The organism is Ruegeria arenilitoris (genome assembly GCF_013035315.1).
GTDB lineage: Bacteria > Pseudomonadota > Alphaproteobacteria > Rhodobacterales > Rhodobacteraceae > Ruegeria > Ruegeria arenilitoris_D.
The window spans coordinates 398,118-491,855 of the sequence record NZ_WQHP01000003.1 but is presented as its reverse complement, the minus strand read 5'-3'; the positions used below and the strand labels follow the sequence as shown (position 1 = coordinate 491,855).

92 protein-coding genes and 1 riboswitch are annotated in these 93,738 nt (G+C 58.8%); of the genes, 50 read left to right on the top strand and 42 right to left on the bottom strand.

Going from position 1 to position 93,738, the window contains the following annotated elements; translation table 11 throughout:
• Nucleotides 1–157 precede the first annotated feature (157 nt).
• The 3 genes from GOV53_RS09725 (at nt 158) to GOV53_RS09715 (ending at nt 4,811) form a co-directional block, all read left to right on the top strand.
• Nucleotides 158–1,420 (top strand): dipeptidase, encoded by a 1,263-nt coding sequence (locus GOV53_RS09725; protein ID WP_170465865.1) that lies wholly within the window; start codon nt 158–160, stop codon nt 1,418–1,420.
• Nucleotides 1,421–1,503: 83 nt separating this feature from the next.
• Nucleotides 1,504–3,345 (top strand): amidohydrolase, encoded by a 1,842-nt coding sequence (locus tag GOV53_RS09720; RefSeq protein WP_170465862.1) that lies wholly within the window; start codon nt 1,504–1,506, stop codon nt 3,343–3,345.
• Nucleotides 3,346–3,473: 128 nt separating this feature from the next.
• On the top strand, nt 3,474–4,811 hold the full coding sequence (locus tag GOV53_RS09715) for a tetratricopeptide repeat protein (RefSeq protein WP_170465859.1): 1,338 nt from the start codon (nt 3,474–3,476) through the stop codon (nt 4,809–4,811).
• Nucleotides 4,812–4,836: 25 nt separating this feature from the next.
• On the opposite strand, the gene rpe is transcribed toward GOV53_RS09715, so the two are convergent.
• Entirely contained in the window at nt 4,837–5,526 is a 690-nt protein-coding gene (gene rpe / locus GOV53_RS09710) for a ribulose-phosphate 3-epimerase (protein ID WP_170465856.1), read from the bottom strand.
• Nucleotides 5,527–5,691: 165 nt separating this feature from the next.
• Between rpe and phnC the strand changes: the two genes are divergently transcribed.
• The 5 genes from phnC to GOV53_RS09685 all read left to right on the top strand — a co-directional run bounded on the left by phnC (nt 5,692) and on the right by GOV53_RS09685 (nt 10,439).
• Nucleotides 5,692–6,513 (top strand): phosphonate ABC transporter ATP-binding protein, encoded by an 822-nt coding sequence (phnC, locus tag GOV53_RS09705; RefSeq protein ID WP_170465853.1) that lies wholly within the window; start codon nt 5,692–5,694, stop codon nt 6,511–6,513.
• 65 nt (nt 6,514–6,578) lie between these two features.
• Nucleotides 6,579–7,481, top strand: a complete 903-nt coding sequence (phnD, locus tag GOV53_RS09700) for a phosphonate ABC transporter substrate-binding protein (RefSeq protein WP_170465850.1) — start codon at nt 6,579–6,581, stop codon at nt 7,479–7,481.
• Between the two features lie 67 nt (nt 7,482–7,548).
• Nucleotides 7,549–8,430, top strand: coding sequence for a phosphonate ABC transporter, permease protein PhnE (gene phnE, locus GOV53_RS09695; protein ID WP_170426840.1), 882 nt, complete (start codon nt 7,549–7,551; stop codon nt 8,428–8,430).
• A complete protein-coding gene (gene phnE / locus GOV53_RS09690; protein WP_170465847.1) occupies nt 8,427–9,794 on the top strand; it encodes a phosphonate ABC transporter, permease protein PhnE in 1,368 nt (455 codons plus the stop codon). The genes phnE (GOV53_RS09695) and phnE (GOV53_RS09690) overlap by 4 nt, the downstream gene beginning before the upstream one ends.
• Nucleotides 9,795–9,818: 24 nt before the next feature.
• On the top strand, nt 9,819–10,439 hold the full coding sequence (locus GOV53_RS09685) for a chloramphenicol acetyltransferase (RefSeq protein ID WP_170465844.1): 621 nt from the start codon (nt 9,819–9,821) through the stop codon (nt 10,437–10,439).
• Nucleotides 10,440–10,597: 158 nt separating this feature from the next.
• On the opposite strand, the gene phnF is transcribed toward GOV53_RS09685, so the two are convergent.
• Entirely contained in the window at nt 10,598–11,308 is a 711-nt protein-coding gene (gene phnF / locus GOV53_RS09680; protein WP_170465841.1) for a phosphonate metabolism transcriptional regulator PhnF, read from the bottom strand.
• Nucleotides 11,309–11,411: 103 nt separating this feature from the next.
• Between phnF and phnG the strand changes: the two genes are divergently transcribed.
• The 8 genes from phnG to phnN all read left to right on the top strand — a co-directional run bounded on the left by phnG (nt 11,412) and on the right by phnN (nt 17,249).
• A complete protein-coding gene (phnG, locus tag GOV53_RS09675) occupies nt 11,412–11,870 on the top strand; it encodes a phosphonate C-P lyase system protein PhnG (RefSeq protein WP_170465838.1) in 459 nt (152 codons plus the stop codon).
• Nucleotides 11,870–12,445 carry a phosphonate C-P lyase system protein PhnH gene (gene phnH / locus GOV53_RS09670; protein WP_170465835.1) on the top strand — a complete coding sequence of 192 codons (576 nt, stop codon included), beginning with the start codon at nt 11,870–11,872 and terminating at the stop codon, nt 12,443–12,445. Before phnG ends, phnH begins: the two co-directional genes overlap by 1 nt.
• Before the next feature lie 3 nt (nt 12,446–12,448).
• Nucleotides 12,449–13,540: a carbon-phosphorus lyase complex subunit PhnI gene (locus GOV53_RS09665; RefSeq protein ID WP_170465831.1), complete on the top strand. Its 1,092-nt coding sequence runs from the start codon at nt 12,449–12,451 to the stop codon at nt 13,538–13,540.
• Nucleotides 13,537–14,133: an HAD family hydrolase gene (locus GOV53_RS09660; protein ID WP_170465827.1), complete on the top strand. Its 597-nt coding sequence runs from the start codon at nt 13,537–13,539 to the stop codon at nt 14,131–14,133. The genes GOV53_RS09665 and GOV53_RS09660 overlap by 4 nt, the downstream gene beginning before the upstream one ends.
• A gap of 248 nt (nt 14,134–14,381) precedes the next feature.
• A complete protein-coding gene (locus tag GOV53_RS09655) occupies nt 14,382–15,242 on the top strand; it encodes an alpha-D-ribose 1-methylphosphonate 5-phosphate C-P-lyase PhnJ (RefSeq protein ID WP_170426832.1) in 861 nt (286 codons plus the stop codon).
• Nucleotides 15,239–16,009 (top strand): phosphonate C-P lyase system protein PhnK, encoded by a 771-nt coding sequence (gene phnK, locus GOV53_RS09650; protein WP_170465824.1) that lies wholly within the window; start codon nt 15,239–15,241, stop codon nt 16,007–16,009. Before GOV53_RS09655 ends, phnK begins: the two co-directional genes overlap by 4 nt.
• Nucleotides 16,010–16,020: 11 nt before the next feature.
• Nucleotides 16,021–16,704 carry a phosphonate C-P lyase system protein PhnL gene (gene phnL / locus GOV53_RS09645; protein WP_170465820.1) on the top strand — a complete coding sequence of 228 codons (684 nt, stop codon included), beginning with the start codon at nt 16,021–16,023 and terminating at the stop codon, nt 16,702–16,704.
• Complete coding sequence (gene phnN, locus GOV53_RS09640; protein ID WP_170465817.1) at nt 16,701–17,249, top strand: phosphonate metabolism protein/1,5-bisphosphokinase (PRPP-forming) PhnN; 549 nt, start codon at nt 16,701–16,703, stop codon at nt 17,247–17,249. The genes phnL and phnN overlap by 4 nt, the downstream gene beginning before the upstream one ends.
• Here phnN and GOV53_RS09635 read toward each other — a convergent pair.
• Nucleotides 17,231–17,914, bottom strand: a complete 684-nt coding sequence (locus GOV53_RS09635) for a DUF1045 domain-containing protein (protein WP_170465814.1) — start codon at nt 17,912–17,914, stop codon at nt 17,231–17,233. The two genes, phnN and GOV53_RS09635, sit on opposite strands and share 19 nt — an antisense overlap.
• 52 nt (nt 17,915–17,966) lie before the next feature.
• Between GOV53_RS09635 and GOV53_RS09630 the strand changes: the two genes are divergently transcribed.
• Nucleotides 17,967–19,106: an alpha-D-ribose 1-methylphosphonate 5-triphosphate diphosphatase gene (locus GOV53_RS09630; RefSeq protein ID WP_170465811.1), complete on the top strand. Its 1,140-nt coding sequence runs from the start codon at nt 17,967–17,969 to the stop codon at nt 19,104–19,106.
• Here the strand turns inward: GOV53_RS09630 and GOV53_RS09625 are convergent, their stop codons facing one another.
• The 7 genes from GOV53_RS09625 to GOV53_RS09595 are packed head-to-tail and all read right to left on the bottom strand — an operon-like array spanning nt 19,107 to nt 25,604.
• Nucleotides 19,107–19,583 (bottom strand): class I SAM-dependent methyltransferase, encoded by a 477-nt coding sequence (locus GOV53_RS09625; RefSeq protein ID WP_170465808.1) that lies wholly within the window; start codon nt 19,581–19,583, stop codon nt 19,107–19,109.
• 14 nt (nt 19,584–19,597) lie between these two features.
• Entirely contained in the window at nt 19,598–20,353 is a 756-nt protein-coding gene (locus GOV53_RS09620) for a polysaccharide deacetylase family protein (RefSeq protein ID WP_170465805.1), read from the bottom strand.
• A complete protein-coding gene (locus GOV53_RS09615; protein WP_170465802.1) occupies nt 20,350–21,492 on the bottom strand; it encodes a glycosyltransferase family protein in 1,143 nt (380 codons plus the stop codon). Before GOV53_RS09615 ends, GOV53_RS09620 begins: the two co-directional genes overlap by 4 nt.
• Nucleotides 21,489–22,073, bottom strand: coding sequence for a histidine phosphatase family protein (locus GOV53_RS09610; protein WP_170465798.1), 585 nt, complete (start codon nt 22,071–22,073; stop codon nt 21,489–21,491). The genes GOV53_RS09615 and GOV53_RS09610 overlap by 4 nt, the downstream gene beginning before the upstream one ends.
• Complete coding sequence (locus GOV53_RS09605) at nt 22,070–23,146, bottom strand: glycosyltransferase family 4 protein (protein ID WP_170465795.1); 1,077 nt, start codon at nt 23,144–23,146, stop codon at nt 22,070–22,072. Before GOV53_RS09605 ends, GOV53_RS09610 begins: the two co-directional genes overlap by 4 nt.
• Complete coding sequence (locus GOV53_RS09600; protein WP_170465793.1) at nt 23,146–24,393, bottom strand: glycosyltransferase family 4 protein; 1,248 nt, start codon at nt 24,391–24,393, stop codon at nt 23,146–23,148. The genes GOV53_RS09605 and GOV53_RS09600 overlap by 1 nt, the downstream gene beginning before the upstream one ends.
• Nucleotides 24,390–25,604, bottom strand: coding sequence for a glycosyltransferase family protein (locus GOV53_RS09595; RefSeq protein WP_170465790.1), 1,215 nt, complete (start codon nt 25,602–25,604; stop codon nt 24,390–24,392). The genes GOV53_RS09600 and GOV53_RS09595 overlap by 4 nt, the downstream gene beginning before the upstream one ends.
• A 358-nt stretch (nt 25,605–25,962) precedes the next feature.
• On the opposite strand from GOV53_RS09595, the gene GOV53_RS09590 reads away from it, so the two are divergent.
• A complete protein-coding gene (locus tag GOV53_RS09590; protein ID WP_170465788.1) occupies nt 25,963–28,344 on the top strand; it encodes a mechanosensitive ion channel family protein in 2,382 nt (793 codons plus the stop codon).
• A gap of 88 nt (nt 28,345–28,432) precedes the next feature.
• Here GOV53_RS09590 and GOV53_RS09585 read toward each other — a convergent pair whose 3' ends face one another.
• From GOV53_RS09585 to GOV53_RS09565, 5 genes are read right to left on the bottom strand one after another with little or no spacing between them, the layout of a single operon-like run.
• Nucleotides 28,433–29,788, bottom strand: a complete 1,356-nt coding sequence (locus GOV53_RS09585) for a CoA transferase (protein ID WP_170465785.1) — start codon at nt 29,786–29,788, stop codon at nt 28,433–28,435.
• Nucleotides 29,785–30,939, bottom strand: coding sequence for an ABC transporter permease (locus GOV53_RS09580; protein ID WP_170465783.1), 1,155 nt, complete (start codon nt 30,937–30,939; stop codon nt 29,785–29,787). Before GOV53_RS09580 ends, GOV53_RS09585 begins: the two co-directional genes overlap by 4 nt.
• Nucleotides 30,936–31,964, bottom strand: coding sequence for an ABC transporter permease (locus GOV53_RS09575; protein WP_170426816.1), 1,029 nt, complete (start codon nt 31,962–31,964; stop codon nt 30,936–30,938). Before GOV53_RS09575 ends, GOV53_RS09580 begins: the two co-directional genes overlap by 4 nt.
• 14 nt (nt 31,965–31,978) lie before the next feature.
• Nucleotides 31,979–33,889, bottom strand: coding sequence for an ABC transporter substrate-binding protein (locus GOV53_RS09570; protein WP_170465780.1), 1,911 nt, complete (start codon nt 33,887–33,889; stop codon nt 31,979–31,981).
• A complete protein-coding gene (locus GOV53_RS09565; protein ID WP_170465777.1) occupies nt 33,882–35,654 on the bottom strand; it encodes an ABC transporter ATP-binding protein in 1,773 nt (590 codons plus the stop codon). The genes GOV53_RS09570 and GOV53_RS09565 overlap by 8 nt, the downstream gene beginning before the upstream one ends.
• A 233-nt stretch (nt 35,655–35,887) precedes the next feature.
• On the opposite strand from GOV53_RS09565, the gene GOV53_RS09560 reads away from it, so the two are divergent.
• The 7 genes from GOV53_RS09560 to GOV53_RS09530 all read left to right on the top strand — a co-directional run bounded on the left by GOV53_RS09560 (nt 35,888) and on the right by GOV53_RS09530 (nt 43,864).
• Entirely contained in the window at nt 35,888–36,385 is a 498-nt protein-coding gene (locus tag GOV53_RS09560; RefSeq protein WP_170426813.1) for a class I SAM-dependent methyltransferase, read from the top strand.
• A 17-nt stretch (nt 36,386–36,402) separates the two neighbouring features.
• Complete coding sequence (locus GOV53_RS09555; RefSeq protein WP_170465774.1) at nt 36,403–37,032, top strand: glutathione S-transferase family protein; 630 nt, start codon at nt 36,403–36,405, stop codon at nt 37,030–37,032.
• A gap of 112 nt (nt 37,033–37,144) precedes the next feature.
• Nucleotides 37,145–39,547 (top strand): GcvT family protein, encoded by a 2,403-nt coding sequence (locus GOV53_RS09550; RefSeq protein ID WP_170465771.1) that lies wholly within the window; start codon nt 37,145–37,147, stop codon nt 39,545–39,547.
• Between the two features lie 2 nt (nt 39,548–39,549).
• Nucleotides 39,550–41,100 carry a trimethylamine methyltransferase family protein gene (locus GOV53_RS09545; protein WP_170465768.1) on the top strand — a complete coding sequence of 517 codons (1,551 nt, stop codon included), beginning with the start codon at nt 39,550–39,552 and terminating at the stop codon, nt 41,098–41,100.
• Complete coding sequence (locus GOV53_RS09540; RefSeq protein ID WP_170465765.1) at nt 41,101–41,775, top strand: TetR/AcrR family transcriptional regulator; 675 nt, start codon at nt 41,101–41,103, stop codon at nt 41,773–41,775. It abuts the gene before it with no gap.
• The gene (locus GOV53_RS09535) at nt 41,772–43,076 is read left to right on the top strand and encodes an NAD(P)/FAD-dependent oxidoreductase (RefSeq protein WP_170465762.1); all 1,305 of its coding nucleotides are present in this window, start codon (nt 41,772–41,774) and stop codon (nt 43,074–43,076) included. The genes GOV53_RS09540 and GOV53_RS09535 overlap by 4 nt, the downstream gene beginning before the upstream one ends.
• Nucleotides 43,077–43,132: 56 nt before the next feature.
• Nucleotides 43,133–43,864, top strand: coding sequence for a hypothetical protein (locus GOV53_RS09530; protein ID WP_170465760.1), 732 nt, complete (start codon nt 43,133–43,135; stop codon nt 43,862–43,864).
• Between the two features lies 1 nt (nt 43,865).
• On the opposite strand, the gene GOV53_RS09525 is transcribed toward GOV53_RS09530, so the two are convergent.
• Nucleotides 43,866–44,237: a DUF3307 domain-containing protein gene (locus GOV53_RS09525; protein ID WP_437436793.1), complete on the bottom strand. Its 372-nt coding sequence runs from the start codon at nt 44,235–44,237 to the stop codon at nt 43,866–43,868.
• A gap of 244 nt (nt 44,238–44,481) precedes the next feature.
• On the opposite strand from GOV53_RS09525, the gene GOV53_RS09520 reads away from it, so the two are divergent.
• A complete protein-coding gene (locus GOV53_RS09520) occupies nt 44,482–47,478 on the top strand; it encodes a cyclic nucleotide-binding domain-containing protein (RefSeq protein ID WP_170465956.1) in 2,997 nt (998 codons plus the stop codon).
• Here the strand turns inward: GOV53_RS09520 and GOV53_RS09515 are convergent.
• The 9 genes from GOV53_RS09515 to GOV53_RS09475 all read right to left on the bottom strand — a co-directional run bounded on the left by GOV53_RS09515 (nt 47,475) and on the right by GOV53_RS09475 (nt 55,653).
• Nucleotides 47,475–47,771 (bottom strand): ArsR/SmtB family transcription factor, encoded by a 297-nt coding sequence (locus tag GOV53_RS09515; RefSeq protein WP_170465953.1) that lies wholly within the window; start codon nt 47,769–47,771, stop codon nt 47,475–47,477. The genes GOV53_RS09520 and GOV53_RS09515 overlap by 4 nt on opposite strands.
• Nucleotides 47,772–47,880: 109 nt before the next feature.
• The gene (locus tag GOV53_RS09510; protein WP_170465758.1) at nt 47,881–49,113 is read right to left on the bottom strand and encodes a mandelate racemase/muconate lactonizing enzyme family protein; all 1,233 of its coding nucleotides are present in this window, start codon (nt 49,111–49,113) and stop codon (nt 47,881–47,883) included.
• Between the two features lie 24 nt (nt 49,114–49,137).
• On the bottom strand, nt 49,138–50,232 hold the full coding sequence (locus GOV53_RS09505) for a Zn-dependent alcohol dehydrogenase (RefSeq protein WP_170465756.1): 1,095 nt from the start codon (nt 50,230–50,232) through the stop codon (nt 49,138–49,140).
• An 81-nt stretch (nt 50,233–50,313) separates the two neighbouring features.
• Entirely contained in the window at nt 50,314–51,513 is a 1,200-nt protein-coding gene (locus GOV53_RS09500; RefSeq protein ID WP_170465753.1) for a TCR/Tet family MFS transporter, read from the bottom strand.
• A gap of 67 nt (nt 51,514–51,580) precedes the next feature.
• Complete coding sequence (locus GOV53_RS09495; protein ID WP_170465750.1) at nt 51,581–52,309, bottom strand: alpha/beta fold hydrolase; 729 nt, start codon at nt 52,307–52,309, stop codon at nt 51,581–51,583.
• A gap of 12 nt (nt 52,310–52,321) precedes the next feature.
• On the bottom strand, nt 52,322–53,110 hold the full coding sequence (pcaD, locus tag GOV53_RS09490; protein ID WP_170465748.1) for a 3-oxoadipate enol-lactonase: 789 nt from the start codon (nt 53,108–53,110) through the stop codon (nt 52,322–52,324).
• 58 nt (nt 53,111–53,168) lie between these two features.
• Nucleotides 53,169–54,143, bottom strand: a complete 975-nt coding sequence (locus GOV53_RS09485; RefSeq protein ID WP_170465745.1) for a threonine ammonia-lyase — start codon at nt 54,141–54,143, stop codon at nt 53,169–53,171.
• Nucleotides 54,140–54,967: an alpha/beta fold hydrolase gene (locus GOV53_RS09480; protein WP_170465742.1), complete on the bottom strand. Its 828-nt coding sequence runs from the start codon at nt 54,965–54,967 to the stop codon at nt 54,140–54,142. Before GOV53_RS09480 ends, GOV53_RS09485 begins: the two co-directional genes overlap by 4 nt.
• On the bottom strand, nt 54,967–55,653 hold the full coding sequence (locus tag GOV53_RS09475; RefSeq protein ID WP_170465739.1) for a haloacid dehalogenase type II: 687 nt from the start codon (nt 55,651–55,653) through the stop codon (nt 54,967–54,969). The genes GOV53_RS09480 and GOV53_RS09475 overlap by 1 nt, the downstream gene beginning before the upstream one ends.
• Before the next feature lie 129 nt (nt 55,654–55,782).
• On the opposite strand from GOV53_RS09475, the gene GOV53_RS09470 reads away from it, so the two are divergent.
• Nucleotides 55,783–56,211 (top strand): FKBP-type peptidyl-prolyl cis-trans isomerase, encoded by a 429-nt coding sequence (locus GOV53_RS09470; RefSeq protein WP_170465736.1) that lies wholly within the window; start codon nt 55,783–55,785, stop codon nt 56,209–56,211.
• A 30-nt stretch (nt 56,212–56,241) separates the two neighbouring features.
• Here GOV53_RS09470 and GOV53_RS09465 read toward each other — a convergent pair whose 3' ends face one another.
• From GOV53_RS09465 to fabA, 4 genes are read right to left on the bottom strand one after another with little or no spacing between them, the layout of a single operon-like run.
• Nucleotides 56,242–56,415, bottom strand: a complete 174-nt coding sequence (locus tag GOV53_RS09465; RefSeq protein WP_170465733.1) for a hypothetical protein — start codon at nt 56,413–56,415, stop codon at nt 56,242–56,244.
• 59 nt (nt 56,416–56,474) lie between these two features.
• Complete coding sequence (locus GOV53_RS09460) at nt 56,475–57,266, bottom strand: enoyl-ACP reductase FabI (RefSeq protein ID WP_170465730.1); 792 nt, start codon at nt 57,264–57,266, stop codon at nt 56,475–56,477.
• 5 nt (nt 57,267–57,271) lie between these two features.
• The gene (gene fabB / locus GOV53_RS09455) at nt 57,272–58,501 is read right to left on the bottom strand and encodes a beta-ketoacyl-ACP synthase I (protein WP_170465727.1); all 1,230 of its coding nucleotides are present in this window, start codon (nt 58,499–58,501) and stop codon (nt 57,272–57,274) included.
• A gap of 31 nt (nt 58,502–58,532) precedes the next feature.
• Nucleotides 58,533–59,042, bottom strand: coding sequence for a bifunctional 3-hydroxydecanoyl-ACP dehydratase/trans-2-decenoyl-ACP isomerase (gene fabA, locus GOV53_RS09450; RefSeq protein ID WP_170326986.1), 510 nt, complete (start codon nt 59,040–59,042; stop codon nt 58,533–58,535).
• A 187-nt stretch (nt 59,043–59,229) separates the two neighbouring features.
• Here fabA and irrA point away from each other — a divergent pair, with 187 nt between their 5' ends.
• Nucleotides 59,230–59,646, top strand: coding sequence for an iron response transcriptional regulator IrrA (gene irrA / locus GOV53_RS09445; RefSeq protein ID WP_170426794.1), 417 nt, complete (start codon nt 59,230–59,232; stop codon nt 59,644–59,646).
• A 1-nt stretch (nt 59,647) separates the two neighbouring features.
• On the opposite strand, the gene GOV53_RS09440 is transcribed toward irrA, so the two are convergent.
• Complete coding sequence (locus tag GOV53_RS09440; protein WP_170465724.1) at nt 59,648–60,538, bottom strand: LysR family transcriptional regulator; 891 nt, start codon at nt 60,536–60,538, stop codon at nt 59,648–59,650.
• An 86-nt stretch (nt 60,539–60,624) separates the two neighbouring features.
• Between GOV53_RS09440 and GOV53_RS09435 the strand changes: the two genes are divergently transcribed.
• Nucleotides 60,625–61,422: a phytanoyl-CoA dioxygenase family protein gene (locus tag GOV53_RS09435; RefSeq protein WP_170465721.1), complete on the top strand. Its 798-nt coding sequence runs from the start codon at nt 60,625–60,627 to the stop codon at nt 61,420–61,422.
• Nucleotides 61,423–61,451: 29 nt separating this feature from the next.
• Here GOV53_RS09435 and GOV53_RS09430 read toward each other — a convergent pair whose 3' ends face one another.
• The gene (locus GOV53_RS09430; protein ID WP_170465718.1) at nt 61,452–62,315 is read right to left on the bottom strand and encodes a hypothetical protein; all 864 of its coding nucleotides are present in this window, start codon (nt 62,313–62,315) and stop codon (nt 61,452–61,454) included.
• A 120-nt stretch (nt 62,316–62,435) separates the two neighbouring features.
• Here GOV53_RS09430 and miaB point away from each other — a divergent pair, with 120 nt between their 5' ends.
• The 10 genes from miaB to cmk all read left to right on the top strand — a co-directional run bounded on the left by miaB (nt 62,436) and on the right by cmk (nt 72,925).
• Entirely contained in the window at nt 62,436–63,755 is a 1,320-nt protein-coding gene (gene miaB / locus GOV53_RS09425; protein WP_170465715.1) for a tRNA (N6-isopentenyl adenosine(37)-C2)-methylthiotransferase MiaB, read from the top strand.
• Nucleotides 63,756–63,923: 168 nt separating this feature from the next.
• On the top strand, nt 63,924–64,703 hold the full coding sequence (locus GOV53_RS09420) for an outer membrane protein (RefSeq protein ID WP_170465712.1): 780 nt from the start codon (nt 63,924–63,926) through the stop codon (nt 64,701–64,703).
• A gap of 145 nt (nt 64,704–64,848) precedes the next feature.
• Nucleotides 64,849–65,871 carry a PhoH family protein gene (locus GOV53_RS09415; protein ID WP_170426789.1) on the top strand — a complete coding sequence of 341 codons (1,023 nt, stop codon included), beginning with the start codon at nt 64,849–64,851 and terminating at the stop codon, nt 65,869–65,871.
• A gap of 33 nt (nt 65,872–65,904) precedes the next feature.
• Nucleotides 65,905–66,399: an rRNA maturation RNase YbeY gene (ybeY, locus tag GOV53_RS09410; RefSeq protein ID WP_170465710.1), complete on the top strand. Its 495-nt coding sequence runs from the start codon at nt 65,905–65,907 to the stop codon at nt 66,397–66,399.
• A 36-nt stretch (nt 66,400–66,435) separates the two neighbouring features.
• A complete protein-coding gene (locus GOV53_RS09405) occupies nt 66,436–67,323 on the top strand; it encodes a hemolysin family protein (RefSeq protein ID WP_170465707.1) in 888 nt (295 codons plus the stop codon).
• Entirely contained in the window at nt 67,320–68,816 is a 1,497-nt protein-coding gene (lnt, locus tag GOV53_RS09400) for an apolipoprotein N-acyltransferase (protein ID WP_170465705.1), read from the top strand. The genes GOV53_RS09405 and lnt overlap by 4 nt, the downstream gene beginning before the upstream one ends.
• A gap of 42 nt (nt 68,817–68,858) precedes the next feature.
• Nucleotides 68,859–68,906: riboswitch (SAM-SAH riboswitch) on the top strand.
• Nucleotides 68,907–68,911: 5 nt separating this feature from the next.
• Entirely contained in the window at nt 68,912–70,093 is a 1,182-nt protein-coding gene (metK, locus tag GOV53_RS09395; RefSeq protein WP_170465702.1) for a methionine adenosyltransferase, read from the top strand.
• A gap of 92 nt (nt 70,094–70,185) precedes the next feature.
• Complete coding sequence (trmB, locus tag GOV53_RS09390) at nt 70,186–70,896, top strand: tRNA (guanine(46)-N(7))-methyltransferase TrmB (protein WP_170465699.1); 711 nt, start codon at nt 70,186–70,188, stop codon at nt 70,894–70,896.
• A gap of 68 nt (nt 70,897–70,964) precedes the next feature.
• On the top strand, nt 70,965–72,311 hold the full coding sequence (gene aroA / locus GOV53_RS09385; protein WP_170465696.1) for a 3-phosphoshikimate 1-carboxyvinyltransferase: 1,347 nt from the start codon (nt 70,965–70,967) through the stop codon (nt 72,309–72,311).
• Entirely contained in the window at nt 72,308–72,925 is a 618-nt protein-coding gene (gene cmk / locus GOV53_RS09380; RefSeq protein ID WP_170465693.1) for a (d)CMP kinase, read from the top strand. The genes aroA and cmk overlap by 4 nt, the downstream gene beginning before the upstream one ends.
• Nucleotides 72,926–72,950: 25 nt before the next feature.
• Here the strand turns inward: cmk and GOV53_RS09375 are convergent, their stop codons facing one another.
• Entirely contained in the window at nt 72,951–73,430 is a 480-nt protein-coding gene (locus GOV53_RS09375; protein ID WP_170465690.1) for a YHS domain-containing (seleno)protein, read from the bottom strand.
• A gap of 219 nt (nt 73,431–73,649) precedes the next feature.
• Here GOV53_RS09375 and GOV53_RS09370 point away from each other — a divergent pair, with 219 nt between their 5' ends.
• On the top strand, nt 73,650–74,174 hold the full coding sequence (locus tag GOV53_RS09370) for a hypothetical protein (RefSeq protein ID WP_170465687.1): 525 nt from the start codon (nt 73,650–73,652) through the stop codon (nt 74,172–74,174).
• A 174-nt stretch (nt 74,175–74,348) separates the two neighbouring features.
• Nucleotides 74,349–76,034 (top strand): tryptophan halogenase family protein, encoded by a 1,686-nt coding sequence (locus GOV53_RS09365; RefSeq protein WP_170465684.1) that lies wholly within the window; start codon nt 74,349–74,351, stop codon nt 76,032–76,034.
• 58 nt (nt 76,035–76,092) lie between these two features.
• On the opposite strand, the gene GOV53_RS09360 is transcribed toward GOV53_RS09365, so the two are convergent.
• Entirely contained in the window at nt 76,093–77,568 is a 1,476-nt protein-coding gene (locus GOV53_RS09360; protein WP_170465681.1) for a sulfatase-like hydrolase/transferase, read from the bottom strand.
• Nucleotides 77,569–77,785: 217 nt separating this feature from the next.
• Between GOV53_RS09360 and GOV53_RS09355 the strand changes: the two genes are divergently transcribed.
• The 8 genes from GOV53_RS09355 (at nt 77,786) to GOV53_RS09320 (ending at nt 83,923) form a co-directional block, all read left to right on the top strand.
• Complete coding sequence (locus tag GOV53_RS09355; protein ID WP_254439245.1) at nt 77,786–78,055, top strand: DUF6525 family protein; 270 nt, start codon at nt 77,786–77,788, stop codon at nt 78,053–78,055.
• A 255-nt stretch (nt 78,056–78,310) separates the two neighbouring features.
• Complete coding sequence (rpsA, locus tag GOV53_RS09350; RefSeq protein ID WP_170465678.1) at nt 78,311–79,987, top strand: 30S ribosomal protein S1; 1,677 nt, start codon at nt 78,311–78,313, stop codon at nt 79,985–79,987.
• 271 nt (nt 79,988–80,258) lie between these two features.
• The gene (ihfB, locus tag GOV53_RS09345; RefSeq protein ID WP_037310872.1) at nt 80,259–80,543 is read left to right on the top strand and encodes an integration host factor subunit beta; all 285 of its coding nucleotides are present in this window, start codon (nt 80,259–80,261) and stop codon (nt 80,541–80,543) included.
• Between the two features lie 7 nt (nt 80,544–80,550).
• A complete protein-coding gene (locus GOV53_RS09340) occupies nt 80,551–80,901 on the top strand; it encodes a lipopolysaccharide assembly protein LapA domain-containing protein (RefSeq protein ID WP_170465950.1) in 351 nt (116 codons plus the stop codon).
• 9 nt (nt 80,902–80,910) lie between these two features.
• Entirely contained in the window at nt 80,911–81,552 is a 642-nt protein-coding gene (locus GOV53_RS09335; RefSeq protein ID WP_170465675.1) for a phosphoribosylanthranilate isomerase, read from the top strand.
• A 46-nt stretch (nt 81,553–81,598) separates the two neighbouring features.
• Entirely contained in the window at nt 81,599–81,934 is a 336-nt protein-coding gene (locus GOV53_RS09330) for a DUF3291 domain-containing protein (protein ID WP_170465672.1), read from the top strand.
• A 67-nt stretch (nt 81,935–82,001) separates the two neighbouring features.
• A complete protein-coding gene (trpB, locus tag GOV53_RS09325; RefSeq protein ID WP_170426774.1) occupies nt 82,002–83,249 on the top strand; it encodes a tryptophan synthase subunit beta in 1,248 nt (415 codons plus the stop codon).
• Between the two features lie 122 nt (nt 83,250–83,371).
• Complete coding sequence (locus tag GOV53_RS09320) at nt 83,372–83,923, top strand: class I SAM-dependent methyltransferase (RefSeq protein ID WP_170465669.1); 552 nt, start codon at nt 83,372–83,374, stop codon at nt 83,921–83,923.
• A 24-nt stretch (nt 83,924–83,947) separates the two neighbouring features.
• On the opposite strand, the gene GOV53_RS09315 is transcribed toward GOV53_RS09320, so the two are convergent.
• The 9 genes from GOV53_RS09315 to GOV53_RS09275 form a co-directional block, all read right to left on the bottom strand.
• Nucleotides 83,948–84,268 carry an antibiotic biosynthesis monooxygenase family protein gene (locus tag GOV53_RS09315; RefSeq protein ID WP_170426772.1) on the bottom strand — a complete coding sequence of 107 codons (321 nt, stop codon included), beginning with the start codon at nt 84,266–84,268 and terminating at the stop codon, nt 83,948–83,950.
• 85 nt (nt 84,269–84,353) lie between these two features.
• Nucleotides 84,354–84,731: a DUF2237 family protein gene (locus tag GOV53_RS09310; RefSeq protein ID WP_170426771.1), complete on the bottom strand. Its 378-nt coding sequence runs from the start codon at nt 84,729–84,731 to the stop codon at nt 84,354–84,356.
• Between the two features lie 9 nt (nt 84,732–84,740).
• Entirely contained in the window at nt 84,741–85,904 is a 1,164-nt protein-coding gene (locus GOV53_RS09305; RefSeq protein WP_170465666.1) for a serine hydrolase domain-containing protein, read from the bottom strand.
• 82 nt (nt 85,905–85,986) lie between these two features.
• Nucleotides 85,987–86,667 (bottom strand): aminoacyl-tRNA hydrolase, encoded by a 681-nt coding sequence (gene pth / locus GOV53_RS09300; protein WP_170465663.1) that lies wholly within the window; start codon nt 86,665–86,667, stop codon nt 85,987–85,989.
• Between the two features lie 90 nt (nt 86,668–86,757).
• Nucleotides 86,758–88,677, bottom strand: coding sequence for a DUF3604 domain-containing protein (locus GOV53_RS09295; protein ID WP_170465660.1), 1,920 nt, complete (start codon nt 88,675–88,677; stop codon nt 86,758–86,760).
• Nucleotides 88,678–88,843: 166 nt separating this feature from the next.
• Nucleotides 88,844–89,494: a 50S ribosomal protein L25/general stress protein Ctc gene (locus GOV53_RS09290; RefSeq protein ID WP_170426767.1), complete on the bottom strand. Its 651-nt coding sequence runs from the start codon at nt 89,492–89,494 to the stop codon at nt 88,844–88,846.
• Nucleotides 89,495–89,742: 248 nt separating this feature from the next.
• Nucleotides 89,743–90,909 carry an alpha-hydroxy acid oxidase gene (locus GOV53_RS09285; protein ID WP_170465657.1) on the bottom strand — a complete coding sequence of 389 codons (1,167 nt, stop codon included), beginning with the start codon at nt 90,907–90,909 and terminating at the stop codon, nt 89,743–89,745.
• A gap of 154 nt (nt 90,910–91,063) precedes the next feature.
• Nucleotides 91,064–91,855, bottom strand: coding sequence for a tryptophan synthase subunit alpha (trpA, locus tag GOV53_RS09280; protein ID WP_170465654.1), 792 nt, complete (start codon nt 91,853–91,855; stop codon nt 91,064–91,066).
• A 79-nt stretch (nt 91,856–91,934) separates the two neighbouring features.
• Nucleotides 91,935–92,429, bottom strand: a complete 495-nt coding sequence (locus GOV53_RS09275; RefSeq protein WP_254439244.1) for an acyloxyacyl hydrolase — start codon at nt 92,427–92,429, stop codon at nt 91,935–91,937.
• A gap of 190 nt (nt 92,430–92,619) precedes the next feature.
• Here GOV53_RS09275 and ychF point away from each other — a divergent pair, with 190 nt between their 5' ends.
• Complete coding sequence (gene ychF, locus GOV53_RS09270) at nt 92,620–93,717, top strand: redox-regulated ATPase YchF (RefSeq protein WP_170465651.1); 1,098 nt, start codon at nt 92,620–92,622, stop codon at nt 93,715–93,717.
• The last annotated feature ends 21 nt before the right edge of the window (nt 93,718–93,738 follow it).

Sequence of the window (93,738 nt, the reverse complement as noted above, 5' to 3'; positions counted from 1 at the left end):
GCCGGCGTTGTGTCGAAAATCATCGAGTAATTCGCACCCGCGAATACCGACAGAAGGGGCGCCCAAATGGGCGCCCTTTTTTTGTCGCTCATAAATTCACGAATTCTATTTCGTACTATCCTCATGGCCGAGGCCCGTGCATTATCCTTGAAACAAGATGTTGTTGAGGGATTGCGTCACGAAGGTAACCACGATCGCCCTGAGCCTGGTTTTGGCCGGTACAGCGCCAGTTTGGGCCAGTGAAGAAAGCAAAACATGGGATGCCTCTGACGAGGCCAAGCAGTTCGTTCAGGACACGATTGTTCTGGGGATGCTCGCCAGCCCTTATGGTACTGGGTGGACGGAATATGAGCAGTTACACACCTATTTTGACCGCGTCCGAGAAAACGGGATCACCGGTCACGAAATGACCCTCGCCGCTGCGGACATGTCTTTTGATAGGTTCCTGGAACAGCACTACCATTTTCGGGCCGCCATGGCTGAGCAGCCGGAAAATTTTTTGATCGTAAATGAGACTCGAGATATCGAGGCCGCGCATGCTCAGGGGAAAACAGCTGTTATCTGGAACAGTCAGACGGCCACCATTCTGGACGGTGATCTCAGGAAGATGGCAGTGCTCAAGGACATGGGCATCAAAAGCATGATCCTTGCCTACAACGATATTTTTCGGACCGGGTCGGGCCAGTTGGCGGCCTATAATGGCAATGACATTGGCCTTACAGCTTGGGGAAAATCGGTCATAGACGAAATGGTTCGGTTCGGAATTCTACTGGACCTCAGCCACACTGGCTCTCGGACGGCGAACGACGCGATGGAGTATATGGAGAGTAACTATCCCGGTGTTCCGTTCGTCTACACCCATTCCGTGCCAGCGGGTTTGTACAAGAGCGAACCGAACGCGACACCTCGGGGCTGCTATAGGGCCATTCCCGACGATGAAGCGATCCGGGCGGCCGAGTCGGGTGGGTATGTTTCACCGACGTTTACGGAATGGATGATGGACGGCGTTTGGCCAGAAGACATTTCGCCCAAACAGGCTGCAGACATGATTGATTACTATGTGCAGTTGGTTGGCGTGGACCATGTTGGCATAGCGACGGATGACATGTTCTCGACCGAACTTGTCATCCAATTCGCGACGGCGAATGCCAGCATGTATGATGACGGTGGCTATATGATTGATGCGTTCAACAAAGGCGCAACAGGTAATGGCGAATTGGCCAAGATATTGGCAGCCATCACGGACGACTTGTGGGCGCGTGGATACTCCAACGAAGACCTCGCCAAGATCTATGGTGGGAACAAGATGCGTGTCTACGCTCAGGTCTGGGAAGGGAAGCCCCCGCAGCAGTTTCTTGAGGAGTATCCAGAACGTTTGCGCATGCGTGAGGAGTTCAGAGAGCTTTTCCCAACCCGCTGACTCGCGGGTCGCGCATTTTCCGCCAGCCAAGAAAACGGGGACTAAGTGAGTTCAACGCATTTTCAGTAGGAAAGAGGTCATAAATGAACATTTCATCAATCTCAGTCCTGATATCAGCTTGGGCGGCCATTTCTGCCGGTTCCGCCCTCGCTCAACAAACTGCGGACACGATCTATTCCGGCGGGCCGATCCTGACAATCAACGATGGCCAGCCTACGGCTGAGGCCGTTGCCGTCAGGGATGGCCGCATTCTGGCCGTTGGTACTCTTGAAGAGATGGCAGACCTTCGCGGTGATGATACGCGTGCCTTTGATTTGGCTGGGCGCGCCATGCTTCCGGGTTTCGTGGACAGTCACGGTCATGTGGTGATGGGCGGTCTACAGGCCTTGTCCGCGAATCTGCTGGCACCGCCGGATGGCGAAGTCACCGACATTGCCAGCTTGCAGGCCACGCTGTCCGCGTGGGTGGAAGACAACGCTGAGACAGTCGATCAGGTGCAAATGATCATCGGCTTCGGCTATGACAATGCGCAACTGAAGGAGCTGCGCCATCCCACCCGCGATGAATTGGACGCAGTTTCCGCCGACTTACCCATCGTGATCGTCCATCAGTCCGGTCACATCGGTGTGGCAAACTCGAAAGCGCTGGAAATCGCGGGTATCACGGAAAGCTCTGAGGCCCCTCCGGGTGGGGTCATTCAGCGCGATGAAAGCGGACTGCCCAATGGTGTGCTTGAAGAATATGCCTTTTTCGCCGTCCTAGTGCCGATGCTGAGCAATCTGGGCGAAGAGGGCATGATTGCCTTCGCGCGTGCAGGTAGCGACCTGTGGGCCAAATACGGGTACACAACCGGACAAGAGGGGCGCTCATCCGGTCAGATTGTCGAAGCCTTGAAGAAGGTGGGAGCCGAAGATGGCCTGCCCATTGATATCGTGGCCTTCCCTGATGTTCTGGAATCGCGTGAATACATTGGTGCCAATGTGTCGCGTGACTATCAGGACCGGGTAAGGGTCGGTGGCTGCAAGCTGACCATCGATGGATCCCCGCAGGGGTTCACGGCGCTGAGGGATCGCCCATATTATGATCCGGTCGGCGCTTATCCGGCGGGGTACGCTGGCTATTCCGCGATTACGATGGATCAGCTGCAGGATGCTGTGAACTGGTGTTACGAGAACGGCATCCAGATTATTGTCCACTCGAACGGCGAGGGCGCGTCGGACATGCTCATCGCCGCGCTTGAGGTCGCTCAGATGAAATATGGCGACCCCGGAAATCGACCCGTGCTTGTCCATGGCCAGTTCCTGCGCGAGGATCAGGTGGCGAGTTTCAAACGCCTGGGCGTGTTCCCTTCGATTTTCCCAATGCACACCTTCTATTGGGGCGATTGGCACCGCGATCACACAGTCGGTCCAGTAAACGCCGAAAACATTTCACCTTCGGGCTGGATTCGCGAAAGAGACATGATGTTTGGCACTCATCACGACGCGCCAGTCGCGCTGCCAGACAGTATGCGTGTGCTCGCCGCGACTGTAACGCGCAGAACCCGGTCCGGAGATATTCTGGGACCGCATCAGCGGGTCGATGTGATGACAGCGCTCAAGGCGATGACGATTTGGCCTGCGTGGCAGCATTTTGAGGAAGATGACAAAGGGTCGATCGAGGTTGGCAAGGTTGCTGATTTTGTCATCCTGTCCGACGACCCGACGGCGATAAACCCTGAGGCTCTTGCGCAGTTGAAGGTCCTGTCGACGATCAAGGATGATGCTGTCGTGTATCAGGCTGAAGAAGGAGTCCGAGAGGGCAGGCTCAACCTTGCGCCATTTTCGAATGATCCGGTTTTGGCGCATGTGTTTCTGCACGCGATCTATCAGGGAATGCAGGTGGAACAGCCTTGGTTGGCGATTGATCAAGGCAACGTGCAATGACACCCGACTAAATCGAGGCTTTCTGAGTGCCGAGCTTCACTAATATTTAAGGCCGCTTCGCGCCAAGCGGCCTTTTTTTGATCGCAATTGTCCGTATGGTCGTTGCGGAAACAAAGATACTTGGCAGCATGATCAGATCGTTACCTATATTCGCCCTTTCAGCAGCGTTTGGCATGGTCGCCGTCGCGGGGACCGCGAAGCCGCTGCTGACGGATTCTCAGGACACCTATGTATCGGCCTGTCTGGAGCAAAGCGACACGCCAGAGCGCATGATAGAGATTTGCCAGCACGGTCTTGGTGGCATCGGTGCCTCGGATCGGCAGCGCATTGAAATGTTGGATAAGTTAGGTTGGGCTTACTACGATCTTGATGCTCTGGATGAAGCTGATGAAGCATTCACTGAAATCCTGGCCCTGGACCCGAATGCCGAGGTCGGGCTGCAAGGCCGGGCCTGGGTAATGTACAACCGGGATGCCTTCCCGGAGGCGGCCGAGTTGTTCCGGCAGGCAGTGTCGCGCAAGCCAAGTGCCGGTAATATGGCCGGACTTGCAGCCAGTGCGCGACGGGCCGGGCAGGTGGATTACGCTGAATTTGAACAGATCATGCAGACCGCACTGGCGCTGAATCCCGAATACACTTGGGCGATGCGTGAACTGGCCTGGCGGCTTGTGGATCAACATCGGTTGGAAGAGGCGTTTGGGCTATTCGAAAAGGCCAGCGCGCTTGACCCGTATGACCCATACTCTGCCTATGGCATGGCCTTTGTCTTGACCGAACAGGATGAGTGGGAGGCCGCGTTTGATCCGATCAGCCGGGCGTTGGACCTGAAGCCGGATTTTATTTCTGCGCTGTCACGTCGATCCCTCATTCTGCTGATGCTGGATCGGCCCAAACAGGCACTCAAGGACGCCGAGGCAGTGGTCGCGGCCAAACCCAACGATGCGGATGGTTATGTGCGCAAAGCGCGGGCGCTGTCCGATTTGGGGCAACGCGCGCAGGCGCACTTGGTTCTGGAAGAGGCTGAGAGCCGTGCGGAACCGGGGTCTTATTTGCTGTACTGGCGGGCCAGGCTGTTTGCGGATGACCTCGATTATGAAGCCGCGCTGTATCACATCCGGCGTAGCGTGGCGCTTGAAGGCGCTGACCGCTTTGACCACCGCCTGCACGCAGACATTGCCTTGTGGCTGGAGCATACCGATGAGGCGCGCGAGGCCATCGACCGTGCTCTAGAACTGTACCCCGGTGGTGAGTTTGAACAATACACCAACGCTTTGGTGCTGATTGCCGAAGACAGGTTCGATGAGGCGGAGGACACTTTCGACGCGGCGAGCCAGGCTGGCTTGCCCGAGGATTACCTCGGAGACTTCCTGTCGGCGCTGGTGGCCGAGGGGCGGTTCCTGCAGGCCATCAAGATGCGCGCCCGGTATGGCAATGAGGGCGCGCAGGACGTGCCGCGCTCGAACTAGCGCGCCACGTTACTTTGCGTGCGCATCAATCCAGTGCTGATTCTGCAGCGTTACGCACTGCAGTGATGTTCTGGCCGTAGACATCGGGGTTCTGGACCGAGCCGCCCTTGAATACGGCCGATCCGGCGACCAACACGTCCGCACCTGCTGCCGCGACCAGTGGTGCGGTCTTGGGATCAACGCCGCCGTCAATTTCGATGTGAACGGGACGATCACCGATCATCGCGCGCAGTTTGCGGACCTTATCAGTCATGTCGATGAACTTCTGACCACCAAAGCCGGGGTTCACGGTCATTACGCAGACCAGATCGGCCAAATCCAACAGATGTTCGACTGCTTCAGCCGGAGTGCCAGGGTTCAACGCAACGCCAGCCTTCATCCCGGCGGCCCGAATGGCCTGCAGAGTGCGGTGCGTGTGCGGCCCGGCCTCGACATGGGCGGTCAGGATGTCCGCTCCGGCATCCGCATAGGCCTGGATGTAGGGGTCAACAGGTGTGATCATCAGATGCACATCCATGACCGTTTTGACATGCGGGCGGAACGCCTTCACAGCCGGCGGGCCAAAGGTCAGGTTCGGCACGAAATGACCATCCATCACATCGACATGGACCCAATCGGCCCCCTGGGCCTCAATGGCCTGAATCTCGGCCCCGAAATTGGCGAAATCGGCGGACAGGATCGACGGGGCGATCTTGATACTGCGGTCAAAGCTCATGGCTGGCCTCATATGGATAGCGTGTTGGCACCGCATATAGCGGCGATAGGTGCCGAAGGGTAGGCCCCTTGGACCGTAGCGGCGTTTACAAAACTTTCACCCAATCGACACACAGCCGTTGAATCTCATCTGTAGCTGACCCCCAACACGAATTGGGGGTGGCACGTGCTGCGCATTGAGAAACTGACCAAACGCTTCGGCGATAACGCAGCCGTTGATGCAGCGACGCTGGATGTAGACAAGCCTTGCATGATCGGCATCATCGGGCGGTCGGGCGCGGGCAAGTCGACCCTGCTGCGGATGATCAACCGTCTGACGGACGCAAGCGACGGTGAAATTCTGTTCGAGGGCCGCGATGTCACCAAGCTGAAGGGCCGTGACAAGCGTGCATGGCAGGCCGATTGCGCGATGATCTTTCAGCAGTTCAATCTTGTGCCCCGCATGGACGTGGTGTCGAACGTGCTGCACGGCACACTGAATCGCCACTCGACGCTGGCGACCATGTTCAACCTGTTCCCGATGGAAGACATCCACCGCGCGATCGATATTCTTGATCGCCTTGGCATCGCCGAGCATGCGCCCAAACGGGCCGAAGCCCTGTCGGGTGGTCAGCAACAGCGTGTCGCCATTGCACGCGCCCTAATGCAGGACCCCAGCATCATTCTGGCGGACGAACCCATTGCTTCGCTCGACCCGATGAACGCGCAGGTCGTGATGCAGGCGCTGCGTCGCATCCACGAAGAGGACGGTCGCACCGTCATCGCCAACCTGCACACGTTGGACACCGCGCGCCGCTATTGCGACCGCGTGGTCGGTATGCGCGATGGGCGTATCGTGTTCGACGGCCTGCCCGAACAACTGACAACGGGCGTCGCCCGCGAAATCTATGGGGCCGATGCCAGCTTCTCGGAAGAGGCGACCTCAACCGAGATCGAAACGCTGGACGCGACCCAGAAGGCGCTGATGGAAGCCGAGGCCACCATCTAAGCCCGTTTCAACCCTTTCATCGACCGGCCGATGAAAGGCCGGCATATCAACCCGGAGAGAGACAGATGAAAAAACTGATTGCTGCCCTGGTGGGCACAACTGCATTGGCTGCACCGGCCATGGCTCAGGAAATCAACGAATTCCGTATTGGTATTCTGGGCGGCGAGAACGCTCAAGACCGCCTGAACAACAACGAATGCCTTCGCGAATACACCCAAGAAGCACTGGGCGTTGAAACCAAGCTGTTTGCCCCTGCGGACTATGACGGCGTGATCCAGGGCCTGCTGGGCGGCACCATCGACATGGCGTGGCTGGGCGCATCGAGCTATGCCAAAACCTATCTGAGCGACGCCGAAGCGGTTGAGCCGGTACTGGTCAAAGTCAACACCGATGGCGGCTACGGTTACTACTCGATCGGTTTTGCCCGCAAGGACAGCGGCATCACCTCGCTGGAAGACATGAAGGGCAAGACCTTTGGCTTCGGCGATCCAAACTCGACCTCGGGCTACCTGATCCCGTCGATCGAAATCCCGCAGGCCACCGGTGCAACCATGGACTCGGGTGACTATTTCGGCGAAGTGAAATTCACCGGGGGTCACGAGCAGACCATCGTTGCGGTTAACAACGGCGACGTAGACGGCGGCGTGACCTGGGCCGACGGTCTGGGTGATTGGGAAGACGGCTATCAGTCGGGCGCGCTGCGCCGTGCCGTGGATGCCGGTCTGGTCGACATGAACGACATGGTCGAGATCTGGAAATCCGAGCCGATCCCGGAAGGTCCCATTGTTCTGCGCAAAGCTCTGCCTGCGGACATTAAGGAAAAGATGACTGCCCTGATGGCTGGTCTGGCTGACAAGGACCGCGATTGCTTCTACGGCGTTGCGGCCGGCGAGGCCCGCGCGTTCGAACCGATCACGCATGACGCCTACGAAATCATCATCGAAGCGCGCAAGCTGAAGTCCAACTAAGCCTGCATACCCAATGATCGGGGTCCGGTGGAAAACCGGGCCCCGTTTGTCCACTCAGGAGCATTCCATGACAGACCTGACCGCAGGGTCCCCCAGCGTCGACCAGATCCGGTCCGACTATACCGAGATGACACGACGCAAGCGGGTCTATGGTGGTATCCTTCTGATCGTATTCGTGGCCCTGATGGCCGCCGGGTTCCGCACTGCCGACAGCCGCAACGCGGGCAGCTTTTCCGATGGGTGGCACAGGATCTTTGACTACCCGGCCGAGGTGTTGTCCGAAGCGTGGGAAAAGATCGACCTATTGCCCGCCAATCTGGTCAAGTTCTTCCCCGCGCTGGTTGAGACCATCAACATCGCCGCGGCCTCGACCCTGATCGGGACGATTGCGGGCACGTTCCTTGCGCTGATGTCGACCCGCGGCATGGCGCTGTGGCCGTCGCTGATCCCGCTGTTCCGCCGCATCGCGGATATCTGCCGCGCGGTGCCGGAAATCGTGATCGCTCTGGTGCTGATCTTTGTTCTGGGCGGTGGTCCGGTTCCCGCGATGATCGCCATCGCCATCCATACGGCAGGCGCGCTGGGCAAACTGTTTTCCGAGGTGAATGAGAACGCCTCGCTGAAACCGGTCGAGGGGTTGCACTCGGTGGGCGCAAACTGGTCGCAACGGATGTATCTGGGCGTCATCCCGCAGGTTGGTCCGAACTATGTCAGCTATGCGCTGTTGCGGTTCGAAATCAACATCCGCGCCTCGGCCATTCTGGGTTTCGTCGGCGCGGGTGGTCTGGGTTACGAGCTTCGGAATTCGATGTCCTGGGGGCAGGGACGGTATGACGAGGCCGCCGCGATCTTCCTTCTGTTGTTCGTGACAATCGTTGTCGTCGATCAAATCTCGGGTCTTCTGCGTGAGCGTCTGACCCACGGTTCCGAAAAAGGAGCGCGGGCATGAGCACCTTCGCCACCGACCTGTCTATTGATGAGCTGAAGGCCGAGGCTGACCGTCAGTTCAACCGCAAACGGCTGACCAATTTTGGGCTGCCCGCGCTGGTTCTGGCCTATCTGGTCTATGTGTTTTTTGCCTTCGACGTGCCCGGACTGGCCGAGCGCGCAAACTGGCAAAACGGCAAGACGCTGGTTGCGGACAGCTACAGCTACAAAACCCATATCGAGCGCGACAACCGCACCGGGGAAGTTTCGGCCGCCATCGAGGGTGAACGCAAAGGTCGCTATCCCGAAGGTCAGGCCCCGGAGTGGGTGAGCCTCGGGGAAACCACGGTCATTGATCTGGAAGACGGTCACATTGTGCGCTTTGGCCCCAAGACTGTAGAATACGATATCCCGGGTTACGGCACAGTCCGTGCGACACCCACCCGTTCAGCAGGCGTTCAGGCTGAACTACCGGCCGGAGATGTGCCAGATTGGATCAATGTCTCAAAGAACCGGATGGCGATCACAACCGACGCTGGCCGCCTGACGGTAACCCGCAACCGTTCCGAGGTGTTCCGCTATTTCAACGGCTGGGAGCTGTTCTGGTTCACACTCGATAGCCCCTACTATGGCAAGTCCTTCACTGAGTTGGCCGGGTTGGCCGCCCAAGGTGAGGCTGGAGAGATTTTCAACGATTTCTGGACCAACAAGATGTGGCGGCACCAGGACGTTGCATGGGCGATTTTCGAGACGATCTTGATGGCGTTCCTTGGAACATTTGGTGCCGCGATGGTGGCCCTGCCGCTGGCATTCCTCGCCGCTCGCAATTTCAACCCTCTAAGGTCGCTCAGGTTTGCCACACGTCGCATCTTTGACTTTGTGCGGGGCGTGGATGCGCTGATCTGGACAGTTATTCTGGCACGCGCATTCGGACCAGGGCCACTGACGGGCGCGCTGGCCATGCTGGTGACCGATACAGGCACTTTCGGAAAGATTTTCTCGGAAGCGCTGGAAAACGTGGACCAAAAGCAGATCGAAGGGGTGCAGTCCACAGGCGCGAATGCACCACAGCGCTATCGCTTTGGCGTGATCCCGCAAGTGACGCCAGTGTTGCTGAGCCAGCTGCTTTACTTCCTTGAATCCAACACCCGCAGCGCCACGGTGATTGGTGCGATCACGGGCGGTGGTATCGGGCTGCTGCTGACGCAGGCGATCATCACTCAGAAGGATTGGGAAGAGGTCGCTTATTACATTGTCCTGATTATCCTGATGGTCATGCTGATGGATTGGTTTTCGGGCTGGCTGCGTCGTCGACTGATCCAGGGCGAAACCGGCAAAAAGCGGAAGGCCAAGGATTCTAAGGCCAAACCCTTCCCGCTGCCCTGACCCCGGATTAAGGACATAAAGACCATGCCACGACTGCGCTCCGATCAGCCGTTTATTCATCCTGATTGCAGCATCACCAATAGTTCGTTTGGTGCATTCGTTGAAATCGGTGCGGGAACACGTGTGGCGAATTCAGAGTTCGGGGACTATACCTATTGCGACCGGACCTGTGACATTGCGAATGCCCGGATCGGAAAATTCGCCAACATAGCAAGCTTCTCGCGGATTGGTGCAACGGATCATCCGATGGAGAAGGCTTCGCTGCACCATTTTCTGTACCGCTCGGCGGATTACTGGGACGACGCCGAGGACGATGCCGAATGGTTCGAACATCGCGCAAGCCGCGTGATTGTGATCGGCCACGACACATGGATCGGACATGCGGCGATCATCAAGCCCGAAGTCACCATTGGCCACGGCGCAGTGATCACTTCGGGTGCGATCGTCATCAAAGATGTTGCGCCTTATACCATTGTCGGCGGTGTGACAGCTGCACCCATCCGTGACCGATATTCACCCGGGGTAGCCGAGCGCATGATAGAATTGGCTTGGTGGGAATGGGACAATGCCCGATTGCGAGCTGCTCTGCCGGATTTTCGTGCGCTATCTGCTGAGGCGTTTCTGGAAAAATACGAAACAGCCTGAGCGGTAGGCCAGCTAGATCTCCCGCGCCCGCGTCCGCATCGGCTTTGCCGATACGGTCTGGCGACCTTGGGCCCGGCGCCGCGCTGTGCGCGGCGCTACGCCCAACGGGATGAGACCTCCGTCAGGAGGTCGAAGACGGGCGGGAGGGGTCCTGTCACTTAGTCTTCGTTCAGGGTCAACGTCACACGGTCGCCGGCAAAGACAGTCCGTCCAAACTCGACGGGCAGTCCGTCCGGGTCAGCGTTTATGCCTACGGAAAACAACACCGGTGCGCCTTCGGTTATTCGTAGGTGCAGCGCTTGGGTCGCGGTTGCCGCGCGCGCGGTCAGGCGTGTTGAAACACGTGTGTAATCCTCTACTCCGCATCGCTGCAGAGCTTTGGTTACAGATTGGGTGTCCGACAAAGCGTCAAGGATTTCTGGCAGGCGAGCCGCTGGAAAAACACTTTGAAACAGGCCAATGGGCTGCCCGTCCGCCAAAGACAACCCGTCATAGACATGCACCTGATCGCCTGTATTGATCTGCAGCGCCTCAGCTTCGGCTTGATCTGCCGCGCGGGTCGTCAGGGTCAGAATCTTCTTTCCGGGAATCTTGCCGCTGGCTGAGATACTCTTGTGATACCGGACGCGTTTGCCGATTGCGTAATCAGTCGGTTGAGCAGCCACGAAAACTCCGGCTCCTCGTCTGGCATGGACCAAACCCTGTTCGGCCAGATCAGACAGGGCGCGCCGAACTGTGTGTCGGTTAACCCCGTGTTTGGCCGCCAACTGTGCCTCGGTCGGCAGGCGATCTCCGGTCGTGTACCGGCCTTCGGCGATGTCCGATGTTAGGCTTAGCGCGATGCCCTTCCAGACGGGTGTTTTTTTCATGTCATCAAAACTTCACAGGTATGCGGATTGCGAGTCACCGCGTTGGGGTGTAATATTTGTCTAGTTGTATAGTTAAAGTAGACAACCCGGCCAAGAGGCTTTGATGGCAGAACACACAAATATTTCCACCGCGGCGCGGCAGAATTGGATGGGGCTTTTGGCGCGTGCGCCAGAGGGTGATTTGATGGCGCTTTGGGCCCGGTACGAAGCGCAGCCTGGCTTTGAGTGGCTGCGCAATCCCGAAGTCGGCGGCGTGATGGTGCGTGGGCGGACCGGTGGCACGGGCGCTCCGTTCAACCTGGGCGAAATGACAGTTACCCGCTGTTCTCTGGTGCTTGAGGACGGAACGGTTGGGCACAGCTATGTGCAGGGCCGGTCCAAATCCAAGGCAGAGGCTGCGGCGTTGATAGATGCGCTCATGCAGACGTCGGCAGCAGAAGCGGTGCGTGATCAAGTGATCGCGCCGCTCAAAGAACAGATGCTGACCGAAAAAACGGACCGTGCCGCCAAAGCTGCGGCCACTAAGGTCGAGTTCTTCACCATGGTTCGGGGAGAGGATTGATGACCGCACAATCCCAGTTTTCGGGCGGGTTCCAAAACGCTCCGGTTCAGGCGGCTCACGCATTTCGCGCCGCAATGACCGTTATGGCCCGACCCGGTGAAATACGCACATTGGCCGGGGGCGAAGCGCCGCAACCCTTGTCAGTTGCAGCAGGAACGCTGCTGCTGACGTTGTGCGATCCGGATACCAAAGTTCACCTGGCTGGCGCTGCCAACACAGAGGCGGTGCGTGAATGGCTGAGCTTTCACACCGGCGCGCAGCTTTCGGCAGCGTCCGAAGCTGATTTTGCAGTTGGCACCTGGTCCGAGCTGGGGCCACTCGGCGCATACCGTATTGGCACCTCGGAATACCCCGACCGGTCGGCGACGCTGATCGTTGAATGCGATGTTTTGCAACAAGCCGGGGCGCAATTGCGGGGGCCGGGGATCAAGGACACTGCGCACTTGTCCTTGCCGGATATCCCGGCGCTACAGGCCAACGCGGCGTTGTACCCGTTGGGGTGTGACTTCTTTTTTACCTGCGGCGACCAAGTGGCAGCCCTGCCACGCAGCACGCAGATCAGTGCGGAGGCCTAGGCGATGTACGTAGCAGTCAAAGGTGGCGAAAAGGCAATCGGGAACGCGCATGCCTGGTTGGCAGAAGAACGGCGCGGTCCAACGGATATCGCCGAACTCAGCCTTGCCCAGATCCGCGAGCAGTTGGGCCTTGCAGTGAACCGCGTGATGGCCGAGGGGTCTCTGTATGACCCCGATCTTGCAGCGCTTGCCATCAAACAAGCACGTGGCGATTTGATCGAGGCGATCTTTCTGATCCGGGCTTATCGCACGACCCTGCCGCGATTTGGCTATTCGAGCCCGGTTGAAACCGGTGAGATGGCTTGTGATCGCCGCATCTCGGCCACGTTCAAGGATGCGCCTGGCGGACAGGTTCTGGGGCCGACATTCGACTACACGCACCGTCTGTTGGACTTCAAATTGGCTGCAGAGGGTGAGGTTCCAACCGCACCCGCAGGGCAGCCTCGCACTGAGGCCACGCCCCATATCACCGAATTCCTCAAGGGTGAGGACATCATTCAGGATGAGCCAGCCAGTGACGATACCCCGGGTGATCTGACGCGCGAACCGATGGAGTTTCCCTCGACGCGGCCTTTGCGCCTGCAATCCCTGACCAGAGGGGATGAGGGGTTTGTGCTGGGCATGGCCTATTCGACGCAGCGCGGCTACGCCCGCAACCACGCCTTTGTGGGCGAGTTGCGGATCGGCAAGGTCGCAGTTGAGATGGATATCCCTGAACTGGGCTTTGCCATCGACATCGGCGAGGTTGAGCTGACCGAATGCGAAACGGTTAACCAGTTCAAAGGCTCAAAAACCGAACCGCCGCAATTCACGCGTGGGTACGGTTTGGTCTTTGGTCAGTCTGAACGAAAATCCATCGCCATGGCGCTGGTCGACCGTGCGTTGCGTTGGGAGGAATTGGGCGAGGACAATCTGGGTGCCCCGGCGCAGGACGAAGAGTTCGTTCTCAGCCACGCGGACAACATTCAGGCCACCGGGTTCCTAGAGCATATCAAACTGCCGCATTATGTGGATTTCCAGTCCGAGCTGGAACTGGTCCGCAAACTGCGCCGTGAAGCGGAAGAGCGGATCACTCTGAAGGAGGCGGCAGAATGAAGGCTGTCGTCTTTGATATCGGCGGCGTGCTGATCGACTGGCAGCCTCATTTGGCCTGGGTCGAGGCGCTTGGGTCTGAGGATGCCGCACACGCGTTTATCGAACGCACCGGGTTTCGCGAACGCAATGCCCGCGGCGACAATGGCGAGCGCTTTGCCGATATGGCGAAAGAGCTGGACGATCCGCAGGATCAATCCCTGTTCGCAGCCTATGTCGAGCTTTACACCCGTACCGTTGAAACCCCGATCCACGGGACTTGGGACGTGCTGGACCAGCTCAAGGCGCAGGGTATTCCGGTCCATGCGATCACAAACTGGTCGGCGGAAACCTGGCCCGAAGGGCTAAAGGTCCATCCCCGGTTGGGGGAGGTCTTCGGAACGCTAGTCGTGTCCGGGCAAGAAGGCGTGATGAAACCAGACGCGCGCATTTTCGAAATGCTCTGCGAACGGGCAGCGATCGCACCGCAGGACTGTGTTTTCATCGACGACGGTTTGCACAACGTCCAAGGCGCACAGGCGGTGGGCATGGATGGTATCCATTTCACCTCGCCACAAGCGTTGGAAGCCGCACTGTCTGAGTGGGGTTTCCTATGATCCGGAACACATGCCCGAGCGCACAATCCCGGCCGATCAACCCACGGGGTGTTGCCGATTTTACTCGCCTGGCGGGTCTACGCAGGATCCGATCGAACTCCATTCACCGCTGGGATCCCGCTTTAGCGCGCGATGCCGTCGCTTCGCATGACGAGAGTGCAAGAAAAGATAAAACAAAAGCGCCAATAACAGCGCACCTAACCAAAATACGTCCACAAATACACCAAAAAACAAAGTGATACATCAAAATGAATGAGTATAACTTCGCATATTTGGACGAACAAACCAAGCGAATGATCCGTCGTGCCATTCTGAAAGGGCTGGCGGTGCCCGGATATCAGGTCCCATTTGCCAGCCGCGAAATGCCGATGCCTTATGGTTGGGGCACTGGCGGAGTGCAGGTTTCGGCCGCGACGTTGACGCCTGACGACACGTTCAAAGTGATCGATCAGGGCGCAGACGACACCACCAATGCGGTGTCGATCCGCAAGTTCTTTGAGAACACCGCAGGCGTTGAGACAACCGAGGAAACAGAGAAGGCGACGGTCATCCAGACCCGCCACCGTATCCCCGAGGCAAAGCTGCGCGAGGATCAGATCATCGTCTATCAGGTGCCGATCCCGGAACCCCTGCGCTTTTTGGAGCCGCGTGAGACAGAGACCCGCAAGATGCACAGCCTTGAAGAGTACGGGTTGATGCATGTGAAGCTGTATGAGGACATCAGCCAGCACGGGGCGATCTCGACCGCGTACGCCTATCCGGTGATGGTATCCGACCGTTACGTGATGGACCCGTCTCCGATTCCGAAATTCGACAACCCAAAGCTTGAGATGGACGCAATCCAGCTGTTTGGCGCGGGGCGGGAACAACGCATTTACGCAGTGCCACCGCACACCAAGGTCGTCAGCCTGGATTTCGAAGACTATCCCTTCGAGGCTACGAAGGCAGACCATCCCTGTGACCTGTGCGGGGCCGAAGACAGCTATCTGGACGAAGTCATCATGGATGATGCAGGCAACCGGATGTTTGTCTGCTCGGACACCGATTATTGCCGGTCGCGCCGCGAGGCAGGCCACAAGGGCCGACTGGCCGAGGAGAACGCAGCATGACCCCTCTGTTGCAGGTCAAAGGCATCGAAAAGCGTTATGGCGCGCGGATCGGGTGCATAGATGTGAGTTTCGATCTCTACCCCGGTGAGGTGATGGGGATCGTGGGCGAAAGTGGCTCGGGCAAATCGACCCTGTTGAACTGCATGGCCGGTCATCTGGAACCGGATGCTGGGCAGGTTATCTTTGATACCCGCGCCGAAGGGCCGGTCGACACGGTGACCATGTCCGAACCTGAACGCCGGATGCTCAGCCGAACGGACTGGGCGTTTGTGCACCAGCACGCGCGCGACGGTCTGCGCATGTCGGTCAGCGCCGGTGGGAATATTGGCGAACGCCTGATGGCCGTGGGTGATCGCCACTACGGGGATATACGGGATCGCGCCATTGACTGGCTGGGCCGAGTCGAGATTGAGGAGTCGCGTGTCGATGATCGCCCCTCGGCGTTTTCCGGCGGGATGCAGCAGCGCTTGCAGATCGCGCGCAATCTGGTGACGGGTCCGCGTTTGGTGTTCATGGATGAGCCAACGGGTGGTCTGGACGTCTCGGTTCAAGCCCGTCTTTTGGATCTGCTGCGCGGTCTGGTCCGCGAGATGGGGCTGAGCGCGATTATCGTCACGCATGATCTGGCCGTTGTGCGCCTGTTGGCGGATCGGCTGATGGTTATGAAGGACGGCCATGTGGTCGAGGCCGGGCTGACCGATCAGGTTCTGGACGACCCACAACACGCCTACACGCAATTGCTGGTTTCCAGCGTTCTGCAAGTCTGAAGGTGAAGACGATGATTGAACTCAAAGATGTCAGCAAAAGCTTCACTCTGCACAATCAGGGCAGCGCGGTAATACCGGTGATGGAGGGTGCCTCGTTGAACGTCGCGCCCGGTGAGTGTGTCGCTCTGACTGGGGCTTCGGGCGCAGGGAAATCGACGCTGATGCGTGTGATCTACGGCAACTATCTGGCGGCGTCCGGGCAGGTCTTGGTGGGTGATCTGGACGTTGCCAAGGCTGAACCGCGCGAAATCCTGGCGCTGCGGCGTGAGACATTGGGTTATGTCAGTCAGTTCCTGCGCGTGGTGCCCAGGGTGCCCACGCTGGAAGTGGTGGCCGAACCGTTGCTGGCCGTCGGGTGTGAAAAACAGGCAGCGCTGGACAAGGCCGCGGGCTTACTGGCGCGCCTGAACATTCCCGAGCGGTTGTGGACGCTTAGCCCGACGACCTTTTCGGGCGGTGAGCAGCAGCGCGTCAACATTGCGCGCGGATTTGCGCATGAATACCCCGCGATGCTGTTGGATGAACCGACCGCCTCCTTGGACGCTCAGAACCGGGAAACGGTGTTGTCTCTGATCGAAGAGGCGAAAGCGCGCGGTGCGGCCATCGTCGGCATTTTCCACGACATCGAAGCACGCGCTCGTGTCTGTGATCGTGAGATCGACGTATCCGCATTCACTCCGGGACTGGCCGCATGAGCCTTGCGCCGGTCATAGCGGTTGTCGGCCCGTCCGGTGTCGGCAAGGACAGCGTCATGGAGGCGCTTGTCGCACGGGTGCCCGGTATACACCGGGTGCGCCGTGTGATCACCCGCCCCGAGGGCGAAGAGGGCGAAGATTTCGATCGGGTATCGGTTGAAACCTTCGAGCAGATGGCGCTGGACGGCGCCTTTGCGCTGCATTGGACGGCACATGGGTTGCAGTATGGCGTGCCAGTAGACATCGAAGAACTGCGACGCACGGCGGATGCTGTTCTGGTTAACCTGTCCCGCTCGGTCCTGCGTCGGGCGCAGGACGTCTTTGGCGATCTGATCGTGATCTCTCTGACCGCAGACCCAAAGGTTCTGGCGCAACGCCTGTCAGCGCGCGGGCGCGAAAGCGCCAACGAACAGGCACGGCGTCTTGGGCGGGGCAGCCTGCCGCTGTCGGACGGGCTGAACCGGGTGATCGAGGTTGATAACTCAGGGGCCTTGGATGCCACGATTGACGCGATCCTCGCCGCGCTTCAACCAGAAAGGGCGTAACGTTGGATCAGGTGAAACCGTCCATCCCCGGCCTCGCCCATCAGCGCCAGATCATTGATGGCAAACGGGCTGGGCAGCAGCGGTACCAGTTGCGCGTCCAGGGTGGCCTCGACCGTTGCCAGTGTGGGCTTGTCCAGCTTGCCACTGAGGGTGATGTGAAAGCGGAATGTGTCCAACACGTAGGGATAGCCCCAGCGGGTCAGGTTGGCGTCCTGTTCCGGCGTCAGGCCCGCGGCGCGGCGACGTTCCAGCTCGGCCGCAGGGGCAGGGGCGCGAAAGCTGTCCAACTCGCGCACACAGGCCGCTGCAAGCGCGTTCAGGCCGGCCGTGTCGCCCCGAGGGCGCAGCGCCAGAAACCGGCCAAGCCGCGCGATGTCCAAACCGTCGAGCGTGACGGTGGACTGCGTTGCAGCCAAACGTTCACAAGCCAAACGCAGATCAGCCAGCGACTGACCGTCATTCAGGCGAAACGGCGGCTTCATCGTCGCGTGAAGCCCGTACTTGCGCGGCACCTGCGTTACGGCGGCGACGTCGAGGCCCTCAATATCCGGGTGAGCAATCTCTGCCCCCGCTTCCATGTCCCAACCCAGCCACCGGGTCGCAAATTTCGTCCATTCGGCCTTGGCCGGTGGCGCAAAATAGATCGCGTATCGCGTGAATGTCACATTGGCCTCCTATGCGTGGCCTTCCCAATAGCTCAAAATTTGTGAAGTTCAGATGACAGAAGAAATGATACTTGCCAATGCCACACTTGTTCTTCCGGATGAGACGGTTACCGGCAGCGTTCACATCGTCGGAGAAACCATTGCTGAAGTCGCAACCGGCCCTGTCGTGCCAGCAGGCGCGATAGACTGCGAAGGCGATTACGTTTGCCCCGGCCTGGTCGAGCTTCACACAGATAATCTTGAGCGTCACATCCAGCCGCGGCCCAAGGTCGACTGGCCCCATTCTGCGGCCATTCTCGCACACGATGCGGAACTGGCCAGCACCGGGATCACCACCGTTTTCGATGCGATGCGCATCGGCTCGATCCCTTCGGGCAGCCGGTACAAGAAATATGCGCGCGGCCTGTCGAAAGAGCTGTGGGATCTGCGCGAACAGGACGCCTTGAAAATCAGCCACTTTCTGCACCTGCGGGCCGAGGTGTGCTCGGAAACGTTGGTGGACGAATTGGATGAGTTCGGACCCGAAGACCGGGTTGGCCTTGTATCACTGATGGATCATACGCCGGGACAGCGCCAGTTTCGCGATATGACGCAGCTGGAAGCCTACATGAAGGGCAAGCACGGGATGAACGATGATGAGTTCCTGCAGCATGTAGCGACGCTCAAGGCGCTGCGGAACCGGTTCGGCGACAAGCACGAGGTTGAAACCGTCAAAGCCGCCAGCCGCTTTGGTGCGATGCTGGCAAGCCATGACGATACGACCGAAGGGCAGGTACGCGTCTCTGCAGGCCACGGCATAACACTGGCCGAGTTTCCAACGACCGTTGAGGCCGCGCGGGCCTGCCATGATCATGGGATCAAGGTGATGATGGGTGCGCCAAACGTTATTCGCGGCGGGTCGCATTCCGGCAATGTCGCCGCGCATGAGCTAGCTGAGTTGGGCCATCTTGATATTCTGTCTTCGGATTACGTTCCGTCGGCGCTGCTGTTGTCCGCCGCGCGACTGGGAGAGATGTGGGGCGATTTTGCCCGAGGCTTGAAAACCGTGACAAAGACCCCGGCCGAGGTTGTCGGGCTGGATGATCGAGGTGAGCTCCGCGCGGGCGCGCGCGCAGATGTCATCCGGTTCCGTATGCGTGAGGGCGCGCCTGCACTGAACGGTGTATGGTCGTGCGGACGCCGCGTCGCCTGATCAGGCCCTGTAGAACAAGTAACGGTCCGGTGCGATGGTGTCCGGGCCGTTGATTTGGTCAAACCCAACCAGGGGCTGACCCGAGATCAGCAGCCCACCGGGCAACATCACTTCCGCGATCAGGGGGCTAAGCCGGGCGGCCTCGGCCACATCCTCTTCCTTGACGCCGCGCCCGAAATCATAATGCGCCAACGCGATCTTCGGTCCACCCTCGGCCAGCCGCTGCAGCATCGGTTCAGCCTCGCCCTGCAGAAAATCCTCTGCCGGAGGTGTGCTGGACGGATGGCATTGCAACACACGGTCCATGACCCAAATTCTGCGATCCGGCAGGATTTCCCGCAGGTGGTCATAGGTGCGCCCGTTTCCAAGGCCCATGTCCAACAAATCGCCAGGCATATCGGCGATCTGTTCGACCGACCAGTTCAGACCGTCGCGTTGGGCGGTCAGGCGGCGCAGCATGGAATCCAGTCGGCTCATTCAGATCTCCGTTTTCATTTGGCTGTTGGGGCTGACCAGACAACGCTGGGCCCGTCCAGAAGTCTTATCAGCAGGTCCTGGGTAAAGGTCCAGATGTCCTCATCATGGACCAGGTGATGGGTCAGGACGCCGAAGGGCTCGGCGTTATCCGCGCGACCTTCCCGGCGGTCTTTCAAAAGCTGCGCGGTCTTGGCAATCAGCATATCCGGGTCAGCCAACCCGCGCGACCCGCGCCAATCGATCGGGTCGAGGTGGGTGTTGACCTGTTCCAGCCCGGGGGCCGCCTGCGCGCTGGATCGCGGAGTGGCGGTCGACAGGATGCGATAGCCTGCGCTGGGCAGCTCTTTCACCACTTCGGGCGCGATACGGTTCCAGGGCGGCACGAACATTGGGCACAATCGGTTCCCAAACAGCGCCTGAAGGCGTGACATGCCGGATTGGGCGTCGTGCAGGATGTCAGCCATGGGTCGGTGCAGTCGAAACTCGGATTTCTTCTCACCTTGCGGAGCGTGGTTCTGATGCGCCCAGCCGTGTACGACCGGGATCAGGTGTGATCGCGCGCTGACATAGTCAGCCAGGCTGGCTTCGGCCTCTCGCGGAATGATGGCCAGATGAACCGGCGCGCCGAGGCCCTCGGACATAGCCGACAGCCGCTCTAGCTGCGGTGTTGGTGAAACCGCATCATCATCGCGCCACCACAGCGGCAGGATCAAACCTTGCTGACGCCAAAGCGCCAATTCATCGGTCAAGATGTTCCAATCGGCCATCATCCTCGCCGCTCCAAAAGGTCCTTGGCGATCCGAACGGATTGCACAGCGCCATCAAAGCCTTGATCCGAAACCTCGCGCGGCCCGGCAGAGATGACGCGATCAACGGCCCGGGCCAGCATCTCGCCGTTCAAGTCTTTGCTTGGGATCACATCGATGGCAGGCATTTCTGCAAGAGTACGTGCGCGCAGGCTCTGTTCAACTTCGTTGCCGTCATCGAAGGGAATGAAAACCGCTGGTGTACCGCTTTGCAGAAGGTCCAGCGCGGTGTTGTAGCCGCACATGCTGACCGAGGCCGCCGCATGCGGCAACATCTGCCGGAAATCCGGACGTACCGTTTCCAACGTGACCGGAGCATCCGCCGAAAGCTGTCGAAGTTCATCAATGCGCGCTTTGGCATCCTGTCCGCCCACCAACAGGCGCCAGCGCCTGTTGGGCATCTTTCGGGCGGCCTCAACGGCGGCCCGAAAGATCGGCTGCCCGACTGAACCGCCACCTGCGCTGACCAGGACCTCGTCCTTACCGGTCGCGTCCTTATGCGGGACCGGGGCGGGAGGAGCCACAAAGCCGGAATAGCAAAGCCGCTGCGCCAATTGGTCGGAAACGGGCCAACTGATGTTCAATGGCACGACGTCTTGATCCGCGTGGACAAGAATACCGTCATAATAACCCATCACGATCTCTTCGGCGCGCTCTGCCTTTGAGGGTTTGGATGGTGGCGCCAGAATGTCTCGGATCGATCCCAAAACCACCGGGCGTGGACGTAGGGCTTGGGCGGCATCCAGCGCGGCCAAAAACTCTGCCGCCAGGGAACGACGGCCAAACGGAAAAAGTTCGGTGATCAGAATGTCCGGTGCAAAACTGCGCACGGCCTCGACCAGCGCGATCTTGCGAGCCGTCAGATAGGCCTCATCCGCCACCGATCCGTCTTGTGTCAGCAGGCGCGTGAAATTGGTGCCATCCGAACGTAGCGGTGGTAGGCCCAACAGAGTCATTCCGGTGCTGTCCAGTTGCGGTGCCGGCATCCCGCCTGAGACGACAAACGTCTCGTGACCCTCCGCCACAAAGGCCCGACCCAGCGTCAAAGCACGGCTCAGGTGGCCGGTGCCCAGCAAATGGGTGACAACGATCATGACCTTCATTCCGGGGTCTCCTGCCGGAGCAAACGGATCGGCTCTGGTTGCGCGCGGAAGCTTTCCAGATCGATGACATACAGCCGGTTGCGTTTGATTTTGAACGGTGCTTCGCCCTCAAAATCCCAACCCCAGGCCCCTGCCAGTATGACGCGCATGATACCGATGTGGCAGACGGCGACCGTGTCGCCTTGCAGCGCACCCAGCCAGGGTTGCAGCCGGGCCCGAACCTCGGCCGGGCTTTCTCCGTTCGGTGGGCGATAATCCCAGCCCCAATCCTCGATATGACGGTAACCGCTACCTGTATCCGCGATCAGATCAACACCGCGCAGACCTTCCCAATCCCCCCAGTTCATTTCGGTGAGGGCCTCGGCGACCATGGGCTCTTGTCCTGCGACCAGCCGTGCTGTTTCGCTGGCGCGCTGCAAAGGGCTGGACCAGAGCGCCGCCTTGTCCCACGGCGCGGGCAGTTCATAACCGGCCAGTTCGGCGCGGGCGTCGTCGTCCAAGGGAATATCGCTGCGCCCCTGAATGCGGCCCGCGCGGTTCCAATGGGTGTGACCATGGCGCAAAAGGGCAAGTCGGCTCATGCGGTGCCTCCGATCAGGGGTCGTGCCGCCCGCCAGAACCTTTCGGTTGCGGTGGGCATGAGGTGGCGGTCAGTTACATAGGCGCACGCCTTCGCCCCAATCGACCGGCGCAGGGCGGGATCATCCAACAGGGTTTGTAACCGCGTAGCAAACCCTTTGGCCCCACTGTCAACGGACGGATAGTCGGTCGGAGCCAGTACATCGCGGACCCCCGGTCTGTCTTGCGCCAAGACGGGGACCCCGCTTGCCTGCGCTTCCAGATAGACCATGCCATACGCCTCATTCACGCCAGGCCAGACCATGATAGACGCGTTCGCGTATACTTCTTGCAAGGCGTCGCGGTCTAACTGGCCAAGAAATTGGACCTTTGCGTCGAATGGCGCCATCAATGCTTCGACATCGGCCCTCGCCGGCCCATTGCCCGCGATGCTCAGGGCCCAGTCGCCGGTCAAATACGACAGGGCCTGCGCCAGCACATGGTACGAAGCCAACTTGTCGCCTTGCCGCATCATTCCCACGGTCAGCATGGGCCCGTTGCCCGAAGAGGCGGGTGGCAGCGTTGTGATCGGCAGAAACGGCGGTAATTCGACCAGGTCCTGATTGCCATATCGCTCACGCTTCAGCGTGATCAGATCGTTGGCGGTATGGTAAAAAATAACGGCCGCCGCATCGCAGGCGTCATGCGCGGATTGAGCAAACCCGGACCATGGACCATTCAACCGGCTGGTGGCCCGAGTGCTTTCAAGTTGGACATACGGTATGCCACGTGCGGCACAAACTTTGGGGCCCAAAAGGTCCGGTGCCTTGTAGTAATTGTGGTAAGTCACCCACAGATCGGTGTCGGCAGGCATTTCTGCGATCAACCGCTGCGCTTCGGCCTCGGCTGCAGCGCGCAGGTTCTGCTGCACCTCAGCATCCCCGGCTTTGTCGTAGATGCGCAGTTGCGAGATCAGATCGACCTGATCGCCTTGCGCCCCAATGGCTCGGATCAGGTTGCGCGCCATTTCTCTGTCGCCCGACGGCACCGGGCTGTCCGGAGATTTCATCGGCGAGAAAAAGGCGACGCGGACCATCAGTCTTTGCTCGCCCCCAACGCGCTAAGCCGTTTGGACAGCAGGGCAATGCCCGGATCCATGCGGAAATCAGCCAGCAAGCGGGTGCGGGCCGCGTTTGCCATGGCTGTCGCGCGATCCGGGTTGGTGGCCATCTCGGTAATCGCCTCGGCCAGCGCGGCCGGGTTGTCATCGGACAACAGCCCATGCGTGCCGGTGTCGATAAACTCTGGGATGGCCGAAACAGGTGTCGACAGGATTGGCAGCAGCTGAGACGCGGCCTCCATCAACACATTCGGCAGCCCGTCGCGGTCCCCGTCCGCCGCGATGCGGCTAGGCAGGACAAACAGGTCCGATGCGCGCATAGCGGCGATCACGTCGGGTTGGTCGCAAGCTCCGCGCCAAGTGATCCGATCCGCGATACCAGCGGCCTCGGCTCTGTCGCTCAGCGCTTCGGCCAGAGTACCGCCACCGATATGGGTCCAGTGCCAGTCCAAGCTTGTCGGAAGCATGGTAAGAGCATCGATCAGGCGGTCGAAGCCCTTTTTCTCGACCAAACGACCGACCGATAGCATGTGAAACGGCCCATCCGGAGTGCGGGCCATACGGTTTGGCGGCTCAGGAAAACGGTTCAGGTCCAGCCCGTGATAGATCAGATCAATCCGCGCGGGATCGTCTGCCAGACTGCGCAGGTGCTCGGCCCCTATCGCGGTACAGGTCGCTCCGAAGGCTGCCCCGTGAGTGCTGGCCTTCAGTTTCTCGGTCTTTTCCCAATCGGGTGAGGTCCAGATGTCCTTGGCATGGGCCGAAAAGCTCCACGGAAGGCCGCGCATGATGGCGGCATAGCGTGCAACCGAGGACGGGGTGTGCATGAAATGCGCGTACATCACCCTTGTTTCCGAGGACAATTCAGCCGCCAGAACGCATGCCTGCCCAAACCGACGGATGCGATTATGTGTCGGGTCGCGACGTAGATCCGCGCGCCACACTTTGTAGGCTTCGGAATAGCCGGGCAGGGACTGCGCGACGCTGCGCGCCGCCCAGACACGCTGAGGCTCTTGGTACAGATATTCCGGCAGGTAATGCACCTGTCCCTTGAACCGGTCGTGCAGCGGGTGGCGTTTGACGTCCGTCGGGTGCCGCAGAGACCAGATGTCGAACCGGTGACCTGCATCCTGCAAGGCGACCAATTCCTGCGCGATAAACGTCTCGGACAGGCGCGGCCAACCTTTGACCAGCACCGCGAGCTTGGGGTGTTTGGAAGTCATCCGGTGGCCCGTTCCCGTTCTCCACCAAGCAGCGCGTCGACGCGGCTTGTAACATAATCCAGCCCGTCCAGCAGACCTTCGCTAATCGCTTGCGAGGGCAGAGCTTGATGCGGCAGGTTGCGGATGGCGCTGATCATGGCATCGGCTGTCAGCCCGTCGCGGTTTTCGTCCAGCATCCGCACCAGCCCCAGATCCTCGGCCCGCGAGGCGCGGATCCATTGCTCAAGCCTTGGTGTCGTGCGCGGGACGATGACGGCGCGTTTGTCAAAGGACAGCACCTCGCAAAAGGTGTTGTAACCGCCCATGCAGACGACGCCCGCGGCGCCTGCAAACAGGGTTTCGATCTGCGATTCAAATCCAACCGCCGTGACCCGGCCGTTCAGCGCCGCAACGCGGGCTTCGAATTCGTCGCGCTGTTCACCCGCAAGGAAGGGGCCGTACACCAGAACGGCCCGTGGTGACAAAGTGGGGTCTTGTTCGTAGGCGGACAGAACCAGGTTCACCATCGCTTTGCCGTCGCCACCGCCACCAGGCGTGATCAGGATGTAAGGTTGCTCCGGCGGCTCTCCGACGGGTCCCAGATCACGGCGCAGATACCCTGTCCAGTGGATCCGCGACTGTGCGGCTGCGCTGAGGGGCAGGCCCCTGGTCGGATCATAGATCGAGCGCAGCCCGTAGACCCAGATTTCGTCATAGAATTTCTCGGTCGCTTCGATGGCTTCTTTGCGCGCCCACTCGGCGGCCAGAACGTCGGGCTCGTCCAGAACGTCGCGCAGACCCAAAACGATCTTGGTGCGGCGGGTACGCACCATGCTTTCCAGTGTCGGTATCAGTTCGCCGCGAAAACCTGTGGGTTCCTTGTCGACGATCAGAACGTCTGGGTCGAATTGCTGAACGGAAGTCTGGATCAGGCCCGCGCGCAACTCGGTGACCTCTTCGATCCCCATGCCAATCGTTTGCGATGCATAAGATCCGTCGGCTCGTTTGGTCACACCGGGCAGGCGCACGTGGTCCACACGGCGCGGAAATGTGAAACGACCGGCAACGGGCGAACCCGTCAGGATCAGTGCCGACGCAGAAGGGTCAGCCTGTGTAATTGCACTTGCCAAGGCCCTGGACCTGCGCAAATGGCCCAAGCCGAACGTATCGTGGCTGTAGAACAGAATGCGCGGCGCACGGCCGGTTGTTTCTTCTTGTCTTTTCAGGCTCATGCTTTCGCCTATTTCACTGTCTTGGTGCAACTCCGCGCGCTTGCACCTGTATCGTATATATTTTTTCCGGCTGCGAGCAAAATCACGGATGTAAACCAGGCTGTCTCGACCTGCGACGCATTTAACCGTGGGTTCCCCGGTCGCGCCCTGTTCTACATCAAATTGTCAGTTTACCCGCTTTGTTGACCGTGTTTGCCCGGTCATATTCCGTTTTTTCCAGGTTGCAAACACTTCGTTTCCAAGCATGGTGCCAGGAACACGCCGTGACACGATATTGCGACGTCAGGGGTTGAGTGTTTGAACCGGCCAGAAGGCTTCGATACTCTGCCTTGCGAAGAATGAATTGGAAGAAAACCGGATGAAACGCACATTTCTGGTCGGATTAACGCTGATACTATGGTCCCTTACCCTGGCGCTGGTGGGTGGGGCCGCAGCACAGACCTCGCTTATTCCGGGCTATCCCTCGGGTTCAAGCAGCAGTTCTGAACCAACCAGTGACAGCGACCTTGCTGCGGCGATCCGGACCGCAACGGAGTCTGGTGCCAGCGTCATCGTCATCGACAGTACCGGGCAGATCGTATCCACCGGAGGACAAGGCGCGACACCGGGACCCGAAGGCCCGTCGGACCCGATGGGCGACGGTTCGCAGTTGATGAAGGCGCAGGAGCGGTTTTCCAAGTTTCGCGAGTCTATGAATTCGCGGCTCGAGGCGCTGCCCTATTCGATCTTTGAAGTTCAGTACATTCTGCGCCAGACCAGCCCGGATGGGCGTATACAGACCTATGTCGAAGTTCTGTTCTGGAACATCCTGTTTCTGTTGATCGGTCGGTGGTTGTCGATCGAGATTTACGGCAAACGCATCGCCAAGGGCTTTGTCGTCGCCCGATCCAAAGAAAACCCGCAGGGCTATCGCGAGAAGATGCCGTTCCTGGTGTTCCGCTTCTTCATGGGGATCGGAGCCACGATCTTTGCGATGCTGATGGCGCTGATCGTAGGTTTCCTTTTCTTCGGAGAAGCCGAAGACATCTCAATCCAGTTCACGGTCACCGCCATTTTCACGGCTTTTTTCTTGTCGCGCACTGTCTCCGACCTGTGGCGGATGGTGCTGTCCCCGTACCTTAGCCAATATCGCCTGCCGCCCTTTTCAGATCGCGACGCAAAACGGCTGTACATCTGGGCATCCGCGTTGGCCACATATGACATTACCGTTGTGCTGTTTGCCACCTGGGTCGCGGATTTCGGGCTCAACTATAACGTCTACGCCATGGTCTATGGCAGTCTGACGATGCTGGGTGCGTTGGGCAATGTCCTGATGATCCTGTTCAACGCACGCGCCATTTCCAACGCCATTCGTGGCGGTCGGACCCCGGATCAGGTGTCATGGATTCTGCGCTTTATCTCGTTCGCCTGGGCGCCGGTATTGATCCTGTACATGGTGTTCAGTTGGTTCAAGCTCGCGGTCGACCTCGTGCTGGAAAACCAGAACTCGATCCCGATTGTGGCCAGCAGCTACGCCATCTTCATGTCGGTCGTGGTTGCCTATGGTGCGATGAACTACCTGCTCGAGCGGTATTTCGATCGCAACCGGCAGATGGTCGAGTTGAATGCAAGCCCGGAAGACGCTGAAGGCGACGCCGAGGAAGAGGTGATTGAGACCCCACAGGCTGAAATGCGCAAGCATTCCATCGTGACTTACGAAGACCTGGCGCGTCGGGTCGCGGGTATTCTGGCTTTTGTCGTCGGTCTCTATGCGCTGGTGGTTATCTGGAACCCGGACGCCAGCTGGAGCGAGGACCTGCCGATTGAACGTGCGCTAGACGTTATGGTGATCCTGTTCATTGGATACGTCCTGTTCAATTTCTTCCGCATCTGGATCGACTCGAAAATCGCGCAGGAAATCGACGATGGCGGCGGTGAGGCCGAGTTGGGCGACGAAGGCGGGGAAGGCGGACAGAGCCGGCTTGCGACCCTGCTGCCGCTGTTCCGCGGGGCCATTCTGGCGTTGGTCGTTGTCACAATTGCCCTGATTGCCCTGATGGAGCTGGGCATCAATGTCAGCCCGCTGTTTGCCGGTGCCGGCGTCGTCGGTCTGGCCGTGGGCTTCGGTTCGCAAACGCTGGTGCGGGACATATTTTCGGGCGCGTTCTTCCTGATGGATGACGCGTTCCGCAAGGGTGAGTACATCGACATCGGGGATGTGAAGGGAACGGTCGAAAAGATCTCGGTCCGGTCATTCCAGCTGCGGCACCATCTGGGTGCGCTGAACACGATCCCCTTTGGTGAGATCAAGGTGCTGACCAACTACTCCCGCGATTGGGTGATCATGAAACTGCCCTTGCGGGTGACCTACGACACGGATGTCGAGAAGGTGCGCAAGCTGATCAAGAAGCTGGGGCAGGAGTTGCTGAGCGATCCGGTGATCGGAGACAACTTTATCCAGCCGCTGAAATCGCAGGGCGTGATCGAGATGCAGGATTCTGCGATGATCATTCGGGTCAAGTTCATGACCAAACCGGGCGATCAATGGCTGGTGCGCAAGAAAGTGTACCAGGAAATTCGCGAGCTGTTCGCGCGGGAAGGTATCAAGTTCGCCCACCGCGAGGTCACGGTACGCCTTGCGGATGGCAAAGAAGCCGAGGATCTGACGCCAAAGCAGCGTGAGGCCGTGACTGGTGCAGTTCAGGCGGCAATTGACGAGGATTATCTGGACGACATCGGACCGGGCGGCGACGATCGCTAGGGGGCGCTCCCGCCCCTTTGGGTGACGTCTCTGACGAGACGTCACCCAAAGCGTTTGGCCGGGCCGCGCGTGCCGCGCGGCGGTTGGTTCAGCCGTTCAGCGATGGCCAAGCGGGGGGCGAAGTGCCAAGCTTTGACGCGGGTCGGTCCCAAACCATCTTGGCCGCACCCACGGACAAAGCCGGTTTCAGGCGATGACCAGGACCCCAGCCCGAGGCCTCGGGGTTGGTATCGTAGTCGGCTGGCATCGCGCCGGAAATGCTCTCTTGCGTTTCAGACTTGCTGAGAACGGCTAGAAGTTCGGCTGTGCGCGCCAGGGAAAGTTGGCCCAACATGATGGGATTTCCCAGTGCAGCCTCGGCCATGGCAGAGAGGGCGGCCGCGGCCATCAGGTAGCCGGTCGCGTGATCCAGTGCTTGCACCGGCAGGGGCGTGGGTTTATCCGCCTTCGCCCAATCCCGGCCCGCATCGGCGATCCCGGCGCTCATCTGTACAAGGCTGTCGAACCCGCGTCGGTTGGCCCATGGGCCCTGCCAGCCGTAAGCATCCAGCGTGACCTCGACCCGGTTCGGGGCAAGTTCATCGCGCTTGGCTTTGGTCAGCCCCAGCCCGTCCAGTGCGCCGGGGCGATAGCCATGGATGAAGACGTCGGCTTGCGAAAGCAGGTCTTGCAGCTTTTCGAGTCCGACCGACGATTTCAGGTCAAGGTAGGCGCAGGATTTACCAAGTGAGATATCTGGGATAACGCCGGGCTCGTCCCAACCGGGGGGATCGACACGCAGGACCTCGGCGCCGAACCCGGCCAGAGTGCGGGTCGAGACTGGACCTGCCAGCACACGCGTCAGGTCGAGGACGCGCAACCCTGCCAGCGGACGCGTTGCCGAGGCCTCAGGCCGGTCGCGCAGTTTGATCTGGCGCGGGCTGTGCCATCCGATGAGCGGATCGCGGGAAATGGCGCGGCCCTGAGGATGGTCCAGCCAATCTGACCGGCTGCGCATGGCCGCAGCTACGCCCCCTTGAGCGACGACCGCAGATTCCAGTTCGCTTGCGGCCCATGTGCGTACTGCTTGCGCCACCAGTGTCCGGTCCGCCGTGACCTCGAGCACTTTCAACGCCGCGGCCCGGTGGCGCGGCAGGTTGGTGTGCAACCTGATCCAGCCGTCGGCGGTTTGGTAGTCCCCTGCGACCGCGTCCCAAAGGCTTGGCATTTCCCATCCGTCAGGTTTGAAGGAAAACCCGTACCAAAGTGAGGCCAGCTTGTGATCTACCGTGGCCGCAGGCATTTCAGACGATAGGTTGAGGGCTGCTGTCAACCGAGCCAGTTCCTGTCCGACCGCGCCGAAGGTGGCTGTCGCCAATTCGGATACGGCAAACGCGCTGGATAGGGCGCCTTTGCCAGTTGTCCGGTAACTGTCGGTAGCGGGCAGGGCGGACAGCAGGCTCATTGCTGATACGGGTCGAGGCTGTCGCGTAACCCATCCCCCAGGAAGTTGAAGGCCAGCACCACGACGATGATCGGCAGCATTGGGATGGCTGTCCACGGGTAGATCTCGATTGAGGCGAGGTTCTGCGCGTCATTCAGCATCACACCCCAACTGACCGCCGGAGCCCGCAGGCCGAGGCCCAGGAAGCTGAGCGCGGTTTCCCCAAGGATCATCGCCGGGATCGACAAGGTGGCCGAGGCGATCAGGTGCGACATGAAATTCGGCAGCAGGTGTTTGCGGATCACGCGACCCGAGCTTGCGCCCATCATCTCGGCGGCGCGGACGTATTCCTCTTCCCGCAGCGACAGGAATTTGGCGCGTACGGAACGTGCCAAACCGGGCCAATCAAGTATCCCGAGAATGATCGAGATGATGAAGAACACTGCGACCGGGCTCCAATTTGATGGAACAGCGGCAGAAAGAGCCAGCCAAAGTGGCAGTTCCGGCAGGGATCGCAGAATTTCGATCACACGGTTGATGACCCAGTCGATCTTGCCCCCAAAGTAGCCGGCCATAGACCCGAACAGGATACCCAGGAAGAACGACACAGAAATCCCGATCAGGCCAACGGTCAGAGACAGCTGCGCGCCGTAAAGAATTCGGCTGAACACGTCGCGCCCAAGGCGATCCGAGCCCCAAAGGAACAGGGTCGCCCCTTCGGGCGCGCAGAACAGGTGCGTGTCAGACTTGATCAACCCGGCCAGCCGGTACTCGGACCCCTCACAGAAAAAACGAATAGGGCGGGGGTCTTCGGTATCGGGCACGAATTTCCACTGGAACGTCTCAAGATCGGCCTCGGCGACGATCGGATAGACATAGGGGCCAATGAACTTGCCTTCATGGAACCAGATGACGCTCTGGGGTGGGGCATAGAGGTGTTCGCCGTTCCGTTCATTCGGACCGTAGGGTGCGATGAACCCTGCAAAGGGCAACATCAGGTAGCACAGCAGCAGGAATACCCCCGAGATCAGACCCAGCTTGTGGGTTCTGAACTTGCGCCAGACCAACAGCCAGTTGGGTGCGTCGAGATCGGCGCGTTCAACCTGTTGGAGCGAGGCATCGGGATCGAAAGGAGCGTCGTCGACAAAGCGACCGTCTGGATGTTTGGTCATGCTTCACGCCCCTCGTAGCGAATGCGCGGGTCTAGCATGACCAGCAGAATATCAGAGATCATGGTGCCGATCAGGGTCAGTAAGGCCACGAACATCAGGATGAACGCCGAAAGGAATTGATCCTGCGTCTTCAGCGCGGTCAGCAGGGTCGGACCAATGGTCTGAAGGCCCAGAACCACCGAAACCAGAACCGAGCCAGACACCATCGAGGGCAGCAGGTTTCCGATATCGGCCACAAACGGGTTGAAGGCGACGCGCAGCGGGTATTTCGTCAGCATCCGTGACGGGGCCATACCCTTGGCGATGGCGGTTTCGACGTAGGGCTTGCCCAGCTCATCCAGCATGTTGGCACGCAGACGCTGCATCATGGCCGACGCACCCGAAGTGCCGATGACAAATGTCGGAACGATCAGGTGCACGAGAATGGACTTCAGCTTTTCCCAACTCATCGGCTGGCCTTCGAAAGACGGGTCCATCAGGCCGCCAATGGGCAGGTCGAAATAGCGGTGACCGTAATAGAACAGGATCAGCGCCAGCAGGAAGTTCGGTGTTGCCAGACCCAGATAGCCCACAAAGGCCGAGGTATAGTCGATCCACGTCCGCGACCGGGCCGCCGCAATCACACCCAAGGGCAGCGCGACCGCGTAGACGAACAAAATAGCCGCCAAGTTCACGACAACAGTCAGCCACAGCGTATCACCCACGATTTCGGCCACGGGGCGGTCGAATTCAAAGGACCAACCATAGTTGCCCTGTAGCAGGCCCTCGAACCCGTGCGGACCGGGCCAGAAACCCATCCAGATCAGGTACTGCTCCCAGATCGGGCGGTCCAAGGCGTATTCCGTGCGCAGAAACTCGGCTTTGGCCACGCCGGCAGATTGGCCTGAGGCCTGAAGCTCTGCGATCTGGTTGCTGAGATAGTCGCCGGGCGGCAGGTTGATGATCACAAAGATCAGTACCGACACCACCAGCAAAGTCAGCAGCATCGTGAAAAAGCGATACACCGCATAGCGCAGCATGACCATTTAGCTGCTCCTGATCAGTCGGCGAAAAAGAATTCGTCGGGGCGGTGGATGCCGAAATGGGCTCCGGGCTCCCACGCCCACATGCCCTGCTCGGGTACGTTGCGCAGGCGGTTGGATACGACGATGGGCTGCGGCGCGCCGTTCAGAATGCCGATGGCATAAAGCTGGTCGGCATGGATGTTCAGCATCTCGGTCCAGACGGCAGCGCGTTCTTCGTCGGTTGTGGCGACCTCCCAATCATGGGCAAGCTCCATCAGACGCTTGGCCTCGGGCATGTCGGGCGCTTCGCCGACATCGCCGCCGGTTTGGTAATACTGCCCCCATTTGGGCCACGCCAGAAACACCTGATCAGTCGGGGCAAGATAGGCGGGCGAGGTGTGAGCCTGCGGAATGCCGTCATCCCAGCCGAACCAGACCGAGGCCATCGTGTTTCCAGCAAAGACGCGGTTGCGCAGGATGTCCCGGTCCAGAGGACGCATGACAAGGTCGACGCCGATCTCACGCCATGTGTCGGTGACGATCTGCAGGGCGTTTTCAACCTCCTGCCGCTCACCGGCGGTTTCGATGATCAGTTCCATCGGACGACCATCGGGCAGCAGCCGGATGCCGTTCTTGTCGCGCTCGGTCAGGCCGGCCTCGTCCAGAAGGGCGTTGGCCATATCGACGTCATACTGCGCCCAGGCCTGCGCGTTTTCCTCGCTGAAGAACGGAGAGGCAGGCAGCACCGACATCGCCCCGGGATGAGCCAGCTTGAAATAGAGCGCCTGGTTGATCGTTTTGCGGTCGATGGCCAGCGAAAGGGCGCGGCGCACTCGGACGTCACGCAGCACCTCGCGCCAGGCCTCGTCGGCATAGTTCAGGTTCGGATAGATCGCGATCTGAGACGCGACGCCGGTCTTCCACAGCAGGGTTTTGTAGTCGCCGCCAGCTTCACCCTTTTTCAGGATTGAGGCGTCGCGAAACGCCAGCCCGCGTCCTTGCAAATCAGTCTCGCCCGCGTTCGCCTTGGCCGCGACCAGACCGGGGGCCACAATCTCCATCTCGACCACGTCGATATACGGCAGTTGCACACCATTCGAGTCGATGCGGTGGTAATACGGGTTACGCACGAAATTATGGCGGATCTTCTTACCTGAGCTTGCGTTCAGCCACGGTTGCAGCGTCGGAAGTTCGTGGTTGTCGAACTTGTACAGGTTGTCCAGCTTGTTGTGCAGGGCGGCCCAGCTTTTGACACGGGCGTCCTCGACCAGAAAGGCGAGTTCTTCGGCGTCTGCAAACTTGTCATGATATTGTTTGAGGAAAGCGGCGGGGCGATAGATGAACGGTGGCCGCGCTTGCGCGAGGGACTGCAGAAAATCGGGATTGGGATCATCCCACTCGAACACAACAGTGGTTTCATCCGGGAAAGTAACGGTTGGTGTCTTTCCTTCGACAATCAGGAAATCCGGCGGACCCGAAGGGCTGAGAAGTTCGTTATTGGCCACGTCCTCCCACCAGTAGCGGAAATCTTCCGAGGTAAAGGGTGATCCGTCCGACCATTTATGTCCATCGCGCAGATGCAAGGTGAACTTGCGATTGTCTTCGTTTTCGTAGGATTCCAGCAGGTCCGGCACGATCTCGTAGTTTTCGTTAAAGCCGACCAGTCGGGCATAGCCATAGACCACCATCTGACGGATATCTTTGGACCGGGTGACCATGGTGCGCAACGTTCCGCCCGGTGTTCCAAACTCTCTGCCCTTGGTGGCCAGGTCCACCACCAGCGGCTCGGCTGGCAAACGTTCGGCGACAGGAGGAAGGTTGCCCGCGTCTACTTCTGTGGCCCAGAATGCGCTTTCCTGCGGAGTGGGCGTGTTTGCCGTGGCGGGCAGCATCCAGGTGGCGGCCAGTGCGGCGGCCAGAATGAGAGGGCGAGTGGTCTTAAACATGGCATCGTACCTTATGTCCGGGCTCCATCTCTACCAATGAAGGTATCACGGAGTCGGTAAATCGGAAGGTGTCATCCCAACTGTCTGGTGAACCTGCACCCAAAGCAACCAGTTTAAGGTCGATGGGCCGGTTGATGTCGGGTTCCGGTTGAGCGGCGATCAGCGCCTTGGTGTAAGGATGGCGGGGGTTGTAAAACAGTGTTTCAGGTGGTGCCTGTTCGACGACAAGCCCCCGGCGCATCACCGCAACTTCGTCGGCGATACGCGCCACGACCGCCAAGTCGTGCGAGATAAACAGGTAAGAAAGGTTCAGGCGATCCTGCAGGCTTTCCAGCAAGGTAAGGATCTGTTCCTGAACCGACACGTCCAAAGCCGAGGTGGGCTCGTCGCAGACAATCAGCTGCGGGTCCAGCATCATCGCCCGCGCAATCGACAGGCGCTGTCGCTGGCCGCCAGAAAACGCGTGCGGATAGCGTTTCAGCATATCACCGTTCAAGCCAACGCGTTGCAGCATCTCGACCGCCTTGTCGCGCTGTTCGGCAGCGGACCCAATGGCGTGGATCTCAAGCGGTTCAGTCAGCGCGTCCTGAATGCGCATCCGTGGACTGAGTGAGCTATAGGGGTCCTGAAATACCATCTGCGCCTTGCGCTGGAACGCAGTGCGTTGGGCACGCGTCATCTGATGCACGGGTATAGGGTCTTCGTCCGGCGCGGTGCGGAACAGAACCTCGCCCCCCGGATCGGGAAGCTCGGCGCCAAGGGCAATCCGCGCAGCCGTAGTCTTGCCCGATCCGCTTTCGCCCACAATCGCCAGCGTCTTGCCGCGGGCAAGGTTCAGGTCGACGCCGCGGCAGGCATGGATCAGCTTGTCTTCTTGCCACCCTTTGCTTGAGCGCATGGTGTAGGTCTTGGACACGCCCTTCATTTGAAGGATCAGGTCTTCATCCGGCATCGGCAAGCCGACCGACTCTTCATCAGGGATGGCGGGCGCGGCGTTGAACAGTTGTTGCGTATAAGGGTGCGCTGGGGCGCTGAGGATCGGCGCGGCGGCACCCGCCTCCATCACGCGGCCTTTGTGCATGACGACGACCTGTTCGGCCATGTTGGCCACAACGCCCAGGTCATGGGTCACCAGGATCAGGGCCATGCCCGTCTCGCGTTGCAATTCCTTAATCAGCCCCAGCACTTGCGCTTGTGTCGTAACGTCAAGCGCGGTCGTAGGTTCATCCGCGATCAGCAATTCCGGCTTGGACACCATCGCCATCGCAATCATGGCGCGTTGGCGCATCCCGCCGGACAACTCGAACGGATAAGAATCATAGGCACGTTGCGGGTCCGGGAAGCCCACGCGCTCAAACTGGGTCAGCACCTCTTTGCGGGCCTGCGCCTCGGAGGCATTGCGATGCAGCCACAGAACTTCGCTGACCTGATTGCCGATCTTGTGCAGCGGGGACAGAGATCGCATCGGCTCTTGAAAAATCATCGAGACCCGGTTGCCGCGAATATCGCGCATCTGCCGTTCGCTGATCTGGGTCAGATCTTCGAAGCCCTTCGAATCATTCAAGGTAATTGTGCCGCTGCGAATCTGTGCTGCGCGCGGCAAGATCCGCAAAGCTGCACGGCATGAGATGGTTTTGCCCGACCCGGATTCACCGACCAATGCCAGCGTTTGCCCGGCCTCAACCTCAAAGCTGACACCTTTGACAACAGGCTCACCCGCACCGAATCCGATGCTCAGGTCCTTGACGGACAACAACGCAGTCATTCGGGTTTTCTACCCGTTTGTCCGAAGGTCGGCATCGGCGTTTTCAACTCCCTGTGTTTTTTGATGCAGTTTCGCGCGGTTGGGCCTGTGTAGTCAAACCCGTTCTTAGGCTGAATTGTCGCGAAAATGTGAAACTTTTGCCAATCCGGCTACACAAAACCTTGAGGATTTGTCATCACATGCACTGTCAGCCGCAGATTATAAGCTGATTGATATCAAGGAGAGATTTCCCCGTGCCCGACAACCAAAGCCGCCTGGATCTGTTCATCGACCGCATGGTGTCCCAGCGGGCCTGTCTGGATTTCGCCATTGCCCAGACCAAAGGTATGCCGGGGCCAGTGTTCGAACTTGGGTTGGGCAATGGGCGGACATATCACCACATGGTGCAGTACATTGACGACCGTACGGTCTATGTGTTCGAGCGCGCGGTGGCTTCGCATCCGGATTCCACGCCGCCCGAGGATCGCGTGATCTTGGGAGACGTTCGCGAAACGCTGCCCGCGTCGCTGGATCGCTTTGGCGCGACTGCCAGCCTGATCCATGCGGACTTGGGCGGCCATAACCGCAAAAAGAACGACGATTTCGCCCGCTTTGTCTCTCCGCTGATTGAACCGCTATTGGCCGAGGGCGGTTTGATGGTGTCCAGCGATCGGATGTACTTCGATGCGTTGACCGAACTTCCACTGCCCGCGGGCGCCGTGGAAGGCCGCTGCTTTATCTATCGCCGCTGACTTGTCCCGAGGTCTCGATGCTGTTTTATGATTGCTCCACCGCTCCAAACCCGCGCCGCGCGCGTATGTTCATTGCCGAAAAGGGGCTGGAGATTGAGACCCGAGAAATCTCGATCGCCAAGGGCGAACAGCTTGCCGACGATTTCCGCGCTGTGAACCCGAACGCAACTGTTCCTGTGTTGGTTACGGATGATGGTACCGCGTTGACCGAAAACCTCGGGATCGCTGCTTATCTAGAGGCCCGGTTCCCTGAACCGCCCCTGATGGGGCGCACGCCCGATGAAAAAGGGCAGGTCCTGATGTGGAACAGCATCGTCGAACAGCAGGGCGGCATGCCCATTGCCGAGACTTTGCGAAACACCCATCCGGCCTTTGCGGACCGGGCGATTCCCGGACCGGTGAATCACGCCCAAATCCCCGAATTGGCACAACGCGGATCCGCGCGGGTTGGTCGTTTCTTTTCGATGCTCGAAGACAGACTCGCCGAAAGTTCGTTTGTCGCGGGTGCGGAATTCACCCTCGCAGACATCTCAACCTTCGTCTTCGTCGACTTCGCCCGTGTGATCAAGATGCGGATTCCACAGCAAAATACCGCCACCCTAGCGTGGTTCGATAAGGTCGCATCCCGCCCAAGCGCGCAACTCTGATCGCTGCCTTGTCTAGGTCGGTTATTCAACGCGACGAGAACTGTACAGAAATGTCTAGACAGATGTGAACAGTGCCACTAGCGTCCTGCCAAGCCATGCAGGGGAGGGCAGGATGAAATCTCAGTATCGCGTAGTGGTCATCGGGGGCGGCGTCGTTGGCGCTTCGGTTCTTTATCACCTGGCCAAGTTCGGCTGGTCGGATGTTGTGATGCTGGAACGCCGGCGCTTGGCGTCCGGGTCCTCGTGGCACGCGGCAGGTGGCATCCACGCGTTGAACGCGGACCCGAACATGGCGTCACTGCAGGCCTATACCATCGACCTTCTCAGCGAGATCGAAAAGGAATCCGGCCAAAATATCGGCCTGCACATGACCGGAGGCCTGACGCTTGCAGGCACACCCGAGCGATGGGAGTGGCTGCAGGCCAACTATCGCATTTTCCAGTCCGTTGGCATTGACGATTGCGAGTTGCTGACCCCGGAAGAGGCGCAGAAACGCTGCCCGATCATGTCCACAGACGGCGTGCTGGGTGCGATGTGGGCGGATCGCGAAGGCTATATCGACACGACCGGCACGGTGCAGGCTTATGCCACGGCGGCCAAAAAGCGCGGCGCTGAATATTACGAAGAGACCAAGGTCGAAAGCCTGACACAGACGGCCGATGGCTGGCAGGTGGTTACCGACAAGGGCACGATTACCTGTGAGCATGTGGTCAACGCTGCGGGCCTTTGGGCGAAGCAGGTCGGCCGCATGGCTGGGGTCGAACTCCCGGTTTCGCCGCTCAAGCATCATTATCTGATCACAGACGCGGTGCCCGAAGTTGCGGCGGCAGAGTTTGAGATGCCGATGACCGTGGACCTCGAAGGGTTCACCTATATGCGGCAGGACCAGAAGGGTGTTCTGGTCGGGATTTACGAGGTCGACCATGAACACTGGGCCATGGACGGCGCGCCGTGGAACTACGGCGAAGAGCTGTTTCAGGAACAGCTGGACCGCATCGAGAATGAGTTGACGCTGGGCTTCGAGCGCTATCCCTCGATCCAGAATGTCGGCATCAAGACATGGGTCAACGGCGCATTCACCTTCTCGCCGGATGGGAACCCTCTCGTCGGTCCGGTGCCGGGTAAACGCGGCTACTGGTCGGCCTGTGCGGTTATGGCGGGCTTCCTGCAAGGGGGCGGAGTTGGTAAGACACTGGCCGAATGGATGATCCATGGCGAGCCCGAAGCCGACGCATGGCCGATGGATGTGGCGCGCTATGGCGACTTCGCGCAAAACAAGCGTTATATCCGCGAAACCACCGGCCAGTTTTACTCGCGCCGTTTTGTGATGACTTATCCGAACGAACAACTGCCGGCGGGACGTCCGCTGAAAATGGCCCCTGCGCATGATGCGATGACCGAGGCGGGTTGCAAATGGGGCGTCAGCTGGGATCTTGAAGTGCCGCTCTACTTCGCGCCGAAAGGGTTTGAAGAGACGCCGACGCTGAAACGCTCGAATGCCCATGACATCGTGGCCGAGGAATGCAAAGTCATTCGCGAAGGCGCGGGTCTGCTGGATATCTCGGGCTTTTCGCGGTTCGAGGTTTCGGGCCCTAACGCCGAAGTGTGGCTCGACAAGGTCATGGCATCGAAACTGCCCGCGCCGGGGCGGGCGAAGCTGGCTCCGATGTTGGGCGAGAACGGGCGTCTCAAAGGTGATCTGACCGTTCTGAACTGGGGAGATGGCACCTGGTGGATCATGGGCAGCTACTACCTGCGCGCCTGGCATATGCGCTGGTTCGACGATCACATGATCGATGGTGTCAACGTCCGCGATCTGGGCGAAGAATACTGCGGCTTCGCTGTTGTCGGACCTAAATCGCAGGCTGTGGTCGAGAAACTGGCCGAGCAAGATATCTCGGACCTCAAATTCATGGGCTGCGGCGATTTCGACATCGGCTTGGTCCGCGCGCGTGTCGCCCGCATGTCTGTCACGGGTGAGAAGGGATACGAGATCAACTGCCGCTATGGCGACCACATCAAACTGCGCCGGATGCTGCTGGAGGCAGGTGCTGATGAGGGTATTCGTGAGTGCGGTTTCAACGCTATGCTCTCGACCCGGCTTGAGAAGAGTTTTGGCATCTGGTCGGCGGAATTCACGCAGCTTTATACGCCCGGCATGACCGGAATGGATCGCTGGATCGATTGGGACAAGGACTTTGTCGGCAAAGAGGCTGCCGTCGCAGAGCGCGACGGTAATGGCCCGGCACAGGTTCAGGTCACGCTTGAGGTGGACGCCGTGGACGCAGACGCCAGTGGATACGAGCCCGTTTGGTCGGGGGGCGAGCGCGTGGGTTTTGTCACATCGGGCGGGTATGGCCATTATACGGGTAAATCTCTGGCCATGGCGCTGGTCGATCGCGACAAGGCCGCGCCGGGAACCGAGCTATCGGTTCATGTGGTCGGCGTTGAACGTCCCGCGCGGATCATCGCCCCGTCGCCATACGACCCGCAGGGCAAAGCGATGAGGGGCTGAGCATGATCGGTCAAACATCCGAACGTGGGCGACGACGGCGCGGCCGAGGCGCAGAAGCTGCCCCTGCGCCCAGTCGGGACGTGAACTATCGCCAGTTGCGAAATCCGTTTCCCCAGATGGAGGTTTTTCCGGCGGATCAGATCGCCGAGATGCACGAAACGGCCCTGCGCACCTTGCAGGAGCTTGGGGTCAAATGCCTGCTACCCGAGGCGCGCCGCATCTTCAGTAAAGCGGGCGCGCGTGTGGATGAAGACACCGAGATGGTCTATATCGGGCGCGATCTGGTCGAGGCCGCAGTCGCCTCGGCCCCCAAGTCGATTGCTTGCCACGCCGGGGCGCGTCGTCGGGATTTCACTCTGGAATTGGGCAGCCTTGTTTTCCAGCCGGGGGCAGGGGCCCCGAACGCAACGGATCTGGAGCGGGGGCGTCGCCCTGCAACCGGGCAGGATTACCTAGAGTTCTTGAAACTCACTCATCACTTCGATGTCTTTCAGATGATCTCACCCCAGGTCGAGCCGCAGGATGTGCCAACGAACCTGCGCCACTACTTCACAACTCAGGCGCAGATGGAATTGACGGACAAATTCCCGTTCTTCTTTTCCCGTGGCACCCCGCAGGTGATGGATTGCTTTGAAATGCTGTCCATCGCGCGCGGTCTGTCGGACGACGAGTTCCGCTCGGGCGCGCATTGCTACACGATTATCAACACCAACAGCCCGCGCACGTTGGACATTCCGATGGCGCAGGGTCTGATTGATTTTGCGCGGAATGGCCAGATGTCGATCATCACGCCGTTCACACTGATGGGGGCTATGGCTCCGATCACAGTGGCCGGCGCCATTACGTTGTCGCATGCCGAGGCATTGGCGGCCCTGACCCTGACGCAGCTGACCAATCCCGGTGCGCCTGTGTGCTACGGGACATTCACCAGCAACGTGGACATGAAATCAGGTGCGCCTGCGTTCGGTACGCCATCGCATTTTCAGGCCTCGCTGGCAGCGGGGCAACTGGCGCGGCACTTGGGCCTGCCTTGGCGTTCGGCTGCTGGCTCGGCCTCGAACATCAACGACGTTCAGGCCGCGAATGAAAACCAGTTCGGTCTCTGGGGTTGTCTGATGGCCGGGGCGACGGTGATCATTCACTCGGCAGGCTGGCTCGAGGGTGGCCTGACCGTGTCCTTCGAGAAGATGATCTGCGATGCCGAGGTTCTGAACATGGTGGCCGAGCTTTGTGCCGGGGCGCAGGCAGGCACTGCCGAAATCGGGTTCGACACGGCGCTAAGCGAGGTTGAACCCAGCGGGCATTTCTTTGCCTCCAGCCAGACGATGGAGCGGTACAACACCGAGTTCTACCAGCCCCATGTGCATGACTACGCAAATTTCGGAACGTGGACCGAACGCGGGTCGGTGGATGCCAATCATCGGGCGACGGGTGTTTGGAAAGGCATTCTGAGCGAGTTCAAAGCGCCGCCAAGTGACAGTGACCGTATCGGAGCCTTGCAGGACTTTGTCGCGCGTCGTACCGCTGAAGGCGGCGCACCGCCGGAGAGTTGAATGAACGCGAAACCTATCCTGCACCGGGATGACCCTGAAGCCGAGCCGTTGGTCGGCAACATCAAGGTTACCCGCGATGATTGGCTGAACGTGGCGATGGACGTTCTGATCTCGGATGGCGTGGATCAGATCAAGGTGCTGAATCTGGCGGAACGGATGGCCGTGTCGCGGTCGTCTTTCTATTGGTACTTCAAGTCTCGGCAAGAGCTGCTGGATGCGTTGCTTGCTCGCTGGCAGGCCACCAATACCGCCGCTTTGGTCGCGCAGGCCGAGGCCCCTGCGGAGACGATCACAGGAGCAGTCTGCAATGTGCATCGCTGCGTGGTGAACACCTCATTGTTCGATACGGCGCTTGATTTTGCCGTCCGCGACTGGGCGCGTAAATCTGGCAAAGTTCGGCGGGCGCTGGATCAATCTGATGCGCGCAGGCTAAAGGCTCTGCACGCGATGTTCGCGCGATACGGTTATTCCGAGTACGAGGCCGAAACCCGCGCACGAGTGCTGTACTATATGCAGATCGGCTACGATCTGGCGCAGTTGAACGAACCGATGGAGACGCGGATCGCCATGGTTCCGCATTACCTTTACGTTTTCACTGGGGTTGAACCGAAACCCGAAGAAGTCGAAGAATTCAGCGCCTATTCAATGCGCTATTGGAAAGGAGATCCCTCATGAGCCAACCTGACGCAATCATCATCGGAACCGGTGTGATCGGCGCGGCCATCGCCTTTGAAATGGCAAAAGCGGGCTGGAAAACCCTGTCGCTGGACCGAAACAGCCAGGTTGGCCATGGCTCGACCGCGGGGTCCTGCGCGATCATTCGGATGCATTATTCGACCTTCGACGGGACGGCATTTGCTTGGGAGGGTTACCACTACTGGCGCGATTGGGCTGAATACCTTGGTCTGCCAGAAGACGCTAACCTGGCGCAGTTCCGCGAGACCGGCTGTCTGGTGATGAAAACCGACGCCAATGGCATGCTGGAAAAGCACATGAAGAACAGCGCTGATCTGGATTGCCCGTTCGAAGAATGGTCGGTAGACAAAGTCAGTGAACGTCTGCCCATCTATTCCAAAGACAGTTTCGCACCTGCACGCCGTATGGACGACCCGGAATTTGGTCAACCGAACGGCCGCAAAATGCACGGCGGTGTGTTCTGGCCGCAGGCGGGCTATGTCACCGATCCGGCGCTGTCCGCGCAAAACCTGATGGATGCAGCCAAGCAGCACGGCGCGGAAGTGCGCACGGGGGCTGAGGTGGTTGAGATCCTGACCAACGGGGGTCGGGTTTCGGGCGTCAAACTGGCGTCGGGTGAGGAAATCCATGCGAAGGTTGTCGTGAATGTCGCCGGTCCCGGCTCGGCCATCATCAACAAAATGGCCGACGTTCTGGACGATATGACGATTGAAACACGTCCTCTCCGGCAGGAAGTCGTCCACGTTCCCGCGCCCGAAGGGTTCGATTTTGAAAACGATGGCACGATTGTTTCGGACAGCGATATCGCCTGCTACTGCCGCCCCGAACATGGCAACCACATTCTTGTCGGCTCAGAAGACCCGGAATGCGACCCGCATCAGTGGTGTGAGGATGACGTGCACTACAACCACGACTTCACCGACCAGTGGACCACTCAGGCCATGCGGTATGCCCAGCGTGTACCCAGCCTCGGTATTCCCTCCAAAACGCGCGGGGTGGTGGACCTGTATGACGCGTCGACCGACTGGATTCCGATCTATGACAAATCCAGCCTGCCGGGGTTCTACATGGCCTGCGGCACCAGCGGGAACCAGTACAAGAATGCCCCGATTGCTGGCAAGATGATGACGGCCTTGATCGAGTACTGCGAGGGCGGCGCGGATCACGATGCGCAACCGCTGCAATATGAACTGCCCTATATCGGGCGTTCGATTGATGTTGGGTTCTATTCCCGCAAGCGTCCCATCAACGAAGAAAGCAGTTTTTCTGTTCTGGGGTAGTTAACTGAACAAAACGCTCTATCCTTCCTGCGAACTGAAAATAGGCAGGACCCAGGATGGCCGAGCCGAAAAATCGTGTTTTGATACTTGGGAGCGCTCCGGCTGCGATGGCTGCGCGTGAGTGGTCCCGAACCCCGTTCACCCATATCGTGGCGATCAACAATGCCTGGCGCATTCGCCCTGATTGGGATTTTATGATCCACCCTGAGGATTTTCCTGAAGACAATCGACCGGATGCCCTGTTACAGGGCCAAAGCATTGTCGAGGCGCGTGACTACGTCCCGTTGCAAAACAGGTTTGGCGGTTTTGTGTATGCCGGTGGCACAATGGCGTTCACCGCCGGATATTGGGCCCTTGCGGCGCTGAAACCGGCCGTTTTGGCCTATTTCGGTTGCGATATGATTTATCCGAATTCCGGCCAGACCCATTTCTACGGCACCGGTGCCGCCGATCCGTTGCGCGCGGATGTCACGCTGCGCTCGCTCGAAGCGAAGTCAGCGCGGTTGGGTCTGTTCGGCGCGGCACAGGGTTGTCGGGTTGTACGCCTGTCGCAAGGGGACAGCCGACTGGTCTATCCGTCCGTCACGCCCGATACGCTCATGTCATCAGGTTTGCCATCTACCAAGGGTATGCGGTCGGTCTTACAGGTCGAAGCGTCACTAAACTATTTTGTGCCGTCTGGTCGATATTGGGACCATGAGGACCAGTTCGATGCAGCTCGGATTGACCAGCTGGACCGGCAATGGCTTCAGGCATATCGCCTGAGTGCTTTGGAGAACGTGGCGTGATTCAGGTCACGGGTACGGCGACGAATTCAACCCAGGCCCATACCATCGCAATATAGGTCAGATTGTGCATGAACTGATCCAGACCGGCGGCGCGCCAGAAAGCGGCCTGTGTTGGGACCAGTTGCTTCTTGTCGGAATAACTGGCCTTGGCAAAATCGATATTGAAATGAACGACCCATTCCAGCGCAGCAATGATCAAAATAAAGGACCAGGGGGCGCCGAAAATCAAAAAGACAAGTACAGACCCGACCACATGCACACCCGCATGCTGCGCACGTCCCAGGTGAAAATACTCACCGCGTCCTGCCAACATTTTCGGGGTCTGTAGGAAGAAGTCCGCAAACATATGTTTGATCTGCAATAAGCAGAGCATCAACAGCACTGCGCCTATACTGGCAGTCAAATTCGTCCTCCCGATATCGTCCCAGTCCAAACTCTAGGCACTTATGGCAGCATGCGCAAATGAACTTGTTCACATTCGGCAATTATCTGATCAAATTGGAAACCGTTTGCGTCTTTTGACTGGATTGCGGTAAATTCGGGGTGTTGGATTTGCGACACTTTCGTCAAGATCGGATCGGTGATCCGCAGCAGGGGCAGGTTCCATAGAACGTTCAATTTTCCAGTTCATTTGGAAGTACTCGAAGCGCGACCAGCTGATCCTGCTGGCCGTGACCTCGACGCTGTTTCCGCTGTTGTACCTGACGCTGGAGCTGCCCAAGCGCATCATCAATGATGCGATCGGCGCAACCAGCCCGACTGTCGAGTTCTGGGGCTACAGCCTGCCGCAGACGACCTTTTTGATCATTCTTTGCGTCGCGTTCCTTATGGCGGTCTTGGCGCATGGCTTGATGAAAATGCGCATCAACACGATGAAAGGTGTGTTGAGCGAGCGGATGCTGCGTCGGTTTCGCTATGTCCTGATCAGCCGCGCTCTGCGGTTTCCGCAACCGTATTTCGAGCGGGTCAGTCAAGGTGAGCTGGTGTCCATGGTCACCGCCGAAAGCGAACCGATGGGCGGATTGATGGGCGACGCGATCAGCCAGCCTGTTTTGCAAGCCGGGCAGATGATCACCATCCTGTCTTTTCTGTTTCTGCAAAGCTTCTGGTTCGGGCTTGCAGCAGTTGCGCTGATCCCATTGCAGGCCTGGTTGATCCCGAAACTACAGCGACAGATCAACCTGCTGAACAAGAAACGCATTCAAGAGGTCCGGGTTCTGGCTGCCCAGATCGGCGAGAACGCGGCGGGCGCGTCCACCTTGCGCACCAATGGCGGGTGGCGGTATCGCCGCGCGATGATTTCGGACCAGTTGGGCCGTCTGTTCGGCATCCGCTTTGAAATCTATCAGAAGAAGTTCTTTATGAAGTTCATAAACAACTTCATCTCGCAGCTGACGCCGTTCATGTTCTATCTGGTTGGTGGTCTTCTTGTGTTGCAGGGCTCGGTTTCGCTGGGTGCGCTGGTCGCTGCTCTGGCGGCGTATAAAGACCTGAGCTCGCCGTGGAAGGAACTGCTGACCTATTACAACCAGACACAGGACATGGGCTTGCGCTGGGAAGTGGTCACAGAACGGTTTGCGCCGGCAGGCATGCAGGACGAAAAGCTGTTCGAGGGCGAGCCTGAGACACGCCCCCGCCTGAGCGGCGATATTGTGCTGGATCATGTCTCGGTCCGTGACATGGACGGCAATCAGGTGCTGGACGATCTGAACCTGACTTTTGCCAGCGGACAAACAATCGGGATCGCGGCCCCCAGCGAAGAGGACCGTCGCGCTGTGGCCGAGCTGTTGACGCGGGAAATCCTGCCAAGCGCGGGCCGGGTCCGGATTGGGGACCTCAACCTGTCGGACCTGCACCAAGGCGTTGTGGCCGCGCGGATCGGCTATGCCTCGTCCCGGCCGGTGATGTTCCAGGGCACGCTGGGCGACAATGTTATGATGCCGATGCGGTTCAAACCGCAGTCGAGCGAAACGGATGATCCCGGATTTGCCGAGACGCTGCGTGCCGGAAACAGCCCGGATCCGTTCAAGGCAGATTGGCTGGACCCGACGACCGCCGGGTTGCAAAGCGCGGACGAGGTGCGCGACTGGTGGCTGAAGCTGATCGACGGGATGGGTTCGGGGGCGGCTCTGTTCTTGCGCGGTGCAGAACAGGTCTTTGATGCGGGCGAACACCCTGAACTGGCGCGCAAGCTGGTGGAATTGCGCCCGCTTGTGCAGCAGGCGGTCAAGGACGCAGGGCTGGGACAGCAAGCTCTGATCTTTGATCGCAATTGCTATAACGCGGCGTTGCCGGTTGCGGAAAACCTGCTGTTTGCCACACCGAAAGTGCCCGTCACCCAAGAGCTTTTGGCACAGCAAACGGTGTTCCTGCAGCAGTTGCGCGCATTTGGTCTGGACGAAATTCTGGTCAGCCTGACGCGGGATGTGATCGAGATGCTGCGCCAGATCTTTGGTCTGGATGGTACCGACCACCCGCTGTTTCGCAAATTGGGGCTTGATGCGCAGACCTATGAGGCTGCTGTCGAGTTGGTCGAAAAGACCCGGAACGAAGGTGTCTCGGGGCTGGACGATGAACAGTTGGCCAACCTTCTGGCGGTGCCTTTCGTGATTTCGGCAGAACAGATCGGCCCGGCCTTCACGGATGACCTGAAGGACCGCATTCTTGAATTGCGTCACAGTCATTCCGAAAAGCTGCTGGAACGGCTGCTGGACGTCTTCGTACCACTGGACAACACGGCGTTTGCGCCGGGTCTTACGGTTTTGGAAAACGCGCTGTTCGGCAAGGTCAGCCAGATCGGCGGCGCGCGTTCGGATGAGGCGCGCAAGCTGATCGTCGATGTGCTGAACGAAAACGGCGCGCGCCCTCTGGTAGTCGAACTGATCTATGATGTTCCGGTCGCTCTGGGCGGGCAGAACCTGCCTGCGGTCTTTGCTGAACCTTTGTCCTTTACGCGCGCGACGATCAAGAAACCCGACATTCTGATCCTTGAGGATGCGCTGGCCAGCTACGATATGGCCTCGAAGGTAGCGGTCTACAAAAACCTGCGGGCGTTGCTGCCGGATACGACCGTGATCTATCTGAATGACCAGTTCGAAAATCCCGGCGTATTCGACATGTATGTCGAAATACGGCAAGGTCGGGTGGTCTCGGATGAAGGACCTGCGGACGTGGAGGAAGACAGCGCCGCCTCAGCTGACCTTGCGCGGAAGCTTCGCGCGCTTGAGCAGACACCACTGTTTTCCGGGCTGGACCGGAGACAGCTGCGCCTGCTCGCCTTTGGTGCGCGCTGGTTTGATGCTAGACCCGGAGAGATCGTGTTCCTCAAGGATGATCAGCCAACCGACGGTGCCTATGTGGTTCTGGGCGGAGAAGCGGGGTTGTACCTGCCGCAGCCCGACGGAGCGGATCAGTTGATTGCAAAAGTTGGCCCCGGTGCTCTGGTCGGAGAATTGGGGCTGATCCGTAAGGAACCTCGGGCCTTGAGCATGATTGCCGAAACCGAGCTGTCCTGCCTGCGGATCGGTGAGGAAGAATTCCTGGCCGTGGTTGAAAACGATGCCGCAACAGCCTTCAAGCTGCTGCAGGTCATCGCCGGTTACGTATCCAACTAGGCCTGTTCGCTATCCGGGCCGCAGAACATTTCGTAGAGAACGCCGATCACCTGTGCTGCGCCTTCATCGTTCAGAGAGTAATAGATCAACTTGCCCTCTCTGCGCGTTGCAACAAGGTTCTCGGCGCGCAGGCGGGCCAGCATCTGGCTAACCGCTGCCTGTCGGATACGCAGAAGGTCCTCAAGCTCACCCACAGATTTCTCACCGTCGGCCAGATGACACAAGATCATCAACCGGCCCTCATGCGCGAGGGTTTTGAGAAAGGCAGATGCCCTTGCCGCGCTTTCCTTCATGTCGGATAGCGCAGTTTCTGATTGCTTGTTGTGGTCGTCTTTAAGTGTCACGCGTGGCCTGTCCAACACCTTTTGGTTGGGCCAATGTGCCCCAAGATGCATAGGGTTGTCACCCCTCGGTTGCCGGCGCGCCACCCTGAAAGGCATTTCCATTGGCGTAATCGCAGGGATCTTCCTGCATTTGCAAATGTAGACCATCGCCTGTGTAGGGGTGCGCGCGGGCCAGCTCTTCGTTGACCTCAATCCCAAGGCCGGGCGCTGTTGGGGCCGGGACAAACCCGCTTTCCACCCGCAGGTTTCCGTTGATCAGTTGATCGTGAAACGGCGTTTCGATGGTTTCAAGCAACAACAGGTTCGGGATTGAAGCAGCCAGATGGATGTTGGCGGCCCATTCCACCGGACCGGCATAAAGGTGCGGGGCCATCTGGGCGTTGAAAACCTCGGCGATGGCAGCGACCTTTTTCATCTCCCAAATGCCACCGGCGCGGCCAAGAGCGGGCTGAAGGATTTCCGCCGCTCCGGCACGTAAGACCGCAGCAAACTCGGCCTTGGTTGTCATGCGTTCGCCGGTTGCGACCGGAATTCGGACATTTCGCGCGACGCGGGCCATGTCGTCGATCATATCTGGGGGCGTCGGTTCCTCGAACCAGAGCGGCGAATAGGGCTCTAGCGCTTGTCCCAACCGGATTGCGCCAGCTGTGTTGAACTGCCCATGCGTGCCGAACAGCAGGTCCGCCTTGTCGCCCACCGCCTCGCGGATCGCTTTGCAGAAAGCCACGGACATCGAAATGTCCGTCATCGCGGGCATATGCCCACCGCGGATGGTGTAAGGTCCGGCCGGGTCGAATTTGACGGCCGTAAAGCCACGTCGAACCATTTCAGCGGCGCATTCCCCGGCTTGTTCCGGTGACGTCCAGAAATCGGTCAGATTGTGCTGGGGCAGGGGGTACAGATAAGTATAGGCCCGGATGCGGTCATTCATCAGCCCGCCCAAAAGGGCATAGACCGGACGGTCGCTATCCTTGCCCAGAATGTCCCAGCACGCGATTTCCAGCCCCGAGAATGCCCCCATAACGGTCAGGTCAGGTCGTTGCGTAAATCCGCTGGAATAGGCACGGCGGAACATCAGCTCGATATTTTCGGGGTTTTCGCCCTGCATATGCCGTTCGAATACATCCTGTATCACAGAGCGCATCGCCTCGGGGCCAATCGACGACGCGTAGCACTCGCCCCAGCCGGTGATACCGGTATCGGTCGTGACTTTGACCAAAATCCAATACCGACCGCCCCATCCCGGCGCGGGCGGCGCGGTGATGATGATATCGAGGTCCTGCAGTTTCATCTGATACCCTCCGGTCGTGTTGGGTTAGTCCCGATCGAAAACGACGACGTTGCGTTTGGCGGAACCTGTTTTGGTGTCCTCAATCGCGTCATTGATCTGCGACAGGCTCCACCGGCCCGAGATCAGTTCGTCCAGTTTCAGACGACCTTGTTCATAAAGGTCGATCATCCAAGGGATATCGCGCTGAATGACCACGTCGCCCATTTTCGACCCCACCAGACCCTGGCCCAAAGCGGCCAGAACTACGGGTTCATAGCTGGCCATATCGCCTGAATGTGGCATGCCGATCATGATGGCCTTGCCGCCCTGGCCCAGGTAACGCGGTGCCTGATCATAAGCAGGAATCGCGCCAACGGTGATCAGCACCGCGTCCGCACCACGACCGCCCAGCGCTTTGTAGGCGGCTTTCCACGGAGCTTTCTGGTCGGCCAGCACTCCATGAGTCGCGCCGAATTCATTGGCTATGGCCAGTTTCTCTTCGGTCATGTCCACGGCCACAATACGGCGCGCACCCGCAATTCGAGCCCCTTGGATCGCGTTCAGCCCGACGCCGCCTGCGCCGATCACGACCACGTCCTGACCGGGGCGTAGCCCAGCGGCGTTCACTGCAGCACCGACACCGGTAATTACGCCGCAGGACAACAGGCTGGCGACATCTTTGGGCATAGAAGCCGGGATTTTCACGATCTGCCGGTGGCTGACGACAACCTTCTCTGCGAAGGCCCCGCAGGCCATGGCCTGTTCAAGCGGACCGCCATCTGCCGTGCGCAAGGGGCCGTTCACCGTGTCATAGGGCGTTTCGCAAATCGTTGGCTTGCCGCCCGCGCATGAGGGGCACGAGCCGCAGGCACGGATAAGGGTGACCACAACAGGATCACCCACCTTGAATTCTCCGACCGCATCGCCGGTGGAGGTGATGATACCCGCGGCCTCATGTCCGTAGACGGCCGGAAGGTGACCGCCCCACGCGCCGCTGGCGAATGAAATGTCCGAATGGCAAATCGCCACGGCATCCAGTGTCACTTCGACCTCGCCTGTTTTGGGTGGCGCGATCTGAACGTCTTCAATGACCAGAGGTTCACCGAACGCCCGGCACACGGCGGCTTTGATGGTTTGCATGCTGTCCCTCTCTCCCTTTGCGCCACGGTGGCGTGCTAAAGGAGGCGCTGCAAGGCGGAATCCGCCAAAGCGATGTCGTTGTTACGCCATGACCCTACGTGAGCGGACAAATACAAACAGTCCGATGACCATCAAGACCAACGCCAAGAGGAACGGCGCGCCCGGTAGATAGATCGGCGCGCCGGGTTTGATGAACTGCGCGAAAACACTGGTCATGACCAGCGGGGCAATGACCATCGACAGCGCATGCAAGGACGTCAGAACGCCCTGCAGCTCACCCTGTTGCGAATCCGGGGTCGCACGCGACATCAGGGCTTGCAGGGCGGGGGTCACAACCGCTCCGATTGCGGTGACGGGGATCAGCATCAGGGCAATCACGCCATTGGTCAAAAAAGCCAAAAGGAGGAAGCTGAACAGTTCGAACAACATGCCATAGACGATTGTGACCCGTTCCCCCAGATACTTGGTTGCGGGGCGGATCAGGCCTCCCTGAACTGCGGCCATACCGATCCCATAGACCCCTAGAGAAAGGCCGATCATCTGCGGTGACCAGCCAAACCGTTCGGTGGTGAAATATGCCCAGATGGCGGGATAGACATAGATTGAAACGGAATACAGGAAATAGACCCACAGCATGGGCCTGATGCCGGGCAACGAAGCTATGGCGCGCAGTGAGTTCACCGGATTTGCACGGCGCAGATTGAACACACGGCGGGTTTTGTCCGTGACGGTTTCGGGCATGACAAACACGCCGATAGCGAAGGTCAGAAAGGACAGGCCTGCCGCTGCCCAGAACGGCGCTCGCGTTCCGTATTCACTCAGCAGTCCACCCAATACTGGCCCAAATACAAACCCAACCCCAAAGGCTGCGCCCAGCAAGCCAAAGTTGGCCGCCTTTTCGTGTGGCTTGGACACATCTGCCATGAACGCGGCAGCTGTTGCATGTGTGGCCGCCGTTATGCCTCCGACGATACGCCCGGCCAAAAGCAGCCAGATGCTGCCGGCAAGCGCCATTACCACGTAGTCCAAGGACATGACGAATAACGAGACCAACAGAACGGTTCTCCGTCCGTAAGCGTCTGACAAGTTACCCAATATTGGCCCGAAAACGAACTGCATCGCGGCAAACGCAGTGCTGAGGATACCGCCCCATATCGCAGCCGTCGCCAACGATCCGCCCTGCACCTCGACGATCAACTCGGGCATGATTGGCAACACAAGGCCGATGCCCATGGCGTCGATCATGACCGTGAGAAGGACAAAGAAGAAGGGCAGGCGCATTGGAACCGTTAGGATGACAATTTGGGCGGACCTTACCTGCAGCAGGTGCAGGTGGAAAGGGACGCGTTCAGACTTGTGATCCGGCGAGATCCTTTTCGATTTTGTCCAATAAATCAGCCAGTTTCTGAGGCTGCGCAAAGAAAGGTGAATGCGAGCTGTCGATGGTGTGACGCATCGCTTCGGGGGCAGTCAGGCTCATCTGCGCCTGATACTCGGTCGGGATCGTATGATCGTCCGTCGCGCGGATATAGGCCTTTGGAACACCGGCAAACCTGTCGCTGGTGGGCAGAGGGGTGTCTTGTGGCGCGATGGCTTGCGGGCATAGCCGCGCAAAGGCATATGGCAGTACGTCGGGCGGGCAATCGTGGTAGAAAAGGTCCCACACCATATCCGGTTTGACCGTATAGGACAGCCCATCGGTGGATTTCTCGACGGCTTCGTGAATTGTCTGGCGTGGCGACAGCTTGCGCATCTCGACCATCGACAGGCCATCCTGCGGAACGTAGGCTGCCACATAGATCAAGGCGCGCATGGCGTTCGGCGCGGCTTCAGCCGCGGCGCTGATCGGGTAACCGCCCCAGGAATGCCCGACGATGATCGTCTGCGGTTTGCTCGCCGCCAATACCGCGTCGCGGCAGCTGTCCAGCGTAACATCGGCAATCGGTGTCGGGTCGGCGCCATGGCTGGGCAGGTCAATCGCACGCGCGCTATGTCCCAAAGCCTCGACAGCAGGGATCAGATCGCGCCAGCACCACGCGCCATGACAGGATCCGTGGACGAATAGAAAATCAGCCACACCGGCGCTCCTTCAGATATGTCCGATTTCGGTCATGAAACCCTGCAGCAGTGCCGCGTATTCTGCCGGTTGCTCGACGCATGGCAAGTGCCCGGCACGCCGCATCAACTCGAACCGTGCGCCGGGGATCAATTCGACCGTTTCCCGCACAAGATCGGGTGGGGTCGATCCGTCTTCGCTGCCCGCAATTCCCAGTGTAGGCAGGCGAAGGCCGCTGGTCGGAGTGTAGAAATCGGTGCCCGAAATGGCGGCGCAGCAGCCCAGATACCCGTCGACCGGCTGACGCACCATCATGTTGCGCCACAGCAGGTGCTCAGGCGTCGCGCGATAAGCTTTTGAGAACCAGCGTTCCATAGTGGCATCGGCCAGAGCCTCGATGCCACCGTTTCGCACCGCATCCATGCGCTCTTGCCAGATCGACGGGATACCGATCTTGGCCGCAGTATTTGACAGTACAAGCGCGCGAACCTGATCCAGACGTTTGACCGCCAGCCCTTGTCCGATCAGCCCGCCGATCGAAAGGCCGACAAACAGACAATCGCGCACCTCAAGCAGGTCAAGCAGGCCTTCAGCGTCGCGCACCAGCGCGCCCATCGAATAGGGTGCAGGCGGTTTCGAGGACAATCCGTGGCCGCGTTTGTCAAAGCGGATAATGCGCAGCCCCTCAGGAAGGTGCGGCAGCATATCGTCCCAAAGCCGCAAGTCGGTGCCCAGCGAATTGGCGAATACTATCGGTGCACCATCCGGATCACCATCTATTCGATAGTAAATTTGCACGTCTCCAAGGTCTGCGATCTGCAAGACTCTATCCCCGTCGTCCTATGTCCAATTGCCAACTTGCCCCAGCCCGAACAGCTTGTCAGGTCAGGTATTCCAGTGCTTTTCCAACGACTTCGGGGTCCGCGTTCCCCCCCGAGGCCACAACGATCACCGTGTTGCCCTGGACCTCTTCCGCGCGATACAGCGCTGCAGCCAGCGAAACCGCCCCGCCCGGTTCCAGAACGATCTTGAGGCGCAGGAAAGCTTGCGCCATAGCGCTGAGCGCTTCCTGCTCTGAAACCGAAAGGCCGGGACCGCACAACCGGTTCAGGATCGGGAATGTGATCTGCCCGGGCTGCGGTGTCAGGATTGCGTCGCAGATATTGCCCGAGGTGGCCGCGTTGCTTTGGACCTTGCCAGTAGCCAGGGATCGTTTGACGTCATCGTACCCCTCAGGCTCGCACGGTCGGGCGCGTAGGCCGGGCGCGTGACCTTCCAGCGACAGCGCGATGCCCGAGGTCAAACCGCCCCCGCCGCAGCACACCAGAACATCGGCCTTGTCGACGCCCAGATCAGCAGCTTGGCGCGCCAGTTCCAGCCCGACGGTGCCTTGGCCAGCGATGACCTGCGGTTCGTCATAGGGGCGGATCAGGGTCAGGCCGCGGTCCGAAGCCAGTGCTTCGCCAATCTCTTCCCGGCTTTCGTTCGCGCGGTCGTACAGAACAACCTCGCCACCCAAGGCTCGAGTGTTGTTGATCTTTAACTGCGGCGCATCGGCCGGCATGACAATCACCGATGATATGCCGTGCAGGGCCGCCGCATGGGCCACTCCTTGCGCGTGGTTGCCCGAGGAATAGGCGATGACGCCGCGCTGCCGGTCCGCCTCGCTGAGCGCCGAGATCGCCGACCACGCACCACGAAACTTGAAGCTGCCGGTGTGTTGCAGACACTCAGGCTTTACCAGCACACGGCGGCCAGCGATTTCGTCCAGAAAAGGCGATGACAGTATCGGCGTTTCCCGAACATGCCCCTTGAGCCGCCGTGCGGCGGCTTCGATCATTTCCAAACTGCTCATGCGTCCACCAGAATTTTGCGAATAAGGTCAAGCGCCTGCGGTTCGTCCAGAAACGGGACGTGACCGCGACCCGGTATTTCGGCCGACAAAAGGCCCGGGTGGCGATTGCTCATCTCGGTCAATGTACCCTTGCTCAGAACGTCCGAGTTTTCGCCCCGGATTGCCCCAGTGGGAATATCCTTGAGCGCTTCAAAGAACATCCACAGATCCGGAGCCGCGCCGACGGCCGCCTGTTCCAAAATGGCGGTGCGCAGAGCCGGGTCATAAGTCAGGCCAAGACCATCGGCTGTCTTTTTAAACTGAATTTCCGCAACCTCTTGCCAGCGTTCCAGAGGTACGTCCGGAAACTGCGGGGCCATTGCGATATGCAGCGCCTTTGCGGCCAAATCATAGGTCTTCGAGACGGGCGGTTTGCCAACGTAGTCCATGATCTTGGCAATGCCCGCAGGTTCCAGAACCGGGCCAACATCGTTGAGGACCACGCTTAGCAACCGTTCAGGATGGCTGGCCGCAAGGGCCATTGCGATCAGGCCCCCGCGCGAGGTTCCGATGACATTCACACGGTCGAGACCAAGATGGTCCAACAGCTCAAGCGCATCGTGCGATTCGCGAAAGATGTTGTAGTTCATGTATTCGGGATCACGATCTGACCGTCCCCGCCCGCGATAGTCCATGGCGATCATGCGCATATCGCTCAGATGCGGGGCGAGGAACGAAAAGTCCCTGCAATTCCGCGTCAGACCCGCAAGGCAGAGTACGGGTGTCCCTGACCCATGATCCTCAAAGTAAATCTGCCTGTCATCAGATGTTGTGAAAAACGCCATTAAAGCCCAGCCAGTTGAGGAATCGCGGTCAGGTCGGACAGTACATGCGCAGGGCGCCAGGGCAAGCGGTCTACTGGCTCGCCAGCGCGGTTGACCCACGCGGTTGCAAAACCATAGCCACTGGCGCCGGCGGCGTCCCAACCATTTGAGCTGACAAACAGAACTTCGTCGCGTTCGCACCCGAACCGGTTCTGCACCAGATCATAGACCCGCGAATCCGGCTTGAAGACACCAACGCTTTCTACCGACAAAACGTCGTCCAGAACGTCGCCGATTCCGGCGGATTTAACTGCTCCGTCCAGCATCGGCAGCGACCCGTTCGACAGGATTGCCGTTTGCAGCCCGCCTTCTTTCAGCGCCCGCAACATCTCGGGGACTTCGGGATAGGCCTGCAACTCCCAATAGAGATCCAGCAAACGCTGGCGCATCGTGGCGTCGCCGTCCAATCCTGTGGCTTCGAGAGCCCAGTCCAGACCATCCTGGGTTACATCCCAGAAGTCCGTATGGGCATCCGTGATCGCACGTAACCAGGTGTATTGCAGCTGTTTCAGGCGCCAGTGATTGGCCAGTTCGGGCCATTTCTTCTGTAGCGCTTCAAATCCGGGTTCCCCGGCCGCTTGCCGAGCCGCGGCGGCCACGTCGAACAGCGTTCCATAGGCATCGAAAATGCAGGTCTTAGTAGGCATCTGGCCCCCCTCCGGTGCGTCAGCGGCAGGTTTGCATAACAACGAGGGCTAAGAAAAGAGGGCGGGGTTTACAATGTCGTGTCAGCCCCTAGGCTTGGCCGCTCAACCCTATACCGGCCGGAGGCCAACATGACCGAAATCAAACAAGGCGACACGGTTCGCATCCACTACACAGGAACGCTGTTGGACGGGAACGTCTTCGACAGTTCCGAAGGACGCGAACCGCTGGAATTCGTCGTCGGGTCGGGGCAGATCATTCCGGGGTTGGATTCGGCCATGCCGGGGCTGGCCGTTGGGGATAAGAAACGGGTCGAGATCGCCTGTGTTGATGCCTATGGTCCGATCAATCCGGCTGCGCGTCAGCAAATCCCGCGCGAAGGTATCCCCGATGATATTCCGCTGGACCCTGGTACCCAGTTACAAATGCAAACCCCGGACGGTCAGGCGTTGGCCGTTACCGTTGTCGAGGCTGATGAGGCGACCGTGACGCTGGACGCAAACCATCCGTTGGCGGGGCAGGATCTGATTTTTGATATCGAGGTCGTTTCGGTCAACTAAACCAACCTGCAAGGACTCGGATCAGCCTGACTAAAGGCTGATCCAACCGTCAATGGCGGCGCGCACTTGGGGCTGCGTGAAAAACACGAACAGCATTAACAGGGTGGTCAGAGCCAGAAGCGCAACGCGTCCGCGTTTGCCCAGAAACCCAGACCGGCTGCGTGAACGGGCATTGCTTGAGATGATGTGATCGGTCTTGCTCATGCCGCTATCCCTGCCTGTGAAAGATGGTCAAATCTTGGCACCGGCAGGGAAAGATCGGGTCACATGTGATCGGGTTGCGGCATACCCAATATGTGGAAGCCACCGTCGACGCGGATGATCTCACCCGACGTGCAGGAACCAGCGTCAGATGCCAGGAAAACTGCAGTGCCGCCCACGGCCTCAAGCGTCGCGTTCGAGCGCATTGGTGCGTTCTGATCGCAGAACTTGTATGTCTTGCGCGCCCCACCGATTGCCGCACCAGCCAGCGTTTTCATCGGACCGGGCGAGATCGCGTTGACACGGATGCCCTCGGGGCCCAGATCGTTGGCCAGATAGCGGGTTGCGGATTCCAACGCGGCCTTGGCGACACCCATCACGTTGTAGTTCGGCACAACCTTGTTCGAGCCCTGATAGGTCAGGGTTAGCAACGTGCCACCATTGTCCTTCATCAACGGGTAGGCGCGGCGCGCGACTTCGATGAAGGAATAGGCCGAAACGTCCAGCGAGTGCTTGAAGTTGGCTCGTGTGGTGTTCAGGAACCGGCCGGTCAGTTCCGATTTGTCCGAATAGGCGATGGCGTGGACCACGAAGTCAATCGTTTGCCAGCGTGCGCCCAGTTCTTCGAATGCGCGATCCAGAGAGGCGTCATCCGTGACGTCCGCATCCACCATAAAATCGCTGCCAAGGCTTTGGGCCAGCGGCTCCAGCCGTTTTCCGAATGCCTCGCCCTGATAGGTGAATGCCAGCTCGGCACCAGCCTCGTGCATGGCTTTGGCGATGCCCCATGCGATCGAGCGATCATTCGCCACGCCCATGATCAGGCCGCGTTTGCCTTTAAGAAGATCCGACATCATACTCACCCGTTATACTTCGACAGAACCATGGACCCGTTCGTGCCGCCAAAGCCGAAGCTGTTGGTCATGACACTGTCTAGTCCTGCGTTTTCAACAACTTCCGTTGCAATTTCACCGGGCTGGATGCCTTCGGCAAGAGTGTCGACGTTAATCGACGGCGTAATAAAGTCATTGTCCAGCATCAGCAGACAGAAAATCGTCTCGAGCGCGCCCGCCGCGCCTTGCGCGTGGCCGGTCATGGATTTGGTAGATGAAATCGGCGGCACGTTGCCTTCGCCAAAGATGCGGCGGACGGCCTCAACTTCGCCGACATCTCCGACGGGGGTCGAGGTGCCATGGGCGTTGATGTAGCCGACTTTACGGCCTTCGGGCACGGTCGACAGAGCCAGCCGCATGGCGCGCTCGCCGCCTTCACCGGATGGGGCCACCATGTCGTGACCATCCGACGTGGCCGCGTATCCGGTTACTTCTGCATAAATCTTGGCACCGCGTGCCAGTGCATTTTCAAGGTCTTCGAGGACGACAATTCCGCCGCCGCCCGAGATGACGAAGCCGTCGCGGTTCTGATCGAAGGCGCGCGAGGCCTTGTCTGGCGTGTCGTTAAACTTCGACGACATTGCGCCCATCGCGTCGAACAGGCAGGAAAGGGTCCAGTCCAGTTCTTCGCCGCCGCCTGCAAACATGACGTCCTGTTTGCCCAGCATGATCTGTTCCGCAGCATTGCCGATGCAGTGCAGCGAGGTCGAGCAGGCCGACGTGATCGAGTAGTTGATGCCCTTGATCTTGAACGCTGTCGCCAGGTTGGCCGAAATCGTCGAGCACATGCACTTCGGAACGGCAAACGGCCCTATGCGCTTGGTCGCGCCGGTCTTCAGCACCGTCTGATGTGCGGTCAGCATCGCGCTGGTGGACGGGCCGCCTGACCCTGCGACAAGACCTGTGCGCGGGTTCACAACCTGATCTTCGGTCAGGCCTGCATCCGCAATCGCCTGGCTCATTGCGATATGAGCATACGCGGCACCGGGACCCATGAAGCGCAGAGTCCTTTTATCTACGTGCTGGGCCACATCGATTTTGAGCGTTCCGGCAATCTGGCTGCGAAAGCCGTGTTCAACCATCTGCTCATTGGCTTCGATGCCGGACTTACCAGCCTTGAGAGAGGCCAGAACCTCTTCAGCATTGTTCCCGATCGAGGAGACAACTCCCAAGCCGGTGACAACTACTCGACGCATGTGCGTGCTCCTTATTTCGGGCCGGTCAGGCTCAGGCTTCGGACAGAACGACTTTCATGTCTTTGACGTCGTAAATCATCTCACCGTCCGCTTCGACGATTCCATCCGCAACGCCCATTGTCAGACGGCGCGTCTGGATCGCTTTTTTGAAATCGATTTTATAGGTCAGCATCTTGCGGTCCGGGCGCACCATGCCGGTCAGCTTGACCTCGCCGACACCTACGGCCATGCCGCGCCCCTGCCAGCCACGCCAGCCCAGGTTGAAACCAGTCAACTGCCACAGGCCATCCAGGCCCAGACAGCCGGGCATGATCGGGTTGCCGGGGAAATGGCAGTCAAAAAACCAGAGATCCGGGGTGATATCGAATTCAGCCAGAACATGGCCTTTTCCATGCGCGCCACCGTCGGCCGAGATGTCGGTGATCCGGTCCATCATCAGCATCGGCGGTGCAGGCAACTGGGCATTGCCGGGGCCGAATAATTCGCCACGGGCGCATTTCAGCAGATCGTCCTTGTCAAAGCTGCTCGGGAATTGGGCCATTCTGCCGCCTCTCCTGCCAGGGGTCCGTTCGTTATATCTGGCCTCGTCTAGCACCCGTATGCAAGGTCCTGCAAGACCACCAGGTCACATCCTCTTCTTCAGATGGCATTCTTTGCGAATGAATTTCATTTGAAATTACCCGAACACCGCACTTATATATGGATAAGCAACAATTAGGTTTCGGATAATGACACCTCAGAGCCAAAACAGAGCCACGGAATGGTTGGTGGACGCAGGGCTGCGCCCGACGCGCCAGCGCGTCGCTTTGGCTGAACTGCTGGTCGGCGACGGCCTGCACCGGCATGTTACGGCCGAAAGCCTGTTCGAGGCCGCCAAAAAGAATGGTGATGCCGTGTCGCTGGCGACAGTCTACAACACGCTGCGTGCATTTTGTGAGGCTGGCGTTCTGCAGGAAATCACGGTTGACGGGTCAAAAAGCTATTTCGACACCAATACGCATGATCACCCGCACTTCTACTGGGAAGACGAAAGCCGCCTGAGCGATGCGCCGTCTGACCAGTTGGTGATTCAGCGCCTTCCCGAGGCACCCGAAGGGGTAGAGATCGCATCCGTCGACGTCGTGATCCGGCTGCGGAAAAAGTAACTTAGGCCAGTAGCTCCATCAGAATCTGCTCCGCTTGTGCCGTGTCGGGGTCCGCAGGACCTGTGCCATGACGCGCCAGCACAACAGGTTCTGCGGCGATGTCGTCCCGGACTGGGCGGCTGATCAGGGGCATTCCATCATAGCTGTGGTCTGAAGGCGGGTTGGCGTAACTTATTGCGACCCCTTCGTGATGGGCGGCCAGGCTCCGCTGAATTTCCAGTGACGCGGCCCGATGAGCGACCGAAGGATTCAATCCAAGCTGCCGGAAAAGCCCTAGCACGTGTTGCGCTGACAAGCCTTCGTTGGACAGGATCAGAGGGTAGGCGGCCAGTTCGCTCAGCGAAACAGAGCTGTTCCGCGCCAAAGGATGATCAGGGGCTACGATGGCGTTGGGACGACTGGGAAACAGGGTCTGTTGTTGGAACCCGGCATCCATACTCAGGCCGTAAGTCACCGCCAGATCGATGCGCCCATCGATCAGATCCGAGATCAGCCCTTCGAACCCGTCCACTTTGTACATAATTGTCAGATCCGGCAGTGCAGTGCGCAAGTGTCGCAGAGCCTTAGCCAAGATGAACGGAGCGAGGTCCACGAAGCACCCCAGTCGCAACTGGGTCTTGTTTGCTCTGACCTCATCTGCCGCTTCAAGGCGAGCGGCGCTTGCCAGAAGAATCTCCGCGTCTTCTATGAACCTGCGACCTTGCGGTGTCAGTGCCATGGCCGCTCCGCGTTTGCGTGTGAAAAGCGGATAGCCCAGATGCGATTCGACACGGGTCAGGGCAGTGGACAGGGCTGGTTGCGAAACGTTTAACTGCTGCGCAGCCGCGGACAAGCTGCCAAAGCGCCCAATTGCGCACACATATTCGTACTGGCGAAGCGAAATATATAACATGAAATTAAATCTAACTTAGAAAGATATTATTTGAACAGAGGGGTTATCCATGCACAGATCGACAGACCACCGGCATGGAGATTCAGATGACGCACACTCTGGTTACGCAAGAGATGATAGACACCTATCAGCAGGACGGCGTGGTCCTGATCAAGGGGCTGTTCGCTGACCATGTTGAGGCCCTGCGGGATGGGATCGCCGCGAATATGGCGGAGCCCGGACCCTACGCTTCTGAGAACAAGAAAGAAGGCGAAACCGGCCGGTTTTTCGACGATTATTGCAACTGGTCGCGGATCGAGCAATTTCAGGCGGTCATTCAGGACTCCCCAGCCGCCGAAGTTGCGGCAGATTTGATGCAGTCTGACATCGTTCAGATGTTCCACGACCATGTATTGGTCAAAGAGCCCGGAACCTCGATGGCGACGCCATGGCATCAGGACGGCCCGTATTACTTCGTGGAAGGGCAGCAGACGATCAGCTTTTGGTCGCCGCTTGATCCGGTCACGCAGGCGACGTTGCGATGTGTCGCCGGTTCACACCGGTGGGAAAAAGAGGTGCTGCCAACTCGCTGGGTATCGGAAGAAGGGTTCTTTCCCGACGAAGGCCAATACATCCCAGTGCCTGACCCTGACGCAGAAGGGATGCGGGTGGTCGAGTTCGAGATGGAGCCGGGCGACGCCGTGGCCTTCAATTTCCGCACGCTGCACGGCGCACGGGGAAATCAATCAGATAGCCGCCGGCGCGCCTTTTCACTACGTCTCGTCGGGGACGATGCCCGCTATGTCGAGCGACCTGGCCGTACGTCACCGCCGTTTCCGGGGCATGACATGGAGCCGGGTCAGCGCCTGCGTGAAGACTGGTTCCCGGTACTGCTGCGACGGTGATCACGCACTGTTTGGGCAAAGAAAGCAGGTCAGAACCACTGGCCCGTTTCGATCAACCCCAGCTCAAGTAACTGGTTTGACGACCATTCGAACGGAATCGAGTTACGCCAGCGGAAGGTCGGGATGTCGAAGGTTGACCCCGAATTGGTTTTCAACGCCTTGGCCGCCCGGAACGAACAGACTGCAGCCGTCAGATTGTGGTGCCACGGGCAAGAATAGGTGTTGTATTCTTCGTCAGTGAAGGTGTGATCGGACCGCAGAGCTAATCCAGGTTTGGATTTGAACAGGGCGATGCGGTCGATTCTGCGGCTTTGGACCGGCACGTGTTCCTCGAACCGCCACCTCAGCCCGCCAGACATATCCAGCTGTCGCTCTTTGGGATGTTTCTTAGCGTCCAACCGAGCCTGAGCAAAATAGCCTGTTCGGTCCAGCATTGCCCGTTCCGGGGAAACTGCGTTTGGAAATGCATCCAGATCATCTGCGTACAGGTCGACCACGTGGGTCAGCATCGAATCCCGGCGCTCTTCTGTGTGGAACGCCAGCATTTCGCCAATCTTGCGCATCTCGCAGAATGGGAAAAACAGGTATTCCGCGTTGTAGCAATAGTGCATCCAGAGACCCGGAGCCGCCTCGATGATTCGGTTGATCGTCTCAAATACAACCGTGCGCGGGACACAGCTGAGCGGTACGCGATGGATGCGGTCGGAAAGCTCGGGGTTCAGTCCGAAGGCCTGCGGCATGAAGACGATCAGCGACTTGAATCCAAGGTTCAGATGATGCCGGATGGTGCTGTCGATTTCGACCTCATCCTCGACAAACACCAATGCTACGGGCCCCTTGGTCAGCGCCACCTTGCCCGTTTGCAGGAAACTGTCGAGGGATTCGTATTGCATTGCCTGTCCGCTGCTGCCTTGCTGGAGTTTCGGGTCAGAATCGGGTAATCGCGTCGCCATTGCAAGCGGCGTTCGTTGGGTATAGACGACGCCGGTCCCGCGAATGCAAAGGCCGTTTTCATGTCAGAACCGAAAAAGCTGTACATCAAGACCTATGGTTGCCAGATGAACGTCTACGACAGCGAGCGTATGGCGGAAACTCTGGGCGGGCAGGGCTATGTGGAAACCAAAAGCCCCGATGACGCAGACATGATTCTGCTGAACACCTGCCATATACGGGAAAAAGCGGCTGAGAAAATCTATTCCGAGCTTGGCCGTTTCAAGGGTTTGAAGAACGAAAAGCCCGACCTCAAGATCGGTGTCGCGGGCTGTGTCGCGCAGGCCGAAGGCGAAGAGATCATGCGCCGCCAGCCAATGGTGGATCTGGTTGTCGGCCCGCAAAGCTACCACCGCCTGCCCGAGATGGAGGCCAAGACCCGCACGGGTGCCAAGGCGCTGGACACGGACTTCCCCGAAGAGGACAAGTTCGAAAAGCTCAAAACCCGTCCCAAGGCCAAGCGAGGCCCGACCGCGTTTCTGACCGTGCAGGAAGGCTGCGACAAGTTCTGCGCGTTCTGCGTGGTTCCCTACACGCGCGGGGCCGAAGTCAGCCGTCCCGCCGATCGTATTTTGCGCGAGGCGCAGGATTTGGTCGAACGCGGCGTGCGCGAGATCACTTTGCTGGGCCAGAACGTCAACGCCTATCACGGCGCGGGGCCAAACGGAGACATGACTCTGGCCGGGCTGATCTGGGAGCTCAATAAGGTCGACGGGCTGGAGCGCATCCGCTTTACCACGTCACATCCCAACGACATGGCCGATGATTTGATCGAGGCGCACGGGACCTGCGAAAAGCTGATGCCCTATCTGCATCTGCCGGTTCAGTCGGGTTCGGACCGGATCCTCAAACGGATGAATCGCAGCCACACCGCCGAAAGCTATTTGCGCCTGATCGAACGTATCCGCGCCGCGCGCCCGGATATCGTGATGTCCGGCGACTTTATCGTGGGCTTCCCTGAAGAGACCGAAGAAGACTTCCAGTCCACAATGGATTTGGTGGAAGAGGTCAAATACGGCTACGCGTATTCGTTCAAGTACTCGACCCGACCCGGAACTCCGGCTGCCGAGCGGTCTCAAGTTGATCCTGAGGCGGCGGATGACCGCCTGCAGCGCCTTCAGGCCCTGATCACCCGCCATCAGCGCGAGATTCAGGACGCCATGGTTGGCCGGAACGTCAAAGTTCTGTTCGAAAAGGCGGGCCGTTTGCCAGGGCAGATGGTCGGAAAATCCGAGTATCTTCATTCGGTTCACGTGTCCGACGCCGATGTGGCCGTTGGCGAGCTCAGAGGCGTGCAGATCACCTCGTCCGGTGCCAATTCACTTGGCGGTGTGTTGCTGTAACCCCGGATTTATCCGGTGTTTGGAAACCATTGTGATCTGTTAATTCCAAATTAACCCTTGATTTATCACTTGGAACTATGTTCCGAGAAAAATCAGCTTTTCTAGGGGCCTAGGGTTTTGGGCCTCGCGGGAACCATATCTGTTCGGGCCGGGTGGTCGGTGCGGGCAATGGAAAGGGTACGAGTGAAGACTTTGGAACGTTTTAGTGGACCGCTGTTGAAATCCGCTCTGTCGGTTGTGATCGCCTTTACGGTTCTTCCCGGAACGACAGTGGCGGGCAATCTGGACCAAGGGCTTTCTGATCCCCCTGTCATCAATCCAAAGCGGTTCGGAAGCGACGTCAGCGCCTTTTATCTGGGAACAACTGGCCTCTATGCCCTGGGCGGAAACGAACGGTTTGGGTTGAACACACCAAACGGAACCTCAGAAGTCGGTGAGCTGGATCTGAGTGGCACTCTGGGCGGTCTGCGCGCGGGCTGGCGTGGTGTTCTGCCTGCAAAAGGCGGGCGCGACTATGTCTACGGATTCGAGCTTGGATACGAGTTCGGCTCGCTCGACGACACGGCCACGGGCCAGGTGGACGGCAATGCTGTCAGCGGCGGGTCCAAAGTGTCGAACGTATTCTCGATTCGTCTGCGTAACGGTCTGACCAACCGCAGCGGTACCGTTCTGTACTATGTTTCAGCCGGATACGTGAACGGTGACATCGAAACCACAAGTCAGCAGGCCACCCGGTCGGCCATCCAATCCTTCGAGGACAGCGGACGTCGTAGCGGCTTTTCCGCCAGTATCGGGGCCGAGCATAACCTGACCGAACACTGGTCGATTACGGGCGAATACGAATACGTTCAGTTCAGCGCCGAGGATGTTCGGTTCGACAACGGAACCTCGACCAGATCCACGCCGAAATACCATGGTCTGAAGATCGGTTTGAACTACAGGTTCTGATTCTCGGTCCGAGCGTCGACCTGGCATTCCGTCTGCGCGCATGGGCCGTTTTGCCATCCGACCGGGAAAAAATGAATCTGTGGCTTGCGCCCACCAAGATTTCTTGTCTACGCTCGGGGTGAAACGCCAAGATCAGGAGAGCGGATTGGCCATCGGTGCCCTTACCCCACCGCAAGATGAAATGCCTCAGCGCGAAGCGTTTGTTGAGTTTCCAGACAACCGATTGTTAATAGACCTTTGCGGCGAATATGATCGCAATCTGACGGATATTGAGCACAAGCTGTCCGTTCAGATCGTACGTCGCGGGAATCAGCTGGTTGTCATGGGCGACGAGGACGCTCAGAAACAGGCGATCGAGGTTCTGCAGGCCCTTTATACCCGGCTGGAAGGCGGGCGCGATGTTGAAGCGGCCGATGTTGACCGTGAGCTGCGCATGGGCGGCTCCGAGACCGGAACGGGGACTCGCGACGGCGACCAGCTTGAGATGTTCAAGGGCGGCACCGTCGAAATTAAAACGCGAAAAAAACTGGTCGAGCCGCGCACAGATGCGCAAAAAGCCTATGTGCAATCGTTGTTCAACAACGAACTGGCCTTTGGAATTGGCCCCGCCGGTACTGGCAAGACCTATCTTGCCGTCGCTGTTGGTGTGTCGATGTTCATCGGCGGGCACGTGGATCGGATCATCCTTAGCCGTCCTGCTGTTGAGGCTGGTGAAAAGCTGGGTTATCTGCCCGGCGACATGAAGGACAAGGTCGATCCCTACATGCAGCCGCTATATGACGCGCTGAATGATTTTCTGCCGGGTAAGCAACTGGCTAAGCTGATCGAAGAAAAGCGTATCGAAATCGCGCCGCTGGCGTTCATGCGCGGTCGAACACTGGCGAATGCGTTTGTAGTGCTGGATGAGGCGCAGAACGCCACGACCATGCAGATGAAGATGTTCCTGACCCGTCTGGGCGAAGGTAGCCGGATGGTGATCACTGGCGACAGGTCGCAGGTTGACCTGCCACGCGGCGTTCAATCCGGTCTGGCAGATGCCGAACGGTTGCTGAAGACCATTCCGAACATCAGCTTCAACTATTTCACCTCCAAGGACGTGGTGCGTCACCCGCTTGTGGCGGCCATTATCGAAGCGTATGAGGCCGACTCGGGCCGCGAGACTGCATAGCCATCGCAGCCTTTGGGCTTTGGATATGGTGCGATGAACCTTGAAGTGACGATCGAAGATGACCGCTGGCAACAGCTGGAACCGCTGGCTGCGCGCGCAATTGGGGCCGTATTGGATCACATTGGCCTGCAAACTGAGCTGTGTGAGGTCAGTGTGCTTGGATGCGATGACGAGCGGATTGCCGATCTGAACGCCGAGTTTCGTGAAAAGCCCAAGCCGACCAATGTGCTCAGCTGGCCTGCCGAGGATTTGGCTGCTGAAAAAGCCGGGGATACCCCGGAGCTACCAAGCCCTGACTTTTCCGGAGAGATCGCGCTGGGCGATATCGCGATCTCTTATGACACCTGTTCACGCGAGGCGGCGGAAGCGGGAAAATCCATGGATGATCACGTCACACATCTGATCATTCACGGAACGTTGCACTTGCTGGGTTATGATCACATCCGTGACCCCGACGCCACTTTGATGGAGGGGGTCGAGGCCGAGATACTTGGCAAACTGGGTATCGATGACCCATATAGTATGTAATAGGGGCCGCATTGGCCGATCATTTGGAACAGGATTATGGGCGATACAGACGGCAGTTCTATGGCGGCGCAAAGCGCGCAACCCAAGGACAGCGGTGAAAATGCCAGCGAAAAAGCGGGCTTCTTTTCTCGAATAGTGGACGCGTTCTCGCCGCAGAGCGAGGAACAGGTTCACGAGGCCAACGGACACGAGGTCGACAAGGTGCAGCCCAGGGGCATGATAAACCTGCGGCGGATGCGGGTTGAGGATGTCGCCATCCCGACGGCGGAAATCGTATCGGTGCCCTCTACGATCAGCAAAGATGAACTGGCGCAGGTGTTCCGAGAAAGCGGCCTTTCACGGATTCCGGTTTACGAAGGGACACTCGATACCCCTTTGGGGTTCGTCCACCTCAAGGATTTTGCACTCACACACGGATTCAACGGTACGGGATCGGATTTTGATCTTGTCTCGATGCTGCGGACGCTGCTGTTTGTGCCGCCGTCGATGCCGATTGGCGTTCTGCTGACAAAGATGCAGACCGAACGCCGCCACATGGCACTGGTGATTGACGAATATGGCGGCGTTGACGGGCTGGTCTCGATCGAGGACCTGATTGAACAGGTGGTCGGCGAGATTGCGGATGAGCATGACGCGGACGAAGGCCAGATGTGGGTTCAGGAAAAGCCTGGCTGTTACATCGTGCAGGCCCGTGTGCCGCTGGAAGAGTTCGAGGCCGAGATCGGCCAATCTCTGACCAGCCACGAAGATGTGGATGAAGAAGAGATCGACACTTTGGGCGGTCTTGTCTTCATGCTGTCCGGTCGCGTACCGGCCCGAGGCGAAGTAGTTCTGCATCCCGAAGGCCCCGAGTTCGAGGTGATCGACGCCGATCCGCGCCGCATCAAGCGCCTGCGTGTCATGTTGCCGGATCGCGTTGGATGAACCCCGCACGGGGCTGGCCATTTTGGTTGCGATTGCTATCTGCGGCGGCGCTGGGCGCGGTCGCAGCGTTTGGTCTTGCTCCTTTTGGTATTTTGCCCGCAAGCGTTGCCGCTCTTATGCTGCTGGCTCCGCTGTTTCTGACGACCGAAACCCGGGTGCGGGCGGCTTGGCTTGGCTGGGCATTTGCGACCGGATACTTCGCCCATGCGCTCAGCTGGATAGTCGAGCCATTTTTTGTTGATGTACAACGCCACGGCTGGATGGCCCCGTTTGCACTGACCTTCATGGCAGGCGGGCTTGCGTTGTTTTGGGCGTTGGCGTTTTGGATCGCGCGGCGGCCCAAGGGGCGGCCTGTAACACAAGCCGTTTTTCTGGCCATCTCAATTTCACTGCTTGAATTTGCGCGTGGATATGTCCTGACGGGCTTCCCTTGGGCAGGCATTGCGCAGCTTTGGGTGGACACACCGGTCGCGCAGCTTTTGTCTATTTTTGGACCATACGGTCTTGGCGCTGTGACTCTGCTGGCGACTTTGCCGTTGGGCGCAGCCCTGTCTGAACGCAAAGGATTTGCAGTGCCGCTGGGCCTGACGGTCGGGGCGGCCGTCGTATCGCTGGCCTATGCCGCGTCACGTCCGGTCGTCACTGAAACCGACCATGTTGTTCGGCTTGTTCAACCGAACGCCCCGCAGCATCAGAAATGGGACCCGGACTATGCTCCGCTTTTCTTTGCTCGTCAGCTGGAGTTTACAGCGGCTGGCCCGCGACCTGATCTGATCGTCTGGCCTGAAACCTCTGTTCCGGCGTGGCTGGGCAGCGCTCAGCCCTATCTGGATGCCGTGGCAAATGCGGCTCAGGGTACGCCTGTTTTTCTGGGTATCCAAAGGGGTGACGGCCCACGCATCTACAACTCGATGATCTACCTCGATGAGGCGGGCCAGATCCAGGAGCTTTACGACAAACATCACCTCGCCCCGTTTGGAGAATACGTGCCCTTTGGCGATGTGATGGCGCAGTTTGGCATCTACGGAATGGCCGCGACTACCGGCAATGGATTTAGCGCTGGGCCGGGCGCGGCTCTCTTGGACGCGGGCAAACTGGGTATGGCTTTGCCGTTGATCTGCTATGAGGCCGTTTTTACGCAAGATGTCCTGTCGGCCCCTGGCCGGGCTGATTTCTTGCTACAGATCACAAATGACGCTTGGTTCGGTACCCGCTCGGGGCCGTACCAGCACCTCGCGCAAGCGCAGATGCGCGCGATCGAACAGGGCCTGCCAATGATGCGGTCGGCCAATACGGGGGTGTCGGCGATGATTGACCCTTTGGGTCGGATTACCGACGCATTGCCGTTGGGGCAGGCAGGCTATGTCGATGCCAAATTGCCCGCGCCTCTGGCTCCGACCATCTATGCGCGGATCGGAGACTTTCCGGTTTTCGTTTTGCTTGCCGCCATGTTTTTGCTGCTTTGGCGCAACGATTTACAGTGGCAACGCTAGTTTCGGATTGACGCTGAGTTTCAGGCTGCGTATCCGGTTGCATGCCCATCACAACGGCTTCCTGGCGTGATGGGGAAACTTAATGGAGCACATTCATGTCCCGACAGAACTACACTTTTACTTCGGAATCCGTTTCCGAAGGGCACCCGGATAAGGTTTGCGACCGCATTTCCGATGCCGTACTTGACGCTTTTCTGAATGAAGAGCCCGAAGCACGCGTGGCGTGCGAAACCTTTGCAACGACCAATCGTGTCGTCATTGGTGGCGAAGTAGGTCTGTCTGATCAGGACAAGCTGCACGACTACATGGGGCGCATCGATGAGATCGCCCGCGCTTGTGTCAAAGATATTGGCTACGAGCAGGACAAGTTCCACCACGAGACCGTCGAGGTGACGAACCTGCTGCACGAGCAGTCCGCCCATATCGCTCAGGGTGTGGATGCGGCGGCTGATAAGGACGAGGGTGCCGGTGACCAAGGCATCATGTTCGGCTATGCCACCACCGAAACGCCCGCGTTGATGCCCGCTCCGATCCAGTACTCGCACGCGATCCTGCGCCGCCTTGCGGAAGTGCGTAAGAATGGAAACGAGCCCGCACTTGGCCCGGATGCCAAATCGCAACTCTCCGTCGTCTATCGTGATGGCAAGCCGGTCAGTGTCAGCTCGATCGTTCTGTCGACACAGCACCTGGACGAAGCGCTGAGCTCGGATGACATCCGCGCAATCGTTGAACCGTACATTCGCGAAACTCTGCCTGAAGGCTGGTTGAGCAATGAAACCGAGTGGCATGTGAACCCCACCGGCAAGTTCGTCATCGGCGGCCCCGATGGTGACGCTGGCCTGACCGGGCGCAAGATCATCGTCGACACTTACGGTGGTGCCGCACCGCATGGCGGCGGCGCGTTCTCGGGCAAAGACCCGACCAAGGTTGACCGGTCGGCCGCTTACGCAGCGCGCTATCTGGCAAAGAACGTGGTAGCTGCAGGCATGGCCGAACGCTGCACCATCCAGCTGAGCTATGCGATCGGCGTCTCAAAACCGCTGTCAATCTATGCTGACACGCACGGCACCGGGCAGGTTTCGGACGCCGAGATCGAAAAGGCTGTCGGTCAGGTGATGGACCTCACCCCGCGGGGTATTCGTCAGCATCTGGAGCTGAACAAACCAATCTATCAGCGCACCGCCGCGTATGGCCATTTCGGTCGCGAACCGGATGCGGATGGCGGCTTTAGCTGGGAGCGTACCGATCTGGCTGATGCGCTCAAAGCGGCGGTCTGATCCCAAAAAGTCAAAGCGCGCCCACGATGGCGCGCTTTTTCGTTCAAGCGCCGGGGTTGCAACACTTGGACCTGCGCAGTATGGGCACCGCCATGAGCACCCAGACACCACAACGGCCCCGCAGAAACTTCTATGGTCGCTTCAAGGGAAAAACCCTGAAGCAGAGTCAGAAGACGTATCTGGACGAAGACCTCGATGCCCTGTCACCGGGCGCTGTTGATTGGGAGACCAACCCTGAACGTCACCCGCTGAATCTGGATGAGCTATTCGGCGGCAAGGACGTCTGGCTTGAGGTCGGTTTTGGCGGCGGTGAGCATCTGGTGCATCAGGCCGCCAGCAACCCAGATATCGGGATCATTGGGGCAGAACCTTACATCAACGGCGTCGCCATGCTGCTTGGTAAAATTCGCAAGGCTGGCGTCGAAAACCTTGCCGTGCATCCCGGTGATGCACGCGATCTGTTTGACGTTCTGCCCGAGGCCAGCATCTCTCGTGCCTTTCTTCTGTATCCCGACCCATGGCCCAAAACGCGGCATCATCGCCGCCGGTTTGTGACGCCCGAACATCTGGAACCTCTGGCCCGAGCGCTAAAGCCGGGGTCGATTTTCCGTGTGGCAACGGACATCCCCGACTATGTGCGTCAGACGCTGGAAGAGGTCCCGCGCGCGGGTTTTGAATGGCTGGCCGAGCGTCCCTCGGACTGGCGCGAACCATGGGATGACTGGATCTCTACCCGTTACGAGCAGAAGGCGCTGCGCGAAGGCCGAACGCCACATTACCTGACCTTCCGCCGTAAAGGCTGATTGCCGCTGGACCAACCGGCCCCAATTCGCTAATCCGCCTTGGACTGATAGCGAAAACAGGAGCCCCCATGTCCGGACACGGCACGCCCATCCCGATGACCTCGCATCCCTGCGGCCCGCTGACCGGCACGGCGGAGGTGCCCGGCGACAAGTCGATCTCGCACCGGTCTCTGATCCTGGGCGCGATGGCCGTGGGCGAGACCCGCATTTCGGGCCTGTTGGAAGGCGAAGACGTTCTGGACACCGCCAAGGCCATGCGTGCCTTTGGGGCCGAGGTTACGGACCACGGTGACGGTGAATGGACCGTGCACGGCGTGGGCGTCGGTGGGTTCGCCGAACCCGATCAGGTGATCGACTGTGGTAACTCGGGCACCGGCGTGCGGCTGATCATGGGCGCGATGGCGACCTCTCCGATCACGGCGACTTTCACGGGCGATGCCAGCCTGAACAAGCGCCCTATGGCGCGTGTGACAGACCCGCTGGCATTGTTCGGCACGCAATCGGTGGGCCGCTCGGGCGGTCGTTTGCCGATGACTATTGTTGGCGCAGCCGATCCGACACCGGTCCGCTATGAGGTTCCGGTGCCCTCTGCGCAGGTGAAATCAGCGGTTCTCTTGGCCGGCCTCAACGCGCCGGGCAAAACCGTGGTGATTGAGAAAGAAGCCACCCGCGACCATTCCGAGCGGATGCTGGCGGGTTTTGGTGCTGCGATCACTGTTGAGGATACGGACGAAGGCCGCGTCATTACCCTGACCGGACGTCCCGAGCTGAAGCCACAGGTCATTGCTGTCCCACGCGATCCGTCCAGTGCGGCCTTCCCAGTCTGCGCGGCGCTTCTCACGCCAGGTTCGGACGTGTTGGTGCCGGGCATTGGTCTGAACCCCACCCGCGCCGGGTTGTTCACCACGCTGCGCGAGATGGGTGCGGACCTAACCTATGAGAACGAGCGCGAAGAGGGCGGCGAGCCTGTAGCTGACCTGCGCGCAAAGTACTCGCCCAATATGAAGGGCATCAACGTGCCGCCGGAACGCGCGGCATCGATGATCGACGAATACCCGATTTTGTCCGTGGTTGCGGCCAATGCAACCGGCACCACGATGATGGGCGGCGTGAAGGAGCTGCGCGTCAAGGAAAGCGACCGGATCGACGCCATGGCGCGCGGGCTGCGTGCCAACGGTGTGACCGTGGATGAGGGCGAAGAATGGTGGTCGGTCGACGGGCTGGGCATCGGCAACGTCCCCGGTGGCGGCACTTGCGAAAGCTTTCTGGATCACCGCATTGCCATGTCCTTCATGGTGATGGGGATGGGTGCGAAGTCCGCGGTTTCCGTTGACGACGGTGGTCCGATCGCCACGTCGTTTCCGATCTTTGAACCGCTGATGGCGTCTCTGGGTGCCAAGGTCGAGCGTACATGAGCTTTACAGTCGCCATTGACGGCCCCGCCGCCGCAGGCAAGGGCACGATCTCGAAAGCGGTCGCTGCCCAGTTTGGGTTCGCGCATTTGGATACTGGCCTGTTGTACCGGGCCGTCGGGCGTCGAACGCTGCAAGGAATGGAACCCATCGCGGCGGCGCAGGCACTTACAGCCGAGGAGTTGGAGCAGGGCGACCTACGCACGGCCGAGATCGCGCAGGCCGCGTCCAAAGTGGCAGTAATCCCTGAGGTTCGGGCGGCTCTGGTCGATTTCCAACGCGCCTTTGCCCGTCGGACCGGGGGCGCTGTGCTGGATGGCCGCGACATTGGTACAGTGATTTGCCCCGAGGCCGAGGTGAAACTGTTTGTGACTGCCAGCCCCGAGGTTCGGGCCGAGCGTCGCTATCTTGAGCTCAGCGCCAAAGGCAGCGATGTGACCCGCGAACAGGTGCTGGCTGATGTCCGGGAACGTGACGCACGCGACGCAGAACGCAGCACCGCGCCGATGAAATCGGCAGGGGATGCGGTCCTGTTGGATACCTCAAACCTGAGTATCGAAGCTGCATTGGCAAAAGCCGTCGAGATTATCGAAAAGGTTCGGCCCGCGGGAACTTGATCCCACGGGCCATACAGGGGCTGGATTACAGCTCACTCACTGCAATGGTTTTGATTTTCGACCACTGGTCGTCTGCCGTTTTCGACGTGGCGATGACATCTTTTAGAAAGGCTGCACGGGTTTCTGCGTTCAGAAACAGGTACAGCTTTCCATCAGCCACCAGGTACTGATCGGGGTCACCGTCGAACTTTTTGCCGACCGAAACCCCGAACGAACAGAACCCGCCGTGCTGCGGCAGATAGGCTGCGGGGTTGGCTTCGAACGCCTCGCGATTGGCTGCGCTGGCAAAATAGTAGGAGGCGCCGTCATAGGTGGCGGAATGCGTGGCAAAGCCTTCGACCGGGTTGCCATCATTGACCAGGGCCACAAGGTCGACCCCATGCGCGGCCAGCGGCGCACCAGCGGCGGAGATACCGTTTGAAACGTTGATCTCATCTGCCGCAAAGGCCGGGGCGGCAATCAGGGGCAGCGTCGCGATAAGTGTGCTCAGGACAAAAGACTTCATGATGTGCTTCCTTTCAGGTTCAGTATCCGGCCAGCTGATCTGCCAGCCGCTGACACAAAGCTAGGAGCGGGGTTTTGAACGCGCTATCGCAGTAAGCCCCAAGTACTTTGCAGATCGTTCAGAGTTTGCGGAGGCCCGGAAACACTCATCACTAAGCTTTGTTTGGTCACGCGCGCAGTCGCTCCCTATTGTCGAAAGATACCCAGCAGGAGCGTTGCCATGATCCGTCTAGCCATTTTTGTGATTTTCCTTGCCGGAAGCGTAGTGGCCCAAGAGGCCGCTGAACCCGAACCTCCGATGACCTATGAACGGCTGGGCAAGATCGTCTTTGCACTGGATCCCGATGCGCAACCGCTTGGGCCGGGGTTCCAGATGACAGTCTCGGATCGTTCGGTGTTGGTGGTCACGGACATCAACGCGGACCGGATGCGTGCGATGATTGCAATTCGCAGTGCCGAAGGTTTGTCGCCCGCCGATCTGCAGCGCATGATGCAGGCGAATTTCGACAGTACCCTGGATGCGCGTTACGCGCTTGCCAATGGCACATTGTGGGCGGCGTTCATTCACCCGCTGTCGCGACTGAATAAAGAGCAGTTGATCTCAGGGCTGGCCCAGACGGTAAACATCGCTAACACCTATGGGACCCTCTACACCGGCGGTGCGGCGGAGTTCGGAGGGGGCGACAGCCAGGACCTTCAGCGCGCGTTGATCGAAGAGCTCTTGAAGAAAGGCGAAGAGATCTGATTGCCGGTGCAAAGTAGGCTTATCCTTATCGCATAAAATTCGCTGCCCTTAGACCCTAGCTGGATGCAGGAAAGCTGATATAGTCGCTGACACGCCAAGAGGGAAAGCTGAACAAGCCCTAAAGAATAAAGGGCAGGCAGCTACAAAATTCCCCGAGCCAACAGGGACTAAAAAATGAATAATCGTCTGAGTAAAATCACCATCGTCGGTGGTGGTACGGCAGGTTGGATGACCGCGCTGATCCTCGAAATGGTGTTGTCACGCACGTCGGCAACTAAGGATCGCCCGCGCATCTGCCTTATAGAAAGCCCCAATATCTCGACCGTTGGTGTCGGTGAAGCCACGGTGCCGCGCATGCCGGTCACGTTACGCCAGGCGGGGATATCCGAGCGGGACTTTTTTCGGGAAACCAACGCGTCATTCAAATTGGGCGTGAAGTTCTGCAATTGGAACAAGGACGCCAAAGGCAATCGCATCGACTATGTGAACCCGTTTGCCCATGGCCAATTGTTGGAAGGGCTGGAAAGCGCCGAATACTTCCTGCGGTTCGGCAACGGGGATCGGGATTTCACGCAATCAATCTCACCGCACGATGATCTGGCCCGCATGTGCAAAGGTGCGCGGCAGCTGGGGCAGCCCGAGTTCGAACAACGGTTTGGCTATGCCTATCATCTGGATGCGGTAAAGTTCGCCGGTATGCTGACCAAGGTCTGCACCAAGCGTGGCGTCGAGCACATCCAGGACGAAGTGCAATCGGTCGAGTTGGATGAGCAGGGCAACGTCAGCCACCTGATGCTGGAGCGCAAAGGCCGCCATGACGTCGAGATGGTGATTGATTGTACCGGCTTCCGCGGGCTGATCATCAATCAGGCGCTGGGCGAGCCGTTCATGGACTACTCGGACTATCTGCCCAACGACCGGGCCATGGCTCTGCAGGTCGAACACCCGGACCCAGAGAAAATCGAAAGCGTCACGCGCTCTACCGCCCTTGGGGCTGGTTGGACGTGGCGGGTACCGCTCTATAACCGAGTGGGCACGGGTTATGTGTATTCATCGGCGCATCGAACAGATGATCAGGCGGCGGATGAATACCTTGAATGGCTAGGCGATGGCGGCAAGGGGCTGACGCCGCGGGTGATCCCAATGCGGGTAGGTCGCGTGCGCCATGCCTGGGTTAAAAATTGCGTTGCTATCGGTTTGTCCGGCGGGTTCATTGAACCGCTTGAAAGCACGGCGATCCACATGATTGACCACGCAGTGCGCTGGTTCGCCGAACACCTGCCAACGAAAGACATCGAGCCCGCCTTGCGGGCCAGATACAACCGGCAGATGGACAAGCTTTATGATGAGGTTCTGGACTTCATCTGCCTGCACTATCGGTTGGGTAACCGTACAGACGACCAATACTGGATCGATGCCCGTACCGAGATGAAAATTCCCGACCGGCTGGCCGAAAACCTTGAGCTATGGCAGCATCGCTTGCCTATGGAACATGATATCGAGTTCGCAACGCTCTTCAATTTCCGCGTCTACCAGACGGTGCTGCTGGGAAAACAGGTCTACGACACGGGCTATGGAGAGGGCATCCGTGACCGTTTGCGGCCCCTGAAAAAGCCGATTTGGTTCCAGTGGTGGAAGGGTGCCAAGATGGATCTTGCGCAGATCCTCAAGTCCATGCCGGATCACAAAACGCTGTTGCGAGATATTCGCGGCGAGTTGGAGCGGCCAGCATTTGGCAAGGCACAGGTCGCGCAGCCCACGGTGGCGATGCCGGGTACGGCTCCGGCGCCTGTGATGGTCCAGAACATGCCGAACTTTACCGAAATTCAAAGCGGCTCCAAGGACCTGCAATTGTTCTAAGCACGGCAGGTGCTCTGCGTCGATGGAGCATCCGCGACACCAAAGCGAAGAACCTAGGCTACAGCGCAGGTCCTTCGCGTAACTTTTCCTGCTCGGACGGTGTGGGTGTATGATTGAACACAAAAGCCGTCCGACAGGCTTCTTCACCGCCCTGCTCTTCGATCTTCTTGCGCTGGTCGGCAAAGGCGCGGGCGTTGACCTCTTCGGGGTCGCAAATTTCACGCAGCCGTCTTTCTCCTTCGATCAGCGCAGCCTGAACCTGCGGGTCATTCGCCCGGTCCACCGCGCGATTGATTTCCTCATGCGGGTCGGTTGACAGGTCGAACAGCTGCGGGGTCTGGCCCACATAGTAGACGTATTTCCAGGTTCCCCAACGCACCATGAAGCTGCCGGTTTTAGAGCCGCCGTCATGGTATTCGCTGAACCCTGTTCGGTTTAGGTCGTCCGGCGCATTGGCAAGATCAATCAGAGACTGGCCGGGCTGCCCGGCATTGTCATCGTCATCTGCCACGCTGCAAACATCACGCGCCGTCGCGGCAATATCCGTTAGGTTGGTACAGGTCTCGACCCGGTGCCCAGCAGGAATGCCCGGACCCGCTGCGATCATCGGAATTCCTGCGCTGGCCTCATACATGACCTGCTTGGTCCAGAACCCCTGATCGCCCATCATGTCGCCGTGGTCCGAGACATAGACGACAACGGTATTTTCAGCCTGTCCGCTATCTTCCAAAGCCTGCACTATTCGCCCGACACAATCGTCCATCAGTGATGTCAGACCATAATATGCGGCCTTGGCCTCTCGCATTTTTTGTTCGTCAAAATAGTCGTCATAGTTGAAGAAACCCGCGATGTTGCGCAGCTCTTCGTGGTCAGGCAACCCTTTGCCGTACGCGACCGGAAGATCCATCAAAGCGGGATCGTAAAGGTCATACCATTCCTTGGGGCAGGTCAGCGGGTAATGCGGGCTGACCAGCGAAACGAACGCCGCCCAGGGTTGGTTTTGGCGCGCAGGGTCGGTCAGCCACGCCTCGGATGCTGCGGTAATGTCCAGATCGTAGTCGGTATACGTGCTGGGCCCGACGCCCACATCCTCGGCCAGTTCTGACGCCGAATCATACGCCGGAGGGTTCTCTCGCAAAAGACCCACGGCCCAGCCAACACCGCCGACCACATGCATCGGCAAGATCTCCTGTGAGAAACCGTTGTCGTCATCGGCGGACCGAAAGTGCAGTTTTCCGATTGAAACCATCTCGCGCCCAGCATCGCGCAATTGCCGCATCCAACTGCGCGGTTGCCCTTTATACGGCGTCGCGCTGTCCCAGTTTCCCGTTTTGTGCACCCAGTCACCGGTCGCCAGCGCGGCACGTGTCGGCACGCACATGGGTGAGGGGGTGTAGGCGGATTGAAACATCGTGCCACGTTCGGCCAATGCATCCAGATGGGGCGTTTTGACGATAGGATGCCCGGCACACCCCATCGCGTCTTTGCGGTGTTCGTCGGATATGATGACGAGAAAGTTCAGGTGCTGGCTCATGAGGTCCTCCGGCTTTAGGCAAGCCTCGCTACTGGGTCAAACATTGCTGTTCGAAACGCGACATTCGCCAGAAAATCTATCTGGTATCGCCTCGAAGTCCGGCTTGCGTGTGTAGCTTTGCAAATGTAATTACATAGCAAAACTTTTGAGCGAGCATAACGACCCACATCAAAGCCGAACAAGGTAGGTTCATGCGCGCCAAAGACCGGAGCGCGCGATGACCAACCGAAGCAACAATAGAAACCTGCGCAGCCAGATCAAACGCCGTCGACGTGCTGGATCTCCGATGCAGGCTTATGACGCTCTGCCCGCCGAGTTGCGGCTTTGGTTGGCTTCGGCCTGCCTGCCGTGGAGCCCGGCCTCGGCCCTGCGGATTTGGGACAAGGTTGGAGGCGCGCGCGACCCCGACACGGCCTATTCCCGCCTGAATGCGATTGAGCAGTCGATGCTGCAACGCGACGCGCAGGTTTGGGAGGTGGCGCGCTAACCCGAAAGACCGCCGAGCCCCTGTATTTCATGGCTTTCCACTTGCGCCCGCTGGGGAATCCGCATATACGCGCGCTGTCGATACAAGGGCGGTCAACGTCCGGATGACGTTTCTGAGCAGGGCCGGGTTACCTCGGCCCTTTGTGTTTGTTTGCTCAGGGCCGCACCGGGTTACGCCTGAAGACATCATGAAACAAGACCGGCGGAGACAACCGCTCGGCCAGCAAAAACGTTATGTAAAGGAAAATGACGCCACATGGCTAACGCATCCATGGAGGAATTCGAAGCCCTCCTGAATGAAAGCTTCGAAATGGACACACCCGAAGAGGGTTCTGTTGTCAAAGGCAAGGTTCTGGCGATCGAAGCCGGCCAAGCCATCATCGACGTAGGCTACAAAATGGAAGGCCGCGTTGATCTGAAAGAATTCGCAAATCCCGGCGAAGCCCCTGAAATCGCTGTTGGTGACGAGGTAGAAGTTTACCTGCGCGCCGCAGAAAACGCCCGTGGCGAAGCCGTCATCTCGCGCGAGATGGCCCGCCGTGAAGAGGCATGGGACCGTCTGGAAAAAGCATATGCCGACGATCAGCGCGTCGAAGGTGCAATCTTTGGTCGCGTCAAAGGTGGCTTCACCGTTGATCTGGGTGGCGCGGTTGCGTTCCTGCCCGGCTCGCAGGTTGACGTTCGCCCCGTGCGCGACGCTGGTCCGCTGATGGGTCTGAAGCAGCCGTTCCAGATTCTGAAAATGGACCGCCGCCGTGGCAACATCGTTGTCTCGCGTCGCGCAATCCTGGAAGAATCGCGTGCCGAACAGCGTGCCGAAGTCATCGGCAACCTGTCCGAAGGTCAGACCGTCGAGGGTGTTGTCAAAAACATCACCGAATACGGTGCATTTGTTGACCTCGGCGGCGTAGACGGCCTGCTGCACGTCACCGACATGGCATGGCGCCGTGTGAACCACCCGTCCGAGATCCTGACGATCGGCGAAACCATCAAGGTTCAGGTCATCAAGATCAACAAAGAGACCCACCGCATCAGTCTGGGCATGAAGCAGCTGCAGGAAGATCCGTGGGATCTGGTTGCTGCGAAATACCCGCTGGGCTCGGTTCATCAGGGTCGCGTCACCAACATCACCGATTACGGCGCGTTCGTCGAGCTGGAAGCCGGTGTCGAAGGTCTGGTGCACGTATCCGAGATGTCCTGGACCAAGAAAAACGTCCACCCCGGCAAGATCGTTTCGACCAGCCAAGAAGTCGACGTCATGGTTCTGGAAATCGACGGCGCCAAGCGTCGCGTGTCTCTGGGCCTGAAGCAGACTCAGCGCAACCCATGGGAAGTGTTTGCAGAAACACACCCCGAGGGCACCGAGGTCGAAGGCGAAGTCAAGAACATCACCGAATTCGGTCTGTTTATTGGCCTCGAAGGCGACATCGACGGCATGGTTCACCTGTCGGACCTGTCCTGGGACGAGCGTGGCGAGGATGCGATCCAGAACTACCGCAAAGGCGACATGGTTTCGGCCGTCGTTTCGGAAGTTGACGTTGAGAAAGAGCGTATCTCGCTTTCGATCAAAGCCCTGGGCGGTGACAAGTTCGCCGAAGCCGTGGGCGGCGTGAAGCGTGGTTCGGTCATCACCGTCGAAGTGACCGCGATCGAAGATGGCGGCATCGAGGTGGAATACGAAGGCATGAAATCCTTCATCCGCCGTTCGGACCTGTCGCGTGACCGTGCCGAACAGCGCCCTGAGCGTTTCTCGGTCGGTGACAAGGTCGACGTTCGCGTCACCAACCTCGACAGCAAGACCCGCCGTCTGGGTCTGTCGATCAAGGCACGCGAGATCGCCGAAGAGAAAGAGGCCGTGGAACAGTACGGTTCCTCCGACTCGGGCGCATCGCTGGGCGATATCCTGGGTGCAGCGCTGAAATCGGGCGACTAAGCCCGGGGCGCATCCCGAACACGATTTTCGGCCTCGCACGCAAGTGCGGGGCCGTTTTTGTTGCGAATCAACACCTTCCAAAATTTGGGTTTATTCCGGCAGTCGCTTGTGCATTTGGAGCAGAATCCACCGGATCAAGCAAAAAATCGCCCGACTTCGCAGCAAAATGAAGGCATTGCGCCTCGAGTAAACGTTCCCCCGATCCCGGTTTTTTCCTATACTGCCCAGAACACTAGACATGGTTAACCGGTCGCCTGGGAGGGTAACGCATATGATCCGTTCAGAACTGATTCAGAAAATTGCCGATGAAAACCCGCATCTCTACCAGCGTGACGTCGAACGGATCGTAAATACCGTGTTCGAAGAAGTGACGGATGCCATGGCCCGTGGTGACCGGGTTGAGCTGCGCGGTTTTGGCGCGTTCTCGGTCAAACAGCGGGATGCGCGCGTTGGTCGCAACCCCAGAACCGGCGAAACCGTACAGGTCGAAGAAAAATGTGTACCATTCTTCAAGACTGGCAAGTTGCTAAGGGATCGATTGAACGGTAAAGCCTGACATCATGATGCGCTACCTTCGATATGCTTTCCTGGCGATCCTCGGGATCGTCCTTGTGTCCGTCTCGCTGGCCAATCGCCAGATCGTCGAACTCAAGCTGATGCCGGATGCTCTGGCTGAATTGCTGGGCTTTAACCTTTCGACGAATCTGCCGTTGTTCATTGTCGTTCTGGGCGGTGTCGTGGCCGGTTTGATCATCGGGTTCCTGTGGGAATGGCTGCGCGAGCATAAGCATCGCCGGGATGCCTCGGTCAAAACTGGCGAGGTGCGCAAGCTTGAGCGTGAGGTCAAGAAGCTCAAGAATAAGCAGAACGAAGGTAAGGACGACGTGCTGGCTCTGCTGGACGAAGCCAGCTAAGGCACTCCAATGTCAGACATCGCTGTAAAAATTTGCGGGTTGACTGCGCCCGCTCATGTGCGCGCTGCGGCCGAGGCCGGGGCGCGGTACGTTGGGTTCGTGTTCTTTCCGAAATCACCCCGCCATCTTGAACTGGACAAGGCCGCTGAACTGGCTCAACTGGTTCCCGCTGGGGTGGCCAAGGTGGCACTGACGGTGAATGCATCGGATGAGGATCTGGACCGCATCGTGACCGAGGTGCCCTTGGACATGCTTCAACTGCACGGCAAGGAAACGCCCGAACGGGTGTCCGAGGTTCGTGGCAAGTTCGGACTGCCGGTCATGAAGGCGATTGGCGTCGCCGAGGCAGAAGACCTCAGCGCAATTGACTTGTATTCGGAAGTGGCCGATCAGTTGCTGATCGACGCCAAACCACCGCGGACATCTGAGTTGCCGGGCGGCAATGGGCTGGCCTTTGACTGGAGGCTTTTGGCGGGTCGCAAGTACTGGCAAAAACCATGGATGCTGGCCGGGGGGCTGACGCCTGACAACGTTGCCGAGGCGATCCGCATGACCGGCGCGAGTCAGGTTGATGTGTCTTCAGGTGTAGAAAGCGCGCCCGGGATTAAAGATCCCATGAAGATTTCTGAATTTATCCAAGCGGCCTGTTGATCTATCCAAAGCTTTCCCCCGTATATAACCGTGAGGAGGATAGGAGATGCTCGCAGCGATTGGCGGAGTTTCCCTAAAAAACTGGTTCTACGCGCCGGAGTTTGTCTGGCGTGCTGGCCGTGCGTTGCAGCAGGCGCAGGGCGACCCGCTGTGCCTTTACGCTCAGTTGTTTAGACACGAGGAGCGTTATTTTTCACTCAGTGTCTGGCAGGATGCCGAGGCGATGCTGACCTTTTCCCATTCCGGTGCGCACCGTCGCGCAATGGCGGTCGCGGCGAAGCTGTCGATCAGCCATGAGTTCCACCATTTCCCTTGTATTGCTGTGCCAACTGAAGAACAGGCATTGCGGATTTGGAAGCAACGGTTTCACCCTGCGAATTGATACGTTTTGCCATGGCAAAACCCTCCGCTACCTCCTATGAACAACGGGTACGACGAGGGAGACACCCATGGCCAACGATCTTTTCAATTCCTTCATGTCCGGTCCTGATGAGCAGGGGCGTTTTGGCATCTTCGGGGGGCGGTTTGTCAGTGAAACGCTGATGCCTCTGATCCTGTCGCTGGAAGAGGAATATGAGAAAGCCAAGGTGGATCCGACCTTCTGGGCCGAGATGGACGATCTGTGGGCCAACTATGTGGGGCGCCCGTCTCCGCTGTACTACGCGGAACGCCTGACCGAGCATCTGGGCGGCGCGAAGATTTACCTCAAGCGTGACGAGCTGAACCACACCGGCGCGCACAAGATCAACAACGTGCTGGGCCAGATCATTTTGGCACGTCGCATGGGCAAGACCCGGATCATCGCGGAAACCGGGGCAGGGCAGCACGGCGTGGCCACAGCCACCGTCTGCGCCAAATTCGGCTTGAAGTGCATCGTCTATATGGGCGCGCATGACGTGCAGCGTCAGGCACCGAACGTGTTCCGCATGCGTCTGCTGGGGGCCGAAGTGATTCCGGTGACCAGCGGTCGTGGCACGCTGAAAGATGCCATGAACGACGCCCTGCGCGACTGGGTGACCAATGTGCGCGACACGTTCTACTGCATTGGTACCGTGGCCGGTCCGCACCCGTACCCGGCGATGGTGCGCGATTTCCAATCGATTATTGGCAAAGAAGCCAAAGAGCAGATGATGAAGGCCGAAGGCCGTCTGCCAGACACAATCATCGCCGCCATCGGCGGTGGGTCGAACGCGATGGGCCTGTTCTATCCCTTCCTGGATGACAAGGACGTCAACATCATCGGTGTCGAAGCCGGCGGTAAGGGCGTGAACGAAAAGATGGAGCATTGCGCCTCGCTGACCGGTGGTCGCCCGGGCGTGCTGCATGGCAACCGCACCTACCTGCTGCAGGATGATGACGGCCAGATCCTTGAAGGGTATTCGATTTCAGCCGGTCTGGATTATCCCGGTATCGGCCCCGAGCATTCGTGGCTGAACGACATCGGCCGCGCCAACTATGTCTCGATCACCGACAAAGAGGCGCTGGAAGCGTTCCAGCTGTGCTGCGCGACCGAGGGCATCATTCCGGCGTTGGAGCCCAGCCACGCGCTGGCGCATGTGATGAAAATCGCGCCTGACCTGCCGAAGGATCACCTGATCTGCATGAACATGTGTGGTCGCGGCGACAAGGACGTTCAGACCGTGGCGAAGTATTTGAACTTCGACATGTCCGATACCGAAGGCCGCACAGCAGACTAAGGCTTGTCCCGGGGCTTTGCGCCCCGGGTAATTCATGCCAACCTGCTTGGCATGCACAACGCATCCGGCTCAGAAAAGCTCGACCAAAATACGATGCCGCTGCCCCCGGCTGGGCGGACAAGATGCGCCTGCTCGGCTATTTCGATGCGTATTTGGGGTTCCTTTCGGTCGGGTCACCTCAAGACTTGGGGCAGAACGCGCTGGACGTTGGGTGCGGCACCGGTGCCTTTGCCGAAGCCCGCGCGGTCATTCAGCCCCGGGGTCAAGTCACCTTGCTGGAACCATCCGGGAAAATGCTGGCACAAGCAGACCACGCTTTGGCCAGAAGGGGAGCCACCGCAACGACGGTCCAATCACACCTTGAGGATTTTCGACCTGCTGAACCGCACGATTGCATCCTTGCGGCCCACGTCCTTGAACACTGCGAAAACCCGACCGACGCATTGCGGCACTTGCGCGGGCTGTCTGCGCCCGCAGCAAGGCTGTGGCTGGTCGTTAGCAAACCGCATTGGTGCAATGCGATTATCTGGTTTCAATGGCGTCACCGATCCTACAGGCCCCGACAGGTGGCCAAGATGCTGGGCGACGCAGGATGGGAATTGGAGGCGGAGCACAGCTTTCCAACCGGTCCGCCTTCGCGCACGTCGCGCGGCTATCTGGCACGCGCTGTGTGATCGTCGTTTTGGACGGTGGATCAATCAGCTCTGGTGCAGAACGGTTTCGAACCCCTCGAACTGAGGCGGTCCCATCAGGGCATACTGCGTTTTGCTGTTGCCCGCATTCTTGTGCGCATCACGGAACTGTTCCGATTTGGTCCAGGCCTCGAAGTCGCTGCGGCTGTCCCAGATGACATGACTGGAATAAAGACGATAGTCCTCGCCTTCGGGGCCTTTCAGCAAACGAAACTCTTGAAAGCCCGGCAGCTCCTTCAGACGGCTTTCCCGGTCTTTCCACACGGTTTCGAAATCGGCTTCGCTGCCCAGACGGACCTTGAAGCGGTTCATGGCGATAAAGCTCATAGCCTACCTCGTTTGCTGACGGTTGCACGCTTGCTAAACTGAGTGTTGGCTGGCGGGTTTCTTTGATGCGTTTTTGACGACAAGGTCAATCAGGTTCCGCGGCATTTGCCCGCAGAATACCAATCGGAACGATGTCCAGCGCCTGTTGATGCGTGGCTTCAAGATACACCTTCGGTGCGCAGCCTTCATCATGAGCCTGCAGAAAGCGCCCGGCGCATAGACACCATTGGTCGCCGGGTTTGAGGCCGGGAAAGTTGAACTCGGGGCGCGGGGTGCTCAAATCATTGCCGACGTATTTGGAATAGGCCAGAAACTCGGCTGTCATTACGGCACAGACCGTGTGGCTGCCCTGATCCTCGGCGCAGGTGTTGCAAGCCCCATCCCTGAAGAACCCGGTCAACGGATCGCGGGAACAGGGGGCAAGCACGCCCCCCAGAACGTTGACACTATCCAGTTTTTGCATGGCCGCACCTCACAGGCTTTGGGCGATCTTTCGGAACATCTCTATGTTAGCTTCGTTGACGCCTTTGTCACGGAAACTGCGATCAGCACCTGTGGACACGATCAGAACACCGCGTGGCTGATCAAAATAGATGTATTGCCCATAAACACCACGGGCCAGAAACTCGCCCTCATGCGCGCCGACGGGAATCCACCACTGATAGCCGTAGCCAATCTTTCCGGTCTCGGTTGGGGCGCTGGGGAGGACCGACTCGGCGATCCATTCCGCAGGGACGATCTGCTGACCGTCATGCACGCCGTTTTGCAGGATCATCTGCCCAAACCGGGCAAAGTCGCGGGTCGTAAAGTTCAGGCCGCCCAGAACAAAAGCCACGCCAGCACCGTCGGTGACATAGTAGCCATCGCGTTCAAGACCCAAAGGTTGGAGGACCTTCTCGGTCAGCAGTTCAGCTACAGGTCGTCCCGCTGCACCTCGGATCACCATCCCGATGACATGGGTGTCGATTGAGACATATTGCCAAGTATCGCCAGGCGCAGTGAACGTCTCGTTCAGCGAGGCGGCGAAGTCATCCAGCTCACCACCCAGGGCAACGACACGACCCATGCGATTAATGTCTGAGTTATAGTCCAGATAGTCCTCGTTGAACGTGACGCCGCTGGCCATGTTCAACACGTTGCGGATTGTCGCGCCGTCATAGGCGGTGCCCTGCAGTTTTGGGGCGTATCTGGTCACCGGGTCATCCAGTGAGTCGATGGCGCCCTCGGCCATCAAGATCCCGAACAGGGCGGAAAGATAGCTTTTGGCAACCGACCAGGAAATCCGACGATCATCCGGAGAGGTTCCCAGATAGTATTCTTCGAACCGGATCTGTCCGTCCTGCATCACCAGCAAAGAAGTCACGGCGCGGTCTTCAATCCAGCTGTCCGTGCCTTCGGGCAGGTCAAATCCGGGGCCATAGATCAGCTCATAGGTGGGTCCATCGCCGCGAGGCAGGCTGACAGTTTTGAAGGCCTGATCCATATGCGAGAAGTTGTGAACGATCTTTTCCTCGGAAAACAAAGAGTTCACGGCCATAAGGCGTTGAATCTCTTCGCGCTTCCAAAAGCCCACAACAACAGCTGCCAGCACCAGCATCAAAACGATGCGCAGCACCCATTTCATCAGGGTTCGCATGTGTCACCTCCCGTTTGACTGCCGCATTGGAACGCGGCAGGCCTGTGTTCGCAATTAGGACGTAGCGGCAAATGCAGCGGGTCTATTTGAACTTGTCCAATAGTTTCTGCATTGCCGACCTGCTATCGGCTTCGGGTTCCGGCGCAGGTTCGGCGGCCGGTTTTTTAGGTGCGGCGGGCGATTTGGATGACCGCGGTGGCGCGGTGCGCAGCGCGACCGCATTCATAAATTTGCCGCCGTCACCATCGGCCAGATGCCCGGCCCCATCGGACACGCCCCGCAGAACGTCATCCAGCCAGTCTGCGTCAGCCTTTGCAAAATCGCTCAGCACGTAAGGCGAGACCATTTCCTTGCGACCCGGGTGTCCGATGCCCAGCCGGACCCTGTCATAGGCCGGGCTGATATGTTCGTGGATCGACCTCAACCCGTTGTGCCCGGCATGTCCGCCGCCCGCTTTGACGCGAACCTTCCCCGGGGCAAGATCCAGTTCGTCATGAAACACGGTCACGTCGGTCGAATCGAGCTTATAGAACCGCATGGCTTCGCCCACGGACTGACCCGAGCGGTTCATGAATGTTTGCGGCTTGACCAAAAGTACTTTTTCCGAGCCCAGCCGACCTTCGGAAATCTCTGCCTGGAACTTGGATTTCCACGGTCCGAAACCATGTTCATCGGCGATCCGATCCAGTGCCATGAACCCGATATTGTGCCGGTTTCGGGCGTATTTCTGACCCGGATTCCCCAGTCCGACAAAAAGTTTCATGGCTCTGCTCCGCGCGTCCTTGTTCGCTTTGCCCCCTCATGCCCCGAAACGGCGCAGAAATCCAGACGGGGCAGGGGCAGAAGGTCGCTCTCAGCCCTCGGGCGTGTACCAGATCGGCGACGTGTAGGCGCGTTCCGTCGTGGTCATCGGTACGTCAGCGTCCATCTGGACATTGAAACGCTTGGCTTCATAGGCCGTCCAACGCGGCGTTGGGATTTCGATGACGCGGACATAGTAAAAGGCCCGTTGTGACGGATCGAACTCGGGGTCCTGCCAAAAGGTGATCAGTTCCGGTGCGCCTATCGTGTTGGTCCAAGTGGCGTTTCCCACGTCCACCGTGTTCCCGACTGAAGGCAGCTTGCCGTCCGCTCCGGGTGCGCGATCGCCGCCCCACGCAACGTCAAATACTCTCTCTCCGCGCGTGCCGTCTGCGTTCAACCAACCTTTGATGACCTGAACCCGGTCGAGGTTGCCGCTATATGGGTCTTTAAGCGCTGCAATCAGGAAGTTGGGTGCCCCATCGCCGCTTCTGGCTGGCAGGTCCGACCCCATGGGGACGCCTTTTGCGTACCCAAGATCAGCAGGTAGACGGGACAGCGCATCCTCTTCCGCGAAATCCCAGCCGCCGAAGAACCGCACCAGAATCCGGGAACCGGTGGTGCCGTAGACCTCGCGTCGCTCAAGCGCGTCGAAAATCGCCTCGCGTGTGTTCTCCATCGCCCAGACGGCCGCGTAGCCGCCAGAGGCCTGTTTCCAGCCATAGATCGAAAACTCCGGATCAGGTGCTTCAATAACCAAATGTTCCCAGCGGTTCGGTTCCGGTTCCACGCCGGAGTGCTTGCCAAAGAAGTTTTCCTCTTCTACCGCAGCCATCCCTGTATGGGCATCGGTAGAGCCTATCTGGCCAACCTTGTAGGGGTTGATGCCCAGCTGTTCTTCCAGCATCAAACCGGTTTTGTAGGCCTCGCGCGAATACTCGTATTGCAGCATGTCCTGTGTCTTGGCTTCGGTTCCGTTCAGGTTCGAGGCGTCCCATGTGTCGAAATCCGCAAACTCGTCATCTGGGCTGAGGAAGGGGTGCGCCTCGCTGTCGCCTTTGATCTGGGTGGTTTCGATAACCGGCTCGAACCGGGCACGCAGGCGCGCGTTCTCTTCGGTCAGCGGTGTTCCGTCAAAATTTGAGACCGAGAACAAACGGCCATTGGACAGGTTGCCGTTATGGGGAATGGCCAGCACGTCCCCACCTGTCCGATTTTCGTAATCGGCCAGGTGCGCCCAGAGATCTTCGGGGTTCTTGCTGTCGAACTGCGAGAATGGAAGCACCTGATTGGCCCTGGCGGCCCCGTCGCGGAAGATCACGTTGCGGTGGATGTTGTCACCGCCCTCAGATGTCCACTCATACCCGATCAGAGCTGTAAAGACGCCGGGCTCGTTATACCGATCCGCAAGCGTGGTGTAGTCCTGCCACGCATCCTTAATGGCTTTGGGGTTGTCGATCGGGGGCTCGTCCCCAGACAGGGATGCAACGATTTCCATTGCGGTGGCAAAGACTGTATCCGTGTCGTTGCTGGTCAGAGCGTCGTACCAGGACTTTCCTTGAGGCGTGGACAGGATGTTCTGATCCCCACCCAAGAGCTGTGGCATCAACCCGTACATCTCGGCGTGGTCCGAGATCACAAGCCAATCCAACGGTCGCGCCAGTTTGGCCTGCAGGCCGTGCGTCGTGGTAACTTCATGGCCCCGCGCGAACCGAAAGGCGTCTTCCTGGCTTAGGCGAGTCATTGTCCCCGCGTCGACGGAAACGTCCGTATGCAGGTGCGTGTCTCCCCACAAGGGTCGGGTCGGAAAGTTTCGCCCCGCATAGGGCGAGAAATGATCAGAGGTGAATCTGTCAGCGACCTCATCCTTGCTGGGCAGCGTGTCCTGCACCTGAGCGGAAGATGCTGAAGCGCAGACAAAACAGCCAATGACAGAAAGCAAAACGGGCAGGGAATGAATTTGTGATGTCATGATCGGAGGCTCCATAGAAGAATTCGATGGGCATGGGGTTCAAAAAAACGAACCGCCGTAGCGGAGCCTAACATAGAAAACCATCAAATGCGAAAATTCGCATTTCAAAATGAAAAACGGGGCCCCGAAGGACCCCGTTTCAAATTCAGGACTCTTTGGCCTGAACTTATTCTTCAGCTTCCTGGCCGACGACTTCAACTTCGTCTGCGGCCACTTCTTCGCCTTCTTCGTCATCGCTGGTCGACAAACCAGTCGGTGCCGAGATGTTGGCGATCACGAAGTCACGGTCGATGGTCGGCTTGGTCCCTGCGGGCAGGTCAACCGACGAAATGGTGACAACGTCGTTGATGTTCAGACCGGTCACGTCAACGGTGATCTTCTCAGGAATATCACCGGCGGTGCACATCAGCTCGACTTCCGGACGAACGACGGTCAGAACGCCGCCCTTCTTGATGCCGGGCGCTTCGTCTTCGTTGATGAACTCAACAGGGATGTACAGCGCGATCTTGGTGGTCCGACGCAGGCGCATCAGGTCCAGGTGGGTCGGCAGGTCTTTGACAACGTCACGCTGAACGTCGCGGCAGATGACGCGAACGTCTTCGTGGCCGTCAACTTTCAGGTTCCACAGAGTCGACTTGAACCGGCCAGCTTTCAGGCGCTTGAACAGTTCGTTGAACGGGATCTGAATCGGCAGCGGCTCTTTATCGCCACCAAAAACAATGCCCGGAACCATGCCGTCGCGGCGTGCTTGACGAGCGGCGCCCTTGCCTGTCCCCGTCCGTTCCAGAGCTACGAGATCAGGAATCTCTCCAGCCATGATAATTCTCCAAGTGTTAGGGCGGGCATCCTCCAAGGCTGTATGCCCGCGTGAAGCCGCGTCCTTAGCTTGATTCACCCGGTTTGGAAAGGGGTTTTTGCGTTCCGCGTTTTTTGCGAGGCTCTGCCTCGCGCTCCGAGGTATTTGGGGCCAGATGAATAAAGGATCCGCTGCTTCATCTGGCTGAAAATACCTCGGGGGAGGCGCCCGAAGGGCGGCGGGGGCAGAGCCCTCTTGTACTCCCAAGGTTACTTTTCCCAGCGGCCGCCAAAGTCTTGCGGTACCAGAAGGTTGTGACGACCCAAATTGCCGACGCTCCGCTCGCCGCACAGTGCCATTGTGGTGTCCAGTTCCTTGTGGATGACCTCTAGCGCCGTTGTCACGCCTTTCTGACCCATTGCGCCCAGCCCATAGACAAACGCGCGGCCGATATGCGTGCCCTTGGCACCTAATGCCAAAGCTTTAAGAACGTCTTGGCCTGACCGGATACCGCTGTCCAAATGAACCTCAATGTCGTTGCCAACGGCGTCCATGATCTCGGGCAATACGCGGATCGAACTGAGCGCCCCGTCCAATTGGCGGCCACCGTGGTTCGACACGACGATCGCGTCTGCTCCCATCTTGGCGGCCATCTTGGCGTCTTCGGCGTCCAGAATACCTTTCAGGATCACCTTGCCGCCCCATTGCTCCATCAGCTTTTCGACCTTGGCCCAATCGAGACTGGGGTCGAATTGTTCGGCTGTCCATGCGCCCAGCGATGACGCGTCCGAAACGCCCTCGGCATGACCAACGATATTTCCAAACTCGCGTCGGTGTGCGCCCAGCATCTCGATCCCCCAGGCCCATTTGGTCATCAGGTTCGCGAGGGTCTTGGCGGTTAATTTCGGCGGGGCCGACAGGCCATTCTTCAGGTCTTTGTGGCGCTGCCCCAAAATTTGCAGGTCCAATGTGATGACCAACGCCGAGCATTTGGCATCTTTGGCGCGCTGGATCAGACGGCTGACGTAGTCCTGATCCTTCATTGTATAAAGCTGAAACCAGAAGGGTTTGTTGGTGTATTCGGCGACGTCCTCGATCGAGTTGATCGACATTGTCGACAAGGTGAACGGCACACCGAATTCTTCAGCGGCTTTGGCAGCCTTCATTTCGCCATCCGCGTGCTGCATGCCCGTCAGGCCGACCGGGGCCAGGGCCACTGGCATAGCCACATCTTCGCCAATCATCTGCGACGCGGTCGAGCGCCCGTCCATGTCCACCGCAACCCGCTGGCGTAGCCTGATCTCTTCGAAATCCGAGGTGTTTTCGCGGAATGTCTGTTCTGTCCAGCTGCCGCTTTCGGCGTAGTCGAAGAACATGCGTGGCACACGTCGTTCGTAGATGCGTTTCAGGTCGTCGATATTGGTGATAACGGGCATATGGTTCGGCCTTCCCAGGATTGGTTCTTTTTGTTTACCAATCATTTGAGGGCCTCGCAACGCTGCGAAATTGCAACTCGCGGCGAGGTTGGAAAAGACAACAAAAAACGCAGCCGGTATGTGCCGACTGCGTTCAAATCAATTCGAAACAGGATCAGCCCGAATGCGCGCCGTCCGCCAGCGATCTAACGAAATCCAGAACCTCGGCCGTAGGCTTGCCCGCCGCGATCTGACTAACAATGGCCGAGCCAACCACGGCACCATCTGCGACAGAGGCAATGGCCTGCGATTTTTCCGGTGTGTTGATTCCGAAGCCGACGATCACGGGCAGATCGGTTGCGGATTTGATCCGGGCAACTTCCGGGCCGACATTGGTGGCCTGCGCTTCGGCAGCACCTGTGATGCCGGTGATCGAGACGTAGTACACAAAGCCCGATGTGTTCTGCAGAACGCGGGGCAGGCGCTTGTCATCGGTGGTCGGAGTGGCCAGACGAATGAAGTTCAAACCCGCGGCCTGCGCAGGCAGACACAGCTCATCATCCTCTTCCGGCGGCAGGTCGACAACGATGAGCCCGTCAATGCCAGCCTCTTTTGCATCAACAAGGAACTTATCAACACCGCGGCTATAGATCGGGTTGTAATACCCCATCAGCACAATCGGAGTGGTGTCGTCGGTTTCGCGGAAAGCACGGGCCAGATCCAGCGTCCGCTGCAACGTCATTCCGCCATCCAGCGCACGTTGGCCGGCCGCTTGGATCGTGGGTCCGTCCGCCATCGGATCGGTGAAGGGCAGGCCCAGCTCGATCACATCGACACCTGCGCCCGGCAGGCCCTTCACGATTTCAAGCGAGGTTTCGAAATCCGGGTCTCCGGCCATGATATAGGCGACGAACGCCTTCTTTCCCTGTTCCTTCAGAGCGGCGAACTTGGCGTCGATACGGGTCATAGGCAGTCCTTGCAATCAGGTTCAGGCCTGATGTGCAGAAAGTTGGCACGGAAATCAATCCCGGTTCGAGCCAGTTGGCTCAGAACGCGAAATGGTATCTGAGCAAAACTGAGTTCAATCCGGGGTTGGGTTCTTCCGTGCTGGCGTTGGATTTATGGGTAAATGCCACGGACAGCTTGTCGCCGCCGTTTAAGGTATACCCAACTCCAAGCAGGCTGCGGATTTGGAAATTGCCCCCAAGGTCATTCTGGGCGTTTGACGCGTTGTAGTAACCCGGCATAACACTGCCTTCGACAAACCAGCGGTCTCTGAACGTGTAGATTCCTACTAGGCCCAGTCCAATGTGATAGTCGCCATCCACGTCAACCGACAGCGCGCTGCCCCATGTTGCGCTGAATCGGGCGGCCTCATGAAATGGTCGATGTTGATACTCTAAAGCGAAAATAGCCTGATCTTCATACGGGCTATCTGCCAATCCGGCATACCCAGCTCCGAGTATTACAGATTGTGCATTTGCGGACGTCGCAGCCAATAACAGCCCAAGGGCAAAACAAAGAGATTTCATGACAAGCATTCACTATTCATTTGTTTCAATTCGCTAATTGGTGATCCTAAAGCCCAGTTTTCAACATACGCAAGCGCACAATTTCGTAACAGTATTTTGATGTTGTCATTTGGTTGCGTTGATCTTCGGCTGCCCCTACCTTGCGCATTGGCCCCGACCTGCATAGAAGCTGCGCTCGAATGGTATGCAGGAGGCCGTTATGGGCTTTAAAATGGGAATCGTGGGTCTGCCGAACGTTGGCAAGTCGACCCTCTTCAATGCGCTGACCAAAACCGCAGCTGCGCAGGCGGCAAATTTCCCGTTCTGCACGATTGAACCCAATGTGGGGGATGTTGCCGTGCCCGATGCCCGGCTGGATAAGCTGGCGGCCATAGCAAGCTCGAAACAGATCATTCCCACACGCATGACCTTTGTGGATATTGCGGGACTGGTAAAGGGTGCATCGAAGGGTGAAGGCTTGGGCAACCAGTTTCTGGCCAATATCCGCGAGACGGACGCGATTGCCCATGTGCTGCGCTGTTTCGAGGACGGCGACGTGACGCATGTGGATGGCCGGGTCGATCCGGTGGCCGATGCCGACACCATCGAGACTGAGCTGATGCTCGCCGATCTGGAAAGCATCGAAAAGCGCCGCGCCAATCTGGTGCGCAAGCTGAAAGGCAACGACAAAGAGGCGCAACAGCAGGACCGCTTGCTGGCCGAAGCGCAAGCGATGTTGGAAAGCGGCAAGCCCGCGCGTCTGGTCGAAGTGTCCGATGAGGATGCGAAAGCCTGGAAAATGCTGCAACTGCTGACCACCAAACCGGTGCTATATGTTTGCAACGTCTCGGAAGAAGAAGCCGCCGAAGGCAATGAATACTCCGCCAAGGTGGCTGAGATGGCCGCGGCTCAGGGCAATTCCCACGTCATCATCAGCGCCAAGATCGAAGAAGAGATCAGCCTGCTGGAAGAGGACGAGGCCCAGATGTTCCTGGAAGAAATGGGTCTGGAAGAGGCCGGTCTGGATCGCCTGATCCGTGCGGGCTATGACCTGCTCAAGCTGGAAACCTATTTCACCGTCGGCCCGAAAGAGGCCCGCGCCTGGACCATCCGCACCGGCACCGCCGCACCGCAGGCCGCTGGCGTAATCCACGGTGATTTCGAGAAAGGCTTCATCCGCGCCGAAACCATCGCCTATGACGACTATATCGCTGCGAATGGTGAGCAGGGTGCGAAAGAGGCGGGCAAGATGCGGGCTGAGGGCAAGGGCTATATCGTCAAGGATGGCGACGTGATGCACTTCTTGTTCAATACCTGAACGCGATCAGCGTTTACGTCA

Bases quoted from the DNA above. Each gene is read 5' to 3' on its own strand.
- GOV53_RS09725 (WP_170465865.1), top strand. From the start codon at position 158: ATGTTGTTGAGGGATTGCGTCACGAAGGTAACCACGATCGCCCTGAGC.
- GOV53_RS09720 (WP_170465862.1), top strand. From the start codon at position 1,504: ATGAACATTTCATCAATCTCAGTCCTGATATCAGCTTGGGCGGCCATT.
- GOV53_RS09715 (WP_170465859.1), top strand. From the start codon at position 3,474: ATGATCAGATCGTTACCTATATTCGCCCTTTCAGCAGCGTTTGGCATG.
- rpe (WP_170465856.1), bottom strand. From the start codon at position 5,526: ATGAGCTTTGACCGCAGTATCAAGATCGCCCCGTCGATCCTGTCCGCC.
- phnD (WP_170465850.1), top strand. From the start codon at position 6,579: ATGAAAAAACTGATTGCTGCCCTGGTGGGCACAACTGCATTGGCTGCA.
- phnE (WP_170426840.1), top strand. From the start codon at position 7,549: ATGACAGACCTGACCGCAGGGTCCCCCAGCGTCGACCAGATCCGGTCC.
- phnE (WP_170465847.1), top strand. From the start codon at position 8,427: ATGAGCACCTTCGCCACCGACCTGTCTATTGATGAGCTGAAGGCCGAG.
- GOV53_RS09685 (WP_170465844.1), top strand. From the start codon at position 9,819: ATGCCACGACTGCGCTCCGATCAGCCGTTTATTCATCCTGATTGCAGC.
- phnF (WP_170465841.1), bottom strand. From the start codon at position 11,308: ATGAAAAAAACACCCGTCTGGAAGGGCATCGCGCTAAGCCTAACATCG.
- phnG (WP_170465838.1), top strand. From the start codon at position 11,412: ATGGCAGAACACACAAATATTTCCACCGCGGCGCGGCAGAATTGGATG.
- phnH (WP_170465835.1), top strand. From the start codon at position 11,870: ATGACCGCACAATCCCAGTTTTCGGGCGGGTTCCAAAACGCTCCGGTT.
- GOV53_RS09665 (WP_170465831.1), top strand. From the start codon at position 12,449: ATGTACGTAGCAGTCAAAGGTGGCGAAAAGGCAATCGGGAACGCGCAT.
- GOV53_RS09660 (WP_170465827.1), top strand. From the start codon at position 13,537: ATGAAGGCTGTCGTCTTTGATATCGGCGGCGTGCTGATCGACTGGCAG.
- GOV53_RS09655 (WP_170426832.1), top strand. From the start codon at position 14,382: ATGAATGAGTATAACTTCGCATATTTGGACGAACAAACCAAGCGAATG.
- phnK (WP_170465824.1), top strand. From the start codon at position 15,239: ATGACCCCTCTGTTGCAGGTCAAAGGCATCGAAAAGCGTTATGGCGCG.
- phnL (WP_170465820.1), top strand. From the start codon at position 16,021: ATGATTGAACTCAAAGATGTCAGCAAAAGCTTCACTCTGCACAATCAG.
- phnN (WP_170465817.1), top strand. From the start codon at position 16,701: ATGAGCCTTGCGCCGGTCATAGCGGTTGTCGGCCCGTCCGGTGTCGGC.
- GOV53_RS09630 (WP_170465811.1), top strand. From the start codon at position 17,967: ATGACAGAAGAAATGATACTTGCCAATGCCACACTTGTTCTTCCGGAT.
- GOV53_RS09625 (WP_170465808.1), bottom strand. From the start codon at position 19,583: ATGAGCCGACTGGATTCCATGCTGCGCCGCCTGACCGCCCAACGCGAC.
- GOV53_RS09620 (WP_170465805.1), bottom strand. From the start codon at position 20,353: ATGATGGCCGATTGGAACATCTTGACCGATGAATTGGCGCTTTGGCGT.
- GOV53_RS09615 (WP_170465802.1), bottom strand. From the start codon at position 21,492: ATGAAGGTCATGATCGTTGTCACCCATTTGCTGGGCACCGGCCACCTG.
- GOV53_RS09610 (WP_170465798.1), bottom strand. From the start codon at position 22,073: ATGAGCCGACTTGCCCTTTTGCGCCATGGTCACACCCATTGGAACCGC.
- GOV53_RS09605 (WP_170465795.1), bottom strand. From the start codon at position 23,146: ATGGTCCGCGTCGCCTTTTTCTCGCCGATGAAATCTCCGGACAGCCCG.
- GOV53_RS09600 (WP_170465793.1), bottom strand. From the start codon at position 24,393: ATGACTTCCAAACACCCCAAGCTCGCGGTGCTGGTCAAAGGTTGGCCG.
- GOV53_RS09595 (WP_170465790.1), bottom strand. From the start codon at position 25,604: ATGAGCCTGAAAAGACAAGAAGAAACAACCGGCCGTGCGCCGCGCATT.
- GOV53_RS09590 (WP_170465788.1), top strand. From the start codon at position 25,963: ATGAAACGCACATTTCTGGTCGGATTAACGCTGATACTATGGTCCCTT.
- GOV53_RS09585 (WP_170465785.1), bottom strand. From the start codon at position 29,788: ATGAGCCTGCTGTCCGCCCTGCCCGCTACCGACAGTTACCGGACAACT.
- GOV53_RS09580 (WP_170465783.1), bottom strand. From the start codon at position 30,939: ATGACCAAACATCCAGACGGTCGCTTTGTCGACGACGCTCCTTTCGAT.
- GOV53_RS09575 (WP_170426816.1), bottom strand. From the start codon at position 31,964: ATGGTCATGCTGCGCTATGCGGTGTATCGCTTTTTCACGATGCTGCTG.
- GOV53_RS09570 (WP_170465780.1), bottom strand. From the start codon at position 33,889: ATGTTTAAGACCACTCGCCCTCTCATTCTGGCCGCCGCACTGGCCGCC.
- GOV53_RS09565 (WP_170465777.1), bottom strand. From the start codon at position 35,654: ATGACTGCGTTGTTGTCCGTCAAGGACCTGAGCATCGGATTCGGTGCG.
- GOV53_RS09555 (WP_170465774.1), top strand. From the start codon at position 36,403: ATGCTGTTTTATGATTGCTCCACCGCTCCAAACCCGCGCCGCGCGCGT.
- GOV53_RS09550 (WP_170465771.1), top strand. From the start codon at position 37,145: ATGAAATCTCAGTATCGCGTAGTGGTCATCGGGGGCGGCGTCGTTGGC.
- GOV53_RS09545 (WP_170465768.1), top strand. From the start codon at position 39,550: ATGATCGGTCAAACATCCGAACGTGGGCGACGACGGCGCGGCCGAGGC.
- GOV53_RS09540 (WP_170465765.1), top strand. From the start codon at position 41,101: ATGAACGCGAAACCTATCCTGCACCGGGATGACCCTGAAGCCGAGCCG.
- GOV53_RS09535 (WP_170465762.1), top strand. From the start codon at position 41,772: ATGAGCCAACCTGACGCAATCATCATCGGAACCGGTGTGATCGGCGCG.
- GOV53_RS09530 (WP_170465760.1), top strand. From the start codon at position 43,133: ATGGCCGAGCCGAAAAATCGTGTTTTGATACTTGGGAGCGCTCCGGCT.
- GOV53_RS09525 (WP_437436793.1), bottom strand. From the start codon at position 44,237: ATGCTCTGCTTATTGCAGATCAAACATATGTTTGCGGACTTCTTCCTA.
- GOV53_RS09515 (WP_170465953.1), bottom strand. From the start codon at position 47,771: ATGAAGGAAAGCGCGGCAAGGGCATCTGCCTTTCTCAAAACCCTCGCG.
- GOV53_RS09510 (WP_170465758.1), bottom strand. From the start codon at position 49,113: ATGAAACTGCAGGACCTCGATATCATCATCACCGCGCCGCCCGCGCCG.
- GOV53_RS09505 (WP_170465756.1), bottom strand. From the start codon at position 50,232: ATGCAAACCATCAAAGCCGCCGTGTGCCGGGCGTTCGGTGAACCTCTG.
- GOV53_RS09500 (WP_170465753.1), bottom strand. From the start codon at position 51,513: ATGCGCCTGCCCTTCTTCTTTGTCCTTCTCACGGTCATGATCGACGCC.
- GOV53_RS09485 (WP_170465745.1), bottom strand. From the start codon at position 54,143: ATGAGCAGTTTGGAAATGATCGAAGCCGCCGCACGGCGGCTCAAGGGG.
- GOV53_RS09480 (WP_170465742.1), bottom strand. From the start codon at position 54,967: ATGGCGTTTTTCACAACATCTGATGACAGGCAGATTTACTTTGAGGAT.
- GOV53_RS09475 (WP_170465739.1), bottom strand. From the start codon at position 55,653: ATGCCTACTAAGACCTGCATTTTCGATGCCTATGGAACGCTGTTCGAC.
- GOV53_RS09470 (WP_170465736.1), top strand. From the start codon at position 55,783: ATGACCGAAATCAAACAAGGCGACACGGTTCGCATCCACTACACAGGA.
- GOV53_RS09465 (WP_170465733.1), bottom strand. From the start codon at position 56,415: ATGAGCAAGACCGATCACATCATCTCAAGCAATGCCCGTTCACGCAGC.
- GOV53_RS09460 (WP_170465730.1), bottom strand. From the start codon at position 57,266: ATGTCGGATCTTCTTAAAGGCAAACGCGGCCTGATCATGGGCGTGGCG.
- fabB (WP_170465727.1), bottom strand. From the start codon at position 58,501: ATGCGTCGAGTAGTTGTCACCGGCTTGGGAGTTGTCTCCTCGATCGGG.
- fabA (WP_170326986.1), bottom strand. From the start codon at position 59,042: ATGGCCCAATTCCCGAGCAGCTTTGACAAGGACGATCTGCTGAAATGC.
- irrA (WP_170426794.1), top strand. From the start codon at position 59,230: ATGACACCTCAGAGCCAAAACAGAGCCACGGAATGGTTGGTGGACGCA.
- GOV53_RS09440 (WP_170465724.1), bottom strand. From the start codon at position 60,538: ATGTTATATATTTCGCTTCGCCAGTACGAATATGTGTGCGCAATTGGG.
- GOV53_RS09435 (WP_170465721.1), top strand. From the start codon at position 60,625: ATGACGCACACTCTGGTTACGCAAGAGATGATAGACACCTATCAGCAG.
- GOV53_RS09430 (WP_170465718.1), bottom strand. From the start codon at position 62,315: ATGCAATACGAATCCCTCGACAGTTTCCTGCAAACGGGCAAGGTGGCG.
- miaB (WP_170465715.1), top strand. From the start codon at position 62,436: ATGTCAGAACCGAAAAAGCTGTACATCAAGACCTATGGTTGCCAGATG.
- GOV53_RS09420 (WP_170465712.1), top strand. From the start codon at position 63,924: ATGGAAAGGGTACGAGTGAAGACTTTGGAACGTTTTAGTGGACCGCTG.
- ybeY (WP_170465710.1), top strand. From the start codon at position 65,905: ATGAACCTTGAAGTGACGATCGAAGATGACCGCTGGCAACAGCTGGAA.
- GOV53_RS09405 (WP_170465707.1), top strand. From the start codon at position 66,436: ATGGGCGATACAGACGGCAGTTCTATGGCGGCGCAAAGCGCGCAACCC.
- lnt (WP_170465705.1), top strand. From the start codon at position 67,320: ATGAACCCCGCACGGGGCTGGCCATTTTGGTTGCGATTGCTATCTGCG.
- metK (WP_170465702.1), top strand. From the start codon at position 68,912: ATGTCCCGACAGAACTACACTTTTACTTCGGAATCCGTTTCCGAAGGG.
- trmB (WP_170465699.1), top strand. From the start codon at position 70,186: ATGAGCACCCAGACACCACAACGGCCCCGCAGAAACTTCTATGGTCGC.
- aroA (WP_170465696.1), top strand. From the start codon at position 70,965: ATGTCCGGACACGGCACGCCCATCCCGATGACCTCGCATCCCTGCGGC.
- cmk (WP_170465693.1), top strand. From the start codon at position 72,308: ATGAGCTTTACAGTCGCCATTGACGGCCCCGCCGCCGCAGGCAAGGGC.
- GOV53_RS09375 (WP_170465690.1), bottom strand. From the start codon at position 73,430: ATGAAGTCTTTTGTCCTGAGCACACTTATCGCGACGCTGCCCCTGATT.
- GOV53_RS09370 (WP_170465687.1), top strand. From the start codon at position 73,650: ATGATCCGTCTAGCCATTTTTGTGATTTTCCTTGCCGGAAGCGTAGTG.
- GOV53_RS09365 (WP_170465684.1), top strand. From the start codon at position 74,349: ATGAATAATCGTCTGAGTAAAATCACCATCGTCGGTGGTGGTACGGCA.
- GOV53_RS09360 (WP_170465681.1), bottom strand. From the start codon at position 77,568: ATGAGCCAGCACCTGAACTTTCTCGTCATCATATCCGACGAACACCGC.
- GOV53_RS09355 (WP_254439245.1), top strand. From the start codon at position 77,786: ATGACCAACCGAAGCAACAATAGAAACCTGCGCAGCCAGATCAAACGC.
- rpsA (WP_170465678.1), top strand. From the start codon at position 78,311: ATGGCTAACGCATCCATGGAGGAATTCGAAGCCCTCCTGAATGAAAGC.
- ihfB (WP_037310872.1), top strand. From the start codon at position 80,259: ATGATCCGTTCAGAACTGATTCAGAAAATTGCCGATGAAAACCCGCAT.
- GOV53_RS09340 (WP_170465950.1), top strand. From the start codon at position 80,551: ATGCGCTACCTTCGATATGCTTTCCTGGCGATCCTCGGGATCGTCCTT.
- GOV53_RS09335 (WP_170465675.1), top strand. From the start codon at position 80,911: ATGTCAGACATCGCTGTAAAAATTTGCGGGTTGACTGCGCCCGCTCAT.
- GOV53_RS09330 (WP_170465672.1), top strand. From the start codon at position 81,599: ATGCTCGCAGCGATTGGCGGAGTTTCCCTAAAAAACTGGTTCTACGCG.
- trpB (WP_170426774.1), top strand. From the start codon at position 82,002: ATGGCCAACGATCTTTTCAATTCCTTCATGTCCGGTCCTGATGAGCAG.
- GOV53_RS09320 (WP_170465669.1), top strand. From the start codon at position 83,372: ATGCGCCTGCTCGGCTATTTCGATGCGTATTTGGGGTTCCTTTCGGTC.
- GOV53_RS09315 (WP_170426772.1), bottom strand. From the start codon at position 84,268: ATGAGCTTTATCGCCATGAACCGCTTCAAGGTCCGTCTGGGCAGCGAA.
- GOV53_RS09310 (WP_170426771.1), bottom strand. From the start codon at position 84,731: ATGCAAAAACTGGATAGTGTCAACGTTCTGGGGGGCGTGCTTGCCCCC.
- GOV53_RS09305 (WP_170465666.1), bottom strand. From the start codon at position 85,904: ATGCGAACCCTGATGAAATGGGTGCTGCGCATCGTTTTGATGCTGGTG.
- pth (WP_170465663.1), bottom strand. From the start codon at position 86,667: ATGAAACTTTTTGTCGGACTGGGGAATCCGGGTCAGAAATACGCCCGA.
- GOV53_RS09295 (WP_170465660.1), bottom strand. From the start codon at position 88,677: ATGACATCACAAATTCATTCCCTGCCCGTTTTGCTTTCTGTCATTGGC.
- GOV53_RS09290 (WP_170426767.1), bottom strand. From the start codon at position 89,494: ATGGCTGGAGAGATTCCTGATCTCGTAGCTCTGGAACGGACGGGGACA.
- GOV53_RS09285 (WP_170465657.1), bottom strand. From the start codon at position 90,909: ATGCCCGTTATCACCAATATCGACGACCTGAAACGCATCTACGAACGA.
- trpA (WP_170465654.1), bottom strand. From the start codon at position 91,855: ATGACCCGTATCGACGCCAAGTTCGCCGCTCTGAAGGAACAGGGAAAG.
- GOV53_RS09275 (WP_254439244.1), bottom strand. From the start codon at position 92,429: ATGCTTGTCATGAAATCTCTTTGTTTTGCCCTTGGGCTGTTATTGGCT.
- ychF (WP_170465651.1), top strand. From the start codon at position 92,620: ATGGGCTTTAAAATGGGAATCGTGGGTCTGCCGAACGTTGGCAAGTCG.